At 73.0% G+C, this 97845-nt stretch carries 78 protein-coding genes, 1 pseudogene and 1 riboswitch (1 of these 80 only partly in view); of the genes and pseudogenes, 32 read left to right on the top strand and 47 right to left on the bottom strand.

Translation table 11 applies throughout. The annotated features are described in order from the left end of the window. The 3 genes and pseudogenes from G011_RS0107470 to G011_RS0107455 all read right to left on the bottom strand — a co-directional run. A pseudogene (locus G011_RS0107470) lies at positions 1 to 610 on the bottom strand (hypothetical protein); the annotation flags it as partial. A 501-nt stretch (positions 611 to 1111) separates the two neighbouring features. Then, positions 1112 to 2920, bottom strand: a complete 1809-nt coding sequence (locus tag G011_RS0107460) for a phosphoenolpyruvate carboxykinase (GTP) (protein ID WP_019607927.1) — start codon at positions 2918 to 2920, stop codon at positions 1112 to 1114. A 443-nt stretch (positions 2921 to 3363) separates the two neighbouring features. Further along, positions 3364 to 4287 (bottom strand): universal stress protein, encoded by a 924-nt coding sequence (locus G011_RS0107455; protein WP_026338110.1) that lies wholly within the window; start codon positions 4285 to 4287, stop codon positions 3364 to 3366. Between the two features lie 220 nt (positions 4288 to 4507). Between G011_RS0107455 and G011_RS0107450 the strand changes: the two genes are divergently transcribed. Further along, positions 4508 to 5227, top strand: coding sequence for a hypothetical protein (locus G011_RS0107450; protein WP_019607925.1), 720 nt, complete (start codon positions 4508 to 4510; stop codon positions 5225 to 5227). Positions 5228 to 5378: 151 nt separating this feature from the next. Here G011_RS0107450 and G011_RS0107445 read toward each other — a convergent pair whose 3' ends face one another. Next, the gene (locus tag G011_RS0107445; protein ID WP_019607924.1) at positions 5379 to 7532 is read right to left on the bottom strand and encodes an ATP-binding domain-containing protein; all 2154 of its coding nucleotides are present in this window, start codon (positions 7530 to 7532) and stop codon (positions 5379 to 5381) included. 289 nt (positions 7533 to 7821) lie between these two features. Here G011_RS0107445 and G011_RS0107440 point away from each other — a divergent pair, with 289 nt between their 5' ends. Further along, positions 7822 to 8418, top strand: coding sequence for a hypothetical protein (locus G011_RS0107440; RefSeq protein ID WP_019607923.1), 597 nt, complete (start codon positions 7822 to 7824; stop codon positions 8416 to 8418). Between the two features lie 44 nt (positions 8419 to 8462). Here the strand turns inward: G011_RS0107440 and coaA are convergent, their stop codons facing one another. Further along, positions 8463 to 9368: a type I pantothenate kinase gene (gene coaA / locus G011_RS0107435; protein ID WP_019607922.1), complete on the bottom strand. Its 906-nt coding sequence runs from the start codon at positions 9366 to 9368 to the stop codon at positions 8463 to 8465. A 332-nt stretch (positions 9369 to 9700) separates the two neighbouring features. Between coaA and glmS the strand changes: the two genes are divergently transcribed. After that, on the top strand, positions 9701 to 11548 hold the full coding sequence (gene glmS / locus G011_RS0107430) for a glutamine--fructose-6-phosphate transaminase (isomerizing) (RefSeq protein WP_081642936.1): 1848 nt from the start codon (positions 9701 to 9703) through the stop codon (positions 11546 to 11548). 255 nt (positions 11549 to 11803) lie between these two features. Here the strand turns inward: glmS and G011_RS0107425 are convergent, their stop codons facing one another. Continuing rightward, on the bottom strand, positions 11804 to 12172 hold the full coding sequence (locus G011_RS0107425; RefSeq protein ID WP_019607920.1) for an STAS domain-containing protein: 369 nt from the start codon (positions 12170 to 12172) through the stop codon (positions 11804 to 11806). Positions 12173 to 12323: 151 nt separating this feature from the next. Continuing rightward, positions 12324 to 12875, bottom strand: a complete 552-nt coding sequence (locus G011_RS0107420) for an ATP-binding protein (protein ID WP_019607919.1) — start codon at positions 12873 to 12875, stop codon at positions 12324 to 12326. A gap of 299 nt (positions 12876 to 13174) precedes the next feature. Here G011_RS0107420 and G011_RS0107415 point away from each other — a divergent pair, with 299 nt between their 5' ends. Both G011_RS0107415 and G011_RS0107410 read left to right on the top strand, forming a co-directional pair. Continuing rightward, positions 13175 to 14083: a helix-turn-helix transcriptional regulator gene (locus G011_RS0107415; protein WP_026338109.1), complete on the top strand. Its 909-nt coding sequence runs from the start codon at positions 13175 to 13177 to the stop codon at positions 14081 to 14083. 527 nt (positions 14084 to 14610) lie between these two features. Continuing rightward, positions 14611 to 14847, top strand: coding sequence for a DUF397 domain-containing protein (locus tag G011_RS0107410; protein WP_013155155.1), 237 nt, complete (start codon positions 14611 to 14613; stop codon positions 14845 to 14847). A 276-nt stretch (positions 14848 to 15123) separates the two neighbouring features. Here G011_RS0107410 and G011_RS0107405 read toward each other — a convergent pair whose 3' ends face one another. Beyond that, positions 15124 to 16470, bottom strand: coding sequence for a KamA family radical SAM protein (locus G011_RS0107405; RefSeq protein ID WP_081642935.1), 1347 nt, complete (start codon positions 16468 to 16470; stop codon positions 15124 to 15126). A 346-nt stretch (positions 16471 to 16816) separates the two neighbouring features. On the opposite strand from G011_RS0107405, the gene plsX reads away from it, so the two are divergent. The 3 genes from plsX (at position 16817) to G011_RS0107390 (ending at position 20850) form a co-directional block, all read left to right on the top strand. Continuing rightward, entirely contained in the window at positions 16817 to 17941 is a 1125-nt protein-coding gene (plsX, locus tag G011_RS0107400) for a phosphate acyltransferase PlsX (protein ID WP_013155157.1), read from the top strand. Between the two features lie 215 nt (positions 17942 to 18156). Next, positions 18157 to 19902 (top strand): arginine--tRNA ligase, encoded by a 1746-nt coding sequence (gene argS / locus G011_RS0107395; protein ID WP_019607916.1) that lies wholly within the window; start codon positions 18157 to 18159, stop codon positions 19900 to 19902. 339 nt (positions 19903 to 20241) lie between these two features. After that, positions 20242 to 20850 carry a YceI family protein gene (locus G011_RS0107390; protein ID WP_019607915.1) on the top strand — a complete coding sequence of 203 codons (609 nt, stop codon included), beginning with the start codon at positions 20242 to 20244 and terminating at the stop codon, positions 20848 to 20850. A 58-nt stretch (positions 20851 to 20908) separates the two neighbouring features. On the opposite strand, the gene G011_RS0107385 is transcribed toward G011_RS0107390, so the two are convergent. The 3 genes from G011_RS0107385 to G011_RS0107375 all read right to left on the bottom strand — a co-directional run bounded on the left by G011_RS0107385 (position 20909) and on the right by G011_RS0107375 (position 23542). After that, complete coding sequence (locus tag G011_RS0107385) at positions 20909 to 21814, bottom strand: ribokinase (protein ID WP_019607914.1); 906 nt, start codon at positions 21812 to 21814, stop codon at positions 20909 to 20911. Beyond that, positions 21811 to 22638 (bottom strand): exodeoxyribonuclease III, encoded by an 828-nt coding sequence (locus tag G011_RS0107380; protein ID WP_174547103.1) that lies wholly within the window; start codon positions 22636 to 22638, stop codon positions 21811 to 21813. The genes G011_RS0107385 and G011_RS0107380 overlap by 4 nt, the downstream gene beginning before the upstream one ends. A 133-nt stretch (positions 22639 to 22771) precedes the next feature. Further along, the gene (locus tag G011_RS0107375; protein WP_019607912.1) at positions 22772 to 23542 is read right to left on the bottom strand and encodes a DUF1963 domain-containing protein; all 771 of its coding nucleotides are present in this window, start codon (positions 23540 to 23542) and stop codon (positions 22772 to 22774) included. 498 nt (positions 23543 to 24040) lie between these two features. Here G011_RS0107375 and G011_RS0107370 point away from each other — a divergent pair, with 498 nt between their 5' ends. Then, positions 24041 to 25273: a winged helix-turn-helix domain-containing protein gene (locus G011_RS0107370; protein WP_019607911.1), complete on the top strand. Its 1233-nt coding sequence runs from the start codon at positions 24041 to 24043 to the stop codon at positions 25271 to 25273. 158 nt (positions 25274 to 25431) lie between these two features. On the opposite strand, the gene G011_RS0107365 is transcribed toward G011_RS0107370, so the two are convergent. From G011_RS0107365 to G011_RS0107355, 3 genes are all read right to left on the bottom strand, one after another. Continuing rightward, on the bottom strand, positions 25432 to 25875 hold the full coding sequence (locus tag G011_RS0107365) for a type II toxin-antitoxin system VapC family toxin (protein WP_019607910.1): 444 nt from the start codon (positions 25873 to 25875) through the stop codon (positions 25432 to 25434). A gap of 355 nt (positions 25876 to 26230) precedes the next feature. Beyond that, positions 26231 to 27373 (bottom strand): acetyl-CoA C-acetyltransferase, encoded by a 1143-nt coding sequence (locus G011_RS0107360; protein WP_026338108.1) that lies wholly within the window; start codon positions 27371 to 27373, stop codon positions 26231 to 26233. Between the two features lie 203 nt (positions 27374 to 27576). Next, entirely contained in the window at positions 27577 to 29607 is a 2031-nt protein-coding gene (locus G011_RS0107355) for an MDR family MFS transporter (RefSeq protein WP_019607908.1), read from the bottom strand. A 223-nt stretch (positions 29608 to 29830) separates the two neighbouring features. Between G011_RS0107355 and G011_RS0107350 the strand changes: the two genes are divergently transcribed. Continuing rightward, positions 29831 to 30973, top strand: coding sequence for an acyl-CoA dehydrogenase family protein (locus G011_RS0107350; protein WP_019607907.1), 1143 nt, complete (start codon positions 29831 to 29833; stop codon positions 30971 to 30973). Positions 30974 to 31009: 36 nt separating this feature from the next. Then, a complete protein-coding gene (locus G011_RS32035) occupies positions 31010 to 31177 on the top strand; it encodes a hypothetical protein (RefSeq protein ID WP_013155167.1) in 168 nt (55 codons plus the stop codon). Positions 31178 to 31325: 148 nt separating this feature from the next. Here the strand turns inward: G011_RS32035 and G011_RS0107340 are convergent, their stop codons facing one another. The 4 genes from G011_RS0107340 to G011_RS0107325 form a co-directional block, all read right to left on the bottom strand. After that, complete coding sequence (locus G011_RS0107340) at positions 31326 to 33623, bottom strand: SpoIIE family protein phosphatase (RefSeq protein WP_019607906.1); 2298 nt, start codon at positions 33621 to 33623, stop codon at positions 31326 to 31328. A 152-nt stretch (positions 33624 to 33775) separates the two neighbouring features. Beyond that, positions 33776 to 34477, bottom strand: a complete 702-nt coding sequence (locus tag G011_RS0107335; protein ID WP_013155169.1) for a metal-dependent transcriptional regulator — start codon at positions 34475 to 34477, stop codon at positions 33776 to 33778. Between the two features lie 384 nt (positions 34478 to 34861). Then, the gene (pdxH, locus tag G011_RS0107330) at positions 34862 to 35515 is read right to left on the bottom strand and encodes a pyridoxamine 5'-phosphate oxidase (RefSeq protein ID WP_019607905.1); all 654 of its coding nucleotides are present in this window, start codon (positions 35513 to 35515) and stop codon (positions 34862 to 34864) included. Between the two features lie 51 nt (positions 35516 to 35566). Next, positions 35567 to 39160, bottom strand: coding sequence for an ABC transporter substrate-binding protein (locus G011_RS0107325; protein ID WP_026338107.1), 3594 nt, complete (start codon positions 39158 to 39160; stop codon positions 35567 to 35569). Between the two features lie 227 nt (positions 39161 to 39387). Here G011_RS0107325 and serC point away from each other — a divergent pair, with 227 nt between their 5' ends. Both serC and G011_RS0107315 read left to right on the top strand, forming a co-directional pair. Further along, complete coding sequence (gene serC, locus G011_RS0107320; RefSeq protein ID WP_019607904.1) at positions 39388 to 40518, top strand: phosphoserine transaminase; 1131 nt, start codon at positions 39388 to 39390, stop codon at positions 40516 to 40518. Positions 40519 to 40610: 92 nt separating this feature from the next. Further along, entirely contained in the window at positions 40611 to 41612 is a 1002-nt protein-coding gene (locus G011_RS0107315) for a glycerophosphodiester phosphodiesterase family protein (RefSeq protein ID WP_019607903.1), read from the top strand. Positions 41613 to 41616: 4 nt separating this feature from the next. On the opposite strand, the gene G011_RS0107310 is transcribed toward G011_RS0107315, so the two are convergent. Next, entirely contained in the window at positions 41617 to 42678 is a 1062-nt protein-coding gene (locus tag G011_RS0107310; RefSeq protein ID WP_019607902.1) for a hypothetical protein, read from the bottom strand. A gap of 92 nt (positions 42679 to 42770) precedes the next feature. Here G011_RS0107310 and G011_RS0107305 point away from each other — a divergent pair, with 92 nt between their 5' ends. Further along, entirely contained in the window at positions 42771 to 43496 is a 726-nt protein-coding gene (locus G011_RS0107305; RefSeq protein WP_019607901.1) for a 3-keto-5-aminohexanoate cleavage protein, read from the top strand. Between the two features lie 190 nt (positions 43497 to 43686). Here the strand turns inward: G011_RS0107305 and thpR are convergent, their stop codons facing one another. The 3 genes from thpR to G011_RS0107285 all read right to left on the bottom strand — a co-directional run bounded on the left by thpR (position 43687) and on the right by G011_RS0107285 (position 47542). Continuing rightward, positions 43687 to 44277, bottom strand: a complete 591-nt coding sequence (thpR, locus tag G011_RS0107295) for an RNA 2',3'-cyclic phosphodiesterase (RefSeq protein ID WP_019607900.1) — start codon at positions 44275 to 44277, stop codon at positions 43687 to 43689. Between the two features lie 192 nt (positions 44278 to 44469). After that, on the bottom strand, positions 44470 to 45900 hold the full coding sequence (locus G011_RS0107290; protein WP_019607899.1) for an MFS transporter: 1431 nt from the start codon (positions 45898 to 45900) through the stop codon (positions 44470 to 44472). 169 nt (positions 45901 to 46069) lie between these two features. Beyond that, on the bottom strand, positions 46070 to 47542 hold the full coding sequence (locus G011_RS0107285) for an NCS2 family permease (protein WP_026338106.1): 1473 nt from the start codon (positions 47540 to 47542) through the stop codon (positions 46070 to 46072). Positions 47543 to 47805: 263 nt separating this feature from the next. Between G011_RS0107285 and G011_RS0107280 the strand changes: the two genes are divergently transcribed. The 3 genes from G011_RS0107280 (at position 47806) to G011_RS0107270 (ending at position 50697) form a co-directional block, all read left to right on the top strand. After that, complete coding sequence (locus G011_RS0107280) at positions 47806 to 48060, top strand: DUF2530 domain-containing protein (protein WP_013155181.1); 255 nt, start codon at positions 47806 to 47808, stop codon at positions 48058 to 48060. 54 nt (positions 48061 to 48114) lie between these two features. Continuing rightward, on the top strand, positions 48115 to 49611 hold the full coding sequence (locus tag G011_RS0107275) for a methyltransferase (protein WP_019607897.1): 1497 nt from the start codon (positions 48115 to 48117) through the stop codon (positions 49609 to 49611). Positions 49612 to 49833: 222 nt separating this feature from the next. Next, positions 49834 to 50697, top strand: a complete 864-nt coding sequence (locus G011_RS0107270) for an MOSC domain-containing protein (protein ID WP_019607896.1) — start codon at positions 49834 to 49836, stop codon at positions 50695 to 50697. Positions 50698 to 50832: 135 nt separating this feature from the next. Here G011_RS0107270 and G011_RS0107265 read toward each other — a convergent pair whose 3' ends face one another. The 4 genes from G011_RS0107265 to G011_RS0107250 form a co-directional block, all read right to left on the bottom strand. Beyond that, on the bottom strand, positions 50833 to 54096 hold the full coding sequence (locus G011_RS0107265; RefSeq protein WP_019607895.1) for a sacsin N-terminal ATP-binding-like domain-containing protein: 3264 nt from the start codon (positions 54094 to 54096) through the stop codon (positions 50833 to 50835). A 226-nt stretch (positions 54097 to 54322) separates the two neighbouring features. Continuing rightward, a complete protein-coding gene (locus G011_RS0107260; RefSeq protein ID WP_019607894.1) occupies positions 54323 to 55078 on the bottom strand; it encodes a DUF3027 domain-containing protein in 756 nt (251 codons plus the stop codon). A gap of 274 nt (positions 55079 to 55352) precedes the next feature. Continuing rightward, a complete protein-coding gene (locus G011_RS0107255) occupies positions 55353 to 55736 on the bottom strand; it encodes a cold-shock protein (protein WP_019607893.1) in 384 nt (127 codons plus the stop codon). Positions 55737 to 56305: 569 nt separating this feature from the next. Continuing rightward, positions 56306 to 57091: a hypothetical protein gene (locus G011_RS0107250; RefSeq protein WP_019607892.1), complete on the bottom strand. Its 786-nt coding sequence runs from the start codon at positions 57089 to 57091 to the stop codon at positions 56306 to 56308. 164 nt (positions 57092 to 57255) lie between these two features. On the opposite strand from G011_RS0107250, the gene G011_RS0107245 reads away from it, so the two are divergent. The 4 genes from G011_RS0107245 (at position 57256) to G011_RS0107230 (ending at position 63140) form a co-directional block, all read left to right on the top strand. Further along, positions 57256 to 59838 (top strand): helicase-associated domain-containing protein, encoded by a 2583-nt coding sequence (locus G011_RS0107245; RefSeq protein WP_019607891.1) that lies wholly within the window; start codon positions 57256 to 57258, stop codon positions 59836 to 59838. Between the two features lie 268 nt (positions 59839 to 60106). Further along, the gene (locus G011_RS0107240) at positions 60107 to 60565 is read left to right on the top strand and encodes a hypothetical protein (protein ID WP_019607890.1); all 459 of its coding nucleotides are present in this window, start codon (positions 60107 to 60109) and stop codon (positions 60563 to 60565) included. A gap of 424 nt (positions 60566 to 60989) precedes the next feature. Continuing rightward, positions 60990 to 61253: a hypothetical protein gene (locus G011_RS0107235; protein ID WP_332461503.1), complete on the top strand. Its 264-nt coding sequence runs from the start codon at positions 60990 to 60992 to the stop codon at positions 61251 to 61253. 240 nt (positions 61254 to 61493) lie between these two features. Further along, positions 61494 to 63140, top strand: a complete 1647-nt coding sequence (locus G011_RS0107230) for a DNA repair helicase XPB (protein WP_019607889.1) — start codon at positions 61494 to 61496, stop codon at positions 63138 to 63140. A 60-nt stretch (positions 63141 to 63200) separates the two neighbouring features. Here G011_RS0107230 and G011_RS0107225 read toward each other — a convergent pair whose 3' ends face one another. Then, complete coding sequence (locus tag G011_RS0107225; RefSeq protein ID WP_013155191.1) at positions 63201 to 63437, bottom strand: hypothetical protein; 237 nt, start codon at positions 63435 to 63437, stop codon at positions 63201 to 63203. 204 nt (positions 63438 to 63641) lie between these two features. Between G011_RS0107225 and G011_RS0107220 the strand changes: the two genes are divergently transcribed. Beyond that, the gene (locus G011_RS0107220) at positions 63642 to 64637 is read left to right on the top strand and encodes a R2-like ligand-binding oxidase (RefSeq protein ID WP_019607888.1); all 996 of its coding nucleotides are present in this window, start codon (positions 63642 to 63644) and stop codon (positions 64635 to 64637) included. Between the two features lie 16 nt (positions 64638 to 64653). On the opposite strand, the gene G011_RS0107215 is transcribed toward G011_RS0107220, so the two are convergent. Both G011_RS0107215 and G011_RS0107210 read right to left on the bottom strand, forming a co-directional pair. Continuing rightward, positions 64654 to 65706 (bottom strand): zeta toxin family protein, encoded by a 1053-nt coding sequence (locus tag G011_RS0107215; protein ID WP_026338104.1) that lies wholly within the window; start codon positions 65704 to 65706, stop codon positions 64654 to 64656. A gap of 130 nt (positions 65707 to 65836) precedes the next feature. Then, positions 65837 to 67150 (bottom strand): glycoside hydrolase family 6 protein, encoded by a 1314-nt coding sequence (locus G011_RS0107210; RefSeq protein ID WP_026338103.1) that lies wholly within the window; start codon positions 67148 to 67150, stop codon positions 65837 to 65839. A 166-nt stretch (positions 67151 to 67316) separates the two neighbouring features. Here G011_RS0107210 and G011_RS0107205 point away from each other — a divergent pair, with 166 nt between their 5' ends. The 3 genes from G011_RS0107205 to G011_RS0107195 all read left to right on the top strand — a co-directional run bounded on the left by G011_RS0107205 (position 67317) and on the right by G011_RS0107195 (position 71711). Beyond that, entirely contained in the window at positions 67317 to 67739 is a 423-nt protein-coding gene (locus G011_RS0107205) for an NUDIX domain-containing protein (protein WP_019607885.1), read from the top strand. Positions 67740 to 68031: 292 nt separating this feature from the next. Then, positions 68032 to 69774, top strand: a complete 1743-nt coding sequence (locus tag G011_RS0107200) for an ABC transporter ATP-binding protein (RefSeq protein ID WP_019607884.1) — start codon at positions 68032 to 68034, stop codon at positions 69772 to 69774. Further along, positions 69771 to 71711, top strand: a complete 1941-nt coding sequence (locus G011_RS0107195) for an ABC transporter ATP-binding protein (protein ID WP_019607883.1) — start codon at positions 69771 to 69773, stop codon at positions 71709 to 71711. The genes G011_RS0107200 and G011_RS0107195 overlap by 4 nt, the downstream gene beginning before the upstream one ends. A gap of 278 nt (positions 71712 to 71989) precedes the next feature. Here G011_RS0107195 and groL read toward each other — a convergent pair whose 3' ends face one another. The 7 genes from groL to thrC all read right to left on the bottom strand — a co-directional run bounded on the left by groL (position 71990) and on the right by thrC (position 79054). Beyond that, positions 71990 to 73621, bottom strand: coding sequence for a chaperonin GroEL (gene groL, locus G011_RS0107190; RefSeq protein ID WP_013155198.1), 1632 nt, complete (start codon positions 73619 to 73621; stop codon positions 71990 to 71992). A 415-nt stretch (positions 73622 to 74036) separates the two neighbouring features. Further along, positions 74037 to 74849 carry an ABC transporter permease gene (locus G011_RS0107185; RefSeq protein ID WP_019607882.1) on the bottom strand — a complete coding sequence of 271 codons (813 nt, stop codon included), beginning with the start codon at positions 74847 to 74849 and terminating at the stop codon, positions 74037 to 74039. Continuing rightward, positions 74846 to 75817, bottom strand: coding sequence for a daunorubicin resistance protein DrrA family ABC transporter ATP-binding protein (locus G011_RS0107180; protein ID WP_019607881.1), 972 nt, complete (start codon positions 75815 to 75817; stop codon positions 74846 to 74848). The genes G011_RS0107185 and G011_RS0107180 overlap by 4 nt, the downstream gene beginning before the upstream one ends. 173 nt (positions 75818 to 75990) lie before the next feature. Beyond that, positions 75991 to 76584 (bottom strand): PadR family transcriptional regulator, encoded by a 594-nt coding sequence (locus G011_RS0107175; RefSeq protein WP_019607880.1) that lies wholly within the window; start codon positions 76582 to 76584, stop codon positions 75991 to 75993. A 101-nt stretch (positions 76585 to 76685) separates the two neighbouring features. After that, on the bottom strand, positions 76686 to 77168 hold the full coding sequence (locus G011_RS0107170; RefSeq protein ID WP_019607879.1) for a GNAT family N-acetyltransferase: 483 nt from the start codon (positions 77166 to 77168) through the stop codon (positions 76686 to 76688). Positions 77169 to 77296: 128 nt separating this feature from the next. Further along, entirely contained in the window at positions 77297 to 77575 is a 279-nt protein-coding gene (locus G011_RS0107165; RefSeq protein ID WP_019607878.1) for a ubiquitin-like small modifier protein 1, read from the bottom strand. A gap of 219 nt (positions 77576 to 77794) precedes the next feature. Continuing rightward, positions 77795 to 79054, bottom strand: coding sequence for a threonine synthase (thrC, locus tag G011_RS0107160; protein ID WP_019607877.1), 1260 nt, complete (start codon positions 79052 to 79054; stop codon positions 77795 to 77797). A gap of 13 nt (positions 79055 to 79067) precedes the next feature. Further along, positions 79068 to 79209, bottom strand: a riboswitch (SAM riboswitch). 283 nt (positions 79210 to 79492) lie between these two features. On the opposite strand from thrC, the gene G011_RS0107155 reads away from it, so the two are divergent. Continuing rightward, the gene (locus G011_RS0107155) at positions 79493 to 80929 is read left to right on the top strand and encodes a trehalose-6-phosphate synthase (RefSeq protein ID WP_019607876.1); all 1437 of its coding nucleotides are present in this window, start codon (positions 79493 to 79495) and stop codon (positions 80927 to 80929) included. Positions 80930 to 81133: 204 nt separating this feature from the next. Here G011_RS0107155 and G011_RS0107150 read toward each other — a convergent pair whose 3' ends face one another. The 3 genes from G011_RS0107150 to G011_RS0107140 form a co-directional block, all read right to left on the bottom strand. After that, the gene (locus tag G011_RS0107150; RefSeq protein WP_019607875.1) at positions 81134 to 81730 is read right to left on the bottom strand and encodes a GrpB family protein; all 597 of its coding nucleotides are present in this window, start codon (positions 81728 to 81730) and stop codon (positions 81134 to 81136) included. 207 nt (positions 81731 to 81937) lie between these two features. Beyond that, a complete protein-coding gene (locus G011_RS0107145; protein WP_019607874.1) occupies positions 81938 to 82714 on the bottom strand; it encodes a class I SAM-dependent methyltransferase in 777 nt (258 codons plus the stop codon). 310 nt (positions 82715 to 83024) lie between these two features. Then, complete coding sequence (locus tag G011_RS0107140) at positions 83025 to 84194, bottom strand: S8 family serine peptidase (RefSeq protein ID WP_026338102.1); 1170 nt, start codon at positions 84192 to 84194, stop codon at positions 83025 to 83027. Between the two features lie 230 nt (positions 84195 to 84424). Between G011_RS0107140 and G011_RS0107135 the strand changes: the two genes are divergently transcribed. Together G011_RS0107135 and otsB are read left to right on the top strand one after the other, a co-directional pair. Then, the gene (locus G011_RS0107135; RefSeq protein WP_013155209.1) at positions 84425 to 84709 is read left to right on the top strand and encodes a DUF3263 domain-containing protein; all 285 of its coding nucleotides are present in this window, start codon (positions 84425 to 84427) and stop codon (positions 84707 to 84709) included. A gap of 275 nt (positions 84710 to 84984) precedes the next feature. Continuing rightward, complete coding sequence (otsB, locus tag G011_RS0107130; protein WP_019607873.1) at positions 84985 to 85815, top strand: trehalose-phosphatase; 831 nt, start codon at positions 84985 to 84987, stop codon at positions 85813 to 85815. A gap of 176 nt (positions 85816 to 85991) precedes the next feature. Here the strand turns inward: otsB and G011_RS0107125 are convergent, their stop codons facing one another. Next, positions 85992 to 87023 (bottom strand): serine hydrolase, encoded by a 1032-nt coding sequence (locus tag G011_RS0107125; protein ID WP_026338101.1) that lies wholly within the window; start codon positions 87021 to 87023, stop codon positions 85992 to 85994. A gap of 169 nt (positions 87024 to 87192) precedes the next feature. Here G011_RS0107125 and argJ point away from each other — a divergent pair, with 169 nt between their 5' ends. After that, on the top strand, positions 87193 to 88353 hold the full coding sequence (gene argJ / locus G011_RS0107120; protein ID WP_013155212.1) for a bifunctional glutamate N-acetyltransferase/amino-acid acetyltransferase ArgJ: 1161 nt from the start codon (positions 87193 to 87195) through the stop codon (positions 88351 to 88353). Positions 88354 to 88504: 151 nt separating this feature from the next. On the opposite strand, the gene G011_RS0107115 is transcribed toward argJ, so the two are convergent. Both G011_RS0107115 and G011_RS0107110 read right to left on the bottom strand, forming a co-directional pair. Beyond that, a complete protein-coding gene (locus G011_RS0107115; protein WP_019607871.1) occupies positions 88505 to 89293 on the bottom strand; it encodes an SDR family NAD(P)-dependent oxidoreductase in 789 nt (262 codons plus the stop codon). A 370-nt stretch (positions 89294 to 89663) separates the two neighbouring features. Beyond that, positions 89664 to 91253 (bottom strand): MFS transporter, encoded by a 1590-nt coding sequence (locus tag G011_RS0107110; RefSeq protein ID WP_019607870.1) that lies wholly within the window; start codon positions 91251 to 91253, stop codon positions 89664 to 89666. A gap of 170 nt (positions 91254 to 91423) precedes the next feature. Here G011_RS0107110 and G011_RS0107105 point away from each other — a divergent pair, with 170 nt between their 5' ends. From G011_RS0107105 to G011_RS0107095, 3 genes are all read left to right on the top strand, one after another. Further along, the gene (locus G011_RS0107105) at positions 91424 to 92071 is read left to right on the top strand and encodes a TetR/AcrR family transcriptional regulator (protein WP_019607869.1); all 648 of its coding nucleotides are present in this window, start codon (positions 91424 to 91426) and stop codon (positions 92069 to 92071) included. 245 nt (positions 92072 to 92316) lie between these two features. Then, a complete protein-coding gene (locus tag G011_RS0107100) occupies positions 92317 to 92877 on the top strand; it encodes a GNAT family N-acetyltransferase (RefSeq protein WP_019607868.1) in 561 nt (186 codons plus the stop codon). A gap of 238 nt (positions 92878 to 93115) precedes the next feature. After that, entirely contained in the window at positions 93116 to 93355 is a 240-nt protein-coding gene (locus tag G011_RS0107095; RefSeq protein ID WP_013155217.1) for an EF-hand domain-containing protein, read from the top strand. 138 nt (positions 93356 to 93493) lie between these two features. On the opposite strand, the gene ptsP is transcribed toward G011_RS0107095, so the two are convergent. From ptsP to mtlA, 5 genes are all read right to left on the bottom strand, one after another. Then, positions 93494 to 95197, bottom strand: coding sequence for a phosphoenolpyruvate--protein phosphotransferase (ptsP, locus tag G011_RS0107090; RefSeq protein WP_019607866.1), 1704 nt, complete (start codon positions 95195 to 95197; stop codon positions 93494 to 93496). Between the two features lie 368 nt (positions 95198 to 95565). Next, positions 95566 to 96606 (bottom strand): zinc-dependent dehydrogenase, encoded by a 1041-nt coding sequence (locus G011_RS0107085; protein WP_013155220.1) that lies wholly within the window; start codon positions 96604 to 96606, stop codon positions 95566 to 95568. Positions 96607 to 96671: 65 nt separating this feature from the next. After that, positions 96672 to 97115 (bottom strand): PTS sugar transporter subunit IIA, encoded by a 444-nt coding sequence (locus G011_RS0107080; RefSeq protein ID WP_013155221.1) that lies wholly within the window; start codon positions 97113 to 97115, stop codon positions 96672 to 96674. After that, positions 97105 to 97413, bottom strand: coding sequence for a PTS lactose transporter subunit IIB (locus G011_RS0107075; RefSeq protein ID WP_013155222.1), 309 nt, complete (start codon positions 97411 to 97413; stop codon positions 97105 to 97107). Before G011_RS0107075 ends, G011_RS0107080 begins: the two co-directional genes overlap by 11 nt. Continuing rightward, positions 97413 to 97845, bottom strand: partial view of a PTS mannitol transporter subunit IICB gene (mtlA, locus tag G011_RS0107070; protein WP_013155223.1) — the end only. Its footprint extends 674 nt past the window's final position; the window shows 433 of its 1107 coding nt (coding positions 675–1107); its start codon lies off the right edge, out of view; it ends in the stop codon at positions 97413 to 97415. The genes G011_RS0107075 and mtlA overlap by 1 nt, the downstream gene beginning before the upstream one ends.

Raw genomic sequence — 97845 nt, 5'->3', positions numbered from 1 at the left:
GTTCGGCGTTGAGCCCCGGGGGCGGTGTGAAGGAGCCGTCCTCGGCGATGTCGAAGCGTTCGCAGTAGCCGGAGGGGCCCTGGAAGATGATGCTGTTGCTGAAGATGCTCAGTCCCACGTCCTGGCCGTGGGAGAGGGTCCAGCCGTCGTAGGAGGGCGCGGAGTTGTAGAAGCTGGACACCGACAGGTCCAGCCCCGTTCCGGCCACGGTCAGGTCCCGGTGGCGCAGGACGAGGTTGCCGTCCTGGGTGTTGACCGCCAGTTCCATGCGGTCGCTGATCTGGTGGCGTTCCAGCGGGTACCAGGACTGGATACCGCGGTTGACGCCGTCCGCACAGGTGCCGACCCGGGTTTCGGGTTCTTCCGAACGGTTCTGGGCCTCGGGGACGCTCTCGGCCCCGGGCGGAGCCCAGGGTTCGTCGGGGGGTTCTCCGCCCACGGGTTCGGTGTTGGCCTCGCCCGGCTCCCAGGTGTCGGGGACCGGGACGGTGCGGTCGGCGGGTGAGTGGGGACCGGTGTCGGCCAGGGCCGGGGGCGCGGACAGCAGCCCCAAAAGGAGGGTGGAGGCGGCCGTCGCGGCCGTCAGGGACCAGGGGATGTGCTTTCTCACGAGGGGGATCGCTCCCAGGGGTGGGGATGTGCACGGGGAACACCCGGACATGACGACCCTGGTCTGAGGGTCCGTCTCCGGGTGGCTCAGGCACCCGGTACGTTACGGAACCCCGACGCGAGAGCACCATGAGCCCAGGGTGAAGAACGTGACCCTGGGTGAGAGGGACCTTCGGGAAGTTTGACCACGGGTGCGACGGAGAGTGACCGCGTTCGCGCAGATGAGGGCGAACGCCCGCGGAAACGGAGCGTTGCGTGCGCCGGACGGCGTCCCCGGGACCCCCTGGCCTCGGTGGCCGGAACCGGCCCCGATGACAACAATTGCCCTAGGGCAACGATCGCGTCCCCCGGCACCGCCGATGCCGCGCGGCACATGGTGACCGCACGACCCACCGCACAAGGGAGGGGCGCGGGCACCGTCGTGCCCGCGCCCCTCCCCCACGGGCCCCGTGCGCGGAAGGGGACCCCGGGTCAGGGGGCCGTCAGGCCCCCGTCGTGGTCGTTACCGGCTCTCCAGGCGGTCCAGCAGGGCGTGGTACTCGTCCCACAGCTCGCCGGGCAGGTGGTCGCCGAAGGTCTTGAAGAACTCCGGTACCAGCGCGGCCTCCTGCTTCCACACCTCGCGGTCGACGTCGAGCACGAAGGCCATGTCCTCGTCGGAGACGTCCAGTCCCTCGGTGTCGATGCCGCCGGCCACGGGCAGGCGGCCGATCGGGGTCTCGACCGCCTCGGCCTCGCCCTCCAGCCGCTCGACGATCCACTTGATGACGCGGCTGTTCTCACCGAACCCGGGCCAGACGATGCGGCCCTCGGCGTCCTTCTTGAACCAGTTGACGTAGAAGATCCGGGGCAGCTCGGCCTGGTCGGCCGCCTGGCCCAGCTTCACCCAGTGGGCGAAGTAGTCGCCCATGTTGTAGCCGCAGAACGGCAGCATGGCGAAGGGGTCGCGGCGCAGCTCGCCCACCGAGCCCTCGGCGGCGGCGGTCTTCTCCGAGGAGACGTTGGCGCCCAGGTAGACGCCGTGCTGCCAGCTGAAGGACTCGGTGACCAGCGGCACGGCGGTGGCGCGGCGACCGCCGAACAGGATGGCAGAGATCGGCACGCCCGCCGGGTCCTCCCACTCGTCGGCGATGGTCGGCGCCTGCCCGGCCGGGGTGGTGAAGCGCGAGTTCGGGTGGGCGGCGGGCTCGCCCGACTCCGGCGTCCAGGGACGGCCCTTCCAGTCGGTGAGGCCCGCGGGCGGCTCCTCGGTGAGGCCCTCCCACCACACGTCGCCGTCCTCGGTCAGGGCGACGTTGGTGAAGATGCTGTTGCCCCAGAGGGTCTCCACGGCGTTGGCGTTGGTCTTCTCGCCGGTGCCGGGCGCTACGCCGAAGAACCCGGCCTCGGGGTTGATGGCGCGCAGTCGGCCCTGCTCGTCGAAGCGCATCCAGGCGATGTCGTCGCCCACCGTCTCGACCTTCCAGCCGGGGATGGTCGGCTGGAGCATGGCCAGGTTGGTCTTGCCGCAGGCGCTCGGGAAGGCGGCGGCGACGTAGTGCGACCGGCCCTTGGGCGGGGTGACCTTGAGGATGAGCATGTGCTCGGCGAGCCAGCCCTCGTCGCGGGCCATCACCGAGGCGATGCGCAGCGCGTAGCACTTCTTGCCGAGCAGGGCGTTGCCGCCGTAACCCGAGCCGTAGGACCAGATCTCCCGGGTCTCGGGGAAGTGCGAGATGTACTTGGTGGAGTTGCAGGGCCAGACGACGTCCTGCTGGCCGGGCTCCAGCGGGGCGCCCACGGAGTGGACCGCCTTGACGAACTCGCCGCGCTCCTCGATCAGGCGCAGGGCGGCGCTGCCCATGCGGGCCATGATGCGCATGGACACCACGACGTACGGGGAGTCGGTGATCTCGACACCGAGCTGGGAGATGTCGCCGCCCAGCGGTCCCATGCAGAAGGGAACGACGTACATGGTGCGCCCGCGCATGGCGCCCCGGAAGACCTCGCCGAAGGTGGCGCGCATCTCGTCGGGGGCGATCCAGTTGTTGGTGGGGCCCGCGTCGCTCTCGCGCTCGGAGCAGATGAAGGTGCGGTCCTCGACCCGGGCGACGTCGCTCGGGTCGGACTTGCAGTAGAAGCTGTTGGGGCGCTTGTCCGGGTTGAGGCGGACGAAGGTGCCCTGCTCGACCAGCTGGTCGGTCAGGCGGGTCCACTCCTCCTCGGAACCGTCGCACCACACGATCTCGTCCGGCTGCGTGAGCTCGGCGACCTCCCGCACCCAGGAGACGAGCTCCTCGTGTTTGGTCGGCGCGTCCACGTCGGTATCCACGGCAGTCACAGCGGCTCCTTCTCAAGGTCGAGATCTCTCGCATCATGAACGACGATCCCCCGCAGTGACCAATTGGTTTAGGCCAATGGTCTATAGAAGTTGTGCCGGAAGAACGGATTCCCCTGCACAGCAGGGGGTCCGCGTGGTCTACCACCGGGTACGTACGCGCACGAACCGGGACCGGCCGGAGGCCGTTCCGGTGCTGTTGGGAGCGGGTTCCCCTGTCAGAAGGGGAACCGGGTGCCACGACCGACACACCGTGCTGTTCGTCACACCGCATGTCTGAGGTCCGGTCGCGGGCTCCGGACGGGCACTAGACCTGTGCTGCCGCACCCCTGGCACGGAGGTGTGTCTTCGCAGGTGGGAGCGGTGGAAGCGGGGCCGGTCCGGATCAGCGGCAGAACGGCGACGGCCCGGATCAGCCCGGGACGAGCCGGTCCGGATCAGCGCAGGATGGCGACGGGCCCCCTGGCGCCGTGCAGGACGGAGTGGCTGACCGATCCGAGCAGCAGCCCGCGAAAGCCACCGCGTCCGCGCGAGCCGACCACGATGAGGTCGGCGGGGGTGGCCTCCTCCAGCAGGGCGATCACGGGGTGGGCGCGCACGACCCGGGTGCGCACCGGGACACCGGCGTGGCGCGCGCGGGGCCCGGCCAGCTCCTCCTCCAGGGCCTGCCGGGCGGCCTCGGCGGCGGTCGCGTCGTCGAACAGCTCGGGCGGGATGGGCCCGGTCGCGGCGGCGAAGGCCACCAGCGGCTGCCAGGCGCTCACCGCGACCAGTTCGGTGTCGGCGAAGTCGGCCTGCGCGAAGGCGAAGTCCACCGCGCGCCTGCTGGGCTCGGACCCGTCGATGCCCACGATCACCCGGCCCCGCACACCGTGCGCGGAGGCGTGCTCCCGGGGCAGCACGATCACCGGAACGGGCGCGCGGGCGGCCAGTTCGATGCCCACGGAGCCGACGAACGCGGCCACGATTCCGCTCAGCCCGCGCGAGCCGACCACCACGGCGACGGCGCCCTCCGCGGAGGCCTCGGCGAGCAGGGCCTCCACCGGCCGGTCGTAGGACAGGCGCTTCTCCACCCGCAGCTCGGGGAAGAGCCGCGCCACCCAGTCCCCGGCGTACTCCAGCAGGGACTCGGCCCCCTGGGCGTCGGCCTCGTCGGGGAACACGTCCGGGGCGACGTCGGGCTCGGCGTGCCCGTGTCCCGCGAACACGCCTACCGAGGCCAGCGGCCCGGCGGCCGCGACGATCCGGACCCCGAGGCCGCGCAGCATCGCCTGGTGCGCCGACCACTCCAGCGCGTGGCGGCTGGATTCCGTGCCGTCGACCCCCACGATCACCCATCGCGTCGTGGATGCGCCGTCCATGCGTGCGCCCTTCTCGTCGGCCGTCCCTGCCCCGCGTATTCCGCCGGTGTCCCCTGATGATGCCGTGTGAACACACACCCGTGGATAACGGTGTCGACGCGAGTTGGGTGAGACAGGGCACCCCGGGTAGGGGATGGCGACACAGGGGTGGGTTCGACCACGCGCCCTTCGGAGGACTGCTCAGCGGGGGCGTGGGAACTCGTGGAAGGCAGGGGGCACGATGTCGCACTCCGCGCAGATGCACTGGGACTACAGGGACGGGAGGGTCGCGGCCGTGGTGGCCGCGCTCGTGTACAGCCTGTGGGTCGTGGAGGTCATGCTGCCCGACAGCAGCGCGGCCCAAGGAGCCCTGGCCGTCCAGAGCTCGGACTTCGCCAGGTTCCTGGAGAGCGCGCACCGCATCGCGGCGATCCTGGTGATGATCGCCGCCGGGATCGGTCTCGGGCTGGGCGCGAGGGAGAGGACGGGCCACCTGCTGGCGGTGTCGTGGTGGTGCATGCTCGTGTTCGGCACGGCGTCGCTGGCCGCCACGTTCTTCCCCGGGCCCTGCACGGTGTCCACGGACGTCCCGTGCGCGACGGAGTCGCTGGCGGAGGGGCTGGAGGGGGCCACGGCGGCCCAGGCCGTCGTCGCGGCGGTGGCCCTCCTGGCCGCGCTGGCGGGCGCGATCGTGCTGGCCGTGGACCGGCGCAGGATGGGCGACGGCAAGTGGCCGCTGGTGGCCGTCGTGGCCGCGCTCCAGCTGGTCACCGCCGTCGCCGTCCTGGTCGCGGCGGTACGGGTCTACGCGGGCGGGGGCGACGGCGACCCGGGGGTCGTGTTCAGCGCCCTGCAACGGATCCACCTGGTGGCGGTGGCCCTGTGGCTGCTCGCCGCGGGTCTGCTGCCCAGCCTGTGGAAGCGGTCCTGGACGCCCCGGCGCGCCCGCGTCGAGCACTGAGGGACCAGGGCGGGAGCGGCGCCCGCGCCGGGCGCCGCGAAACCGGCGGCTGCCCGGGGTCCGCACACGCCCCGGGCACGCACACCCCCGGGCACGCGCACCGGCCCCCCGGTCCGGAGGGGCCGGACTCCCGGCGCGCTCCCGCCCGTCGTCACGCCCCGGTGTCGCGCAGGGCCTCCGGCAGGGGGCGCGCGTGCACCACGTGCAGGGTGCTCACCGCGCGGGTGAGCACCACGTAGAGCCGGTTGACGCCGCGCTCCTCGGCCTCGGCGATGGCGGCGGGCTCGGCGACCACCACGGCGTCGAACTCCAGGCCCTTGGCCAGGCTCGCGGGGACCGCGACCAGGCGGCCCGCGTCCGGCCCGGCGCCCGCCTCCCCCAACAGCGGCGCGGCCATCCCCTCGGCCTCGACGGCCTCGCGCAGGGCGGGCAGGTCGGCGTCGGCGGCGATGAGGCCGACCGAGCCCTCCCCCCTGAGCGCGGTGCGGCAGGCGTCGGCGACCGACGCGGCCAGGCCGCCCTCGGCGGGGGTGATCCGCAGCGCCCCGGGCGCGCGGCGCACGGCCACGGGCGCGCCCAGCCCGGGCGCGATCGCGGGCAGCAGGCGGGCGGCGAAGTCGATGATCTGGGCGGGGACGCGGTAGCCGCGGTCCAGGACGCTCAGGTGGCCGGTGGGCTTGCCCAGGTGTTCCAGGAGCGTGGACCAGTTGACGGCCGCCGAGGGGCTGGTGCCCTGGGCGATGTCGCCGAGCACCGTGAGCGAGCCGGACACGCAGCGGCGGCCGATCGCCCGGCACTGCATGGGGCTCAGGTCCTGGGCCTCGTCCACCACGATGTGGCCGAGCCCGGCGGGGCGCTCGATGAGCGCGGCGGCCTCGTCCACCAGGGCCAGGTCCTCCTCCGACCACAGCGCCGCCTTGGGGCCGCGGGGTTTTCCCGGCAGCAGGACGGCGGCCTGCTCCTGCGCGCTGAGCAGCCCCTCGGCGGCGCGGGCCAGGCGTTCGGGGTCGGTGAGCAGGCCGAGCACCAGCTTGAGCGGGTCGGCCTTGGGCCACATGGCGGTGACGGCCGACTTCACGGCGGGGTCGCGGCGCACCTGCGCGTGGGTGCGGTCGTCGCAGACCTCGCCCCGGGCCTCCATGAGGGAGAGCACGGCGTGGGCGATGCGGTGGGAGAGGAGTTCGCGCCCGGAGCCGTAGGCGACGCCGCGTTCGGCCAGCTCGTCCAGGAGGGGGCGCAGGTCCTCGGGGTACAGGCGCCAGCGGCGCGATCCGCGGCGGACCACGACCGCCTCCTCGGGCGTGCGCAGGTGCGACCACAGGTCGCGGCGGACCACCTCGGCCATGCGGGCCTGGCCCTTGATCCGGGCGGCGCGGGGCTCCTCGGTGCGGCGCACCCACCCGGCGGCGGGGCGGGACCGCTCGGGCAGCCCGGCGGTGAGCATCTCGGTGACGGTGGTCTGCTGGACGTCCACCTCGCCGAGGGCGGGCAGGACGTCGCGGATGTAGGAGAGGAAGGAGCGGTTGGGGCCGACGATCGCCACGCCGGAGCGGGAGAGGCGTTCGCGCTCGGTGTAGAGGAGGAACGCGATGCGGTGCAGGCCCACGGCGGTCTTGCCGGTGCCGGGAGCGCCCTGCACGCACAGGGTGGTGGCGAGCGGGGCCCGGACCAGGCCGTCCTGCTCGGGCTGGATGGTGGCGACGATGTCGCGCATGGGTCCGGTGCGGGGGCGTTCGATCTCCGCGTCCAGCAGGGCGCTGGCGCGCTGACCGCTCCCGGTCGGGGCGGTGGTGAGCGGCTCGTCCTCGAAGGCGGTGAGCACCACCTCGGGGTCGGCGTCGCGGCCGTGGTCGATCGTGGTGAAGCCGTAGCGGCGGCGCAGGCGCACGTCCATCCGGTCGCCGGGCGAGGCCCGGTAGTAGGCGACGCAGATGGGGGCGCGCCAGTCCAGGACCATCGGGCGCCCCTCGGCGTCGTGGACGTGGCGGCGGCCGATGTGGATCCGGTCGGGCTCGGCGCCGTCGGACACGTCGTCGTCCAGGAAGACGGTGCCCGGCTCGAAGTCGAGGCGGCCGAAGAACAGCGGGGCCCCGGGGACGTCGGCCAGGGCCGCGAGGCGGCGCTCTCGTCCTCGGCGCAGGGCGGCGTTGGTGACCTTGTCGTTGACGACGTCGCCCAGGACGAGTTCGCTGCCCTCGACCTCCGCGCGCATCCGGTCCAGGGCGGCGCGCGCGGCGGCGAGGCGGTCGCGCTCGGCCCGGAGTTCGGGGCTCACGGGCACGGCGGGGGAATCGGTCGTGGACATGCGGCGACCTCGGAGGGGATCGGCGGGACAGGAACGCGGCAGCGCGCGTGCGCGGGTCCCGCCCCGGTCGCCGCGAGGGCCCGGTTCGTTCCGATCCGTGAGAGCGCACAGCACCCGTCGAGGGGGCGCCGCCGAAAAGAGCCACCAGCCTAACCCGCTCCGGGGCCCTCACCAAACCGGCCGGGGCCCGGCCCCGGCCGTGCCGCCGCCGGTGCGCGACCGCCCGGAGGGGACGAGAACCAACGCGGGCCCGGGGGCGTCCGAGGAACCGGGAGAGGACGGTACTCACATGCACCGCGTTCAGGGCGACCTCGTACTACGGCCCGGCCTCCGGGCGGGATGGGCCAGGCTGGGTGTCGGGGTGGTGACCGGTGTGCTCGTGACCGCCGGCATCGCGTTCCGCGTCGGCCCGGGAGCGGCCCTGGCCACGGGCGTCGCGTGGACCGTGCTGGTCGCGGTGGTGGCCCTGCACCTCCACCGCGCCAGGATCGTGCTGACCGCGCACGAGATCGTCCTCAAGGGGGCGTTCCTCCAGCGGCGCCGGTCGCGGTCGCGCGCCGTGTGGACGATCCGCGCGACCGTCGTCCAGCCGCGCGGGGGCCCCTGCGACACCCTGTTCGTCCTCGACCCGCACGGCGGCGTGCTCGTCCGGGTGTACGGCGCCAACTACACGACCGAGGACATGGACCGGCTGGTGAGCGCGCTCGGACTGCCGTGCGGCGGCCCGCGGGGGCCTGTCACCCCCAAGGAGCTCGACCGGTTCCGGCCCGGTCTCGTGACGTGGTTCGAGCAGCACGCCTACCTGCTCGGAATGGCGTTCGCCGTCGCCCTGACCCTGGCCGTCGTGGCGGGCGTACTGATCGGCTCGGCCCTGACGGCGGGGTAGCCGCGGCGGGCGCGCGGCGGCCCGGCGCGGCGCCGCCGGGCCGGTCAGGTCTTGCGCAGCCGCACCCGCCGCACGCGGTGGTCGTCGCCCTTGTACAGGACCAGGGTGGCCCGCCCCCGGGTGGGGCGGATGTTCTCCACCAGGTTGACCTCGTTGATGGTGCGCCAGGTGTTGGCGGCGAACTCCAACGACTCCTCCTCACTGATGGCGGTGGCCATGTGGTGGAAGTAGGAGCGCGGGTCGGAGAAGGCGATGCGGCGCAGCTCGCGGAAGCGGTCGAGGTACCAGCCGCGGATGTTCTCGACCTTGGCGTCCACGTAGATGGAGAAGTCGAAGAAGTCGGCCACGGCCAGGCGCCCCGCGGAGGGGGCCTGGAGGACGTTGATGCCCTCGACGATGAGGATGTCGGGGCGGTGCACGGTCTGGCGCTCGTCCGGCACGATGTCGTAGTTCAGGTGGGAGTAGACGGGGATGTCGATCCGGTCGGCACCCGCCTTCATCTCCGAGACGAAGCGCACCAGGGCGCGGCGGTCGTAGCTCTCGGGGAAGCCCTTGCGGCGCATCAGGCCGCGCGACTCCAGCACCGCGTTGGCGTGCAGGAAGTTGTCGGTGCTGACCAGTTCCACGTCCGGGTGGTTGGGCCACTGGGCGAGCAGGGAGCGCAGGAGGCGCGCGGTGGTGGACTTGCCGACCGCGACACTGCCCGCGACCCCGATGATGAACGGCGACGGGCGGTCGGACTCGCCGAGGAAGGCGCGCACGGCGGCGTGCCGCTGCTGGGTCGCGCCCACGTAGAGGTTGAGCAGTCGCGACAGCGGCAGGTAGACGTCCCGCACGTCCTCCAGGGAGGTGGGGTCGGTGGTGCCGCGGAGTTCGGCGAGGTCCGCCTCGGTCAGGGACAGGGGTGTGGAGGCCCGGAGCGCGGCCCAGGCCTCCCGGTCCATCTCCACGTACGGCGTGGAGAAGCCGTTCTTCGTCGTGTGAGACACGAATGACCACCCTAGAGCAGGGGGTCGACCGCGCCGGGCGGCCGGTCCCCACAAGTCCCGCCATGGGTCCGTAAACGTGCCGGAAACCACATGTTCACGACACGCACCCCCAAAATTTTGCTTCTCCTTCCCTGGGGGTGGAATCGGTTCCACTCGTTGCCTCCCCATGCCCCCGACCTGCGCGGTCTACTCCCCATGCACCAAATGGTCTATACCGCTACCTGGGAAAACGACCAGTGGTATGGATGCCTGGTTGGTCGATTCGACCGGCTTCTTCGCTTACGCTGGCGGCCATGTGCGGAATCGTTGGCTACGTCGGGCCGCAACCGGCGCTTGAAGTCGTCGTGGACGGCCTCGCAAGGTTGGAGTACCGCGGATATGACTCCGCGGGTGTGGCTGTGCTGGGCGACGGCGCTCTGCGCACCGAGAAGCGCGCGGGCAAGCTCGCGAACCTGCGCCGGGCGCTGGAGGAGCGGCCCGTCAGCGGCGACGGCGCCGGGATCGGACACACGCGCTGGGCCACGCACGGCGCGCCGAACGACGTCAACGCCCACCCCCACGTGGACAACGACAACCGCGTCGCCATCGTCCACAACGGCATCATCGAGAACTTCGCCGCGCTGCGCCTGGAGCTGGAGGAGCAGGGCTGCAAGTTCCTCTCCGAGACCGACACCGAGGTCGCCGCGCACCTGCTCAACGCCGAGCTGGCCCGGACCGGCGAGCTGCCCTCGGCCATGCGCGCGGTGTGCAAGCGCCTGGAGGGCGCGTTCACCCTCGTGGCCGTCTCCGTGGACGACCCCGACCTGGTCGTGGCGGCCCGCCGCAACTCCCCGCTGGTCGTCGGCCGCGGCGAGGGCGAGAACTTCCTGGCCAGCGACGTGGCGGCGTTCATCGCCCACACCCGCGAGGCGGTCGAGCTGGGCCAGGACCAGGTCGTGGAGCTGCGCGCGGACTCGATCACGGTGACCGACTACGACGGCAACCCCGTCGACGTGCGCGAGTACCACGTGGACTGGGACGCCTCCGCCGCCGAGAAGGGCGGCTACGACTACTTCATGCTCAAGGAGATCGTCGAGCAGCCGCGCGCGGTGGCCGACACCCTCCTGGGCCGCGTGACGGTCGACGGCCAGCTCACCCTGGACGAGATGCGCCTGTCCCCCGAGGACCTGCGCTCGGTCGAGAAGATCGTCATCATCGCCTGCGGCACCTCCTACCACGCGGGCCTGATCGCCAAGTACGCCATCGAGCACTGGTGCCGCATCCCGTGCGAGGTCGAGGTGGCCAGCGAGTTCCGCTACCGGGACCCGATCCTGGACCAGCAGACCCTGGTCATCGCCATCTCCCAGTCCGGCGAGAGCATGGACACCCTGATGGCGGTCCGCTACGCCCGCGAGCAGCGCGCCCGGGTGCTGGCCATCTGCAACGTCAACGGGTCCACCATCCCGCGCGAGTCCGACGGCGTGCTGTACACGCACGCGGGCCCCGAGGTCGGCGTCGCCGCCACCAAGACCTTCCTCACCCAGCTGGCCGCCTGCTACCTGATCGGCCTGTACCTGGCGCAGGTGCGCGGGCTGAAGTTCGGCGACGAGATCAACACCGTGATCGCCCAGCTGGCCACCATGCCCGAGCAGATCGAGCGGGTCCTGGAGACGGCCGAGCCGGTCCGCGAGCTGGCCCGGTCGCTGGCCGACGCGGACACGGTGCTGTTCCTGGGCCGCCACGTGGGCTACCCCGTGGCGATGGAGGGCGCGCTCAAGCTCAAGGAGCTGGCGTACATGCACGCCGAGGCGTTCGCCGCCGGTGAGCTCAAGCACGGGTCGATCGCGCTGATCGAGGACGGCGTGCCGGTCGTCGTGGTGGTGCCCTCCCCCGAGGGCCGCAGCGTGCTGCACGACAAGATCGTGTCCAACATCCAGGAGGTGCGCGCCCGCGGCGCCCGCACCATCGTCATCGCCGAGGAGGGCGACGAGGTGGTCCGCCCGTACGCGGACGTGCTCATCCCCATCCCGGCCGTGCCGACCCTGCTCCAGCCGCTGGTGTCCACGATCCCCATGCAGGTGTTCGCCTGCGAGCTGGCCCTGGCCAAGGGCAACGACGTGGACCAGCCGCGCAACCTGGCCAAGAGCGTGACGGTCGAGTAGTAGCGGGACCGCAGGAAGGGGGCGTGTCCGGCGCGCGGCGCCGGGCGCGCCCTCCTTCGTAACCGGGGACCGGCGTGTCCGGGGTCGGCCCGTGTCCGGGGTCGGCCCGTGTGCGGAGCGGACCGCGCACGGGGCGGGCCGGGTCCGGGGGCGGCCCACGCACGGGGACGCGTGACGTCCGGGGCCGGTCCGGGTGCGGCGGGGGACCGGATCGGGGCGCGACCGGGTCCGCTCCGCCTCGTGGGAACGCTCCCGTCAGCGCGGTGCGCCGTGCCCCGACCCGTCGTGGGCGGAGCGGGCGGCGGAGACGTCGGGATGGGTCGGCAGGACCGCGCCCAGCGCCAGGACATCGAGGATGCGGGTCAGCTGGCGCGGGGGGCAGGCCAGGAGAAGGTGGTGCCGGGCCCCCGCGGCGAAGCGCAGGGCCCGCACGAGGGCGTTGACGCCCGAGGCGTCGATGAACTCCACCGCGGACAGGTCCGCCACCACGCAGCCGTCGGCGGCGGCGGCCGTGATCCGGGTGAACGCCTCCTCGGCGGTGGCGATGTCGATCTCGCCGCCCAGCTCGACGACGGTGATCCCGTCACAGACGAACTGGTCCTGTTCCGTGTCCAGCACGGTCACGCCTCGCTCCGGGATCGGGTGTAGGGAACTCTGCTCAGGACGCGGTCGGCCAAATGCCGACATGCGTTGACAGCCTACTCTTCCCGGACGGCCCGTCCGGTGCCGTCCACAGCCCCGGAGTCCTTTTCCGGCGTCGCCTCACAGGCGCGCGTCAGCCCTCACCACCGCATATCGCCCACACGATTTTTCCGCGGTCGCGCACCGGTTCCCAGCCCCATTCCCGGCTGAAAGCGGAGACGAGGCCGAGTCCCCGACCCGACTCCGCGAAATGGTGGGCGTCCACTCTGACCGGGGCTTTCACGCTGGAATCGGCGACCATGCACACCACTCCGCCCCGACCGCCGTCGAGGCGGCGCAGCTGGACCACGACGCGGCCGTGCGGGACACCGCGCTCGGGGAGGGCGTGGCGACAGGCGTTGCCCACGAGTTCGGAGACGATCAGCCGAACGTCCTCCAGCTCCTCACGGAACCCCCATCCCTCCAGGGCCCCGGAGGCGAACTCGCGCGCCCGGCGCACCGACTCCGGCGAGGCCGCGAACGCGCCCGCCGCCGCGTCCCTCGTCCGCGCGCGCTCCCCGACCGAGAGTCGGCCCAGTGGGTCGTCCCACCAGCCGCCCAGGAGTGCCTGGGAGGCCTCCGCGAGAGAGGGGCGGCTCCAGGAGGGCTCGGAGTCGGTCTCCGAGGACACCAGCTCTGCGTTCATCACGGTCCTCACGAGTGCGCTGTCGGTTGACCCGTCCGCGGGGCCATCGTGGCTTACATCTGTAAGACACAGATGCACGTGCAGCTCAACGTCCGGGCTAGCGTATAGGACGAAGCACCCTTATTGGTAGATCCCTTGCGCAGAATTCACAGACAGGCATCCGTGTTTACTTCAGACCCGTAAGGGGCTCATAGGCCCCAGCCCAATCCATGTCCTCCCCTGTCCGTAACGGAACCCCGTGGGTATACTGAGCGGTCGCCCGCACCAAAGCCGTTAACAGTCGTTGCACAGGAGGCGATGTGGTCGCCGAAGAGGCACAGAATCTACAGGTCACCCAGGATTTCCTGGCCAATTCCAGCGGTGGCCCCACCGTGCTGCGCATTCTCCTGGGAACGCAGCTGAGGCGGCTGCGGCAGGAGAAGGGGATTTCGCGGCACGACGCCGGGTACGCCATCCGCGCCTCCCACGCCAAGATCAGCCGCATGGAGCTGGGCCAGGTCAGCTTCAAGCGCCGCGACGTGGACGACCTGCTCAAGCTCTACGGCGTGGACCGGGCGGACCAGCGCGAGGCCCTCCTCGGGCTGGTCTCCAGCGCCAACGCCCAGGGCTGGTGGCACAAGTACGGCGACGTGCTGCCGAACTGGTTCGGCGTCTACGTCGGCCTGGAGGAGGCCGCGTCGGTCATCCGCACCTTCGAGGTGCAGTTCGTCCCGGGCCTGCTCCAGAGCGAGGACTACGCTCGCTCGGTCATCCGCCTGTCCCGGACCGCCACGTCCGACGACGACGTGGACAGTCGTGTGCAGATGCGCATGCGCCGCCAGCGCAGATTCGTCGAACCGGACGCGCCCAGACTGTGGGCGGTCATCGACGAGGCCGTGCTGCACCGCCCCTACGGCGACACCCGGGTGATGCGCGAGCAGATCGAGCACCTGATCGAGATGGCCCGCCGCCCCAACATCACCCTCCAGATCGCCACCTTCGCCATGGGCGGCCACCCCGCCGCGGGCGGCCCCTTCAGCATCCTGCGCTTCCCCACCCCCCAGCTGCCCGACGTGGTCTACCTGGAGCAGCTGAGCAGCGCCCTGTACTTCGACAAGTACGACGACACCCACCGCTACGCGCAGACGATGGACCACCTCGCCACCCAGGCGCCGCCGCCCTCCGCCACGGAGGAGATCCTCCGCGGCTTCCTGGAGCGCTACTCCTGACCCCCGCCCCCGCCCACCGGTTCCCGAGCCCCTGACCGGGGTACCCGCCTCGGGACGCCCCTCCCCCGCCCCCGGATCGCACCACCGGACCCCCGCCCCGGAAGCCCCTCGCCCCACCGGCCGCTCCCACCGCCGTCCCACGCCTGGTCGCCCTCCGCGCCCGGGCGTTCGCTTTGCGCACTCGAAACCGGTCCCCCGATGGTCGCCTTCGGCCACGACCGGACAACGATCCGCGCGGGCCGAACCCCCCGCTTCCCCCGACGCGTTAGGCGTGACGTGCGGTTCTGTCCCCGAACCGCCCGACGCGCTTGCATAAGTACTTACCGCCGTAAGTACGAATGCACGTGCATAAGCTACGCTTTGGCTCGCACCGGGGATGAAACAGCCCAAAGGGGGGCAGGGCCACCCATGCCCGGGGGTCGTCTTCCCGGTGGGGGCCGGGGGTTCGACACAACGGGCGCGGTGGACTGGACCGCCGCGTGTGGACACACCCCGCTCACGCGTCCCCCACGTTCCAGGAGGTTGAGATGCATCCGATCTACAACGGCGTTCCCGCCAGCCGTCTGCCGAAGGTCGTCTGGACCAAGAGCAGCTGGAGCAACCCGGACGGGAACTGCGTCGAGGTCGCGGCGCTACCGGACGGGGACATCGCCGTGCGCAACTCGCGCGACCCCCAGGGACCGGCGCTCGTCTACACCCCCGCCGAGATCGAGGCCTTCGTGCGCGGCGCCAAGACCGGCGACTTCGACGCCCTCCTGAGCTGACCCGACTCCCCCACCCCTCAGACCATCCCGGAAAGGGTCCGCGTCGAGGGCCGCCGCGACCACCCGAACCCGTCCGGCGGCCCGCACTCCGTCCACGACGCGGACGCGAGCGGAGCCCGGCACCACCGCGGTGCCGGGCTCCGTCTTCGTTTCCGGGGCCGCGCGCGGCGGACCGGACCCGCCCCAGGGACGCTCCAATTCCCCTGGGACGGGACCGCCGTCCGCCCCTCCCCCGGCCTCGGGGCCGGGGACGCGCCGCGCGGCGCCGGTTCGCGGCTACAGGCGGGTGGGGTCGACCAGGCCGCCGGGAGCGCCGACCGGGGGCTGATCCCACGGCAGGTGGGTGGCGCCCAGGGCGGGCTTGAGGTCGAACAGCCACGCGGCCTTCTCGTCGTACTCGGCGAAGAAGGGCTTGCCGACCAGCTCGGGGTCGCGCGCCTGGATGAAGTGCAGGACGAAGACCTTCTGGCCCGCCACCTCGGTGACGCCGTCCACGCAGACCTTGCCCGGGGTCGCCGACATCGACGGGCCGCGCACCGTGCGGGCCAGTCCCGAGACGCTCTTGTAGGCGCCGCGGAAGATCTCGTAGGCCTCCGCCAGCGGCACCGCGAAGTAGTCCTGCGGACCCGTGTCACGCTCGACGAACATGTAGTACGGGACCATGCCGTGCCGCAGGTGGGTGCGCCACATGCTCTCCCACACGGCGGAGTCGTCGTTGATCGTGCGGATCAGCGGCGCCTGCGTGCGGATGACGGCGCCGGTCGCGCGGATGCGGCGCACCGCCTCCTGGACCAGCTCGGGCCGCATCTCGTTGGGGTGGGAGAAGTGGGCCATGAACGCGAGGTTCTTGCCCGAGGCCACGACCTTCTCGAACAGGCGCAGGGTGTCGTCGGCGTCCGGGTCGGTGACGAAGCGCTGCGGCCAGTAGGCCAGCGCCTTCGTGCCGATGCGGATGGCCTCCAGGTGCTCGATCTCCAGCAGCGGCTCGATGTACTTGGAGATGACCCCCTCGCCCATGATCATCGGGTCGCCGCCGGTGAACAGGACGCTGGTGACCTCGGGGTGCGAGCGGACGTAGTCGACGAGCTGGTCGATCTCGCTGGAGGCGAACTTCAGGTCGGCGTCGCCGACGAACTGGGCCCAGCGGAAGCAGTACGTGCAGTACGCGTGACAGGTCTGCCCCTGCTTGGGGAAGAAGAGCACGGTCTCCTTGTACTTGTGCTGGACGCCGGGGATGGGCTCCTCGTTGGCCAGCTTGGGCACGTTGAGGTCCATCTGGCCCGCGGGGTGCGGGTTCAGGCGTGCGCGGATCTGGTTGGCGGCCTCGTTCAGCTCCTTGCGCTGGGCGCCAGAGCGCAGCAGGTCGGCGATCCGGGACACGTCGTCCTGGGGCAGCATGTCCGCCTGCGGGAAGACCAGGCGGTAGATCGGATCGTCGGGAGCCGCGTCCCAGTCGATCAGCTCGTCGACGACGTAGCTGTTGACCCGGAACGGCAGCACGGTGGCCACCGCCTGCACCGCGAGCCGCTCGTCGGCGGCGAGCCCGGCTCGCGTGGTGAGCTCGTCGAGGTGTTTCGTGGTGTAGGCACGAAACCGACGTCCGGCGGACGGGGAAGTTGCCACGTCTGGCGTAACGCTCACGCCTCTCCTCTCTGCGGGTGAGCAGGGTGCCCGGCGGGTTGGTGCGGGCAGCCCTGAGCCGGCGGTTCCGGTGCGCGTGCGCACCGGCGGACCACCGGGAAGGTGTTCGATGTGGTTGTCGCGTGCCGCCGGAGGGTGATCACACCCTGGGGCAGCGAGCGGATATACCCCGTTTGGGGACTTTTATCCATCATGCGGGAAGTCCAGTCCTGACCTGGACATACGGGAAGTATCCTCGCATGAGTAGACGAAAGTGCCCGACAGCGCCGCCACGGCGCGACCCGATACCGTGTCACCGCGTCCGCCCACCACACCCGTGAGGGAACAGTTGACTGGTACACCCGACGCGGAGGCCTCCGTCGCGCGGCGCTCCTCCCCGCCGATCATCGCCGTGGACGCGATGGGCGGCGACAACGCGCCCGCCGAGATCGTGCGGGGAGCCGTGCTGGCCGTCCGCGAACTCGGCCTGCGCGTCCTGCTGGTGGGGCGGCGCAGCGAGATCGCCGCGCTGCTCGCCGAGGAGGGCGCGCTGCGCGACATCCCCATCGTGCACGCCGAGGACAACCTGGCCATGCACGAGGGCGCCCTGGCCAGCTGGCGGCGGCCCCGCTCCAGCGCGGCCGTCTCCTGCCGTCTGATCCGCCGGGGCGACGCCGACGCCCTGGTCTCGGCCGGTTCCACCGGCGGGATCGTGGCCACCTCCACCGTGCGGCTGCGCACCCAGCCCGGGGTGCTGCGCCCGGCGCTGGCTGTGACCCTTCCCACCGGCGAGACGCCCACGATCATGGTGGACGCCGGGGCCAACGCCGACGCCAAGCCCGAGATGCTGGTGCAGTTCGCGCACCTGGGCTGCGCGTACGCCCAGACCGCGTTCGGGGTGCGCAGGCCCAGGGTGGGCGTGCTCACCATCGGCTCGGAGCCGGGCAAGGGCAACAAGCTCGTGCGCCGGGCGACGGAGCTGCTGGCGGCCACCGCGGAGGGGCCCCCGGCGATGGACTTCCGGGGCAACATCGAGGGCCACGACCTGCTCGCGCGCAAGGTGGACGTGGTGGTGACCGACGGCCACACCGGCAACGTGGCGCTGAAGTCGGTGGAGGGCACGGCCGCGTTCGCGATGGAGGCCGTGCACGCGGCGCTGACCTCCTCGACCGCGGCCAAGGCGGGCGCGCTGTTGCAGCGCAGAGCGCTGCGGAGCCTGCGAGAGCGGCTGGACAGCGAGACCTACGGCGGCGCCGCGCTGCTGGGCCTGAACGGAACCGTGGTGATCGCGCACGGCGACAGCCGGGCCAAGGGCGTGGCCCGCGCCTGCCAGCTGGCCAACGACCTGGCGGGCGGCCGCATCGGGGAGCAGATCCGACGCCGGGTGCACAGCCGCCCGCCGAACTGGCTGCACCGCCTGGCCCAGTCCGAGGCGCCGGGGCAGCGGGGCGCGGAGCAGACCGAGGAGCGCTGACGGGGCGTGGGGAAGCCCGAGGAGCGCTGACGGCGGCCCGGGACGGGGGCGCCGGTACGCGGGCAGCGCGAAGCGGGCGGCGCCCGGGGACCCCCTTGTATCCAGGTTATTTCCGGCCGACGCACCGCGCCCAGCCCTTCCGGGGGCCTGTGGACAACCGCCCGCCCCGGCCCGTACGGGCCGGGAGGGGCGGCTCCGGTCGGTACGCTTGGGGCATGGCCGACCCGCAGGAAGTACTCTCGCGACGGGTCCAGTCCGCCCTCGGCGCCGCCTTCGGCCCCGAGTTCGCCGACACCGACCCCGTCATCCGCCCGTCCCAGTTCGCCGACTACCAGGCGAACGCCGCGCTCGCGCTCGCCAAGCGACTGGGCCGAAAGCCGCGTGAGGTGTCCGCGGCGATCATGGAGCACCTGGACGTGGCCGACGTCTGCCGCGACGTCGAGGTCAGCGGGCCGGGCTTCATCAACCTGACGCTGCGCGAGGACTGGATCGCCGAGCAGACCCGCCGGCTCCTGGACGACCCGCGGCTGGGCGTCCCCGAGCAGGAGCGCCAGAACATCCCGCTGGACTACTCCGCGCCCAACGTGGCCAAGGAGATGCACGTCGGGCACCTGCGCACCACCGTGGTCGGCGACGCGCTCGCGCGCACCCTGGAGTTCCTGGGCCACAACGTCATCCGCCAGAACCACATCGGCGACTGGGGCACCCCCTTCGGCATGCTCATCGAGCACCTGCTGGAGGTGGGCGAGGACTCCCCCGAGGCGGACCTGGTCACCACCGACCCCAACGCCTTCTACCAGGCGGCCCGGACCAAGTTCGACTCGTCGGGCCCCGGCCCCGACGACTTCGCCGCGCGCGCCCGCCGCCGCGTGGTCTCCCTCCAGAGCGGCGACGAGGAGACGCTGCGCCTGTGGCGCAAGCTCGTCGGCCTCTCCAAGGTCTACTTCAACAAGGTGTACGCCAAGCTCGGCGTGACCCTCACCGACGAGGACCTGGCCGGGGAGAGCAGCTACAACGCCGCGCTCGCCGACGTGTGCGAGGAGCTGGAGGCCAAGGGCATCGCCGAGATCAGCGACGGCGCCCTGTGCGTGTTCCTGGAGGGCTTCACCGGCCGCGAGGACAAGCCCGTCCCGCTGATCGTGCGCAAGAGCGACGGCGGCTACGGCTACGCCACCACCGACCTGGCCACCGTCCGCCACCGCGTGGACGACCTCAAGGCCGACCGCATCCTGTACGTGGTCGGCGCACCGCAGGCCATGCACTTCAAGATGGTGTGGGCCACCGCCCGCGAGGCCGGATGGCTGCCCGAGGGCGTGGAGACCGTCCACGTGCAGATCGGCAACGTGCTGGGCAGCGACGGCAAGATCCTGCGCACCCGCAGCGGCGCCCCGGTGCGCCTCATGGCACTGCTGGACGAGGCGATCGAGCGCGCCGCCGCGGTGGTCGCGCAGAACCGCCCCGACCTGGACGCCGAGGGCCAGGCCGAGATCGCCCGACAGGTGGGCATCGGCGCGGTCAAGTACGCCGACCTGTCGGTCGCGCACGACACCGAGTACACCTTCGACTTCGACCGGATGCTGGCCCTGACCGGCAACACCGGCCCGTACCTGCAGTACGCCCAGGCCCGGATCCGGTCCATCTTCCGCAAGGGCGGCCTGGAGCTGTCGCAGGCCAGGGGGGACATCAGCGTCTCCGAGGGCGCCGAGCGCGACCTGGCGCTCAAGCTGCTGGAGTTCGGCGCGGTGGTGGCGCAGGTCGGCGACCTGCTCCAGCCGCACCGGCTGTCCACGTACCTGTTCGAGCTGGCGCAGTCCCTGACGGCCTTCTACGAGCACTGCCCGGTGCTGACCGCCCCGAACGAGGCCGAGCGCGAGTCGCGCCTGGCACTGGTCGCGGTGGCGTTCCGGGTCCTGGTCCAGGGTCTGGACCTGCTGGGCGTGGAGGCTCCCGAGCACATGTAGCGGAGCCCACGCGGGTCCACCGGACGCGCGTGTGCGGGAGGAGGCCGGGGCGGCGGCGCCCCGGCCTCCTTCGTGTGCGCGCCGGCGCCCGTGGGCGCGCGGTCCTTCGCGTGCCGTGTCCACCCGGAAACGCGCGGCTGACCGGTTCCGGCCGCCCAGACCCCTCCGGGAGATCTCACACGGCACGAATCGCCTCGTCAGAGGCGGTTCCAACGCGTGCGCGGCCACCGAGTCGAAGATCTCGCCTCCGGCCGGGCCGGAACTCCGTTCTCCGTCGGGGCGTCAGACCTAAAGTATGTGGACAAAAGCCCCAGATAAGACAAAAGGGAGAAATCGGTAATGACAACCGCCTCCGCGCAGGTCGGTCCCGGACCCGGCACCTGGTACCTCGATCCCCTGCACTCCAGCCTGATCTTCGTCGCCCACTACCTGCGCTTCGGACGGGTCCAGGGCACGTTCGGCCAGGCCTGGGGCCGCGTCGCCGTCGCCGAGGAGCCCGAACGGTCCGCGGTGGAGGTCGTCCTCGACGCCGCCAGCGTCAACACCGGCGTGGGCGCGCGCGACGCCCACCTGCGCTCCCCCGACTTCCTGGACGTGGACCACCACCCCGAGCTGCGCTTCGTCTCCACCGGGCTGGAACCGGGCGGACGCAACCCCCACGCCTTCCGCCTGCACGGCGACCTGACCATCCACGGCACGTCCGTGCCCACCGTGCTGGACGCCCAGTGGGTGGGCGAGGCCCCCGACTACGCCTCCCCCGAGGACACCCACGGCCACTTCTTCTCCGCCACGACCCGGATCCGCCTCTCGGACTTCGGCGTGGGCGACGGCGGGCCGGTGCCCTGGGGAGGCCGCATGGTCGGCGACACGGTGGACATCGTGCTGGAGGTGCGCCTCCAGAACCAGGACCCCGCCCCCTTCCTCCGCCAGATCGGGCACGCGCCCTGAGGAGCGCGTGCCCGAACGGCCGGGGCCCCGCGGGAGCCGGGGAGGGGCGGCGGCGGACTCAGCCGCCCAGCAGCGCCTCGACCTCGTCCCGGGAGGCCATCGACGAACTGGCGCCGTGCCGCTGGACCGAGAGCGCGGCCGCCGCGGCGGCGAACCGCATGGCCTCCTCGGGCGTGCGGCCCTCCGCGCGGGCGACCGCGAACGACCCGCAGAAGACGTCCCCGGCCGCCGTGGTGTCCACCGCCTCCACCCGGCGCGCGGGAACGTGCAGCGGCTCCTCTCCTCTGCGGCCGTGGAGCGAGCCGTCCTCGCCCAGGGTCAGCAGCACCTCCGGAACCAGTTCCAGCAGCGCGGCCAGCGCCTCGCGCGGCTCGGCGCGGCCGGTGATCGCGGCCGCCTCGTGCTGGTTGGGCACCAGGACGTCCACCGACTCCAGGAGTTCGGCGGGCAGTTCGCGTGCGGGAGCCGGGGTCAGGTAGACCGGGACGCCCAGCTCACGGCCGGTGCGCGCGGCCGAGACCACCGCCTCCATGGGCAGTTCGAGCTGGAGCAGCAGGGCGGCGCTGCCCCCGATGATCCCGGGGTCGCCCGCGGTCACGCCGGTGACCTCGCCGTTGGCCCCGGGCACGACGATGATCGAGTTGCCGCCCCCGCCGTCCACGACGATGTGCGCCACCCCCGACGCCCCGGGCACCGTGCGCAGCCCGGACACGTCGATGCCGCTGCCGACGAGGTTGGCGCGCAGGTCCTCCCCGAAGGAGTCCTCGCCCACCGCGCCGAGGAAGGCCACGTCGGCCCCGGCCCTGGCCGCGGCCACGGCCTGGTTGGCGCCCTTGCCGCCGGGCACCTGGCGAAAGGCCGTGCCCGTGACCGTCTCCCCGCTGGCGGGCACCTGTTCGACGTAGGCGACCAGGTCCATGTTGACGCTGCCGAAGACCGCCACGCGCGGCGCCGCGGCGCTCACTTGTCCGCCTCCCTGGCCACGGCCTCGCCGGTGTCGCCGTCCAGGCCCACGATGACCGGGGCGTGGTCGGAGGCGCCCTTGCCCTTGCGCTCCTCGCGGTCGATGCTCGCGCCGCTGACGCGGTCGCGCAGCGCCGGGGAGGCGAGCACGAAGTCGATGCGCATACCCCTGCGCTTGGGGAAGGCCAGGCCCTTGTAGTCCCAGTAGGTGTACACGCCGGGACCGGGGGTGTAGGCGCGCACGACCTCGTCGAACCCGGCGCCGACCAGCTTGTCGAAGGCCACGCGCTCGGGCTCGGTGACGTGGGTGCTGCCCTCGAAGGCGGCCATGTCCCACACGTCCTCGTCGCGCGGGGCGATGTTGAAGTCGCCGACGTAGGCGATCTGGGCGTCGGGGTCGGCGGCCAGGCTGGCGGCGCCCGCCTCGCGCAGCGCCTCCAGCCAGCGGAGCTTGTAGGCGTAGTGGGGGTGGTCGACCTCGCGCCCGTTGGGCACGTACAGGCTCCACACCTGCACGCCCCCGCAGGTGGCGCCGATGGCGCGGGCCTCGGCCTCCTCGGGGTCGCCGTAGCCGGGCTGGCCGGGGAAGCCGATCCGCACGTCCTCCAGGCCGACGCGGGAGGCGATCGCGACCCCGTTCCACTGGGACAGGCCGTGGTGGGCCACCTCGTAGCCGCGGTCGGTGAGGACCGAGGCGGGGAACTGGTCGTCCCGGGCCTTGGTCTCCTGGATGGCGAGGACGTCGACGTCGCTCCGGTCCAGCCAGGCGCCGATCCGCTCGGCCCTGGCCCGGGCACTGTTCACATTCCATGTCGCGATACGCACAGCAGAAGGCTAGGCCATGGCGGCGACGGGACCGGCCTCGCCGGGGAGCCGGTCCCGCGTGTCCGCCACCGCGCCCGCGGCCTCGCCGGGACCGCGCGGAGCGGGCCGCGCCGCCGCGGCGCCCGCGCGGCCGTCAGGGGTGGGAGCCCAGAACCCCGCCCATCGCCTTCGTGAAGTCCATCGCCTCCAGGTCGTGGCGGTACATGACCCACACCGCGTAGCCGGTCCAGCCGGGGGCGCCGAAGATCTCGTAGGAGGCCTGGGCCAGCAGCACGTACTCCCCTCCGTCCCGTTCGTGGTCCGCCGGGGTCTGGACGAAGGGCGGGTCCTGCGGCGAGTAGGCGTACCCGCCCAGGATCAGGTCGGACCGGCGCACGTGCTCCAAGCCGTCGTACTGGTCCAGCCGGTGCTCCCGGTAGACCCGCTCGGTCTCCCCGTCCGCGACGACGGCGCCGTCGGCACCCGTCGGCATGCTCCAGGCCGACCGGGCGTAGAGGGGGTACGGATCGGTGTGGGGGGTGCCCTCGTCGGGGACGCGTTCGACCGCGGCCGCCCCCGAGGGGACGTGGACCACGGCGCCGTCGCCCGCGGACCCCTCCGGGTCGCGCCGGTTGGCGAAGAACAGCAGATGACCGTCCTGCGGCAGCGGGAAGTCGAGCACGTCCCGGGGCAGGGCCGCGCAGTCCACGGAGGCGATGAGGTCCGGGAAGCCGTTCCAGTCGACGTCCGGTGGGAGGACGGGGCGGCCGCCGTACCGCCCGGCGAGGACCCCGCCGCCCTCGTCCACGGCTCCCAGCCCGATCTGGGGGCGGGCCAGGCGCAGGCCCGTGTCGATGGCGTGCTCCGGCACGCCGCTCCGGCGGGCCGAGTCGCGGTACTCCTCGAAACTGTCCATGACGGACATGCTGTCGCACCGGGGGACGTCCCGCCGCGCGGGTGCGCGTGTGACGGGAACGCCCGGTCGGGGCGGCACGGTGGAGGGCGCGGAACCCGCGCGGACACGGACGGACCCGCGGCGAGCTTGTCCAGCCCCCTGCCCGCCGAGGTGGACCCCGCGCGGACACAAGCGGGCACGCGACGGGGAAGGAGAGAACAGCCCTGTGGACAACGGGAGCACGGGGCTCCGGGCGGGGAGAATGCGAGGAGGCGACCGTTCGTGCCCCGCTCCTCGGGGGCGCGGGGCACGGGAACGGTCGTGGCCCCGGTGCGGCCGTCCTCCGCACCGGGGCGTGCGCGACTCCCGGCACGTGCCCGGTGGTTGTCGTCGCGCTCTGTTGGACGGCTTCCCACCCCCGGAGGTTCGCATTGGGTCAAAGGTTTTTCGGCACTCCCCACCGGCCCGGCGCACGGGCCCCGCGGCCCGGAGGAGCGGACTGTCGGCGGTCGGCGTTACGGTGGCGCAATGGCAGAACCGCACCCCCGCCGCGACGCGGAACTCTCCCTCTCCCAGGCGCGCAGGATCGCGCTCGCCGCCCAGGGGTTCAGCGACCCCCGGCCCGCCGGGAAGCCGACCCTCGCCCACCTGGCGCGGGTGGTGCGCAGGGTGGGCATCCTCCAGATCGACAGCGTGAACGTGCTGGCCCGCAGCCAGTACCTGCCGGTCTTCGCGCGCATGGGCGCCTACGACACCGCCCTGCTGGATCGGGCGACCACCTCCGCGACCGGGTCGGGGGCCGCGCGGCTGGTGGAGTGCTGGGCGCACGAGGCCAGCCTGGTGCCGCCCTCCACCCGCCAGCTCATGCGCCACCGGATGGAGCGCAACCGCGCCCAGGAGCGCGTGGGGTGGATGGACCGCATCCGGGAGGAGAAGCCCGAGCTGGTCAAGGCGGTGCTGGAGGAGGTGGTGCGGATCGGCCCGGCCAGCGCCCGGCAGGTGGAGGCGGCGCTGGCGCACGACGTGCCGCGCGCCAAGGACCACTGGGGCTGGAACTGGTCCGAGGTCAAGAGGTGCCTGGAGTACCTGTTCTGGGTGGGCGACCTGACCTCCGACGGGCGCAACGCGCAGTTCGAGCGGCTCTACGACCTGCCCGAGCGGGTGCTGCCGCCGGAGGTGCACGCGGCGCCGGAGACCACCCCGGAGGAGGCGCACCGGGAGCTGGTGTCGATCGCCGCCCGCGCCCACGGAGTGGCCACCGAGGCGTGCCTGCGCGACTACTTCCGCCTCAAGTCCACCGAGTCCCGGGCGGCCGTCTCCGACCTGGTGGAGGCGGGTGAGCTGGTGCCGGTGCGGGTGCGGGGCTGGGACCGCACGGCCTATCTGCACCGGGACGCCCGGGTGCCGCGCAGCGTGCGGGCGCGGGCGCTGCTGAGCCCGTTCGACTCGCTGGTGTGGACGCGCGACCGGGCGGAGGAGCTGTTCGGGTTCCGGTACCGGCTGGAGATCTACGTGCCCGCCGCCAAACGGGTGCACGGCTACTACGTGCTGCCGTTCCTGCTGGGCGAGGACCTGGTGGCGCGGGTGGACCTCAAGGCGGACCGCGCCTCGGGGACCCTGCTGGCGCAGCGGATCACGCTGGAGGACGGCGCGCCCGCCGAGACGCTGCCCGAACTGGTCGAGCAGCTGACCGAGATGGCGGCCTGGCTGGGCCTGTCCAACGGCGTCGGCGGCCCGGCGCTGGCCTCCGGCGGACGCTAGGCGCCGCCGCCCGTGGGAAGGGCCATGACCTGACCAGTTGCCACCGGAACGTCCCCTTCGCCCCGAAGGCGGTCGGTTGACCGACCGCCTCCTCCGGAAACGGTTGCGGCACACGGTCCACCCGGTGCCGCCCCGGCTCTGCCCTCGTAAAGCACCGGTCACATCTCCGGAAGCAGGGAGAAGCCTTCCATCGCCGCCGCGCCTCGGAGGTTCTTGTCGAAGGCGGCGAAAGTTGAGCACCCGGGGTCCAGCGAACGGATGGCCTTGCCCGAGGCCAACTGCACAGCGTCATACGCGCGCAGGCCGTGGACGGCCGTGAGCCGGACAGCCTCTTCGAGGACCTGCGCCGCCACCGTCACCGGAACGAAACGGGAAGGCCCTTCCAGGACGCCGAAGTAGTCCGCTTCGAACGCCGACACGAGGATTCTCGTGTCCTCGACGCCCAACTCCCCCATTCTCTGTTTCCGCCAGAGAGCGGCCGGCACCTCGACCCGGGTCAACTGTGACACCACGATCGGTCCCGTCACGCCGAGCATCACATCGCTGCCGTGCTCGACGGTGTACAGCTTGACCACAGCAGAGATGTCCGCGAAAACGCTCATTCACGGCCTTCCGCGACAAGGTCCTCCAAAGGAGTCCCTCCAGCGGTCGCCCTGCGTGCCCTCTCGAACGCTTCCCTGCTGGGACGTGTCCGAGGCGTCCCAGAGGAATCGAGGAGCCCCGCCTGGGCGAGCTTGGCGCGGATCGCCTCCGCTTCGTCACCCTCGAGTTCGGGGTCGGTCGCGGCGCTCAGTACACGCGTCAGATACTCGTTCATGCTGACGCCACGGCGCTCAGCGGTACATCTGACCCGTCGGACCAGTTCTTCCTCGGCTCTCCACGTCACCTGACTCATAAGGGAAGCCTATGTGCTTGCATTCATGCATGCAAGCACATAGGCATCGGGGTTGGGGAAGATCAGACCCGCTCGATGATGGTGACGTTGGCCTGGCCGCCGCCCTCGCACATGGTCTGGAGGCCGTAGCGGCCGCCGGTGCGGTGCAGCTCTGCGACCAGCTTGGCCATGAGCACGGTGCCGGTGGCGCCCAGCGGGTGGCCGAGGGCGATGGCGCCGCCGTTGGGGTTGACCTTGGCCGGGTCGGCGCCCAGCTCCTGGATCCAGGACATCGGCACCGGGGCGAAGGCCTCGTTGATCTCGGTGACGTCGATGTCGTCGATGCCCAGGCCCGCCTTCTCCAGGGCGATCCGGGTCGCCGGGATGGGCGCGGTGAGCATGTACACGGGGTCGTCGCCCACCAGCGAGAGCTGCACGATCCGGGCCAGCGGGGTCAGGCCGTGCCGCTGGACCGCCCGCTCGGAGGCGATCAGGACCGCACCCGCGCCGACGGAGATCTGGCTGGCCACGGCGGCGGTGAGCGCCCAGCCCTCGCGCAGCGGCTTCAGACCCGCCATCTTCTCCAGGGTGGTGTCGGGGCGCACGCCCTCGTCGCGCTCCACCCCGGCCAGGGGGGCGATCTGCTCGTCGAAGTAACCCGCCTCCAGCGCCCGGGCCGCACGCTGGTGGCTCTCCAGGGCGAACTCCTCCAGCTGCTCGCGCTTGAAGCCCCACTTCTCGCACATGAGCTGGGCGCCGCGGAACTGGGAGATCTCCTGGTGGCCGTAGCGCTCGACCCAGCCGTCGCCGTACAGCCCGAGCCCGTTGTCGAGGGCGTACTGGACGTTGGCCCCCATGGGGACCATGCCCATGTTCTCCACGCCCGAGGCCACGACGAGGTCCTGGGTGCCGGACATGACGCCCTGGGCGGCGAAGTGGACGGCCTGCTGGGAGGAGCCGCACTGGCGGTCGATGGTGACGCCGGGGACGGACTCCGGAAGGCCCGCGGAGAGCCAGGAGGTGCGGGCGAGGTCGAGGGCCTGCGGCCCGACCTGGCTGACGCAGCCCATGATGACGTCCTCGACCGCGGCGGGGTCCACCCCGGTCCGGGAGACGAGTTCCCTGAGCACGTGCGCCCCCAGGTCCGCCGGGTGCACGGCGGCCAGGGCGCCCTTCTTCGTGCCGACGGGGGTGCGTACTACGCCGACGATGTATGCCTCGGCCACGGGGTCCTCCAAGGGCCTGGGTGACGGTTACGAACCGAACTGTATTCGGTTTCTCGGATCCGGCAAGCCCCCGCCCCCGCGAACACGGCGTCGCGCGGGTTGTCCACAGGAAGGGGCTTCCCGTGGCGGCGGACCGTGCTCGGTGCCAGTCTGGAGAAAAAAGCTGAGAAGGGGGGCTTGAGTCCCCCTCCCCTGGGGTGCCCTCAGGCCCGGTGCGCCCCCCGCTCCAGGTGCCCGGCGTCCCCCTCGTCCCCCAGGACGTCGGTGGTGATCCGCTCCAGGGCGGCCACCACCTCGGGGTGCTCCTCGGGCCCGTAGTCGGCCAGCAGCGAGCGCAGCGCGGTGCGCTGGGCCTCGAACATCCTGCGGGCGGCGGACGCGCCGCGCCGGCTGAGCTCCCAGGGCTCGCCCCCGCCCGCCAGGTAGCCCGCCTCGGCCAGCTCCCGGTGGACCGGCGCCCAGGAGTCGGCGGGCAGCCCGGACATCTCCACCAGCTCCCCGGGCGTCAGCGGCCCGGTCACGCCCAGGTGGCTGAGCACCCAGCACGCGCGCGGCGAGACCTCCAGGCCCGCCGCATCGCGCAGGCGCTCGTACATCTGGTCGGCGCCCTCCCGGCCGCAGGCCCGGAACACCTCCTTCTCCACGTGCGCGACGGCGCTGCGGCTCGCTGCGGCCACGGGCGGGATGGACTCGTCCAGGTCCGGGGAGTCGATGGTGGTGCGCAGCGGGATCTGCCGCAGGAACAGCGCCAGCACGAACCCGGCCAGGGCGACCGGAACCGCGCACAGGAAGACGGTGTCCACGGCGTCCGCGTAGGCCTGGAGGAAGGACGCCTGCGCCTGCGGGGCCAGCTGGTCCAGACTGCGCGGGTCGCTCTCCAGCGCCGCGGGGTCCACCCCGGGCGGCAGCTGGATCTGCGCGGCCCGCTCGGCCAGGTTGGCCGCCAACTGCCCGGAGAAGACAGCGCCGAACACCGCCGTGCCGAACGACCCCCCGATGGACCGGAAGAACGTCGCCGCCGAGGTGGCCACCCCCAGGTTCGCGTAGCTGGCGGCGTTCTGCACCACCACGACCACCACCTGCATCACCAGTCCCAGGCCGAGGCCGAGGACGAAGAAGTAGAACCCCATCCGCGTCATCGAGCTCTCCGGTCCCAGCCGCGAGAGCAGGAACAGGCCGAGGGAGGTCACCGCCATCCCCAGCACCGGGTAGACCTTGTAGTGGCCGGTGCGGGTGACCAGGCGCCCGCTGGTGATCGAGGTCAGGAACAGGCCCAGCACCATCGGCAGCAGGTGCAGTCCCGAGGCCGTGGGCGACAGGCCGTGCACGACCTGGAGGAACAGCGGCAGGAAGGCCATCGACCCCATCATCGCGAAGCCCACGCAGAAGCCGATCGCCATGGCCACCACGATGGTCGGGTCGCGGAACAGGCTGAGCGGCATGACCGGGTCCGGCGCCCGCCGCGCGGACAGCCACCAGCCCACGCCGAGCACCACGGCTACGGCGCCGAGGCCGAGGACCTGCGGCGACGTCCACGGGTAGAGGCTGCCGCCCCAGGAGGCGACCAGCGTCAGGCAGATCGCGGTGGCGGCCAGCAGCACGATCCCGGAGTAGTCGATGCTCTGGCGGCCGGTCGGCTGGCGGCGCGGCAGCACCACGAGCACCGTGACGAAGGCCAGCACCCCCAGCGGCAGGTTGACGTAGAACACCCACCGCCAGGACAGGTGGTCCACGAACAGTCCGCCGAGCAGCGGACCGGCCACGCTGGAGATCCCGAACACCGCGCCGAACAGCCCCTGGTACTTGCCGCGCTCGCGGGGCGAGACGACGTCGCCGATGATGGCGGAGGCCAGCACCATGAGCCCTCCGCCGCCCACCCCCTGGAGCGCGCGGAAGAGGATGAGCTGGAGCATGCTCTGGGCGGTCCCGCACAGGGCCGAGCCCACCACGAAGACGGCGATGCACACCAGGAAGAACTGCTTGCGGCCGAACTGGTCGCCGAGTTTGCCCCATAGCGGTGTGACGGCCGTGACCGCGAGCAGGTAGGCGGTGATCACCCACGACAGGTGGTTGAGCCCGCCGAGGTCGGACACGATCGTGGGCAGCGCGGTGGACACGATCGTCTGGTCCAGGGCCGCCAGCAGCACGGTGAGCATCAGCGCGCTCATGATCACCGCGATCCTGCCGCTCCGGTGCTCCCTGCGCGCCCGATGCCTGGCCTCGTACTGGACCATGGCCCTCCCCTCCCCCGGCCGGGCCGCACGCGGTCCCGTCCCTCGACTACCGGCTCCGCTGCCGCCACCCTAGGAAGCCGTCGCGCCCGTGCCCGCGGGAACCGCCGGACGGGCTACCACGGGCACGGGAACTTTGCCGGGGCTTGGACTGTCCCCTTCAAAACCGAATCTTGTTCGGTTACTGTGGCGTCACGCAGGAATCCCCGACACCCCGGAGCAGAGCATGAAGCGGGAACTCTTCGACACCGACCACGACCTCTTCCGCGCATCGGTGGCCGAGTTCCTCAAGCGCGAGGTCACGCCCCGCCATCCGGAGTGGGAGAGGGACGGGATCGTGCCCCGCGAGGTGTGGACCAGGGCGGGCGAGGTCGGCCTGCTCGGCCACGGCGTGCCCGAGGAGTACGGCGGCACCGGGCTGCGGGACTTCCGCTACAACACCATCGTCAACGAGGAGATCTGCCGGGCCCGCGCCAGCGGCCTGGGCGTCACCCTCCAGAACGACGTCATGGCCCCGTACATGGTCGACCTGACCGACGAGGAGCAGAAGCGGCGCTGGCTGCCGGGGTTCGCCAGCGGCGAACTGATCACCGCCATCGCCATGACCGAACCCGGGGCGGGCAGCGACCTCCAGGGCATCACCACCTCGGCGGTGCGCGACGGCGACGAGTACGTCGTCAACGGGTCCAAGACCTTCATCACCAACGGCGTCAACGCCGACCTGGTGATCGTGGTCGCCCGGACCGACCCCGACGCGGGCGCGCAGGGCTTCTCCCTGATCGCGGTGGAGCGCGGCGCCGCCGGGTTCACCCGGGGCCGCAACCTCGACAAGATCGGCATGAAGGCGCAGGACACCGCCGAGCTGTTCTTCGACGACGTGCGCGTCCCGGCCGCCAACCTCATCGGCCGGGAGGGCGGCGGATTCGTCCACCTGATGGAGAACCTGCCCCAGGAGCGGCTGTCCATCGCCACCTGCGCGGTGGCCTCCGCCGACGCCGTGCTCCAGCACACCATCGCCTACTGCCGGGAGCGGACCGCCTTCGGCCGTCCGATTGGGCGCTTCCAGAACACCCGTTTTGTTCTGGCCGAGTTGGCCACCGAGGTGGACATCGCCCGCACCTACGTGGACCGCGGCATCGGCCTGCTCAACCGCGGTGAGCTGACCGTGGAGGACGCCGCCATGGCCAAGTGGTGGACCACGGAACTGTGCAACAAGGTCGTGGACCGGTGCCTCCAGCTTCACGGCGGGTACGGGTACATGATGGAATACCCCGTGGCACGGGCCTGGCAAGACACCCGCGTCCAGACGATCTACGGTGGCACCACCGAGATCATGAAGGAGATCGTCGGGCGCGGCCTGGGTCTGTGACCGCACAACCCCCTCCCCAGAAGGGTCGGAGCTGGAATGAGCGGTGCTTGGGACGGCCTCATCGTCATGGGCCTGCTGGTCGTGCTGCTCGTGATCGGGGTGCGCAAGCTCCGACCCCGGGTCCACATCCCGTGGACCACCAGCGGGATCGTGGTCTTCTTCGTCTTCCTGTGCCTGCTGCTGTGGGCCTGGTCCTGGCGCTAGACAGGGCCCTCCCTGACGGGCGGGCCGGTGCCGCGGCCCGCTCCCCCTCCGCGACAGGCGTCAGCGGACCGCCGGCGGCCGCCGAAGGGACGGGCCCGGCGAGTCGCGGCGGTTCCACGACGGCGCCGGGCCCGGAGGCGGCGGGAGGCTAGTCCCGCCCGGCCTTCTCCCCGTCGTCGGCCCTGTGCTGCTCCCCGGTCTCCTCGGAGTGCATGGGCATCTCGAACCAGACCGCCTTGCCGTCCGGGGTCGGCCGCGCCCCCCACCGGCTGGCCAGCTGCTCGACCAGGTACAGGCCGCGGCCGCCCTCGTCGTCGGCGGCGGCGCTGCGGATGCGGGGCAGGCGCAGGTCGTTGTCGAAGACCTCCACCCACACCGTGTTCGCGCCCCGCCGCAGCCGCAGCAGGAACTCCTTCTCCCCGGCCTCCTCGGCGGGTTCGTCGGCCTCCTCGGCCACCGCCTCCAGCAGGTCGGTCCAGTCCTCGTCGAACTCGTCGGCCACCGCGTCGAGCGGGGTCTCGGAGTCCAGCACCCCTCCGCCGGTGAACTCGCGGTGCACCGGGTGCGGGGTGGCGTGGATGACGACGTTGGTGACGATCTCCGAGACCAGCAGGCAGGCCAGCTCGGCCTGGTCGCGGTCCACCCCCCACTCGCTGAAGGTGCGGGCCGCCATGTGGCGGGCCTCGCCCACGGTGGAGGCCTCCGAGGGGAACCAGCCCTCGCGCAGCGCCAGCTCCTCGGAGTGGGTGCGCACGACCAGCAGCGCGGTGTCGTCGTCGTGCTCGCCCGGGACGCTGTGCACGGCCGCCTCGGCGATCTGGTCCACGTCCTTGTCGGCGACCTCGGCCACCCGCTCCGCCAGCAGCTCGAAGGCGCTCTCGGGGTCCGCCCTGCCCCCGGCCGGGCGCCGGTCCACGAGCCCGTCGGTGTACAGGACCAGGGTGGCGCCGATGGGCAGGCGCAGGTTGGCCTGGTGGTAGACCACGTCCTCGCCTGATCCGCCCTTGGCCCGCACGCCCAGCATGCGGTCGGTGACCTCCAGGTCGATCTTCTCCACCGACTCGGAGGTGACCAGCAGCGGGGGCGCGTGCCCGGCGTTGGCGTAGGACAGCTCGCGCGACCAGGCGTCGTAGACCATGTACAGGCAGCTGACGCTGGGGATCCAGGTGCCGCCCTCCTCGTCCTCCTGGCCCAGCTGGCGGACCCACTCGTCGAGTTCGCGCAGGATGTCGGCGGGCTCGCGGTCGGCCTGGGCGAAGGCGCGCAGCGCGGCGCGCAGCTGTCCCATGACGGCGGCGGCGTGCGGGCCGCGGCCCTCGACGTCGCCGATGACCAGGCCCACGCGTCCGGCGGAGAGCGGGATGGCGTCGTAGAAGTCCCCGCCGATCTGGGTCTGGACCCCGTACCCGTCGGAGCGCAGCGGTCCCGCGGGCAGGTAGCGGTGGGCCGCGGTCAGCCCGTCCAGCCGGGGCAGGCTGCTGGGCAGCAGGCTGCGCTGGAAGGCCAGCGCGGTGCTGCGCTCCTGCTCGAACAGGCGGGCGTTGTCGATGGCCAGGGCCACTCGGGAGGCGATGGCTCCGACGAGGTCGCGGTCGAAGCCCCCGTAGGTGCTCTTCTGCCGCGGGGAGAGCCCGGACAGCGCCAGGGTGAGCACGCCCAGCACCTCGCCGCGGGCCCGCAGCGGGGCGGCGATGGCGGAGGTGACGCCGACCTGGCGCGAGACCTGGTCGGAGCGCGTGCTGGGCGAGTTCTCGAACAGGTACTCGCTGCTGACCACCGTCTCCAGGCGGCGCAGGGCCTGGGTGACGAAGTGGCGTTCGGGGTAGCGGACCTCGTCGCCGACCTCGAACCAGGTGCGCGGCGGGGGCGTCCACCCCTCGGCGTGCACCGACACCTGTCTGACCAGGCGGTCGCGGTCGTAGAGGTCGATGAAGCAGTGGTCGGCGAACTGCGGCACGAGGATGCCCGCGACCCCCCTGACCGTGGAGTCGAACTCCAGGGAGCTGGTCAGGCGGCTGCCGATGCGCTCCAGCAGGCCGTACTGCTCCTCCACCCGTCCGCTGCGCAGGGCCTCCCTGGCGATCAGGGTGATGCCGTCGATCTCGCCGGCCTCGTTGTGCATGGGCACGGCCTGGGCGCGCACGTGGATCCAGGTCGAGTCGCCCCGGAGCACCGCGAAGGTGCCCTCCCACGGCTCGCCGCGCAGAACGCGCCGGGCCAGCTGGGAGGCGTGCTCCCGGTCGGACTCGTGGATACCGATGTCGAGCAGGGAGAGGCCGACGTAGTCGCGACCGCCCACGAACCCGAACAGCTCGCGCGCGAAGGGGTTCCAGTAGCGCAGGAGGCTGGCGCGGTCGATGACGACGATGGCGATCTGCGCCTGGTCCGCCACGGCGGCCGCGGCGAGCGCGTCACCCTTGGGGAAGGGCTCACCCCACCGTGTCATCTAGCCGCCACCTCGCCGTCATGAGCTGCATACATGCCCGCTCCGGGTACCCCGAACGACCGCACCTTGGAGCGAGCGTAGCAACACCGTCAACGTTCCCGCAGCGCAATGTGACAATCCTGATGAGCAACCAATCAACGCGTCCGTACGGTTCACGGCTTGGCGACGAAGATGTGCCCGGCGACGAGCGCCGAGAGCTCGGTTTCCCCGGTCTCACCGTCGGTCACGCGGACCCCGTCGTCAGAGGCTCGCAAGACCACTTCCTGTCCCGGTTGTACCCCGGATCGGCGCAAGGTGAGCATGATGTCGGCGTCCGACTGGATCTGCTCGCTGATACGCCGCACGGTGACCGTGGTCTCGCTGTTCCCGGCGACGTCGATCATCGGGACGATCGAGTCGTCGGTGAAGGGCTCGGGGGAGTAGTCCTCCAGGCCCAGCTCGTCCAGGCCCGGGATCGGGTTGCCGTGCGGGCACACCGAGGGGGCGTTGAGCAGCGTGACCAGACGCTCCTCCACGGCCTCGGAGATGACGTGCTCCCAGCGGCAGGCCTCGATGTGCACGTCCTCCCAGGGGAGTCCGATGACGTCCACGAGCAGGCGCTCGGCGAGCCGGTGCTTGCGCATGACGTGGGTGGCCAGACGGCGCCCCTCGGCGGTCATGACCAGGTGCCTGTCGTTCTCCACCCGCAGCAGGCCGTCGCGCTCCATGCGGGCCACGGTCTGGCTCACCGTGGGGCCGCTCTGGTGCAGGCGTTCGGCGATACGGGCCCGAAGCGGGACGATGCCCTCCTCTTCGAGCTCGAAGACCGTACGGAGGTACATCTCCGTGGTGTCGATCAGCCCGTGTGCGGTCAAGTCTCCCCTCCCAAGGCTCTGTGCCCGGCGCGCGGTCACGACGGGCACGGCGGGTCTCTCACAACACAGGCCGGGGCGACGTGATTCCCAGGGGCCGAGTGGGGACCGGGGCGTCCGCAGGACCGCGGGAGCGACCACCGATACACGCAAGCATATCGTGGCGCGGGGCACCCGGTTTTCTGCCCGGTCTCACGATGCGGATACGTTCTCCCCCCGCGGCAAGGGCACTTGGTCACGCGGACGGGGGCCTTCCAGCCCACCGCGTGCGCCGGAGGGGCGCCGGGCCGTCGCCCACCTGCGGGAACGGGCCCCGAACTCCCGTACGAAGCGGCCAAGATCACTCTCGGGAGCGGCGCGCGACGGGCGCGTCACCGGACGGCCCGGTCAGGGCGCCAGGCGCTCCACGCTCCAGGAGCCGTCGGGTTCGCGCAGGTAGCGGAACCGGTCGTGCATGCGGTCGGCACCGCCCTGCCAGAACTCCACCTCGCTCGGCACGAGCCGGAAGCCGCCCCAGTAGGCGGGCCGGGGGATCTCCTCCTCGGCGGCCCAGACCGTGTCGAACTCCCGGTAGAGCCGGTCGAGTTCGGCCCGGTCCGCCACCGGCCGCGACTGGCGCTCGCTGGCCCAGGCTCCCAGCTGGGAGCCGCGCGGGCGCGAGGCGAAGTAGCGGTCGTTCTCCTCGTCGCTGAGCCGCTCCACCCGTCCGGCCAGCAGGACCTGGCGCCGGATGGCGTGCCAGGGGAAGACCGCGCTGGCGCGCGGGTCGGCCTCCAGGGCCCGTCCCTTGCGGGAGGTGTAGTTGGTGAAGAAGCGCAGTCCGGTGCTGTCGTAGCCCTTCATCAGCACGGTGCGGGCGCGGGGCATGCCCGAGGGCTCCACGGACGCCAGGACCATGGCGTTGGGTTCGGCCAGTCCGGAGTCGTAGGCCTCGTCGAACCACAGGTGGAACTGCGTCATGGGGTGGTCGGCGAGGACAGAGCGCCTCAGGGGCGCGCCCAGGTACGGTTTGCGCAGTTCGGCGGGGTCTTGGTGGTCCACACGGGGCATCCTCTCGTGCCGGGTGCCGCGCGCGCCACCCGGACCCGCGCGTCAGGCGCACGCCGGTCCGGGGTCGACCGTGCCCGTGCTGACCTGGCCGCAGGCGGCGATCACGTGCTGGCGTTCGCCGTCCGAGCCCAGCGGGCCGACCACGACGAGCTGGACCATGCGGTCGCGGTACCAGTTGCCCTCGGAGGGCTCCCCGAAGCCGAGGTAGCCGGAGACGGCGGACAGGTTGTGCGTGCCCTGGATGTTCTCCACGAGCGCCTGCTGCTCCTGCTCGTACCCGGTGTCGGTGCCCAGGAACGGCGAGGGCCGCTCGGTGGGCGCGGCCGAGGCCTCCCGGGGCCCGTCGCTCTCGGGGAGGGGGTGGGAGATGCCCCGCAGCGCGCGTGAGACCACCTTGAGCGCGTCGTGGGCGACGGCGGCGTGGGTGATCGAGGGCATGCCGCCGTCGGCCGCCACGGCCTCGGCGTCGGTCCCCCGCTCCCGCTCCTCCCCGGTCTCCTCGTCCTCCTCCTGGCCGTTGTAGAGCTCCCTGATGAGGGCGTCGGCCTCGGCGTAGAAGGCGCGCTCGCTGCCGCGCGTGTACTGGCTCCAGGCGCCGCTGGCGGCGAGCGGGGTGTAGAAGACGGGGTACCCGGAGGCGTGGCCGAGCGTCTCGGCGTGGTCGGTGACGAACTTGGCGATGTCGTCCCCGCCGAGGATGTCGACCCCGGCCTCCACGCACATCCCCTCCTCCTGGATCTGGTTGTGGAAGTCCATGAAGTCGGTGGAGCGGCCCGCGAAGTAGATGACGTCGGGCGGGTCCTCGGCGCACACCCGCGACAGCTGGTCGGCCTGGGTGGGGCCGCCGTCCTGGTAGGGCAGCACGCCGGGGAAGGGGTCGGCGCCGCCGTCGGCGAGGGTGACGGGGTGGGCCTCCCCGCCGTCCGTCCAGGGCTGGCCGCCCAGGGCGCGGAAGGCATTCATGAACCTCACTGCCAAGTGGGGGCCGTAGCTCTCCCCCTCCTGGTTGTCGGCGATGGCCACGGCGGTGCGGGCGGGGCCCAGCGACTCGGGCTCCTGCCCCTCGGCCAGCCCCTCGCCCGTCCACGGCACGCCGCGGTAGGCCCACAGGGCGGCCTGGTCGGCCAGGCGGGTGTTGGAGGGCGCCACGGGGAAGAAGTACTGGCTGTACTTGCCCGAGGTCTCCATGGCCACGTCGTCGAAGGTGGCGGTGGTGCCGACCATGGGGATCCGGGCCCCGCTGAGGACGCGGACGGCCTCGGTGTTGGGCTGGACGCTGTGGCCGAAGCCGACGGCGGCCACGGGCCGGTCCATGCCCAGGCCCTCGTCCTGGGCGCGTTCGACGATCGTCTCGGCGGTCTCGCGCGCGTACCGCCAGCCCTCGCCGGTGTTGGCGATCAGGATCTTGATCCGGGGGAGGGAGGCGTCGCCCGAGGCGTTGTGCTCGGCCTGCTGGTGGGCCAGGCCCAACAGCTCGCCCTGGACCCCGGCCAGGGACAGGTCGCTGCCGCCGGTGGTGCTGAGTTCGGCGACGTAGGCGATGGTGACGTGGTTCTCGTCGTCCTCGTCGATCAGCTCGTTCTGCTCGTGGATGCGCTCGGTGACCTCGCGCAGGCGCTCGTGGAAGACGAAGTCGCCGAAGGTCACCCCGACGCAGTCCTTGCCGTGCCGTTCGATGCCCCGGGGTGTCCAGACCCCGCCCGACGCGCACGGGTTGAAGCGCTCGGCCACGACCGGGCCGACCACCCACAGGGCCAGGACGGCGACGGCGGTGACCGCGGCGGTCGCCGTGGCCGCGACCCCGGTGATCGCACCGGCGGTGAGCACCCGGGCGCGTTCGGGCGGGTCGGGGTTGCCCACCCAGGTGGAGGAGTCGGCCGGGATCCGCTGGGTGAGCAGTCGGGAGCGGCCCAGCACCCCGGCGGCGTGGCGCTCGCGCAGCCACCGCGACACCGCCTCCTCGGGGCGGCTGCCGTTCTCGGCCTCGGGCAGCGTGGGGTAGCGGGCGACGTCCACCCGGTCGTCCACCAGCGGCCGGGTGCCGCGGTCGCGCACCTGCACGACGAGCAGGGGGTCGGGGAAGGCGCGGCGCAGCCGCTCGTCCTCGATGAGGCGGACCAGGTAGTGGCCGACCCGGTCGAGGCGGTCCTGGTCCACGAGGAGCACGGGGCGCTGGCGGCGCCCGCGGCGCGGGGAGAACGGGCGGCGTCCCGGGGAGCCGCCGTGGGTGTGCGCGAGGTCGTCGAGGAAGGCGTTGACGGCGAGCCGGTGGACGCCGGGCGGACGCTCTCCGCGCGGGCGTTCGGCGGCGTCGTCGTCCTTCCCGCGCTCGGGCCGCTCCTGCGGGGGCACGACCGCGACGACCGCGTGCCGTCGGCGGCGCGGGGCCAGGGACGCCCACCAGCCGTCGTGCGCGGGCGTGGTGTCGGGGCGCTCGGGAGGGCGGCCGTCCCCGGCCCCGCCGGGCTCACCGCGTTCTCCGTCGGCCCCGGGGTCGCGGACGAGGCGTCCGGTGAGGCGTCGGCGGTTGAGCAGGTTGAGGACGTGGACGCCGCGGGCGCGGTGGTTGCGGGGAACCGACTCCTTGTCGTCGCTGGCGGCCTGGGTGTCCACCACGTACCGGTGGTGGTTGAGCCAGCGGTAGGAGCGCCAGGGCAGGACGAGGAAGAGGCCGAGGCAGGCGTAGACGACCGCCAGCAGCAGGCCCACGCCCAACGTGACCAGGTTGTTCAGCCCCTGGAGCACGAGACCGAAGACACCGGCGACGACACCGCCCAGGATGACGGGCGCGGCCAGGGTGGCGAGGTTGAGGAGGAAGCCCCAGGGGGTGAGCACGTGTGTGTCGGCCTTGCCGAAGGTCACCCGGCCGGTGAGGCGGGCGACGAACACGGCGGTCCGCTGGAAGGCGCGGTCGTAGAGGCCGCGCAGGCCCGAGCGCAGGCGGTGGGGGTAGCGGCGCACGGCCCCGGTGTCGTCCGCCGCCCGGTCGGCGTCGCGGTCCGAGCCCCGGCCGTGTTCGAGCTTGGCCCGGCTCAGCTCGGCGACGACGTAGATCTGCGCCTTGGCGTTGGCGTCGAGGTCGGCCTCGTCCTGGACGACCTCCTCCCCCGAGACCGCGGAGCGGATGGCGCCGAGCCTGCACACGCGCAGCCACAGCAGGGAGCGCAGCCGCGCGAAGCGGGGCCAGGGCGGGGGTCTGCGCCCGCGCTCCTTGGCGGGCCGTACGGCGTCGGCCTCGGCCAGCAGGCCCGACATCAGGTCGTAGAGCTCCTCGGTGGTGGCGTGGGCCTCGTGCGCCCGGGACCGCGCCCCGGGCGCGGGGGCGCCGGAGGGGCCCAGGGGCAGCCGCCAGACCGGCTGGTCGCCGCAGCGCTCGGTGAGCACCCGCAGCAGGGCCTCGCGGTCGGCGCCCTCCTCCAGTTCCAGGTCGAGCACAGGCGGGGGCTCGGCCACGTCGCCGCGCTGGGCGCCGCCGCGGTTGCCGACGGGGAGCCTGCGGGCGGCCCGCCGCTCCATCCTGCCCATGAGGCGGGTGTCGGCCCGTGTGGGGCGCACGCGCAGGGCGTCGAAGACCCGCAGGAAGGCGCTGCCCTCACGCCCGTGTGCGGTCTCGGGGTCGGTGCTGCTGTCGGCCACGTGTGGACGCCCCTCCGTATCGCGCGTCGTGTTCTGGCGTTCCCCCCGAAACCCCTCCCATAAGACCGCACTCCTAGCGAAAAATGCACCTGTATGAATGGAAATGCGACTGGCCTATACCGGCCAGAACCTTTGGGAACGTGACATAGCGCCCGCTTCCCCGCTTCGTTTCGGGCGTCCCAACAGCTGCCCTGACCGGCCCCGCCGCCTCCACCGCCACTACGCTGGTGGTCGTGACCGACGAGATTCAGATCCCCGCGAACCTGCTGCCCTCCGACGGCCGTTTCGGCAGTGGCCCGTCCAAAGTCCGCCCCGCCCAGATCGAGGCCCTGGCCGCCTCCGGCTCCCGCTACATGGGCACCTCCCACCGGCAGAAGCCGGTCAAGTCCCTGGTCTCCCGGGTGCGCTCCGGGGTGAGCGAGCTGTTCTCCCTCCCCGACGGCTACGAGGTGGTCCTCGGCAACGGCGGCACCACCGCCTTCTGGGACATCGCCGCGCACGGCCTGCTGCGCGAGAAGTCCCAGCACCTGGCCTTCGGAGAGTTCTCCAGCAAGTTCGCGAAGGTCGCCAAGGGCGCGCCCTGGCTCCAGGAGCCCACCGTCATCAGCACCGACCCGGGCAGCCACGGCGAGCCCGTGGCCGAGGCCGGCGTGGACGTGTACGCGCTGACCCACAACGAGACGTCCACCGGTGTGGCCGCGCCCATCAGGCGCGTGGCGGGCGCCGACGAGGACGCGCTCGTCCTCGTGGACGCCACCAGCGGCGCGGGCGGCCTGCCGGTCGACATCGCCGAGACCGACGTCTACTACTTCGCGCCGCAGAAGAGCTTCGCCGCCGACGGCGGGCTGTGGCTGGCCGTCATGTCGCCCCGGGCCCTGGCCCGCGTGGAGGAGATCGCGGCGAGCGGCCGCTACGTGCCGGAGTTCTTCTCGCTGCCCACGGCGATCGACAACTCCCGCAAGGACCAGACCTACAACACCCCGGCCGTGGCCACGCTGCTGCTGCTCGCCGAGCAGCTGGAGTGGATGAACGGGCAGGGCGGGCTGGAGTGGACCGTGGCGCGCACCGCCGAGTCCTCCTCGGTCCTCTACGACTGGGCGGAGAAGTCGCCGGTCGCGACGCCGTTCGTCACCGACCCGTCCAAGCGCTCCCAGGTGGTCGGCACCATCGACTTCAGCGACGACGTGGACGCCGCCGCGGTGGCCCGGGTCCTGCGCGCCAACGGCGTGGTCGACACCGAGCCCTACCGCAAGCTGGGCCGCAACCAGCTGCGCGTGGCCATGTTCCCGGCGATCGACCCGGACGACGTGCGCGCGCTCACCGAGTGCGTGGACCACGTGCTCACCGAGCTGTCCTGACCCGTTCGTCCCGCATTGCACAATGGAGGCCGACCCGCGTCGGGTCGGCCTCCCCCTTTTCCCGGCATCTCGCTTCTCAGGACGGTTCGGCTGTGCGCAGGAACAAGAAGGAACCCCCCATCAAGATCATCTCGCACCGCGGTGCGTCGGGGCACCGCCCCGAGCACACGCTGGCCTCCTACGAGCTGGGGGCCCGGCACGGCGGCGACTTCATCGAGATGGACCTGGTCTCGACCAGGGACGGGAGGCTGGTCTGCCGCCACGAGCAGGAGATCGGCGGGACCACGGACGTGGCCGAGCGCCCCGAGTTCGCCGACCGGCGCACCACGCGCACCGTCGACGGGCGCGAGGTGACCGGGTTCTTCGCCCAGGACTTCACGCTGGAGGAGATCCGGACGCTGCGCGCGGTGGAGCGCCTCCGGGACGTGCGCGCGGACAACGCCGTGATGGACGGGACCTACGGGATCCCGACCCTGGAGGAGGTCATCGAGCTGGCGCTGGCGCTGACCAAGGAGCTGGGTCGCCCGATCGGGATCTACCCCGAGACCAAGCACCCCGCCTACCACGAGGCGCAGGGCCTGGAGCTGGAGCCGGTGCTGATCGAGGTCCTGCGCGAGGCGGGGCTGACGGGCCCGGAGCCGCTGGTGCCGGTGTTCCTCCAGTCCTTCGAGGCCGACAGCCTGCGCAAGCTGGCCGTGACGGAGCTGCCGCTGGTCTACCTCATGGGCGCCGAGGAGCACTGGCTGCACCACACCACACCGGACGGCCTGGCCGAGGTGGCGACGTTCGCGCACGCGATCGGCCCGGCCAAGAGCCTGGTCGTGCCCGTGGAGGACGGGGTGCTCGGGGAGCCGACCGACCTGGTGGAGAACGCGCACGCGGCCGGGCTCCTGGTGCACCCGTACACGTTCCGCAGCGAGAACCACTTCCTTCCCGCCGAGCTGCGCTCGGAAGGCGAACCGGGCGACTACGGCTCCTTCGCCGCCGAGTACGAGGCCTTCTTCGAGGCCGGGGTGGACGGCGTGTTCACCGACTTCTCCCGGCACGCCTTCCTGGCGCGCGAGCACTTCCTGGACCCGCAGCCCGAGGGATAGGGGGTCAGCCCCGTCGGGCCAGCAGAACGATCGCGACGATGACCAGGGCGGCGACCGCGCCGCCGCCCACGATGAAGGGCAGCGCCCCCCGCGTCTCGGGTTCGACGGTCCCGTCCTCCCCCGCGGGCGTCTCCCGCGCGGCGACCTCCCGTACCGGGGGCTCCTCGGCGAGGTAGCGGTCCTCCAGCGGGATCCGCCAGACCGGCGCCCCGGGCCCCTCGGTCCCGGCCATGAGGGCGGTGCCGTCGGGGGTGAAGGCGATGGCCTCGCCCTGGTCGGACTCGGGCAGGTCGAAGGCGCCCAGGGAGGAGCCGGGCACGCCCCCGGTGGCGTCGTAGACCGTGGCCCCCCAGTAGGTGCGGACCACGTAGCGGCTGCCGTCCGGGCTGAAGGCGGCGTCGGTGGCGAACAGGGGCGCCGAGTCGATCCGCTCCAGGACGTGCTCGGCCCCCGGTTCGAGCTCCTCGGGCGCGGCGTACAGGCCGCCGGAGAACTCCTTGGTCACCACGTACATCCGGCCGTCGCGGGGGTCGACCATCAGCGACTCGGCGTCGCGTCCCCCGTCCTCGTAGGTGAAGGTGAACACCTGCGGGTCGACCGCCGTGTCGGCGAGCGCCCCGGGTTCGGGGAAGCGGTGGACGCTGACGTCGGGCCAGCCTCCGTCGAAGTTGTCGCCGATGTCGGCCACCAGGACCGACGGCGTCCCGTCGGGGGCCTCGGCGACGGTGATCGCCTCCCAGTCACGGCGGTCCAGGTTCAGCGTGACCGTGGCGAGGGTGTGCCCCTCCTCGTCGACCGCGTACACCTCGTTCAGGTGCTCGCCGCTGTCGTTGTGGGTCCACCACACGCCTTCGTGCAGCAGGGAGGGGGCGATTCCACTGGACTCGGAGATCCTCGGGTCCTGGAACTCGAAGGCGATCTCGGAGCCCTCGGGCCCCTCGCCTCCGCGGGGGTAGTCGACACCACCGGTGCCGGGGTCGCTCGGGTCCTCGGGGAAGGCCAGGGCCGGGGCGGCCGGGAGGGTCGCGAAGAGGGCTGCGGCGGCAAGAACGAGCGGAGTTCTCATGACCGACATCCTGCCAGGGAACGCCACGGATGGCTTGTACCCGTGCGGTAACGGGCACATTGGGCTTACGGAGCGCCGTTAGGAGGGCACCCATGAGGATCGTCGCCTGTCTCAACGGGGACCGCCGCCCCGGAGCGCACCCCGCCCTGCCCGTGTCCGTGGACCAGCTGGTGGCGGACGCGCACGCGGTGGTGGCGGCGGGTGCGACCGAGCTGCACCTGCATCCGCGCGACCCCACCGGGGCCGAGTCGCTGGCGCCCCAGGTGGTGGGCCCGCTCATGGAGCGGCTGCGCGCCGACGGGCCGCGGGTGCCGGTGTCGCTGACCACGTCGCTGTCGGCGGAGTCGGATCCGTGGCGGCGCTACGACCTGGTGCAGCGCTGGGCCTCGTCGGCGCTGCCGGACTCGGTCACCGTGAACCTGCACGAGGCGGGCTCGGTGGACCTGGCGCACCTGCTGGAGGACCGCCGGATCGGGGTGGAGGCCGGGGTGTGGACGGTGGAGGCCGCGCGTATCCTCGTCGCCACGAAGCTCAGGGTGGCGGCGGTGCTGGTGGAGCCCACGCAGGTCGCGGTGGAGGACGCCCGGCGCAACGCCGAGGCGATCTGCTCCCTGCTGGACCGGGCGGGGGCGAACCAGCCGCGGCTGCTGCACGGGGCCGACGCGACGGCCTGGCCCGTCCTGGAGACGGCGGTGGCCTCGGGCTACGACATCCGGATGGGGTTGGAGGACACCATGCGCCTGCCCGACGGCGGGGAGGCGTACGACAACGCGGACCTGATCACGCGCGCGGTGAGCCTGGCCTCCGCCTCCGCGTGACCCCGGGACGGCGGAGCGGCCGGTGACCGTCGGGGCGGGGGCGGGCCGCCGTCGTCGGCCTGGCGCACGCCGGTCGGGGGCCGCCGTGCGGCGGCTCAGCCGACGAGGGCGCCCAGGAGCACGATGAGCATGATGCCCCCCAGAACCACGGGCAGCAGCCAGCGCTGCTTGCGGTTGTTGGTGAGCATGCTCATGACGTGCTCCGCTCAGGAGGTCGGGTGGGATCCGCCTCCCAGCCTAACCGCCAGGTCCGGACGGTTCGGTAGCGGTCCTCCCGCTCCGGCCTGCTCTCCACGAGATGCGCCTCGCGGACCGGCCACCCGTGGCCGGGCAGTGCGCCGAGGGCGTCGGCGGTTCCGGTGAGGTCGCGCGCGGGACGGCTGCGGGCCACCGTGATGTGCGGCACGTAGGGGCGGTTCTCGACGGGTACGCCGACTTCGGCGGCGGCGGCGCGCAGTCCGTCGGCGAGGGCGTGGAGGGAGGCGGTGTCGCCGCCGAGTCCGGCCCAGAGCACGGAGGCGCGGCGGAGGTCGCCCGGAAAGGCTCCCCAGCCCTCGGCTGTGATGTGGAAGGGCCGGTGCCCGCGGGCCTCCCGGCCGAGGGCGTCGCCGAGCGCGGGCAGGAGGGCCTCGTCCACCTCGCCGAGGAAGACCAGGGTGAGGTGCCACTCGCCGGGATCGGCCCAGCGCAGGCCGGGGGTGCGGCCGCGGCCCCGGTCGACGGCCCGGCGCAGCGCGTGCGCCGTGTCGGGGGGCGGGTCCAGTGCCGCGAACAGTCTCATGCCCCCATTGTCCCCGGGAGCTGCGGTCTGCCCGGCAGTCGCGGTCTGCCGGGGGCTCCGGGTCCGTTCCCCGGAAAGCACGCCGGAGCCCGCCGGGCCCGCGAGCGGCCGGTTCGGCGGCGACACGGGCTCCGCAGGACCGGAACGGCCCCCCGGTCGTGCCCCGAGGACGGCGGGGCACGACCGGGAGTCTCAGGTACGGGTGACCGTGTCCGGTCGGGTCCCGTCCCCGTCCGGGACGAGGCGGACCCGGGTGGAGCCGTCCGGAAGGCGCTCGGCGTCCACCCGCTCGCGCTCCGCCTCCGGGGCCTCCTCGCGTTCGCTCCCGGTCTCCGCGGTCTCCTCCTCGGCGATTGCCTCCTCGGCGGTCTCCGCGTCCGCGGAGGAACGCCGCCCCGGGAGCACGTCGCGCGGGCGCACGCCCTTGGCACGGAAGAGCAGGGCGGAGATGACCGTGACGACCACGAGGGTCACCGCACCGCCGATGACCAGGCTCGTCTCCGGGCCGAAGGTGTCGGCGAGCAGGCCCACCACGGGCGCGCCGATGGGCGCCACGCCCATGAACACCAGCAGGAACATGCTCATGACGCGTCCGCGCATCCGCGGGTCCACGCTGAGCTGGAAGGTGGCGTTGAGCGTGGTCACGTACGTCATGAAGGCCACGCCCATGGGCACCAGCACCAGGACGAACGGCACGTAGCCGGGCATGAGCCCGGCGACGACCTGGAGCGCGCCGAAGGCCAGCGACCCGATCAGCACCAGCCGCAGCCGGGGCCGGTCTCGGCGGGCGGCCAGCAGGGCGCCGGCGAGGGCGCCGACGGCCAGGAAGGCGGCGGCCACGCCGAACGCGTCGGCTCCGGCCTCGAACACGTTGTTGACCATCAGCGCGATCTGGTTCTGGCTGTTGGCGCCGAAGAACTGCGTGGCGGCGGCCAGCACCAGCAGCAGGACCAGGTCGCGTCTGCCGCCGATGTAGCGCAGCCCCTCCCGGATCTGCCCCTTGCCCCGGGCCACCCGCTCGGTGGGGTTGAGCTCGGAGGTGCGGATCATCATCAGGGCGAGGATGGTGAACCCGAACGACGCGCCGTTGATGAGGAAGACCGGTCCACTGCCGATGACCGCGATGAGCAGGCCGGCGACGGCCGGACCGGTCACCCGGCCGAGCTGGAAGCTGGCGCTGTTGAGCGCGATGGCGTTGGACAGGTGCTCGCGCTCGACCATCTCCGGGACGAAGGCCTGCCGCCCGGGGTTGTCGAGCACGGTGATCATGCCGAGCACGAAGGCGAACAGGTACACGTGCCAGACCTGCGCGGCCCCCGCGGTGGCCAGGATTCCGAGGCCGACCGCGAGCACGCCCATGGCGGCCTGGGTGCACACCAGCAGCCTGCGCTTGTCCAGCCGGTCGACCAGCGCCCCGCCCCACAGCCCGAAGAGGAGCAGCGGCAGGAACTGGAGGGCGGTGGTCATGCCGAGCGCGATACCGCTGCCCCCGCTGAGCTGGAGGACCAGCCAGTCCTGCGCGATGCGCTGCATCCACGTGCCGGGGTTGGACAGCAGCTGGCCCAGGGCGTACAGCCGGTAGTTGCGGTTGGCCAGGGACCGGAACATGGCGATACGCCGCATCAGTCCCTCCCCTCGGACGCGAGGGGAGGGACTGATGCGGCCATCGGCGGTCGGCTTCGATCTCGGCCGGGTGGACAAAGCGGGCAAATAAGTAAACGGCGTTGACTCATCACTGGAGTCAACGCCGTTCACCGCCGCCGGAATTCCCGGACGGCGCGAAAGCCGTGCCTCAGCCGATCAGGGCGTTGATCGGCGCCTCGGCGAAGTGGATCAGGAAGACGGCCGAGACCGCCCACACGAGCGGGTGCACCTGGCGCGGCCTGCCCTGGACCAGGCTGACGAACGTGTAGACGATGAACGCCATCCCGATGCCGTTGGCGATCGAGTAGGTGAAGGGCATGATCACGATCGCGAAGAACGACGCCAGGCCCACGGCCGGGTCCGTGAAGTCGATCTTGACCACCGGCACCAGCATCATGAAGCCGACGATGATGAGCACCGGGGTGGCGGCCTCGAACGGCACGATGGTGACCAGCGGCGAGAAGAACGTCGCGACGAGCATCATCAGGCCGGTGACGATCGGGGCGAGGCCGGTGCGCGCGCCCTCGGCGACGCCCGCCGCCGACTCCGCGTAGACCGTGGCGATGGAGGCCGAGGCCGCGCCGCCGAAGACGGTGCCGAAGGCGTCGATGGCCAGGACCTCGCGGGTCCCCGGCATGTTGCCGTTCTCGTCGACCAGGTCGGCCTGGTGGGCGACGCCGACCATGGTGCCCATGGTGTCGAAGAAGTCGGCCAGCATCAGTGTGAGCAGCAGCATCACGACGGTGGCGACACCGATGTCGGACCAGCGGGCCAGGAAGTTGAAGCCGCCGTCGAGGAACATGCCGACGAGGGAGAAGTCGGGCAGCGCGACGATGTCGCCGACGGAGCCCGGCAGGGTCGGAGTCGGCCCGTCGGGGTCGCCGCCCGCCAGCTGCCAGGCCAGGACGCGGTCGCCCGCCAGGGCCTCCACCGCGATGGCCGCGACCGTGGAGACGGCGATGCCGATGAGCATCGCGCCGGGGACCTTGCGCACGTAGAGCCCGATGGTGACCAGCAGGCCGATGACGAAGATCAGCAGGGGCAGGGTGTTCAGGCCGCCGCTGCCCAGGCTGAGGATGGTGCCGCCGCCGCCCTGGACGAAGCCGGAGTTGGCGAAGCCGATGATCGTGAGGAACAGGCCCACGCCGACGCCGATGGCGATCTTCAGACCGCCGGGGATGGCGGCGAAGACGGCGGAGCGGAACCCGGTCATGACCAGGACCGTGAGGATGAGGCCCTCGACGATGAGCAGCAGGAAGACGTCGGACCAGGGCATCAGCGGCGCGACCCCGTAGGCCACGACGGCGTTGAGCCCCATGCCCGCGGCGAGCGCGAACGGGTAGCGGCTGACCACGCCCATGAGGACGCTGCTGATCGCGGCGACCAGGGCGGTGACGGCGACGAGCTGCGGGATCTCCAGGACCTCGCCGTTGACGTCGGCGGTGTTGTGCAGGATCAGGGGGTTGAGCACGATGACGTAGGCCATGGCGAAGAAGGTCGCCAGACCGCCCCGCACCTCGGTGCCGAAGGTGGACCCGCGCTCGGAGATGCGGAAGTAGCGGTCGAGGCGGCCCGACGGTGTCTTGCCGGTACCGCTGGGGGATGGACTTGGAGTTTTCACGTCGTCAGCCTGACCTGGTCGTACTTACTGGACAAGAAGGATTCTGCGTCAGATTAGTTGCATGTTCACACAACACCGGCCACGCGTTTCCCTGGGTTTTCGTAGGAAAGACCATAGGGCCGGAGGATCGGCTCTTCGGATGTGACGAATCCGTCCCCACGCGGCGGGGCGGTCCGGCGTGCGCGCCCGCCCCTCGCCGGTGCGCGCGCCGCCTCCCCCGTGCGCGCAGACCCCGCCCTGCCGTGAGCGGATAGCCTGGGACCGTGCGCAAACCTCGTCAGCCCGACCCGGACGTCCACGAGAGCGACTACCGCGTGCCCGCCGCGATCGGCACCCTGGCGTGGACGGTGGCGCTCGTGGTCCTCATCGCGATGGGCGACGGGCTGCCCGCGTCCGAGCGCTGGTGGATCGGCGTCTGCGTGACCGGCATCGTGCTGGGCGTGTTCGGGTTCCTGTACATACCCCACCTGCTGCGCAGGCGCTCCGACGCCGCCGAGCGCCGGGCCGACCACTCCTGACCAGCGCCGGGCACCCCCCGGCGGGGCACCGCGGTTCTGCCCGATAATGGGCGGGTGTCTGAGACGAGATTTCCGCGCGGTCTGGCCGAGCGACTCCGCGGCATCCTCATCGACGCCGACTACACCGTGTCCGGCGTCCGCGACCGCCTCGGCGACGCCGCCGCGCGCGCACTGGCCCGCGAGGAGCTGGTGCCCGCCCTGCGCGCCACCGGCGGCGACGAACGGCTCGGACTGCTGCTGCGCCTGTGGTGGCTGCGGTCGTCCATCCCCGCGCGCGCCGCGCGTTCGATCCTGCCCGTGGACGAGCTGGCCGAGGCCGGGCTGGTCACCGTGGAGGAGGGGCGGAGCGGGCCCGTCGTGCGCGCCCTGGTGCACCTGGGCCCCTGGGAGCTGGAGGACGGCAGGCCCGGGTTCGTGGTCTCCGACCCCAAGGTGCGCCCCGGCAGCGGCGCGGTCCCCGATCCCGACCACGTGGTGGGCGCGGGCGGCGCCTCCTCCACCCTGTCCCAGCTGATCGTGGACGGACCGGTGGAGCGCGCCCTGGACGTGGGCACCGGCTGCGGGGTGCAGGCCCTGCACCTGGCCTCGCGGGCGCGCGAGGTGGTGGCCACCGACCTCAACCCGCGCGCCGTGCGCCTGGCCGGGATCAGCCTGGCCCTGTCCGGGGTCACCGACGCCCGCCTGGAGCAGGGTTCGCTGTACGAACCGGTCGCGGGCGAGCGCTTCGACCTGATCGTGTCCAACCCGCCGTTCGTGATCACCCCCGACTCCTCCCGGTACACCTACCGGGAGTCGGACCTGCCCGGCGACACCGTGTGCGCCGAGCTGGTGAGACAGGCCCCGGCGCACCTGACCGAGGGCGGCTGGTGCCAGATCCTGGCGAACTGGGTGCACCGCGACGGCGACGACTGGGAGGACCGGGTCGGCGGCTGGGTGACCGGGACCGGGTGCTCGGGCTGGGTGGTCCAGCGCGACGTGCAGGACCCCGCCGAGTACGTGGAGCTGTGGCTGCGCGACTCCTGCGAGCACGGCACCCCCGAGTACACCCGCCGCTACGACGCCTGGCTCGACTACTTCGAGCGCGAGGGCATCAAGGGCATCGGGTTCGGATGGATCTGCCTGCGCAACGACGTCGCCCAGGACGCGACCGTGCGCGTGGAGGAGCTGCGGCACGAGATCGAGCGGCCCGTGGGCCCCTACCTGCCCGACGTGGTGGACGGGGCGATGACCGCGCTGCGCCTGACCGACGCCGCGCTGCTGTCCGCGCACGTGGCGCTCGCGCCGGGCGTGGTGGAGGAGAGGGTGGGGCGCCCCGGCGCTCCGGACCCGGAGAAGATCCTGCTGCGCCAGCGCGACGGCCTGCGGCGCGTGGCCCGCGTGGGGACGGTGGAGGCCGCCCTGGCGGGGGTGTGCGACGGCACCATGCCGGTCGGCCCGCTGCTGAACGTCATCGCCGAGCTCATCGGCGAGGACCCCGCGCTGGTGCGCGAGCGCACGCCCGACGCGCTGCGCACCCTCATCGCGGAGGGGTTCTTCCGGGTGGCCCGCTGACCGGGGCCGCCCGGGCGGACGGCCCCGGCGGGCCGGAAGGCGCCGAACTCGGCCCGTACCACCCCGGTCAGCCCGCCCGAGGAGCGCTCGCCCTCGTCGAGCAGTCCCAGCGGGCGACGCCGGACGGGGTCTCCGAGGACGTCGAAGGCGCGCATGACCTGGCCTTATAGGCGAAGGCTTGTACAAGCCGGCGTTGACGAACCGATGCGCTAGCGTTCTCCCATGGCGCGAATCGAGGAACTCGTCCACTACCCGGTCAAGGGATGCGCGGGCACGTCCGTGCGGACCGCCGAGATGACGTCCGCCGGTATCAGGCACGATCGCACCTTCATGGTGGTCGACGACGCCGGGGGCTTCCGCAGCCAGCGCAACGACCCCCGCATGGCGCTCATCCGGGCGGGGATCACCGCGGACGGCGCGCGCCTGAGCCTGGGGTGGGCGGGGACAGGCGGGTCGGCGCCCCTGGAGGTCGGGGTGGACCCTGGGGGCCCGCGCTTGGACGTGACCATGCACCGGCAGCCGTTCGTCGGCGTGGACCAGGGCCGTGAGGCCGCGGAGTGGCTGTCGGAGGCGCTCGGCGCGCCCAGCCGCCTGGTGCGGGTGCCCGACGACCACGACCGCCACGTGGGCGGACTGACCCCGGGCACCAGCGCGTTCGCGGACAGCACCGCGGTGCTGATGGCGTCGCTGGCCTCCCTCGACCTGCTCGGCGAGCGCATCCTCGCCCGGGGCGCCGAACCCGTGCCGATGAACCGCTTCCGGCCCAACGTCGTGGTGTCGGGGTGGGCCGAGCCGCACACCGAGGACCGCGTCCGCGCCCTGCGCCTGGGCACCGCGGAGCTGGGCTTCGCCAAGGTGTGCGTCCGCTGCGTGGCCACGACCGTCGACCAGGCCCGGGGCGTCAAGGCGGGGCCCGAGCCGCTGCGCACCCTGGCGGACTACCGCCGGGCCCAGGGCGGGGTGGCCTTCGGCGCCAAGTTCGCCGTCACCCGCACCGGAACGCTGGCCGTGGGCGACGAGGTGGAGGTGCTCGCCTGGGAGCAGGCCCGGGACGGGGACCCGGACCTGGCGGGCGCTTCGGCCTGACCTCCGTCCGCCGCACCCGGCGGGTGCGGCGGACGGGCTCCGCGGCCCCGGTACCGGGGCCGCGTCCCCCGTCGTCGGGCCGGGTCCGGAAGGCCGGTCGGACTCCGGGCGCTCCCCTGGGCGCCGGAGACGGCCTCAGTCGTCCAGGTCGGCCTCGGCCAGCAGCCGCGCCACCGCCCCCGGTTCCCGCAGCGCGTCGGCCAGCACGTGCCTCCTGGACCACTGCCCCGCGCGCCAGCACAGTGCCCGGGCCAGCCCGTCAGTGGTCGAGGCGTGCGCCGAGCCGTCCGCGACGTACCACTCCACCTCCACCCCGTCCACCGTGAGCGTCTGGTGGTGCAGGTAGGTGCGGTCGGGCTCCCCCTCCGGGTCGAGGAAGAGGTCCGCCTCGTCCGGAACCTGGCGCATCTGCCCCGCGGACCCGACCCTTCCCGTCACGGCCTCGCTGGCCAGGTCCAGGTCGAGCACGTCCGCCACGGCCTCGGCCGTCTCGGCCGGGGCGAGCACCAGGGCCCGCTCCTGCTCCTCCAGCAGCGGCAGCAGGTCCGGTGAGTCCACCACGACCGCGTCCTCGGCGTCGGCCACCACGATCGACCCGCCCCGCACCGCCCGCACGCGGGACGGCGGGGTGACCAGGTCGGCGTCCACCCCGGCAAGGGCGGCCCACACCCTGCGCAGCGACGCGCGGTCCACGTGCCGCTGGGGGTCGGCCAGCCGGGCGAGCAGGTCGTCCGCGCCGTCCGGGTCCGCCAGCACGTCCTCCAGGGTGGTGCGCACGCCCAGCGCGCGGGCGAACTCCGGATCGACGTCGGCGCTCACCTCGTCGTACAGGCCCACCAGGGCGGGGTCGGCGTCTCCGAGCCGCAGCCCCGCGGGCGCGCTCCCGCTCAGCAGGGCCCGCGTGCGCAGCCACCAGGCGGTGTAGGAGGGCACGTCCGTCACGCGGCCGTCGGGCAGCAGCACGCGGGCGGGGGCGGTCACCGCCTCGCGCAGCGGCCCCTCGGCGAGCATGGCCAGGGCGCGGGGCCACTGCTCGTCGGCCACGTAGTCCAGGTCGGCGACGCACACCAGCTCGGGGACGACCGGCGGCAACTCCGGGTCGCCCACGCGTTCGAGGACCTCGTCGGCCCACTCCTCCAGGCCGTCCGGGCCCTCCTCGCCCGCCGCGCCGTCGAAGACCGAGGCCAGGTCCTCGCCCAGCGCGACCTCCTCGGCGCGGACCGCGGTCAGCTCCCACAGCGCGCCGACGGCGCGCAGGACCCCGGTCCCGTGCCGTTCCACCAGGTCCGGGTGCACGGTGCCGAAGGGGGCGTCGTCCACGAGGAGGTCGGCCAGGGGCGCGCCGGGTACGAGGAGCTCGGCGGCGACCGAGTAGCCGTCCTCGTCGTCGCGCAGGGCCAGCTCGGAGAGCCAGGGCACGTCGGCGACGCTGATCCCCGAGGCGGACACCAGACCGAGCACGGCCTCGGCCACGGGCTCGGGGTCGTCGGCGTCCAGGGAGGCTCGGACGGCGGCCTCGGTGCGCCCGTCGCGCAGAACGGTCGCGGCGCCGGCCTCCACCGCGCCCAGGCGGTTGAGGAGGGGGTGCACGGCCTCGGGGTGCACGACGCGCACGCCCAGGGCGGCCAGGGCGTCCAGGGGCCCGCGCTCGCGCCGGTCGTCCCCGTCCCCTCGGCCGTCCCGGGTGTCCTGGTCATCCCGGTCGTCCCAGCTGTCCCAGCCGTCCCGCTCGTCACCGCGCGCGCCGCCCGCCGACCAGTCCTGCGAGGGCACCAGCAGCGAACGGGGACCGCGCACGAGCCTGCCGTCGGCCAGCGGGACGGGCAGGGCGCCGAGTTCGTCCAGGTCGGCGCCGCCCCTGCCCGCCCGGTCCAGGGCGGCGTAGAGCGCGGCCCACCAGTGCGGGGGCCGGTCGGTGTCGGCGAGCAGGTCGGCGACGTCGGCCAGGCCGAGGCGGTGGACGCGCAGGGCGGCCAGAGCCGGGTGGCGCGGACTCCAGCTCCCGGGCAGCAGCGGGGGAACGAGTTCGGACAGGACGCGGACGAGGTCGGCGGCGAGGCCGTCGGTCCCGCCCGGACCACCGGTGTCGAGGAGCACGGCGTCGCGCGGGGCGACGGGCGCACCGGCCGCCGTCACCAGGAACGGCGTGTCCTGGAGGGGCTCGGCCACCCGGGCGCGGAAGACGGCGTCGACGGCGCCGCCGCCCACACGGGTTCCGGGCACCAGGTCGAGCGACGCCCGGGGGTCGAAGCGCCGCAGCAGGGCGCAGTAGGCCTCCGCGGCCTCCATGAGCAGCAGGTCGGTGGCGGCTCCGGGCTGGACCGCGCGCCGGTCGCTGCCCAGCGGGAAGGTGCCGATGAGGACGGCGGGCAGGTCGAGCTCGGTATCGGTGGGCGTGGGCGCGTGGACCACGGACTCGACGTCGGCGGGCAGGGCGGCGACCGCACCGTCCTCGTCCACGGGGACCGCCCACGTCAGCGACCACGACGTGCGGTCCCGTTCCTCGGTGGGCCGGTCGGCGAGCAGGGCGGGGTCGAAGGCGCCCGAGCGTTCGAGGGTCCGCCAGAGGGTGGTCCGGGTGCCGTCGTCGTCCAGGTGCGCGGTGACCAGGTCGGCCGTTCCGGTGGCCTCCTCGCGGGTGAGGACGCGTTCGGCGCCCTCGACGTCCACGCGCACCTCGACCAGGCCGGGCAGGGCGAGCAGGAGCGCCTCGCCGGTCCGGTCCAGGAGTTCGCGCACCCGGTCGCGCGCGCGGTCGTCGCGCAGCAGGAGGGTGACGACGGTGTCGTAGCCCTCGGCGCCCTCTCCTGCCTCAGCGGCCTCGGAGGTCACACGGTTGACGGCCTCTGCGGGGAAGGGCAGCCGCAGCATGGGCACGTGCCCGGAACGGCTCTCCACCTCCCGCGCGAGGCCGCTGTGGGCGCCGTCGTCGCCCAGCAGGTCCGTGACCGCGGCGCGGGCGGCCTCGGCGCTGAAGCGGACGGCCGAGCCGCCGGAGTCGACGGTGACGTCGTCGCTGAGCGCCGCCACCGCGGAGAAGCCCACGCCGAAGCGTCCGGCCGAGCCCTGCTCGCCGCGCTTGGTGGAGGCCCTCAGCGTGGCCAGCGACTCCACGCCCTCGGCGGTCAGGGGCGCGCCGGTGTTGGCGGCGGTCAACCGGTGGCCGGTCAGCGCCAGGCGCAGCCGGCCCGGGACACCCGCGCGGCGGGCGGCGTCGGCGGCGTTCTGGGCCAGTTCGACCACGACCCGGTCGCGGTAGCCGCCGAGTGCGAAGTCCTCCTCCGCGTTGGCGTCCTCACGGAAGCGCGCGGGGGCGTCGGCCCACGCGGCGAGAACGCGTCGGCGCAGTTCGGCGGTGTTGTAGGGATCGGCCACCGAAGCGGTCAGCGGCTCGGCCATGGCGGTTTCCTCCTGCGCTGCGGGCACGCCCGGCACGGTGCACCCGGGGCGGGATCGGATGCGGTAAACCGACCCTAGCCCACCGGAGCGGAGGGCTGGGGCCGGACCGTGCGGCGCGGCGGCACAGCGTCGGGAGGAGGCGGGTACCGGGCGGCTCCGGGACGCGGCGGATCCGGACGGCACCGGGCTCGACGTCGGCCTCGGACGGCATCGGCGTACGCCGACGTCAGGAATCCGAGGAGACCAGTTCCAGCTCGGCCGTGTCGTCGAAGACGATGTGGTCGTAGCCCATCTCGTCCACGACGGGCTTGACCGGATCGTTGCGCGACTCGGGGCGGCGCACCTCGGAGTGGGCGCCGCAGCCGTGGTCCATCGAGACCACGCGGCCGTCGTCGGGGGCGTACTCGTTGGTGCACACACCGAACATCTGGCGCAGCTCACCGGCGAGCGGGGTCATGAACCCGCAGGTGAGGCAGCGTGCGGGCGCGGCTGCCGCGATCGGGCTGCGCGGGCCGCCCTCGCCGTTGTACCAGCGCTCGGCGGCCTGCTCGCGCCCGAACTCCGAGAGCACCTGGCGTCGGCCCAGGCCCAGCTCCCAGATCGCCTGCCGGTCCTCGCCCTCGGCGTCCAACTCGCTGTCGGGCACCTGGGCGTAGCCGGGGACGAGCCGTTCGTCGTCCTCCTCGGCGGGCAGCAGGTCGCCCACGCCGAGGTCGCCGGGGCGCAGGCGCTCCTTCCAGGGCACCCACTCGGGCGGGGCGAGGGCGCCTTCGCCGGGCAGCAGAACGACCTCGTTCACCGTGACCTGTTTGGCGCGCGAGGCGCGGACCACGGTGACGGCGTAGTTCCACCCCGGGTAGGCGGGGTCCAGGCAGGTGAAGAGGTGAGTGACCAGGCGGGTGTCCTCGACCTGGGGGGCGAGGTGCTCACCCACCCACTCGGGTCGCCCGACCTCGGCGGCCACCGAGCGAGCCAGCTCCACCGCCTCGATACATGCCTTGTCCGGTACAGGAGAACGTCGAGTAGGGCTCACGCCCCCATTCTCACTGATCGCGAGCACCGATTTGACCATAACGAGGGTCAAGGTTCGCCCGATACATCCTCCGGAAGCGGTCTCGGACCCGTGACCGCCCGGGGACCGGGGACACCGGGCCGGGCCGGGGCGAACCGGGGGCCGGTCCGGCCCCCCGGACGGACCGGGTCCGGCCGCCCCGCGAGCCGGGCGCCCGGTCCTCCGCCCGGGGCGCGCGGACCGCTCAGGCCTCCAGGTCGTCGGCGACCACGCGCAGCACGGAGGCGATCCTGGCCGCCTCGCGCCGTTCGGGGTGGCGCCCCCGGCGGTAGCCGTTGGACAGGCCCTCCAGCAGCTTGATGAGGTCCTCGGTGATCACCACCATCTCGTCCGGCTTCTTGCGCCGCGCCCGGGCGACCGAGTGCTGGTCCTCCAGGAGCCTGACCTGGAGCGCCTGGGCGCCCTTGCGGCCCTCGGCCACGCCGAACTCGACCTTCTGGCCGGGCCGCAGCGACGTGGTGCCCGGAGGGAGCGAGGAGGAGTGCACGAAGACCTCACCGCCGTCGTCGCGGGTGAGGAAACCGAAACCCTTGTCGCCGTCGTACCACTTGACCTTGCCGGTGGGCACCTGGGGACCTCACGCTTTCACTGGCGGGTGCGCCGGGAACGGGCCGCGGGCGGGCGCGGTGGAATCCGCGCGGCCCGCGCGTCGCCGGGACACCCCTGGTTTTTCCACGGGTGCCTCCAAAGTAGTGCCCGGGGACTCACCGGCGCGAGGGCATAAACGGCCGCCGGTCCCCGCTCGCGTCCGGCCGGGCGGGGCCTTCCGGAGGAGCCGCGGGCCCGGACACGGCGAGGAGGCCCGGATGCGGATCATCCGGGCCTCGCGGCGCCGACTGCGGCCCCGCACCGCTGGGTGCGGAGTGTGGGACGGGACTCGGCGGAGACGTGGGCCGCCTCGGCTGCTGTGGCGACCGGGCTGGAGGCCGGGGCGCCGGTACTGACGCGACCGCCTGAAGCGAAAGAGGCGGTGTACCGACATGACTACCCGAATCCGTGTGTTCGGACGCGCGGTAACGGGCCGACCGGAAAAGGTTATTCCCCAGCGTTTGCCAAGCAATGACCAGCGGGACCAGGCCGTTGAACTGGGAGAACACCGCACGTGCCCCGCCACGGCGCACGGCCGCGCGCACGCCCTCAGCGCGGTGCCGCGTCCCGCGCGTACGGCGCCGGGCGCGGGAGCCGGGAGTAGAGGTAGACCGCGCACACCAGGGAGGCCGCGCCGAGGCCGATGACCCCGGTGGCGGTCAGGGACTCCTGGACGTACTCGTCGACGAACTCGGCCTCGCCGCTCCACAGGGCCATGCCGAGCGCGCAGGAGAGCAGGGGCAGGCCCACGCCGATCCACTTGTCGCGGGCGGGCCACACCTGGCTGAGCAGGATCAGGGCCGCCCCCAGGACCCACAGGAAGGCCAGGTCCCACCACCAGGGCACGGCCAGCAGCAGCAGGAGCAGGGCCGCGGCCTCGGGCGGGTGGCGGCGCAGCACCGCCACCGGGCCGCCGCGGTCGGGCCGGTCACCCTGTCCGGGCCGGTCGCCGCGGTCCGCGCGGCGGCCCCGGACGCGCAGCTCCGTCTGGCCGGGCCCCTCCAGCAGGGACCTGATCCCGCGGTCGGGGCCGCCCCGCCAGGGCGGCGGCGGCCGGTCGGCGTGGCGCGGCCTGGAGGGGATCAGCTCGTCGTCCTCGACGTCGAGGTCGCGGCCGTCGAGGTCGCGTTCCACCAGGTCCCGGGGCGTGCCCAGACCCCTGAGGATCCCCCGGACGGTGTCCACGTCGTGTCCCGCGGCGGCGCGGCGCGCGTCGATGCGCGAGCGCACTCCGGCGAGGTAGGCGGTGCGTTCCTGCGCGGTCATGCGTCCGTGCAGCTCCAGGCCGACCTCGGACAGATAATCCAGTACCAGTTGTTCCGAGCGCTGGTTCATGCCCCCATATTGGCTCAGGATGACCTGGCTTTTAAGCCCTACTTCCCAGTTTCGGTCACCGATTTTCCTTCGGATACGGTCCACGACGGTGTGCCGGAGGCAGTCGCGGAAGCCACAGGGGACGGACGCGAACACCGGGGTCCTGATCGCTTAGCGTTGAACCGATGAGCGACAACGCACCGCCCGACGGGCGCGAACCGGGCACGGGGAACCGCACGGCCCCCGCGTCGGGCCGTCCCCCCACGTTCACCTCCTGGCTGCGCGGCCGGTCGGACGACGCACTCGTCGCCCTGCTGCGGGCCCGCCCGGACCTGGCCCAGCCCGTCCCCGCCGACATCGGCGCGCTCGCCTCACGGGCCACCACCCGCAACACCGTTCTGCGGGTCCTGGAGCGGCTGGACCGGTTCACGCTCCAGGTGCTGGAGTCGGTGGTCGCGCTCGGTGACGACCGGTTGTCCGAGCCGGTGGGGGTGTCCGCCGCCGAACTGGCCGAAGCGCTCGGACCGGTGGGCGGCCACGCGGCCGACCGGGCGGACGCGACGGCGGACACCCCGGACGGCGCCGCGGTCGGCGGACCGGCCACGGGGGCGGCCGACGCGAGGACCGGCGCACCGGCGCACGGCACGGTGGGCGGGCCGGTCGGCGAGGCCCTGGACACCCTGCTGCGCCTGGCCCTGGTCTGGCCCGACCGGGGGCGGCTGCGCCCCGTCCAGGTGCTGCGCGACCTGCTCCCCCAGCCCGCCCAGCTCGGCCCGCCCGCGCGCGTGCTGCTCGCCGCGCTGCCGCACGCCGCCGTCAGGAGGCTCGCCGACGACCTCGCGCCGGGCGGCGGCGGGGACACCCCCGTCGAGGCGGTCGCCGCCGTGCTGTCCGCCCCGCCCGGACCGGTCGGCGACCAGGCCCGGCGGCTGCTGGACAGCATGGCGTGGGGGCCGCCGCACGGGACCGTCTCCGACGCCCGCCGCGAGGTCACCCTGGACACCGCCGCCTCCCCGGTCGAGGAGCTGATCGCCCGCGCCCTCCTGCTGCCGAGCGGCGACGACACCCTCACCCTGCCGCGCGAGGTGGGGCTGCACCTGCGTTCGGGTCGGCTGTTCCGCGAGGTCACCACCGCGCCGCCGCCCTTCGAGGGGACCGCACACTCCGCCGAAGCCGTGGCACGGGCGGCCGCCGGTCAGGCCTTCACGGTGCTGCGGGCCGTCGAGGAGCTCCTGGAGCACTGGTCCGAGGACCCGGCCGCGGTGCTGCGCAACGGCGGCCTGGGCGTACGCGACCTGCGCCGCGCCGCCCAGACGATGGACACCGACGAGGCCACCGCCGCCCTGTTCGTGGAGGTCGCGTACGCCGCCGGGCTGCTGGGCGCCGACGACCGGGTCGAGGGCGAGTGGCTGCCCACCCGCGAGTACGACCTGTGGCGGGAGCGCGCGCCCGCGCACCGGTGGCTGCGGCTGGCCTCCGCCTGGCTGGAGTCGGACCGCGTGGCGTCGCTGAGCGGGTCGCGCGACTCGGGCGGACGGATGCGCAACGCGCTCGGTCCGGGCCTGGTCCGTCCGGCCGCGCCGCAGGCCCGCCGCGACCTGCTCACGGAGCTGGGCACCGCGGAACCGGGTCTGGCCCCGCTGCCGGACTCGCTGTCGGCGCGCCTGTCCTGGCGGCGCCCGCGCCGCCAGTCGCCGGTCTACGCCGAACTGGTGCGGACGGCGGCGGCCGAGGCGGCCGCGCTCGGCCTGACCGGGCGCGGCGCGCTGGCCGACCACGTCCGGCCGCTGCTGGAGGGCGACGAGGACGCGGCCGCTCGTGTCCTGGGCGGGGAGCTGCCCAAGCCGCTGGACTACGTGCTGGTGCAGGGCGACCTGACGGCCGTCGCGCCGGGCCCGCTGGTGGCCGAACTGGCCCGTGAGCTGGCCCTGGTCGCCGACGTGGAGTCCACCGGCGGGGCCACGGTGTACCGGTTCACGGAGGGGTCGGTGCGTCGGGCGCTGGACGCGGGGCGGGGCGTCGCCGACATCACCGCCCTGCTCGAACGCCACTCGCGCACCCCGCTCCCCCAGGCCCTGCGGTACCTGGTGTCGGACGTGGGCCGGCGGCACGGACGGTTGCGGGCCGGTTCGGCGTCGAGCTACCTGCGCTGCGACGAGCCCGCGCTGCTGGAGGAGCTGGTCAGCGATCGGCGGGCCGACGACCTGGGGCTGCTGAGGCTGGCGCCGACCGTGGTGGCGAGCCGGTTGACCCGCGCCGCGCTGGTGGAGCGGCTGCGGCAGCTGGGATACCACCCGGTGCCCGAGGGCGGGGACGGGTCGATGCGGCTGAGCCGCCCCGAGGTGCGCCGGGCCGACGCGGCGGACGCACCTCCCCCCGCGACGGACGGATCGGCGGTGTCGCGTGCGCTGGCGGCCGCGGCCGTGCGCGCCGTGCGGGCCGGGGACGAGGCCGCCACGGCGGCGCGCACACCGGTCCCGCTGCCCGAGAACGGCCCGCCGGGATCGCGGTCGGCGGCTGTGCTGGAGGTGCTCGCGGGGGCCGCCAGGGACGGCCGGAGGGTGTGGATCGGCTACACCGACACCGACGGCCGACAGGTGAGCCGGATCGTGGAGCCGTCGGGTGTGGACGGGGGCTTCCTGACCGCCTACGACGCGACCCGGGCGGCGGTGCACCGGTTCGCCGTGCACCGGGTGACCGCCGTGGCCGAACTGGACCCGGAGCCGGGGGAGGAAGCGGGGCGGCAGGAACGGGTGGAGCCGCGCTAGGCGGTGCTTTTGGACCTCCGCTTCGCTTCGTCCCACCCGTCGCCCGCCACCACCCTCAACGGACGCCTACGGCGCGGTCCCGCTCGTGCTCGGGCGTCCTTCGACGCGGGAACCTCCGGTGCCCGCGGCGGGCGGGCCCACGGGGGCGGACCGCGCCGTACCGGACGGCGACGGCGCGGGGCGCACCCGGGTTCCTCACGATCGCCCCGGAGGCGGCGGGCTAGTCTGGAACCGAGTTGGTCGACCCACCGACAGCGAGAGAACCCCCATGAGCAACGCATCGCTGCCCCCCGGGGCATCGTCCCCCCGTGAGCACGGACGCGACGACGACCGCGAGCGCCGCAGGTCCCGCGCCCCCGAGCGCGGCGGGGGGCGCGAGGCCGGGAGCGACCGCCGCGACGACCGCGAGGACGAGCGCGACGGACCCGACGCACGCCAGGCGGCGATCGGGGCCAGCAGTTCGACGATGGCGCTGATCCTGCACGCCCTGACCTTCGTGTGCTGCATGAACTGGCTGTTCGGCGTCGCCGGGATCGTGTTCGCGGTGCGCGCCGCCCACGCCCGCGACCGGGGGCGCGCGGTCCAGGCGGAGACGCTCACGCGCTACTCCTGGTACTGCCTGGGCGCGGCCGGGGTGATGCTCTTCGTGATGCTGGTGCTGACGCTGGTGATGTTCACCCAGGCGGGCTCCTGGATCCAGGGGATCGTCCCGGTCACCAACTACTGAGCCGTGTTTGGCGGACGGGGCCACCGGGCACCGCGTCTGCACGGAGCGCGGGGGGATGACCGGCGGTGACGGAGCCGGGAGCGGTACGAGGCGGGTCCGGCAGGCAGGGGGAGGGGGACGAACGGTGATGAACGGCGGAGGCGGCCCGAAGGCCTTCTGGGAGAGGACGCACGGTCACACACCGGGGTCCGTGTCCGGAGGCGGCCGGGGGCGCCCGGCGTCCTCGGCGCCGTTCCGGCTGCCCGGGGCCCGGGTCGCGCCCGGGCCGGTCGGTGTGCCGGGCGCGCCGGGGCCGGGCGGCCCGGGCGGACACGCCACGGGCCCCGCCCCCGCGAACGCCTCCCCGCTGGCGGCGCCCCCCGACCCGGCGCTTCCCCCCGGGGCGGTCCCCCCGGCGGCCCCTCCCGCCCGTGTGGGCGGAGCCGTGGCCGCGCTGGTGGTGGCCGTCCTCAGCGCGGCGGCGTCGATCCTGATGATGTACCTGGGCTTCTGGTTCTTCCTGCTGGCGGTGAACGTGCCCGGGGTCTGGTTCGGCATCGCGACGCTGCGCAGGCTTCCCGACCCCGAACGGGTGGAGCGGTACATCCGGTACACCTGGGCCTGCAACTTCGCCTACTTCGCCCTGTTCGTCCTTTTCCTCATCCCGGTCGTCGTCCTGGCCATGGTGATGCTCCTGTTCACCTCCTGACCGGGCCCCTGTCGGGTCCTCCCCCCGGGCGGCGGCCCCGGCTGCCACGGAGGCGGCGCGTGCGGGGATCCGACCGGCGGCTACGCCCCGTACGGCGGCCACGGCGTCCCCGGGAGCGGCCGCGGTCCCGAACGGCCCGGTCCACGCGGCCCGCGGGAGCACGGGCCCCGCGGGCATGATCGGAGGCCCGGATGCGTTGCACCTGTGGCCGCCCCCGCCCCGTGAGATTGAAGGTCCGTGTTGTCCTGCCTGATCGTCCAGTCCGACAAGACGCTCCTGCTGGAGGTCGACCACGAGCTGGCCGGCGAGTGCCGCCGGGCCATCGCCCCCTTCGCCGAACTCGAACGCGCGCCCGAACACGTGCACACCTACCGGATCACACCGCTGGCCCTGTGGAACTCCCGTGCCGCCGGGCACGACGCCGAGCAGGTCGTGGACGCGCTGATCCGGTTCTCCAAGTTCCCGGTGCCGCACTCGCTGCTCGTGGACATCGCCGAGACGATGGACCGCTACGGGCGGCTGCGGCTCGTGGGCGACCCGCGGCACGGCCTGGTCCTGGAGTCCTCCGACCGCGCCGTGCTGGAGGAGGTCGTCCGCGCCAAGAAGCTCAAGGGCATGCTGGGCGAGCGGCTGGGCGAGGACTCGGTCGCCGTGCACCCGAGCGAGCGCGGCAACCTCAAGCAGGCGCTGCTCAAGATCGGGTGGCCCGCCGAGGACCTGGCCGGGTACGTGGACGGCGAGGCGCACCCCATCGACCTCGACCAGGAGGGCTGGGAGCTGCGCGGCTATCAGAGGGAGGCCGCGGAGAGCTTCCACGCGGGCGGGTCCGGCGTGGTGGTCCTGCCGTGCGGCGCGGGAAAGACCGTGGTCGGCGCGGCGGCGATGGCCATGACCGGGGCGACCACGCTCATCCTGGTGACGAACACGGTGTCGGTGCACCAGTGGAAGACCGAGCTGCTGCGGCGCACCTCGCTGACCGAGGACGAGATCGGCGAGTACTCGGGCACCCGCAAGGAGATCCGCCCCGTCACCATCGCGACCTACCAGGTCATGGCGGCCAGGCGCAAGGGCGTGTACACGCACCTGGAGCTGTTCGACGCCCGCGACTGGGGCCTGGTCGTCTACGACGAGGTGCACCTGCTGCCCGCGCCGATCTTCCGGATGACCGCCGACCTCCAGGCCCGGCGCCGTCTGGGCCTGACCGCGACCCTGGTGCGCGAGGACGGCCGCGAGGGCGACGTGTTCTCGCTGATCGGCCCCAAGCGCTACGACGCGCCGTGGAAGGACATGGAGAACCAGGGGTGGATCGCCCCCGCGGACTGCGTCGAGGTGCGGGTGGACCTGTCGGAGGCCGAGCGGCTGGCGTACGCGACCGCCGAGCCGGAGGACCGCTACCGGTTCTGCGCCTCCTCCGAGACCAAGAACTCGGTGGTCCGGGAGATCGTGGAGCGCCACCCCGATGAGCAGGTGCTGGTCATCGGCTCCTACATCGACCAGCTGGACGAGCTCGGCGCGTCGCTGGGCGCGCCGGTGATCAAGGGCGAGACCCGCAACAAGGAGCGCGAGCGCCTCTTCGACGCCTTCCGCTCCGGAGATCTGCGGACGCTGGTGGTGTCGAAGGTCGCGAACTTCTCCATCGACCTGCCCGAGGCCGGTGTCGCGGTGCAGGTGTCGGGGTCCTTCGGCTCGCGGCAGGAGGAGGCGCAGCGGCTCGGCCGGGTGCTGCGCCCCAAGGCCGACGGCCGCGCCGCCCGCTTCTACGCGGTGGTGGCGCGCGACACCCTCGACCAGGACTACGCCGCGCACCGGCAGCGCTTCCTGGCCGAGCAGGGGTACGCCTACCGGATCACCGACGCCGGCGACCTGCTGTCGGGCGAGGAGATCTGACCGGGGCGGGCGGCCCCGCACGCGGCCCGGCGGGGCGCGTCCGCCCGGGGTTCGCGCCGCTCAGAAGGACGGCAGACCGCCCATGACGTAGGTGCCCGCGGCGATCCCCCAGGCCACCAGGGAGTAGCTCAGGGTGCGGGTGCGCAGGAGCCGGTCGCCCCGCACGGACGGCGCGGTGAAGGCCGCCACGAGGAGCGCCATGCCGAGCAGGGCGGGGATGGCGGAGGCCAACGCGAAGAGCTGGGTCTGGGCGGCGCACGCGGTGTAGCCGGATGTGCCGGGATCACCACAGAACACGTCGTTCCCCGATCGTTCGGTGCGGTCGGTACTCCCCGACCGTACCGTTTCGGCGGGGGCACGCCGTCAACGGCCGCGGTCGCACATCCATCGAGTCGGATTCGGCTTTTGGCGCCGTACACCCCGTTCGCTCTTTACACGAGCCCCTTTCGTGTCCAATCATGAGGGCACAGCAGCTCCCCCAGCGGCCAGGAGGTCCTCCCCATGCCCGTCTCCCCCGCCCCGCCCCCGCCCTCTCCCGCGCGGCGCCGCACCGGCTTCCACTCGCTCCGGGGCGGCGGCCTGAACTGGGGCTCCCTCCCGCTCAAGCTGTTCGCCAAGGGCAACGCCCGGTTCTGGAACCCGGCGGACATCGACCTGAGCCGGGACGCCGAGGACTGGGAGGGGCTGGGCGAGGAGGCCCGGGCGCGGATCCTGCGGCTGTGCGCGTTCTTCGTCGCGGGTGAGGAGGCGGTCACGGAGGACATCCAGCCCTTCCTGCGGGCCATGGCCGCGGAGGGGCGACTGGGCGACGAGATGTACCTGACCCAGTTCGCGTTCGAGGAGGCCAGGCACGTCCAGGCGTTCCGGCTGTGGCTGGACGCGCTCGGGGTCCACGAGGACCTGCACGGGTACGTGGACGCCAACCCGGGGTACCGGACGCTGTTCTACGAGGAGCTGCCCAGCTCGCTGGAGGCGCTGCTGGAGGACCCGAGCCCCCGCAACCAGGTGCGCGCCTCGGTCACCTACAACCACGTCATCGAGGGCTCACTGGCGCTGACCGGGTACTACGCCTGGAACCACCTGTGCACGGTGCGCGACGTCTTCCCGGGGATGCGCCGGATCGTGCGCGGGATCGGCGACGACGAGCGGCGACACATGGCGTGGGGCACCTTCACCTGTCGCCGCCACGTCGCGGCCGACGACGCCAACTGGGACGTGGTGCGCGAGCGGCTGGACGAGCTGCTGCCGCACGTGGTCTCCACGGTGGAACGCGGCGAGGAGCCCTCGGGCGACCCGGCGACCCGCCGCTACGAACTGCCGCCAGGCGAACTGGTCCGCTACGCGAGCGACCGCGCGCTGCGCCGCCTCGGCGCGATCGAGTCCGCGCGCGGGGTGCCCGTGTCGCGCATCGACCTGGACGCCACACCCGAGGACCTGGAGGAGCGGTTCGGCGAGGAGGACCGGGAGGCCGTGCGGAGGCTGGCGGCCCGGGACTGAGAACCGGCCGGGCCGCTCAGACCGCACTGCGCGGGGCGCGCCCGGACGCGTGCCACAGCTCCCGGCGCCCGCGTTCGGCCTCCAGGGCGACGCGCCCGAACGGCTCGGTCCGCCAGTCGTCCTCCTCCCGGTGGTTGGCGTAGAGCACGTCGCCGTCGCGGGAGAGGACGTAGAGCGAGTCCGCCAGCCGGTGGGTCTCCAGGAACTCCACCGTGTTGGGGAGGCCCAGATAGAAACGGTCATGGTGGAGTTCGGGCATCCACCTGCCGAAACCCTGGTCGGCGCGGGCCCGGGCGTACCGGTCGGCGATCGCGAAGCGGCTGTTGGAACTGTGGGTGGCCACGAGGGCGACCTCCACCCGGTACCCGGCGTCGCGGAACCCCTCCACCCAGGACGCGGCCCAGTCGGCGCGGCCGAGGGGATGGCTGCACACGGCGTCCACGCGGCCCGCGCGCATATGCGCCATGGCCAGCCCGTGCAGGCCGCCGACCTGCCGACCCAGGGAGGCGGAGGCGGCGCGGTCGTCGGCGGCCATCGCCCACTCGTAGTCCGGCGCCAGGCGCAGCAGGTCGTCACCGTCGTAGCTGACGGTGCCCTCGGGCAGGAACGGCAGGACCAGGCGCTGGAGGGTGGACTTGCCCGAGCCGGGCTGACCGCCCAGGAGCAGGAGCCGGGGCCGCTCGCGGGCCGGTCCGGTGAGCCGGTCGCGGAGCGCGAGGTCGAACAGCGCGTCCAGGTCGGCCCCGGCCAGGACGGGGCCCGGATCCCCGGGGGTCGCGCCGTCGCGGACCCGGATCGGCTCGGCCCGCAGTCCGGCGACGATCCCCGGGAGCTCCCGGTTGACCCGGGCGACCTCCCCGTCGTCGAGGAAGGGCAGCCGCGCCTCCCCCGCGAGGAGTTCGGCGGCGCGCTCCCGGAGCCCGGTCCTGCTCAGGCAGGCGCCGACGGCCGCGCTGTACAGGTTGTAGGCCCGTTCGCGGGCCTGCCGGGAACCGGCCTCCTGCGCGGGGAAACCGCCGCAGGCGCTGTCCTCCACCAGGGTCCGCTCGCCCACCTGTGGAACCGTCATCCGTGTCCGCCCTTCACCCACCGGGGATGCTAGTGGTTCCCCGGCCCCGGGGTACGGGGTTCGGCGCGGTTGGCCGGAGGCGGCCAGGAGGACGGGGTGGGACGCGCTGGGCCCCACCCCGTCAGTGCGGTCAGGCCGCGGAGCACGTCACCTCGGGCGCGCCGTTGCTACCGCCGTGGGTGCCGGTGAACCCGAACTCGGTGCTGCCGCCGACGCTGAGCGTGCCGTTCCAGCCGAGGTCGGAGGCGGTGACCCGCGACCCGCTGCTGGAGAACTCGGCGTTCCAGCCCTGGCTGAACCGCTGCCCGTCGGCGTAGGTCCACGTCACGGTCCAGCCGCTGAGGGAGTCCTCGGCGGTGACCGTCACCGCCGCCTGGAAGCCGTTGCCCCACTCGCTGACGACCCTGTAGTCGGCCGTGCAGCCCTCGCCCGCGGGCGGGTCGGTGGGCTCCTCGGGGTCGGTCGGCTCACCGGGGTCGGTGGGGTACTCGGGGGCGTTCACCGCCATGTCGTAGGCGGCCTGGGGCACGAACTGCCCCGCGGGCGCGATGCAGCCGTCGGCCTCACCGGGCAGCTTGGTCCAGATGAAGGCGTCGATCAGCGGGTTCCCGGTGTCGGTGGTGCTGGGGCGGCCGATCATCCGTCCCGGCGGGTCGCACCACTCGTTCTGGGGTGCGGGGCCGTTGCCGTTGCGGCTGGTGTCGATCACGGCGCCGAGGCCGGACACGCCCGTCGCGGCGATGACGGCCTCCGCGAAGGCGACCTCGTCGTGGGTCCAGTTGTAGTTGGAGGTGTTGGTGGCGACGCCGTGCGCGCTGTTCGCGACGTCCGCGCCGTTGAGCAGGTCGGCGGCCTCCTGCGGGTCCAGCCAGGCCGAGTTGCCGATGTCGAAGTAGACCCTGGCCTCGGAGGAGCCCTCCATGAGCGCCTTGCCCGCGTAGGCCATGGAGTCCAGGAGCTCGGACGGGTCGCTGCAGCCGCTCACCAGCGGCAGGGCGTCGGGTTCCAGGACGATGGTGGCGGACCGGCCCTCCAGCCCCGCGGCGACCTCGTCGACCCAGGTGCGGTAGGCGTCGTGGCTGGGCGCCCCGCCGCCGCTGTGGTTGCCGCAGTCGCGGCCGGGGATGTTGTAGACCACCAGGATGGGGGTCTGGCCCTGGGCGTCGGCGGCGCTGACCACCGCGTCCACGTCGTCGCGGACCTCGGCGGGGTTGTACTGGGTGAACCAGGTGGCCTGGGCGACCGAGGCGATGCGGTCGCGGATGACGTCGGCCCGGGGGTCGTTCGGGTTCTCCTCGACCCAGACGGCCGCCGACGTGTTGGGGTTGACGTAGAACTCGGAGTCGGCGGCCGAGGCGGGCGCCGTGGCGAGCAGCGCCGTCCCCAGGGCCAGGGCCGAGACGGAGCTCACTGCTGCTCCGACGGCTATGCGTGTGCGGGACATGAGCCTTCCTTCGGTGTGGTGTTCCCCGGTTTCCCTGCTTCCCCGTTACTGCGCGCATGGGAGCGCTCCCAAAAAGTCACATTACCCGGCGGAGCCCCTTGCCCCCAGGGGGGTAACGACTGTGTTTCCCAAAGGTGACATCCACGCCCTGACATAGGGTGGTCGCATGTCACCTACCCCGCCCTCCTCCCCCGCTGTCATCGACGCCCTGGCCTGGGTCCACGTCAGCGAGGGACGCCTGCTGTGCGTCCGCACCGACGGAGTGGACCTGTTCTACCTGCCCGGCGGCAAGCGCGAGCCCGGGGAGAGCGACGAGGCCGCGGTGGCCCGCGAGGCGCTGGAGGAGGTCAGCGTGGTGCTGCGACCGGACACGGTCCGCCGGATAGCGGTGATCGACGAGGCCGCCCACGCCCAGGGCCCGGGCACCCGTGTGCGCCTGTCCTGCCACACCGCCGAGTACGACGGCGAGATCTCGGCGGACAACGAGATCGCCGAACTGGCGTGGATCGGCTTCGCCGACCGCGGGCGCTGCGCCCCGGCGGTGCGCCGCCTCATCGAACTCCTCCACGCCGAGGGCACCGTCGTCTGACCCGCGCCCGCCCCCGGCGACCGGAGCGGAACGTTCGACGGTCTTCTCCAGGGGGTACGCCCGACTGTCGCCTCCGGGGACGGAGCGCTCCGCGGCGTCACCCGTCGAGGGCCGGGGCGGAGCGTTCCGGCGTCAGCGACCGAGCGCCGGTGGAGCACGTGCTGGCGGGAGGGCCCGGCGGCGGTCGGCGCGAGGCCTTCCCCACGCCGTCGCCCGCGCCTCCGGGCCTGCCTCCCGGCCCCGGAAAAATGGGTGGCCCGCGCCCCTCCCCGCTGGTTACAGTCCGGATACTGTGCGGACACTTCCCCAGCCCACCGGCGTTCCCGAACGCCGTTCGGCCGACCGGTTCCTGTGGTGGCTCGCCCGGAAGGAGCGCCGCTCACTGCTGTGGGCCGGGACCACCACGGGCGCCTTCATGCTCACCGGCGTGCTCATCTCCGCCGCGCTCGGCGCCGCCCTCGACTCCGGGGTCACCCGCGGCGACCCGGACGCCCTCCTCGGCTGGTTCGGCGTCCTCAGCGCCCTCGTCGTGGTCTCCGTCGCACTCGTCCCCCTCTCCCACCGGGCCGACTGCTTCAGCTGGTACGCGTCCGCCTACCGCACGATCCAGGTGGTCACCAACCACTCCGTGCGCATGGGCCCCACGCTCACCCGGCGTCTGCCCTCCGGCGAGGTGGTGGCCGTGGGCACCGAGGACATCGACCGCGTCGGCGACTTCTACGAGACGGTGGGCCAGCTCCTGGCCGTCTTCGTGACGGTGGCCGCGGTCAGCGCCCTCATGCTCACCTCGCACGTCACCTTCGGCGTCATCGTCCTGGTGTCGGTCCCGCTGATCATGGCGGGGATGGTCCCCCTGCTGAACCTGTTCTCCCGCCGCCAGGAGCACCAGCGCGACCGGCAGGCCGAACTCACCACCCTGGCCACCGACCTGGTCGCGGGCCTGCGCGTGCTCCGGGGCGTGGGCGGCGAGCGCACCGTGGACCACCGCTACCGCACCGCCTCCCAGGGGGTCCGCTCCGCCGCCATGCGCGTGGGCTGGGTGGACGCCGCCCTCAACGCCGTGCGCGAACTCCTCCCGGGCCTCCTCCTCGTGGGCATCGTCTGGTACGGCGCGCGCCTGGCCCTGACCGGGGAGATCACCGTCGGCCAGCTCGTCGCGTTCTACGGCTACGCCGGAACGCTCTCCATGGCCGTGCGCCACCTGATGCGTTCCCTGTCCATGTACGTCTCGGCCCGTGTGGCCGCCGGTCGCGTGGTGCGCGTGCTGCGCTTGGAGCACGACCACCCCGACCCCGAGCGCCCCGAGCCGGAACCGACCGGCCCCTGCGACCTGCACGACCCGGGCAGCGGAGTGACCCTCGCCGCGCACCGCACCACCGGCGTGGTCTGCGCCGACCCCGCCGACGCCACCGTCATCACCGAACGCCTGGGGCGCTACCGGGACGAGGAGGGCACGCACGCCGCGCTGGTCGAGACGGCCACGGGCCGGACCGTGCGCCTGCGCGACCTGCCCCGGTCCCGGGTGCGCCGCCGCGTCCTGGTGGCCGCCAACGACGCGCACCTGTTCTCCGGAACCCTGCGCGGCGAACTGTCCCCGGACCAGGGGATCTCCGACGAACGCCTGGCCGAGGTCGTGCGCGCCGCGCACGCCGACGACGTGGTGCGCCAGTCCGCCGCCGGGCTGGACGCGCTGCTGACCGAGCGCGGCCGCGAGTACTCCGGCGGCCAGCAGCAGCGCCTGCGCCTGGCACGTGCCCTGGCCCTGGAGCCGGAGATCCTGATCCTGGTGGAGCCCGCCTCAGCCGTGGACGCCCACTCCGAGGCCGCGATCGCCGCCGGGCTGCCCGCCGAGCGGGCGGGGCGCACGACCGGCCTGGTCACCACCAGCCCCCTGCTGCTCGACCACACCGACCACGTGCAGTTCGTCGAGGAGGGCCGCCTCACGGCCGAGGGGACCCACCGCGCCCTCCTCGCCGAGTGCCCGAGCTACGCCGCCACCGTCCTGCGCGCCGTTCCCACGGAGGGGAAGCCATGACCCGGGCCGCCGACAACGCCGAGACCCTCGGCCCGCCGCAGGCGTCCGGAGTGTTCAAGACGCCCCGAGCGCCCGAGGCGGCCAGCGCACCCGGAGCGCCCTCCGATCCCGCCGCGTCCGCCGCTCCCGCGGAGCACCACGCGGCGGGACTGCCGATCGCGCCGGTCGCTGCCGTGTGGCGGCGGCTGCGCCGTGCCGGGCGCGAGCACGGACGGCTGCTCGCCGTCGTCGTCCTGCTGTACGGGACGGCCGCGCTCATGGCGTTGGCCTCGCCCTGGATCCTGGGTCTGATCATCGACACCGTGCGCGCCGAGGGGGCGCCGTCCGCGACCTCGGAGCAGGCGGCCTCGCACGTCGACGTGCTCGCCGGGCTCATCGTCGCGGCTCTGGTGCTGCACGCCGGGTTCACCCTGGCCTCCGTGGCGGCCTCGATCCGGTTCGGCGAGAGCGTGCTGGCCGAGCTGCGCGAGGAGTTCGTGCGCGCGGTGCTCCGGCTCCCGATGGGAGTGGTGGAGCGGGCGGGCACGGGCGACCTCGTGGCGCGCACCGGCCGCGACATCGGCCACCTGAGCCACACCGTACGCGTTTCGGTGCCGGTGATGGCGGTGAGCACGGTGACCCTGGTGGTCGTCACCACGGCGCTCACCGTCCTGCACCCTCTCCTGCTGCTGGCGTGGCTGCCGTCGGCGCCCGTGCTGTGGCTGTCCACGCGCTGGTACGCGCGCAGGGCCCCGGACGGGTACGTGCGCGAGCTGGGCACCTACTCGGAACTGACCCGGAGCGTGACCGACACCGTGGAGGGCGCGCACACCATCGAGTCGCTGGGACGGCAGGCCCGGCGGATCGCGCTCAACGAACAAAGGGTGGGGCGGGCCTACGCGGCGGAGCGGTACACGCTGTGGCTGCGCTGCGTCTGGTACCCGCCGCTGGAGTTCGGGTACATGTTCCCGATCGCGCTGACCTTCCTGGTGGCGGGCCTGCTGTACGCCGACGGAGCGCTGAGCCTGGGCGGGATCGCCACCGCGGTCTTCCTCAGCAGGCAGATGGCGCGGCCCCTGGACCAGCTGCTGGACCAGGTGGACAGCCTGATGATGGGCTTCACGAGCATGCGCAGGCTGCTGGGCGTGGAGCTGGCCGGGGAACCGGAGGGGAGGGCGCTCTCCGCGGCGGACGCGGCCGGGACCGCCCGGCCCGGCGAGGTGCGAGTGGAGGACGTGCGCTTCGCCTACACCGACGCGGAGGTCCTGCACGGCGTCGACCTGGTGCTGGCGCCCGGCGAACGCCTGGCCGTGGTGGGCCCGAGCGGCGCGGGCAAGTCGACCCTGGGCAAGCTGATCGCGGGCGTGCACCCGCCCACCTCGGGCGCTGTCCGCGTGAGCGGGGCGCCGGTGTCGGGCCTGCCTCCCGAGGAACGGCGCGCGCGGGCGATCCTGCTGAGCCAGGAGAGCCACATGTTCCGGGGGACGATCGCCGAGAACCTGGCGTTGGCGCTGGATCGGCCCGAGGGCGCTGCCGAGGTGGACGAGGAGCGCCTGTGGGAGGCGCTGGCCGCCGTGGACGCCGAGCCCTGGGTGCGCGCGCTGCCGGAGGGGCTGGGCACGCGGGTGGGGTCGGGCCACGCCCCGCTGGACCCGGCGCACGTGCAGCAACTGGCCCTGGCCCGCGTGGTGCTGGCCGACCCCGACGTGCTGGTGCTGGACGAGGCCACGTCCCTGATGGACCCGCGTTCGGCCCGCCACCTGGAACGCTCGCTGGCGGGGGTGCTGTCGGGGCGCACGGTGGTGGCCATCGCGCACCGGCTGCACACCGCGCACGACGCCGACCGGATCGCGGTGGTGGAGGACGGCCGGATCAGCGAGCTGGGCAGTCATGACGAGCTGCTGGCCCGCGGCGGCTCCTACGCCGACCTGTGGCGGGCCTGGCACGGCGCGGACTGAGACCCCTCGGACCGTTGCCGCCCGCGTGCTCGGGGGTACCGCTGGCCGAGCCGGAACCCGGCGGGCGCACTCCCCGGGGTCGCCGCTGTGCCCGCGCCCGCGTCCGTCCGACGCTTCGCGGAACAACCCGGCTCGGCACGAGGAAGAGCGCCGTGCCCCACCCCGGAAAAGGCGAAACCGGGCGGCCCCCGAAGGGGCCGCCCGGTCGTCGCGGGCGAGGTCGCGTATCCGGACCTCAGACACCTGCGGGCCCGGGGGCCCGAGGTCTCACGGACCTACTAGAAGTCCATGCCGCCCATGCCACCGGTCGGGTCGCCGGCGGGAGCGGCGGCCTTCTCCGGCTTCTCGGCGATGACGGCCTCGGTGGTCAGGAACAGACCGGCGATGGAAGCCGCGTTCTGCAGAGCCGAGCGGGTGACCTTGGTCGGGTCGATGACGCCGTCCTTGAACAGGTCGGTGTACTCGCCGGTGGCGGCGTTCAGGCCGAACCCGGGCTCCAGGTTCTTGACCTTCTCCGCCACGACGCCGCCCTCGAGGCCGGCGTTGATCGCGATCTGCTTGAGCGGCTCGGCGATGGCGCGGCGCACGATGTCGGCGCCGATGGCCTCGTCGCCCTCCAGCTCCAGCTTCTCGAAGGCCGGGACGCTGGCCTGGAGCAGAGCGACACCACCGCCGGGCAGGATGCCCTCCTCGACCGCGGCCTTGGCGTTGCGGACGGCGTCCTCGATGCGGTGCTTGCGCTCCTTGAGCTCCACCTCGGTGGCGGCACCGGCCTTGATGACGGCCACGCCGCCGGCCAGGCGGGCGAGACGCTCCTGGAGCTTCTCGCGGTCGTAGTCGGAGTCGGTGCGCTCGATCTCGTTGCGGATCTCGTTCACGCGACCGGCGATCGCGGTGGCGTCACCGGCGCCGTCCACGATGGTGGTCTCGTCCTTGGTGACGACGACCTTGCGGGCGCGGCCGAGCATGTCGAGCTCGGTGCTCTCCAGCTTGAGGCCGACCTCCTCGGTGATGACCTGGCCGCCGGTCAGCACGGCGATGTCGCCGAGCTGGGCCTTGCGGCGGTCACCGAAGCCCGGGGCCTTGACGGCGACGGACTTGAAGGTGCCGCGGATCTTGTTGACGACCAGCGTCTGGAGGGCGCCGCCCTCCAGGTCCTCGGCGATGACGACCAGCGGGCGGCCGGCCTGGAGGACCTTCTCGACAACCGGCAGGAACTCGTTGTTGTTCGAGATCTTGGAGTTGACGATGAGGATGTAGGGGTCCTCGAGGACCGTCTCCATGCGCTCCAGGTCAGTGGCGAAGTAGGGCGAGATGTAGCCCTTGTCGAAGCGCATGCCCTCGGCGAGCTCGAGCTCCAGCCCGAAGGTCTGGCCCTCCTCGACCGTGATGACGCCTTCCTTGCCGACCTTGTCCATGGCCTCGGCGATGGTCTCGCCGATCTGGGGGTCGCCGGCGGAGATCGAGGCGGTGGAGGCGATCTGCTCCTTGGTCTCGATGTCCTTGGAGAGGTTGCCGAGCTCCTCGTTGATGCGCGCGACGGCGGACTCGATGCCGCGCTTGAGGCTGATCGGGTTGGCGCCGGCGGCGACGTTGCGCAGGCCCTCGCGAACGAGCGCCTGGGCGAGCACGGTGGCGGTGGTGGTGCCGTCACCCGCGACGTCGTCGGTCTTCTTGGCGACCTCCTTGACCAGCTCGGCCCCGATCTTCTCCCACGGGTCCTCGAGCTCGATCTCCTTGGCGATGGAGACACCGTCGTTGGTGATCGTGGGGGCGCCCCACTTCTTCTCCAGGACGACGTTGCGACCCTTGGGGCCGAGCGTGACCTTGACGGCGTCAGCGAGCTGGTTCATGCCGCGCTCAAGGCCGCGACGGGCCTCCTCGTCGAACGCGATCAGTTTGGCTGCCATTGAGTTCTTGTCCTCCCGTGACCGGGCTGATACGCGATGGGACGAGGCATGCGCCCGCGACGGACGACCGCGGAACCTCCCGGCAACCCTGCTGCCGGGAGCCGCGATCTCGCAGCCTCGATCCGGTTAGCACTCAGTGAAGGCGAGTGCTAACCAGTTCCCTTTTTAGCACTCGACCCCGGCGAGTGCAAACGATGTGGTCACGATTTCCCATCCCGGCATTTCCGCATCTACCTGCATAAACACCGTATGACATGCGGGTTTTCCGCGCTGAGCGGACGGAGCCGCGCACCGGTTCCCACCTCTCCCGGCGCGCGGCTCCGCTCCCGCTCCGGCCCTGCTCCACGGCCCCCGGCCGGGCTTCGCCCCCGGCTCCGGACGGACCCCGGCCCGACCCGCGACAGCGGCGCCCGGGTCAGGAGCTGAGGCGGCGCATCGCCCGCGACCCCCCGGCCAGAGCGGCGACCGCCAGCACCACCGCCACGGCCCAGCCGAGGGCGACCGAGGCGTCCCACTGCCCGGCGAACAGGGCGCGCTCGGCGTCCACCACGTAGGCCACCGGGTTGGCCCGCGAGAGCGCGTACAGCCACGGCGGCGCCAGCTCCATCGGCAGCAGCACGCCGGACAGCAGCATCAGCGGCATGATCAGCGTCTGCACGATGGGCGCGAACACGTAGGTCTGCTTGACCGCCAGGGCCGCCAGGTAGGACAGCGTGGCCAGCCCGGCGCCCAGGACGGCGAGCAGGAGCAGCCCCACGACGGCGCCCGCCAACGACGCCTCGAACCCGAGCGGCACCACCAGCACGAGGATGAGCGCCATCTGCGCCAGCATCATCACCACGTCGCGCAGGACCCGCCCCAGCAGCAGCGACACCCGGCTCACCGGGGTGGCCAGCAGCCGCTCGTGCGCTCCGGAGGACATCTCCGGCAGCAGCCCGAACCCGGCGAACCCGGCCGTGAACAGGCCGAGCATCACCAGCAGGCCGGGGACGAACCACTGCCACGGGTCCCGCCCCTCGGCGCCGGCCAGCCCCGTCAGCAGGGGCGCGAACAGCACCAGGTACAGCACCGGTTGCAGCATGCCGAAGAACAGCATCGGCGGCCGGTGCAGGAACGGCCGCATCTGGCGGGCGAAGACGGTCGCGGTGTCGCGCACCAGGCCCGGCCCCCGCGCCGCGGGCGCCCCGGCCGTCCCCGCCGGGGTCCCGGTCACCTCGTGGAAGCTCATGCCCCCTCCTCCCTCAGGCTGCGTCCGGTCAGGGTCAGGAACACGTCGTCCAGGGTGGGCCGCTGCACCCGGACGGAGAGCAGCGGGACCCCGGCCGCGTCCAGTCCGCGCAGCAGCTCGGGCAGCACGGTGTCCCCGCGTTCCACGCGCAGGCGCACCTCGGCGTCGCGCCCCGCGTCCGCGATCACCTCCGCGGTTCCGGCGGAGGGCGCGCGTTCGGCGATCCCGGCGGCGGTGCGCGCCTGCTCTGCGTCCGGCACGGTGAGGGTGACCAGGTCACCGGAGACCTTGCCCTTGAGCTCGTCGGCGGTGCCGTCGGCGATGACCCTGCCGTGGTCGATGACCAGGACCCTCTCGGCCATGTCGTCGGCCTCGTCGAGGTAGTGGGTGGTGAGCACGACCGTGGTGCCCGTCCGGTCGCGCAGCCGGGTGATGTGCTCCCACAGGTTGGCTCGGCTGTGCGGGTCGAGTCCGGTGGAGGGCTCGTCCAGGAACAGCAGCCCCGGCTCGTGGATGAGCCCCATGGCGATGTCGAGGCGCCTGCGCTGCCCGCCGGAGAGCTTGGTGACCTCGCGGTCGGCGGCGCCGGCCAGCTCCAGCTGGTCGAGGAGCCCGTCGGCGCGGCGGCGCGCGGTGCGCCGGTCGAGCCCGTACAGCAGCCCCTGCGTGTACAGCTCCTCCCGGGCCCGCTGGTCCTCCCCGGCGCCGTGTCCCTGGCCGACGAAGCCGATCCTGCGGCGCACCTCGGCGGGCGCGGCGCGGACGTCGTGCCCCGCGACCACGGCGGTGCCCGAGGTGGGTTCGAGCAGGGTGGTGAGCATGCGCAGCGTGGTCGACTTCCCCGCGCCGTTCGGTCCGAGCAGGGCGACCAGTTCGCCCTCCGCGACGTCGATGTCGACGCCGCGGACGGCCTGGACGACCTCCTTGCCGACCCGGAAGTCCCGGGTCAGCCCACGTGTGTGGATCATCCCTCTCCTTATTAAAACTTGAGTACGAGAGAGAGTGTGCACCACGGGACGGGATATTCAAAGTTTAATAAGTGCTCGGTCCGCGCCCCCGGGGATACGACCCGGTCGGCGGGGCCCGCGCGGACTGGGGAAGCGGAGGCGGCGGAGCCGACGGGGGCGGGAGGGCCGCCGGGTCAGCGGTCGCGGGCGACCGCCCCCGGCACCGGGGGCAGCCCGAAGGCATCGGGGCCGTCGTCGGCCATGGTGTACTCCCCGGCGCGCAGGGAGGCGACGAGTTCACGCGTCCAGCGGGCCTCGGCCCCGATCGTGCCCCGCCACAGGCCGAAGAGTTCGCGCACGTGCACGGGCTTGCCCCAGTCCTCGGAGGGTCGCAGCTCGTCCCCGGTCCTCTCCAGCAGCTCCAGGCGCTGTTCCAGCAGAGCGACGACCTCCGCGCGCGGCAGGGCGGTCATGAGGGTGACCGCCGCGAAGAGCATCGCGGGGTCCTCCCTGTGCGTCAGCCCACGGCGGATGAGGCGGTGCAGCTCGGCCTCGCCGTCCTCGGTGATCGCGTAGGAGACGCGGTCGACCACCTCGTCCCCCTCGGCCACGAACTCGCGCAGCCTGCCCTCCTGGGAGAGCTTGCGCAGGGCGTGGTAGATGGAGCCCCACTTGATGTTGGCCCAGTGCTCGGTGCCCCAGTCCAGGAGCTGACGGCCCACCCGGTACCCGTGGGCCTGCCCCTCCATGCGCACCACACCCAGGACCAACAGCCGTGTCGCCGACATCTCCACCCTCGTTCGACCGGAATCCCCTCCAGCCTACGAGCAGCGACGAGGCGGTTCGGCGAGCCCGGGGCGCGGCCGCGCCCCGGTCGGTCCCCGCACCGCTACAGCTTGCGGAAGTACCGCACGATCGGCAGCGCGGTGTAACCGGCGCGCTGGTAGGTGGCGCGGGCCGGGGCGTGACCGTCGTCGCCGCCCGTCTCGACCATGGCCACCGCCGCGCCCTGCTCCCGGATCCAGTCGGTGGCGGCCCCGGTCAGCGCCGCCCCCACGCCCCGCCCCTGGTGGTCGGGGTCGACGGCGAGCAGGTGGATCTCCCCCATGTCGTCGTCGGGGAGCATCCTGGCGGTGGCGAAGCCCGCGACCGCGCCGTCGGCCTCGGCGACCCACACGCGCTGGTCCCCGGCGTCGACGCTCCCGGCCACCTCGTCGTACTGGCTGCGCCGCCAGTCCGGGACCAGGGCCGGGTAGACCTCCTCCCCCAGGACCCGGCGCAGCGACGCGTGCACCGGTTCCCACGCGCGCAGTGCCAGAGCGATGACCGCTTCCCTGTCGGACTCCCGGAACAGCCGGATCTCGATGTCCATGCGCCCAGGCTAGGGAGCGGCGGACTCGGGCGCACCGGGTTTTCCGGGGCGCACGCGTGGGGCCCCGCGGACGGCGAAGGGGCGGCCCCGGCGCCCTGTCGCGCCGCGGCCGCCCCTCGCCACGGGGCTCAGCAGCCCCCGGCGACCGCCGGGATGATGGAGACCTGGGCGCCGTCGGCGACCTCGGTCTGCAGGCCCTTCTCGAAGCGCACGTCCTCGTCGCCGATGTAGACGTTGACGAAGCGGCGCACCTTGCCGTTGTCGTCCAGGATGCGGGCGCGGATGCCGGGGTAGTTGGCCTCCAGGTCGTCGAGGACCTCGGCCAGGGTGGCGCCCTCGGCGGAGACCTCGGCGGCGTCGTTGGTGTAGGTGCGCAGGATGGTGGGCACGCGGACGCTGGCGCTCATGGCGGACTTCCTTACTCGTGGGAGATGGCGGGTGGTCGGGGCGGCCTGGGCCTGTTCCTACGGGGCCTCGGCGGCAGAGGGGTCGTCCGGGCGCCCGAACAACGAGAGTGCCGCGCTTCGCGTCCGCCGGGGGCGGTAGCCCGCCTCGTCGCGTGGCGCCCCCGCGGGCGGCGGGCGACGGGCGGGCCGGAGCGAAGCGGAGGCCCCGGAGGGCACTGTCTAGGCCAGACCGGCGTCGGTGAAGGCGCTCAGCGACGGCTTGATCGTGGCGCTCACCCCGGCGTCGACGGCGTTCAGGGTCTTGAGCCCGTCACCGGTGTTGAGCACGACCGTCTCGGCCTTCGGGTCGAGCCTGCCCTCGCGGACGAGCTTGCGCAGCACGCCGGTGGTGACGCCGCCCGCGGTCTCGGCGAAGATGCCCTCGGTGCGGGCGAGGAGCTTGATGGAGTCGACGATCTCGTCGTCGCCCACGTGCTCCACCGATCCGCCCGTGCGCTTGGCGATGTCCAGCACGTAGGGCCCGTCGGCCGGGTTGCCGATGGCCAGCGACTTGGCGATGGTGTCGGGCTTGACCGGCTGGATGACGTCGATGCCCTTGTCCCAGGCCTGCGCGACCGGGGAGCAGCCCGTGGCCTGGGCGCCGAAGATCCGGTACGGGCGGTCCTCGACCAGGCCGAGCCTGACCAGTTCCTGGAAGCCCTTGTCGATCTTGGTGAGCTGGGAGCCGGACGCGATCGGGACGACGATCTGCTCGGGCAGGCGCCAGCCGAGCTGCTCGGCGATCTCGTAGGCCAGCGTCTTGGAGCCCTCGCCGTAGTAGGGGCGCAGGTTGACGTTGACGAAGCCCCAGCCCTCGCCCACCGGGTCGCCGATGAGCTCGGAGCAGAAGCGGTTGACGTCGTCGTAGTTGCCGTCGATGGCCACGACCTTGCCGCCGTAGACGGAGGCCATGACCACCTTGGCCTCCTCCAGCCCGGCGGGGATGAACACGCAGGACTCGAACCCGGCGCGCGCGGCGGCGGCGCCGACGGCTCCGGCCAGGTTGCCGGTGGAGGAGCAGGACAGGGTGGTGAACCCGAAGGTGCGGGCGGCCTCGACGGCGATGGCGACCACGCGGTCCTTGAAGGAGTGCGTGGGGTTGCCGGAGTCGTCCTTGACGTGGAGGGAGTCCAGGCCCAGCTCGGCCGCGAGGCGGTCGGCCCGCACCAGCGGGGTCAGGCCGGGGGCCATGTTGGGCAGCTCGGCGACGTTGGCCGGGACGGGCAGAAGGGAGCGGTAGCGCCAGATGTTCTTGGGGCCGCTCTCGATGTCGGCGCGGGTGACGGTCCCGAAGTCGTAGGCGACCTCGAGGGGGCCGAAGCAGAACTCGCAGGCGAACCGGGGGGTGAGTTCGTAGCGCTCGCCGCACTCGCGACAGGAGAGCGCGGTGCCGGGGCCGAAGGAGCGGGCGGCGGTGGGTTCGGTGGCGGCAATCGCCATGGCGAGGCGTCTCCCCTCATCTTTCCTGGCGGACACCTTGTCCCCAGGCCGGAGTTGGCACCTGTCCCAGCCGTCCCGCGGGTTCGCGGGTGTCACATGCTGGAATGGTTGCCGGGGCTTCGCAGGGCCGGTCCCTCCACCCCTCTGGATGAGCAATATGAAGTTTTGCGCTGGTCCTGTCGGATCCGCACCGCAACTGTAACGGAGGTGTCGGCCGGTTTTCCACGCCTGGTGACCCGGGTAACACGAAACGGCTCACATGGTGAGACGGTGCTGGTCCGGGCCGGGAGGGCGCACCCCCGGCGCGCTGGACGTGTGACGCGCACCCCCACTGACCCGCGCGGGGTTTGGGGCGGCTGTCGACAGGCGAGACATAGGATGCGACCCCCTTTCACCACCGCCCCACCCCGATCGCTTTTTCTCCGAGAGGACGACCACGTGGACAAGGCACAGATCCTCATCGCCTCCAACAGAGGGCCCGTGTCCTTCTCGACCGCCGACGACGGCTCGCTGGAGCATCGGCGCGGCGGGGGCGGACTGGTGTCGGGGATGATCTCGGTCGCCACCGAGATCGACAGCATCTGGGTGTGCGCCGCCCTGTCCGACGCCGACCGGCGGGCCGCGGCGGAGGCGCCGCAGGCCCGGCTGGACCAGGCCTACGACCTGGACGGCATGCGGGTCCACATGCTGGACATCCCGCGGCAGACCTTCGACGGCGCCTACACCGGGGTGGCCAACTCGACCCTGTGGTTCGTGCAGCACATGCTGTACGACACCCCCAACAAGCCGTCCTTCGGTTCGCACTTCCGGCGGACGTGGGAGGACTACACCGCCTACAACAACGCGTTCGCCGAGGCCCTGGTGGCCGGTGCCGCCGAGGGCGCCCGCGTCGCCGTGCAGGACTACCACCTGGCGCTGGTGCCGCGGATCCTGCGCGCGCGCCGCCCCGACCTGCGCATCGCGCACTTCTCGCACACCCCGTGGGCTCCCCCGGAGTACTTCCGGATGCTGCCCGGGCAGGTCGCGCGCGAGCTGCTGGAGGGCATGCTGGGCGCGGACCGGCTGGGCTTCCTCAGCCCGCGCTGGGCGGACGCCTTCCTGCGCTGCTGCGAGGAGATCCTGCGCGCGAAGGTCGACTTCGAGCGGCGCACCGTGGAGCACGGCGGCCGGGTGGTCGGGGTGGGCGTGCACGCCCTGGGCGCGGACGGGGAGGGGCTGCGCCAGAGCGCCGCCGACCCGGCCGTGGCCTCGCGCCGGAGCACCCTGGAGGAGGCGGTCGGCGACACGAGGCTGATCGTGCGGGTGGACCGCACGGAGCTGTCCAAGAACATCGTGCGGGGCCTGGAGGCCTACCGCGAGCTGCTGACCGCCCACCCCGAGTGGCGGGGTCGGGTGACCCACCTGGCGTTCGCCTACCCGAGCCGGGGCGACGTGCCGGAGTACCGCGAGTACACCGACGCGGTGCTGCGGACCGCCAAGGAGATCAACGAGGAGTTCGCGACCCCCGAGTGGACGCCCCTGATCCTGGAGGTCAACGACGACTACCCGCGTTCGCTGGCCTCGTTCCAGCTGGCCGACGTGCTGCTGGTCAACCCGGTCCGGGACGGCATGAACCTGGTGGCCAAGGAGGGCCCGGTCCTGTCGGAGCGGGACTCGGTGCTGGTGCTGTCGCACGAGGCGGGGGCGGCCGACGAGCTGGGCGGGCACGCGCTGCTGGTCAACCCCTACGACACCGTGGAGACGGCGGAGGCGCTGCACGAGGCGCTGTCGATGCCCGGTGAGGAGCGGCGCAGGCGCAGGGAGCGGCTGGCCGAGGCCGCGGTGGCGCTGCCGCCGCGCCGGTGGTTCCAGGACCAGCTGCGCTCGCTGGGCTGAGTCCGGAGGTGTCGGGGCGCGTCCGCGCGGTTTCCGCCCGCGGTCGCGCCCGCTGCTCCGCCCGCCGGGGCGCGTCCGCGCGGTCCCGGGGCCCGCGGGCGCGGATCGGCGGGTCCGGGGCCGCTGGGGCCCGGAGGCGGGGGCGCGTCCGCCGTCGGGAGACGCTACACGCCCCTGGCCGCGGCCCGGTCGGCCGGGAACCGGTCAGCCGGTGGCGCCCCTCCCGGCGTCCGCCTCGGCGAGGAGCTGGCGGATGATGTCGGTCTTGGCGTCGGCGTAGTCCTGGATGCGGTCCCAGGTCCGCCCGACCAGCTCGCGCTTGACCGCCGTGTAGCGTTCGCGCGCGCCGGCGTCGGCGATGAGGTGGTCGCGGAAGCGGCGCATGCGCTCGGCCTCCTCGCACCCCCGGCTGAACACGTGCAGGTTGAGGTTGACCTCGGTGCCCTTGAACACCCGGTGTTCGTACCAGTCGGGCTCCCTGATCACCAGGGGGTAGCCGGCGGCTTCGAGGTCGGGCAGGTAGGCGGCCTCGTCCGAGGAGTCGGCGACGAGGAGCAGCAGGTCCACGCAGGGTTTGGCGGCGAGGCCGGGCACGGCAGTGGAGCCGACGTGCTCGAAGAGCAGCACGCGGTCGCCGAGGGCGGCGCGGACCCTCCCGTCCTCGCGCCGGAACAGGTAGGGCCACTTGGGGTCGTACTCGGAGAGGCGGACGCGCCCGTTGACGAGGTTGCGGAACTCGGGCGCGATCCCGGCCCGCGGCTCGCCCCGAGAGGGCAGAGGAGACGCTTCGAGGGGTGACATTCTCCAAAGCCTTGTCCCCTCGGGTGTCCGCGTCAAGCCCGTCCGGCGTTGCTTACATATGCACGCGCGGACGCGGCGTGACAGAACGTCGGGGGTCCGTGACGTGCGGCGACCACGCACCGTGTCCGGTGTCCGGTTCCGGTCGGGGAGGCGCACGGCGCGCCCGCCGGGCCCCGGCCGACGGGCGGGGCCGTACGGCCCCGGTTCCTAGTCGGGGACCGACACCACCAGCACCAGCGAACCCTCCAGCTCGGGCACCCCCCTCAGGTGTCCGAACCGGCGGTCCCAGGTCCCGTCGGCCAGGTCCCGGGACAGGTGGGCGGTGAACCGCTCGTGCACCGCCTCGTCCACGAAGCTCCACGACGAGCAGGACAGGCGCGCGCCCACCTCCAGCAGGCCCTCCGGCCGCCCGTAGTAGGCCTCGTTGAACCCGTCGGAGCAGTCCAGGGGCACGGGGACGGGCACGACGCTGGTGGCGCCGCCCAGCCCCGCGGCCAGGTCGGCGATCGCCGGGTAGCGGCGGGCCTCGGTGTCCAGGACCTCGGGCGCGTACTCGTGGAGCCAGAAGTCGCACACCAGGTCCGGGTCGCAGGTGAGCACGGCCACGGGGCCCGCGGTGACCCGCCGGGCCTCGGCCAGCCCGGCCTCCAGGTCGCGCCACTGGTGGACGCTGAACGTGGTCATCGCGGCGTCGAAGGCCCCGTCGGGGAAGGGGAGGCTCTCGGCGACCGCGTCGAGCGCCGCGGGCAGGGTGTCCGGGCGTTTGGCCCGCATGCTGGCGGAGGGCTCCACCGGGGTGACCTCGCGGTCGAGGGGTTCGTAGGAGCCCGCGCCCGCACCGATGTTGAGGACCGTGCGCGCGTCACCGAGCGCGCGGTGCACGGCGGCCGCGATCCGCGGGTCGGGGCGGCGGTGGTCGGTGTAGGTGCGGGCGATGACACCGTAGTCGGCGTCGCCAGCACTGCCGTCGGCCATGCGCGTCATATGCTCTCCGCCCTGTCGTGGGCGCGCCCGCGGCGGGGCGCCCGGCGGTGAGGACGCTATCCGCCGGGCGGAGCCGGACGCCAGTGCTTAACGGCCCCGTCATCCACACAGGGGGTGTGAGCGGTACCACACCGGTGGTGCCGTGCACCCGCCGGTTACGGCGCGTCCGGAACCGGAACCGGGGGTGTGGCAGGGCGTCCGGAACCGGGGCGTCCCGGCGGGAGAGGGGAACCGAGGGCCCGGAACAGGAGCCGTCCGCGCCCTCCCCCCGAGGGGCGGGCACGGACGGCTCCTGTCGCTCAGCCGCGGCTCAGTTGCCGCGCGTCTTGCGGCGGCGTCCGCCCTTGCGGCGGCGGTTGGCGGGCGCGGCCTCGGCGGCGCGCTCGGCGGCGATCTCCTCGTCCTGCTCTCGGCGCTCGGCCTTCACTCCGTAGGGGTCGGCGGTGGATCGGCGCACCCACAGGACCAGGATGAGCACGCCCAGGACCACCACGGCGCCGACGGTGACGAACCACGCCCACACGGGCACCAGCCCCGACTGGTCGCCCCGCCCGGCCAGGTCCTCGTCGATGAGCGGGATGTCCTGGGCGACGCCGGACGCCTGCTGCTCCGCGCTGGGCAGGTGCAGCGCGGGCAGGCCGTCGGGGCCGGGCTGGGAGCCGTCCACCAGGGCGTCGCGGACCTGGTCGGGCCGCAGCTGCGGGTGCTCCGCGCGCATCAGGGCGGCGGCCCCGGCGACCATCGCGGCGGCGTAGGGAGCCCCGGTCACCTCGGCCTGGCCCGGTTCCGGTCCCGCCGTGACCAGGTCGGCCCCGGGGGCGGTCAGCGCGATCATCCCGGCCCCGGGCGCGTCCTGGATGAGGGCTCCGTCCTGGTCGGTCCCCGCGACGGTGAGCACGTTGGGGTCCTCGTCCTCCCCCGCCGGGCCGACGACCAGCGCGCCGTTGGAGGAGGCCTCCTGGGTGGCCTCGGCGAGGCCGGGTCCGGCGGGCTCGGGCAGCAGGATGACCTGTGCGCCCTCCTGGGAGGCGAACCGCACGGCCTCGGCGAGCTGGTCCCCCGTGGGCAGCACGAGCACGGTGGCCTCGGGCGCCACGCCCAGGACGCCGCCGTCGGCGTCCCTGCCGTACCCGTGGGCCGCGACCAGTCCGGCCGCGGCGTTGCCCTGCTCGACGTCGCCGTCGTTCTCACCGAACCGCGTGTCCAGCTGGACGTTGTCGACCAGGTCCGGGTGCCCCTCGTCGACGGAGACGCCCGGGAGCGCGACCGTGGCGCCCTGACCCTGGTTCTCCTCCCACAGCTGCGGCGCTCCCACGGCCTGGAGTCCCCACTGCTCGGGCCGGTAGTCGGGGATCAGGTCCGCCGCGACCGGGGCCGCGGTCAGACCGAGGACGGCGGCGGTGGCGGCCGCGAAGACCGCGCTGGCCCCGCCACGGGCGCGGCGTGTGTGTATCCTGTTGCGGCTGTTGCCCCCGAGCACGTCAGGCTCCCTCGAACGATGCGGTCGACGTTCCACGCGGCCCTGGCCGGACCCCGGCAATTCTGTCACGTGCACAGGATTCAGGCGTGTACAAGTGGCCTGAGGGGTAGAGAACGTAACTGTATCCCTGGTGCCAGTCCTGCGGTTTCGGCTCCTCATCCGGCATGTCGAGTCGCTAGCATGAGTCGGGCCGATCCGGACAAACCAATTTCCCGTCCAGGGGGTGTCCCATGCCGAATATCGGTCCGACCGAAGACGGTCAGTCGGCCCTCGCCGAGCGCGAGCAGCGCATCCTCGCCTTCGAACGCCAGTGGTGGAAGTTCGAGGGCTCCAAGGAACAGGCGATCCGCGACGAGTTCGGGTTCTCCGCGACCCGCTACTACCAGCTGCTGAACGGGCTGGTGGAACGGCCGGAGGCCCTCGCCTTCGACCCGATGACCGTCAAGCGGCTGCGTCGGCTGCGCGCCGACCGCCGCCGTCAACGCAACGCACGCCAGCTGGGCATCCAGCTCTGACGTTTCCCGTATCCCTCTTCTTCTTTGGGTCTTTCCTACCCACCACGCGCCCCGGTGACGACACCCGCGGTCCCGTCGGCGCCCTCCGCCCGGGCCACCCCCGCGGCGGGGAGCGGCAGCACCGTCCCACGAGGCCGACCGCGCGCCCGACACAGCACGGACATCCGTTGAAACAACCGTCACACACGTGGTGGAGTCCCGTCGGCGCGGGGACGCGTCGGTAGTCTGGCGGTCCCGCCCGGCCCGCATCAGCGACCCCACCGGAAAGGCCCTCCATGTCCCTGCCCCAACCCAGCACGGACGCCGGACGCACCGCGCTCGACGCCTTCCTCTCCGCACCCGAGCGGGCGCTGGCCGCCTTCGACTTCGACGGCACGCTCGCGCCCATCGTCGCCGACCCGCGCACGTCCACCCCCTACCCGGGGATCGTGGACGTGCTCGCCGACCTGGCCGGGCTCCTGGGCTCGGTCGCCGTGGTCACCGGCCGCCCCGCCGAGACGGCGGTGCGGCTGGGCGGCCTGGACCGGGTGCCCGGCATCACCGTGCTGGGCCACTACGGCGCCGAACGCTGGGAGGGCGGGCGTGTGGCCGCGGCGCCCGCACCGCCCGGCGTGGCGGTGGTGCGCGAGGAGTTGCCCGGCCTGCTCGACGACCTGGGCGCCCCGGAGGGCACCTGGATCGAGGACAAGGGGCGCTCGCTGGCGGTGCACACCCGGCGCACCGCCGACCCGGACGGCGCGCTCGCCCTGCTCACGCCCTCCCTGAGCGAACTGGCGCGGCGGTCGGACCTGCAGGTGGAACCTGGCCGGATGGTGGTCGAGCTCCGTCCACAGGGTGTGGACAAGGGCGCGGCGCTCACCGCGCTCGTCGCCGAGACGGGCCCGCGCGCGGTGCTCTACGCCGGTGACGACCTCGGCGACCTGCCCGCGTTCGACGCCGTGGTGGGCCTGCGGTCCCAGGGCGTCGAGGGCCTGAACGTGTGCTCCTCCTCGGACGAGGTCACCGCCGTGGCCGAGGCCGCCGACCTGGTCGTCCCGGGCCCCGCGGGGCTGGCCGACCTCCTGGGCTCGCTCGCCGGGGCGATCCGCGACGCCTCGGGGGCGTGACGTCCCCGGGACGTGACGCCTTCGGGCGGGAGCCCGCCGGGACGTGACGCGCGCACGCGTTGACCGAAAACGCGGGCGGTGCGGTGTGTGGGGTTTCCCTGCCGACGCAGCCGCCCCGGCCCCGGTCCGCCGCGTGGGTGCGCTCCCAACGCCCGCGTGCGCCGTCGCCGCCCGTCTCAGGACGAGGACTCGTGCGCCTGCGGCGTGAGCGCCGACCGCGCGGCCGACCGCAGGTCCACCAGCCCGGTCCGGTCGCGCCCGTAGTGCACGGCGTTGGTGAGCACGCCCACGTACCGGCCGCTCTGCGGGTGCATGAACAGGCTCGTCCCGGTGAAACCGTTGTGGTAGACCACCCCCTCCGGGGTGACCAGCCAGCCCAGGCCGCGCCACAGCCTCGCCCCCGCGTCCACGTGCGGCTGCCAGCTCGCGCGCACGTAGGAGGACGGCACCGGTCCCTGGCCCCCGTCGTGCATCCGCAGGATCTCCCGGGTGAACGCGCCGAGGTCGATGGCGGTGCTGAACACCCCGGCGTGCCCCGCCACGCCTCCCATCAGCGCGGCCGCCTCGTCGTGCACCACCCCCCAGGTGGGGGCGGCTCCGGGGATGCGGCGTTCGGTGGGCGCCACACCGGGCGAACGCGGCAGGGGGCCGAATGCGGTGGAGCGCATGCCCATCTGCTCCCACAGATCGCGGGACAGCCGGTCCAGGCCCGTGCCGTAGAGGCGTTCCAGGAGCATGCCGAGCAGGATGAACCCGCGGTCGACGTAGGCGTAACCGGGTTCCTCCAACGGGTCGGCGAGGATGGCCTCCGCGAGGTCCTGGTCGGTGCCCACGTATCTCTCCAGCCAGGTCACCGGGTTGAGGCGGCCGGTGTGGGTGAGGATCTGCCGTGTGGTGACCTCCGCACCGGGCAGGTGGCCCACGTCCAGGTACTCCGACATCGGGGCGTCCAGGTCCATGATCCCCTCGGCGACCGCCTGGCCGACCAGCGGCCAGGTCGCCATGACCTTCGTCAGGCTGGCGACGTCGTAGGCCACGTCCGGGGCGGTGTCGTGCTCGCCGTCGATGCGGCCGACGGCGACGAACTCCCACATGCCGCCGGTGCCGATCACGGCGGCCCCGCCGGGCAGCCACCCGGCGTCCACCATCACCTTCAGAACGCCCCGAATCCGCGCCCCTGTCTCCGTGAGCCAGTCACCATCACGCACAACACGCCTCCCCCCGGGTGGTCTCGTCTTCCGGCGATACCCCGTTATCAGGTTGTTGTCACACGGGTTCCGGAGGTGCACAGGACGAAACCCCCGCAGGTCGCAGCCGTAATGAGGGTCGCGGCGCACGGCGGAGTAGTCTGGCGCCGGAGAAGCCCCGAGGAGGACGATGAGCAGCCAGACCCCCGTGCCCGCAGGTTTCCGCGGCGTGGCCGGAAACATCGGGATCAAGGACCCCAACGACGACTTCTTCGCGGTGGTGTCGGAGGTCCCCGCCCGCGTGTCCGCCGTGTTCACCCGGTCGCGGTTCGCCGGACCCAGCGTGCTGCTCAGCCGCCGCTCGGCGGCCGACGGCAGCGCGCGGGGGGTCGCGGTGATCGCCCGCAACGCCAACGTGGCCACGGGCAGGGTCGGCGACAGCCACGCCCACGAACTCCAGGAGCGCGTGGCGCGGGCCGCGGGGGTGCCGCCCGAGGAGGTGCTGGTCGCCTCCACCGGCGTGATCGGCCGCCCGTACCCGATCGAGAAGGTGCGCGCCTACCTGGACGCGCTGCCCGAGGAGTTCCCCCCGGCGGACCTGGACCGCTCGGCCGCGGCGATGATGACCACCGACACCCGGCCCAAGACCGCCTCGGCGACGGTGGGCGGGGCGACGCTGACGGGCATCGCCAAGGGAGTCGGCATGATCGAGCCGAACATGGCGACCATGCTGGCCTGGTTCTTCACCGACGCCGAGCTGGAGCAGCCGGTGCTGGACGAGGTGTTCCGTCGGGTGGTGGACCGCACGTTCAACGCGTTGAGCATCGACACCGACACCTCCACCAGCGACTCGGCGGCGGTGTTCGCCAACGGGCTGGCCGGGCCGGTGGACGTGGCGGAGTTCGAGGCGGCGCTGCATGAGGTGGCCCTGAAGCTGGTGCGGATGATCGCCTCCGACGGCGAGGGCGCCAGCAAGCTGATCGAGGTGCGCGTGACCGGCGCGCGCGACGACGCCCAGGCCAAGCGGGTGGCCAAGGCCGTGGTGAACTCCCCGCTGGTGAAGACCGCCGTGCACGGCGCGGACCCCAACTGGGGCCGGGTGACGATGGCGGTCGGCAAGTGCGAGGAGGAGACCGACATCCTCCCCGACAACGTGCGGATCTCCTTCGGTGACGTGGAGACCTACCCGGCGGAGGCCACGGACGAGGTGCTGGAGCGCGCCGCCCAGCACATGAAGGGCGACGAGGTGGTGATCGGCGTCGGCCTGGGCATCGCCGACGGCGCCTTCACGGTCTACGGGTGCGACCTGACCGAGGGGTACATCCGGATCAACGCCGACTACACGACCTGAGCCACCGGTCCGGGCCCGGAGGGGTTTCGGACAGCCAGGTCGGCCGGTCGCGGTCGGCGGCACCGTGCACAGCGGAGGCGGCCCCACCCTTGTCCGCAGGGGTGGGGCCGCCTCTTCCTTCGCGGTTTCCCGGATACTCCCGCGCCACGGGTCAGTGCACGCTGAGCCCGCCGTCGGCGGCCAGCGTCTGCCCGGTGACGAAGGCGGAGGCGTCCGAGGCGAGGAAGACCGCCAGACCGGCGAAGTCGCGGGGGAGGCCGTTGCGGCCGACCATGGTGCGGGCCGCGAGTTCCTCCTCGCGGCCGGGCACCGCGACCGTGTGCATCGTCATCGGCGTGACCACGAAACCGGGAATGATGGTGTTGGCGGTGACGCCGTGGGGCGACCACGCCTCGGCCTGGGAGCGTGAGAGCCCGCCGACGGCGGCCTTGCTGACGCCGTACACCCCCGAGTTGCCGAACGCGCTCCACGTCTGCTGGGAGCCGATGTTGAGGATCCGGCCCCAGCCCCGCTCGGCCATCCGCGGCCCGCACGCCTGGCCCAGCAGGTACGGCGCGGTGAGGTTGACCGCCAGTGTCTCCTCCCAGACCTCCTCCGACGTCTCCCCCAGCGGGGGCCGGTGGTTGACCGCGGCCGAGGTCACCAGGATGTCCGCCCCCGTCACCGGTTCACTCGCGCAGAGCTCACCGAGCGCGTCGCGGTCGGCCAGGTCGACCGGGCTGGTGCCGACCTCGATGCCCCGGGCGGCGAACTCCTCCGCCGTCTGGGCCAGGCGTCCGGCGTCGCGGGCCACCAGGTGCACGCTCGCCCCGGCGCGGCCGAGGGCCTCGGCGACGCCGCGGCCGATGCCCGAGTTCCCTCCCGTCACGAGGGCACGGCGGCCGGTGAGTCCGAACAGTTCGTCCAGATAGGCCCGGTGCCGGCCGGTGCGGTCGCTCAAGAGAAGCCCCCTGTCGGGTCGTACGAATGGCAAGTCGGCGCAGACCGCCGCTCCGCGAAGTCTGCCGCCCGGGAACGCGCACGTCGGAGGCGGCCCCACCCTTGTTCACAGAGGGTAGTGCCGCCTCGCCTTTCGCGGTTTCCTGGATACAGGGGCCCACGGCCTCCAGTGGCATGGGCGTGCCCAGAGCCCGGAGAGCCGCCGGCGTGCCCGCGAACCCGTGCTGCATCGACGCGCCCGGGGCCCGAGGAGGCGCCCCGGCGGGCCCAGTGCCAGGTTCGGCGTCTGCGCAGACCCGATCCAGCGTCTCCACAGGTACGGCCCGGTCCGGCCCGGCGATTCCGCGCGCAGGACCGGACCCCGCTCCCGGCTAGATGTGGACGGCCGGGCCGTCGGTCATCCTGCCCGAGCGCATGAACAGCGACAGCACCGCGGCGACCAGCATCACCGCCGCCGCGATAGTGAAGGCGAGTTGCAGCCCTTCCATGAACGCCAGGTTGCTGGCCCCGGTCACGGCCGCCACGACCTCCGGGGTCGCGCCCTCGGGCAGCACCGCGCCGCCCTGCGCCACGACGCTCTGCATGCCCGCCAACTCCTCGGCGGCGGGTTCGGCCAGCCCCGCGGCGGCGAAGTGACCGGGCAGGGTGGCGACGATGGTCGCGGACATGACCGCGCCCAGGACCGCCGTGCCGAGCGAGCCGCCCAGCTGCATGGCGGCCTGCTGCACCGCCGAGGCCACACCGGCGTAGCGCACGGGCGCGTTGCCGATGATGGCCGCCGTGGCACCGGTCATGATCAGGCTCAGGCCCATGCCGAGCAGGACGAACGCGGCCGAGATGTAGAGCACTCCCGTGTCGGTCCGCAGCAGCGACAGCATGAACATGCCCGCCGACGCCAGCAGCAGACCCACCGTCGTGGGCGGCCGGGCGCCGACCCGGTCCAGGACCCGGCCCGCGATCGGCGAGGTGACCGCCATCAGCGCGGTCATGGAGATGAGCTGGAGGCCGGTCTGGGCGGGGCTCATGCCCCGCACGCCCTGGAGGTAGAAGGTGATGAAGAACAGCGACCCCATCAGGCTCAGCGCCATCGCGACCGTCAGGACGGCGCCGATGGAGACCGAGGGGTTGGCGAACAGGGCGAGCGGGAGCAGGGGCTGTTCCGGACGCCGCTCCCACACCAGGAAGGCCACGGCGAAGACCGCCGTGACGGCGAGCGAACCCAGTGTGACGGGGTGGCCCCAGCCCACGCTGGGCGCCTCCACCAGGGCCCACACCAGGGCGAAGATGGCGATGCTCAGCAGCACGATGCCGGGCACGTCCATCCGGCTTCCGGCGTCGGTCGGCTTGTTGGCGGCCAGCAGCCACAGGCCGAGTCCGAGGGCGACCGCGCCCACCGGGACGTTGATGTAGAAGACGGACTCCCAGCCGAAGGAGCCGACCAGTACGCCGCCCAGGATGGGGCCGCCCGCCGTGGCGGCGCCGATGAGGCTGCCGAAGACGCCGAAGGCCCGGCCGAGCTTGCTGGGCGGGAAGCTGGCGCGCAGCAGGCCCATCGCCGAGGGCAGGAGCAGCGCGCCGAAAATCCCTTGCAGCACCCGGAAGGCGACGAGCATGATGACACCGGCCGACAGCGCGATCGCCACCGAGCTGAGCACGAAGCCGACCGCGCCCACGAGGTAGGTGTTGCGGTAGCCGAAGCGGTCGCCGATCTTGCCCGCCGTGATCAGGAAGACCGCCAGGCCGAGCAGGTAACCGTGGGTCACCCACTGGAGTTCGGCCAGCGAGGCGCCCAGGCTCGTGCCGATCGCGGGGTTGGCGACGGCCACGATGGTGCCGTCCAGCGCCACCATCATCACGCCGAAGGCGATGGCGACCAGGGTCGCCCAGGGGCTCTCCGTCCAGCGCTGCTTCCGCTCCGTATCCGTCTCCGGAGCAGCCTTCGGGACGGTCTGTGCGGTCATGGTTCCCCCTGCGTGCCGGTGCCGATGTCGTCGTCCGCATGATTATGTCTGCCGCTGACTCTTTGCAGCAAGTGCGTTTTGTCAGCCACTGACGTAATCTGTTTCACACGGTATCCTCGGTCGACAGAGCCGGAATCAGCGGGCAGAGCCAACACGCGGGAGGCACGTCCATGAGCACGACGAGCGCCGAACCGGAGGAGCAGCTCGGGCTGCGCGAGCGCAAGAAGGCCCGGATGCGCGAGTCCCTCATGGAGTCGGCGCTGCGCCTGTTCCACGAGAACGGTTACCAGCGGACGACGACAGAGGAGATCGCCTCCTGCGTCGGGGTCTCCCAGCGCACGTTCTTCCGCTACTTCGGCTCCAAGGAGGACGTGGTCCTGGAGGCGGTCGAGGACCTCGACGAGCAGCTGTTCGCGGCCCTACTGGCCCGCCCCGCCGAGGAGTCGCCGTTCACCGCGCTGCGCAACGCGATGCTCGACCACTGGGCCTACCTCGAACGCGAGATGCTCCACCTCCGGGGCAGCGCCATGGGACTGGTGTCCGAGAGCCCCGAGCTGATCGAGGTCAACATGCGCTACTGCCACCGCAGGCAGGAGCGGCTGGCCCGGGCGCTGGGCGAGCGCACCGGCGTGGATCCGGTCACCGACCCCCGCCCGGGAGTCCTGGCCTCGGTGTTCCTGTCCGTGCTCAACAGCGGCCACCAGGCGTGGTGCGCGTCCGGCTCCAGCGACGTGGAGAATCTGGTCCAGGCGTTCCTCGACCGGTTCGACCTGGTGCCCGAGGTGGTCGGCGGCCACTGGGAGGACCCGCGCGGCTGAGCGGCTGCCCGACCCCGCGGACCCTCCCTTGCTTCACACGGGGAGCTCCAGCCGTACAGGACGCACCGGGTCCCGGAGTCCGTCGGACCCACCCGCCGGAGAACCGGTCGTGCCGCAAGGCGCTGCCGTGTCGGAAGGCGGTTGCGGCCGGCAGGCCGCCGACCGCGACCCGAGGCGGAGTCCGACGACACCGCCATGGGATGATCCCGTCCACCATGTGTACGGATCGGTTATGGAGGTCGGCGATGTTCGCGTTGCCCCTGGATGCGGACGGCGCGGAACTGCGCCCGCTCGAACCCCGGCACGCCCAGGAGTTCCTGGCCAACATCGACCGGGGGCGCGAGTTCATCGGACGCTACATCGCGCTCCCGGACGTCATCGTGGACCTGGAGTCGAGCCGGTCCTACCTGCGCTCGTACGCGGAGAAGGCCGCCACCGACACCGGAGGGATCTACGGCATCTGGTCGGGCGACAAGCTGCTCGGCGGCGTCCTCTTCCGCACGATGGACCTCAAGCACGGCACCGCCGAGGCGGGCTGCTGGCTGGAACCGTCAGCCGTGGGACGAGGGCTGGTGACCAGGGCCGCGCGGCGGATCATCGACTGGGCCGTCGAGGAGCGGGGCGTCCACCGGGTGGAGTGGCACGCCTCGTCAGCGAACGAGGCCAGCATCGCCGTGGCCCGGCGGCTCGGGATGACGCGGGACGGCGTGCTGCGGGAGAGCTACGTCTACCGGGGCGAGCGCCACGACATGGAGGTCTGGTCGGTGCTCGCGCCGGAGTGGCGCGCGCAGCGCCAGTCCTCCTGACGCTCGCGCCCGAGGCGGTTCGGAGGCGGCTCAGCAGCAGCGGCTTCCTCATCCGCCGGGGCGCGGACCAGCGGGGCGCGGGCGGCCCGGCGGACCGGAGAAGCAGGTGCGCGCCACCGCGGAGACGGCATCCGGGAACTCAGGCGGCGGAGCGGCCCCTTCCGGTGGGACGATGGGCACACGTACCGCCGACGGTCACATCCCGGCCGATCCCACGAACGAAGAAGAGCACACCACCATGCCCGAGAAGTTTCTGCCCAGCACCACGACCGAGCAGGAAGCACGCGACCTGTTCACCCGGCTCGACACGGACCAGGACGGCTCCATCAACATCCACGAGTGGCTGGTGTACGCCGAGCGGGATCTGGGACTCGACCGCATGAGCGCGCTGCACGCCTTCGCCCTCGACGTCGACACCGACCACGACCTGCTCATCAGCCAGGACGAGTTCGTCCGGATCGGCACACAGGGGGCCTGAGGGCCCGACGCCCCGTGTCGTCCCCGCGTACTGGACGCGCGCCGGCCCCCGAGCGCGCGGACTCCTGAGGCCCCGGGGCCGCGCGCCCTCCCGTGTCCAAGGTGCGGGGGGAGGGCGCACGGCGTGCCCGGGTGGGCGTCAGCGGTCGACCGCCTCCGGGTGGGCGGCGGCCCTGACCGCCTCGCGCGCCTGTTCGGCGCTGGAGGCCGCGACCGCCAGGTCGGCCAGTCTGCGGCAGTCGCTGTGGGTGTGCAGGGCCAGCGCGTGGCGCACCGCGGGCAGCGCGGGCGCGGACATCGACAGGCTGGTCGCGCCCAGGCCCACCAGCACCAGGGCCAGCAGCGGGTCGGCGGCGGCCTCGCCGCACACGCCCACCGGGCGTCCCGAGCGCTCCCCGGCGCCGCCCACGGTGCCCACCAGCTGGAGCAGCGCGGGCTGCCAGGGGTCGAGCAGGTCGGGCAGCGCGCCGAGGGTCCGGTCTGTGGCCATGGTGTACTGCGCCAGGTCGTTGGTGCCGATCGACACGAAGTCCACCCGGGACAGCAGCCGGTCGGCGAGCAGCGCCGCGCCGGGCACCTCGATCATCACGCCGACCTGGTCGAGCCCGGCCTCGCGGGCGAGGGAGACGAACTCCTCCGCCTCGTCGGGCGTGGACACCATCGGCGCCATGACCCGGACCTTGGCGGAGGTCTCCCGGGTGGCGGCGGCGATGGCCTGGAGCTGGTCGGTGATCAGGTGGGGGTGCACCCGCGAGGTGCGGAAACCCCGTACGCCGAGCGCGGGGTTGTCCTCGTGGCCGGTGGACGCGAAGGCCAGGGGCTTGTCCGATCCGGCGTCCAGGGTCCGCACGGTGACCGTGCGCCCGGCGAACGCCTGGAACAGGGCCGTGTAGGAGGCGGTCTGCTCCTCGACGGTGGGCGGGTCCGAGCGCTCCAGGAAGAGGAACTCGGTGCGCAGCAGCCCCACGCCCTCGCTGTCGTGGGCCCCGGCCTTCTGCGGGTCGCCCTCGCCGACGTTGAGCAGCAGCGAGACCGGGACGTCGTCGGCGGTCCGGCCCGGACCGGTGGCCTCGGCCAGCAGGGCGCGCCGCCGCTCGGTGCGCTCGCGCATCCGCTCGGCGAGCTCCTCGTCGGGCTCGACCTCGACCGTTCCGGCGTCGCCGTCCACCGCCACCGGCGTCGCGTCGAGCAGTTCGGCGGCCCCCGCGCAGCCGACCACGGCCGGGATGCCGAGCGACCGGGCCAGGATGACCGTGTGGCTGGTGGGTCCGCCGTAACGCGTGACGATGGCGAGCACGCGCTCGACGTCGAGCTGCACGGTGTCGGCGGGCGCGAGGTCGTCGGCGACCAGCACGTGCGGAACGCCGGGGTCGGGCAGCCCGGGCATCGGCAGCCCCAGGAGCACGGCGGTCGCCCGGTCCCGGATGTCGGCGAGGTCGGCGGCGCGTTCGGCGAGGTAGCCGCCCGCCGCCTGGAGCAGCTCCTGGTAGGCGCCGCAGGCCGCGTGGACGGCCCAGGCCGCGGGGTCCCCGGCCTCGGTGCGCTCCGCGGCGCGGCGCGCGAGCTCGGGGTCGCGGGCCATGAGCGCCTGGGCGCTCAGCACGGCCGCCGCGTCGCCCTGGAGGTCGGCGGCCTGGCTTTCGAGCAGTTCGGCCACCTGTTCCAGTGCCTGCCGCGCCCGGGTGGCCTCCTCCCCCGGGTCCACGACGGTGGGCCGCTGGTCGGGCAGGGACGGCGGCGGGGCCATCCGCGCCACCGGGCCGACTGCGGCCCCCGGGCTGGCGGGGATACCCGTCAGCCGGGTGGCACCGGCTGCGGCGGGGAGGGGTTCGGTCTTCGCCATGGTCGCTCCGTACGTCGGAAAGGGCCGGGGTGGTGTGGACGGGGCCCGTCAGGGTCGGTGCCCCGCCGGAGCGCCCCTCCCCGGGCGCGGGGAGCGCGGGCGCCGCCGTGCCGACGGTGCGCGTACCGCGGGTCGCGGCGGGAGGTCGGCTGTGCGGGGCGGTGGAGATGACGGGCGGATCGCGTGTCCGGCAGGAGTCTTGTGTGTCCAGGAAACCTCAGGGAGGCGGGCGGCGGAAGCCCCTGTGGACAACCCGGGAGGACGGGGGCGCGACCGCGCCCGCACGTCGTGGGAACGCCGCCGCCCCCGGGCGGGCGGGTACCGCCGCCGCACCGGGGCGGCGGCGGTACCGCCTTCGCGCACGCGCGCTACGGCTGGATGGTCACCTTGATCGCGGTGCCCGAGGCCACCGTCTCGATGGCCTTGTGCACGTCGGAAAGGGACATCCGCTCGGTGATCAGGTCCGCCACCGGCACGGCGCCGGAGGAGATCAGCTCCAGGGCGCGGCGGTTGTGCTCGGGGCTGGAGCCGTTGGCGCCGAAGATCGAGATCTCCCGGTAGTGCACGGCGTTGGAGTCCAGCTGGATGATCGGCGCGTCCTTGGGCAGGCCGCCGAAGAAGCTGATCCGGCCGCTGCGCGAGACCATGCGCAGCGCGTCCTCCTGGGCGCGCCCGGAGGCGGCGGCGGTGATGACGACGTCGGCGCCCCGGCCGTCGGTCAGGCGGAGCACCTCCTCCACGGCGTCGGTCTCGGCGCCGCAGATCGACGCGTCGGGCTGGACGATGTCGGCGGACATGTCCAGGCGGCCCCGGTTGAGGTCCACCAGGTAGACCTTCGCGGCGCCGCGCGCACGGGCCAGCCGGACGTGCAGGCAGCCGATCGGCCCGGCGCCCATGACCACGACCGTGTCGCCCTCGCCGACACCGGCGATCTCCTGGCCGTTGAGCACGCACGCCAGCGGCTCGGCGACGGAGGCCTCGGCCAGGTCGATGTTGTCGGGGACGCGGTTGACCCCGTCCACGGCCAGGACCGACTCGGGGATGATCATGTACTCGGCGAAACCGCCGTCGTAGTGGTAACCCATGGACTCCTGGCGCGAGCACACGGTGAACCGGCCGTCGGAGCACTCCACGCAGGTGCCGCAGGGGATGGCGGCGATGACCTGGACGCGGTCGCCCTCGGCCCAGCCGGTGACGCCCTCGCCCACCTCGACGATCCGCCCGGCGATCTCGTGGCCGATCACGCGGGGCGGACGGATGTGGTGGTGTCCGTGCCGGGAGATCTTCACGTCGGTACCGCACGTGGAGCAGTTGACGACGGCGATCTTGAGCTGTCCGGGTCCGGCGGTCGGCTCGGGGGCCTGCTCCAGTCGGATGTCACCGGGGGCGTAGAAGCGGGCGACGAGCATGTTCGGGCCTTTCTGCTGGGCCCGCCGGCCCTGGGTCAGGGGACCGGCGGGTGGTTCGGTTGGGCTCAGCCGTCCTGTAGGGGGCCGAGCAGTTCGAGGACGTCGGACGTGGTGCTGGCGGAGCGCAGGCGCGCCGCCTTCTCCGGGTCGGTGAGGATCCCCGCCAGCGAGGACAGCACACCCAGGTGCTCGTCCCCGGAGGCGGCGATGCCGATGGCCACGTGGACGGTGGGGCCGCCCCAGTCGACCCCGCCGGGGAACTGGACCACGGCCAGCGCGGTGCGCTTGACCAGGGCCCGCGAGGCGTCCGTGCCGTGCGGGATGGCCACGCCCTCACCGACGAAGGTGGGGATGGAGGCCTCCCGCTCGTGCATGGCGGGCACGTAGCCGGGTTCGACGGCGCCCAGTTCGACGAGCAGGGCACCGCACTGGTCGATGGCGTCGGCCCGGTCGGCGGCCTCGCGGCCCAGCCGGACGGCGTCCTCGGTCAGCGCCAGATCATTCGGCAAGGGTGCTCCCGTTCTTCACAGCCTGCTCCAGGCGGGTGAACGCCGGGTCTCCCAGGAACATCTGGAAGCTGATGACGACGGTGCCGGGCACCCGGGTCCGGGCCCGGTCGACGAGCCCGGTGTGGCACAGGACCACGTCGGCGCCCTCGGGGATCCGGTCGACCGGGGAGTGCTCGACGGACACGCCGTACGGGGACAGGGTCTTGCTCAGCTGCGAGGTGAGCAGGACACTGCTGCCCATGCCCGCGTCGCAGGCGACGACGACCTTCTTGATGTCGGAGCCCTCGATAGTGCTCATCAGCTGTTCTCCTGGTTCTGAGCGGCTTCCTGCTTGGCCTTCTCCTCGCGCTCGGCCTTGCGCTCGGACCGGCCGAAGCCGAGCAGGAGCGAGGCGATGACGAAGGAGACGATGGTGGCGGCGACGACCCCGGCCAGGACCGACAGGTGGCCTCCCTGCGGGGTGACCGCCATGATCGCGATGATGCTGCCGGGGGAGGCGGCGGAGACGAGCCCGGCGTCCATGATCATGAAGGTCGCGACGCCGGACATGCCGCCGCCGATCGCGGCGAGGATCAGCTTCGGCTGGGCGAGGATGTACGGGAAGTAGATCTCGTGGATCCCGCCGAAGAAGTGGATGACGGCCGCGCCGGGCGCGGTGGCGCGGCTGACCTTGGAGCCGAAGAACATCAGGGCCAGCAGGATGCCCAGGCCCGGTCCGGGGTTCGACTCG

The organism is Nocardiopsis sp. CNS-639 (genome assembly GCF_000381685.1).
Taxonomy (GTDB): domain Bacteria; phylum Actinomycetota; class Actinomycetes; order Streptosporangiales; family Streptosporangiaceae; genus Nocardiopsis; species Nocardiopsis dassonvillei.
Note: the sequence above shows the minus strand (reverse complement) of the source record. Positions and strands in the feature narration are given on the sequence as shown.

Bases quoted from the DNA above. Each gene is read 5' to 3' on its own strand.
- G011_RS0107455 (WP_026338110.1), bottom strand. From the start codon at position 4,287: ATGGACGGCGCATCCACGACGCGATGGGTGATCGTGGGGGTCGACGGC.
- G011_RS0107450 (WP_019607925.1), top strand. From the start codon at position 4,508: ATGTCGCACTCCGCGCAGATGCACTGGGACTACAGGGACGGGAGGGTC.
- G011_RS0107445 (WP_019607924.1), bottom strand. From the start codon at position 7,532: ATGTCCACGACCGATTCCCCCGCCGTGCCCGTGAGCCCCGAACTCCGG.
- G011_RS0107440 (WP_019607923.1), top strand. From the start codon at position 7,822: ATGCACCGCGTTCAGGGCGACCTCGTACTACGGCCCGGCCTCCGGGCG.
- glmS (WP_081642936.1), top strand. From the start codon at position 9,701: ATGTGCGGAATCGTTGGCTACGTCGGGCCGCAACCGGCGCTTGAAGTC.
- G011_RS0107420 (WP_019607919.1), bottom strand. From the start codon at position 12,875: ATGAACGCAGAGCTGGTGTCCTCGGAGACCGACTCCGAGCCCTCCTGG.
- G011_RS0107410 (WP_013155155.1), top strand. From the start codon at position 14,611: ATGCATCCGATCTACAACGGCGTTCCCGCCAGCCGTCTGCCGAAGGTC.
- argS (WP_019607916.1), top strand. From the start codon at position 18,157: ATGGCCGACCCGCAGGAAGTACTCTCGCGACGGGTCCAGTCCGCCCTC.
- G011_RS0107390 (WP_019607915.1), top strand. From the start codon at position 20,242: ATGACAACCGCCTCCGCGCAGGTCGGTCCCGGACCCGGCACCTGGTAC.
- G011_RS0107375 (WP_019607912.1), bottom strand. From the start codon at position 23,542: ATGTCCGTCATGGACAGTTTCGAGGAGTACCGCGACTCGGCCCGCCGG.
- G011_RS0107370 (WP_019607911.1), top strand. From the start codon at position 24,041: ATGGCAGAACCGCACCCCCGCCGCGACGCGGAACTCTCCCTCTCCCAG.
- G011_RS0107365 (WP_019607910.1), bottom strand. From the start codon at position 25,875: ATGAGCGTTTTCGCGGACATCTCTGCTGTGGTCAAGCTGTACACCGTC.
- G011_RS0107355 (WP_019607908.1), bottom strand. From the start codon at position 29,607: ATGGTCCAGTACGAGGCCAGGCATCGGGCGCGCAGGGAGCACCGGAGC.
- G011_RS0107350 (WP_019607907.1), top strand. From the start codon at position 29,831: ATGAAGCGGGAACTCTTCGACACCGACCACGACCTCTTCCGCGCATCG.
- G011_RS32035 (WP_013155167.1), top strand. From the start codon at position 31,010: ATGAGCGGTGCTTGGGACGGCCTCATCGTCATGGGCCTGCTGGTCGTG.
- G011_RS0107340 (WP_019607906.1), bottom strand. From the start codon at position 33,623: ATGACACGGTGGGGTGAGCCCTTCCCCAAGGGTGACGCGCTCGCCGCG.
- G011_RS0107310 (WP_019607902.1), bottom strand. From the start codon at position 42,678: ATGAGAACTCCGCTCGTTCTTGCCGCCGCAGCCCTCTTCGCGACCCTC.
- G011_RS0107305 (WP_019607901.1), top strand. From the start codon at position 42,771: ATGAGGATCGTCGCCTGTCTCAACGGGGACCGCCGCCCCGGAGCGCAC.
- thpR (WP_019607900.1), bottom strand. From the start codon at position 44,277: ATGAGACTGTTCGCGGCACTGGACCCGCCCCCCGACACGGCGCACGCG.
- G011_RS0107290 (WP_019607899.1), bottom strand. From the start codon at position 45,900: ATGCGGCGTATCGCCATGTTCCGGTCCCTGGCCAACCGCAACTACCGG.
- G011_RS0107270 (WP_019607896.1), top strand. From the start codon at position 49,834: ATGGCGCGAATCGAGGAACTCGTCCACTACCCGGTCAAGGGATGCGCG.
- G011_RS0107265 (WP_019607895.1), bottom strand. From the start codon at position 54,096: ATGGCCGAGCCGCTGACCGCTTCGGTGGCCGATCCCTACAACACCGCC.
- G011_RS0107250 (WP_019607892.1), bottom strand. From the start codon at position 57,091: ATGAACCAGCGCTCGGAACAACTGGTACTGGATTATCTGTCCGAGGTC.
- G011_RS0107245 (WP_019607891.1), top strand. From the start codon at position 57,256: ATGAGCGACAACGCACCGCCCGACGGGCGCGAACCGGGCACGGGGAAC.
- G011_RS0107240 (WP_019607890.1), top strand. From the start codon at position 60,107: ATGAGCAACGCATCGCTGCCCCCCGGGGCATCGTCCCCCCGTGAGCAC.
- G011_RS0107220 (WP_019607888.1), top strand. From the start codon at position 63,642: ATGCCCGTCTCCCCCGCCCCGCCCCCGCCCTCTCCCGCGCGGCGCCGC.
- G011_RS0107215 (WP_026338104.1), bottom strand. From the start codon at position 65,706: ATGACGGTTCCACAGGTGGGCGAGCGGACCCTGGTGGAGGACAGCGCC.
- G011_RS0107210 (WP_026338103.1), bottom strand. From the start codon at position 67,150: ATGTCCCGCACACGCATAGCCGTCGGAGCAGCAGTGAGCTCCGTCTCG.
- G011_RS0107205 (WP_019607885.1), top strand. From the start codon at position 67,317: ATGTCACCTACCCCGCCCTCCTCCCCCGCTGTCATCGACGCCCTGGCC.
- G011_RS0107195 (WP_019607883.1), top strand. From the start codon at position 69,771: ATGACCCGGGCCGCCGACAACGCCGAGACCCTCGGCCCGCCGCAGGCG.
- groL (WP_013155198.1), bottom strand. From the start codon at position 73,621: ATGGCAGCCAAACTGATCGCGTTCGACGAGGAGGCCCGTCGCGGCCTT.
- G011_RS0107185 (WP_019607882.1), bottom strand. From the start codon at position 74,849: ATGAGCTTCCACGAGGTGACCGGGACCCCGGCGGGGACGGCCGGGGCG.
- G011_RS0107180 (WP_019607881.1), bottom strand. From the start codon at position 75,817: ATGATCCACACACGTGGGCTGACCCGGGACTTCCGGGTCGGCAAGGAG.
- G011_RS0107175 (WP_019607880.1), bottom strand. From the start codon at position 76,584: ATGTCGGCGACACGGCTGTTGGTCCTGGGTGTGGTGCGCATGGAGGGG.
- G011_RS0107170 (WP_019607879.1), bottom strand. From the start codon at position 77,168: ATGGACATCGAGATCCGGCTGTTCCGGGAGTCCGACAGGGAAGCGGTC.
- G011_RS0107165 (WP_019607878.1), bottom strand. From the start codon at position 77,575: ATGAGCGCCAGCGTCCGCGTGCCCACCATCCTGCGCACCTACACCAAC.
- thrC (WP_019607877.1), bottom strand. From the start codon at position 79,054: ATGGCGATTGCCGCCACCGAACCCACCGCCGCCCGCTCCTTCGGCCCC.
- G011_RS0107150 (WP_019607875.1), bottom strand. From the start codon at position 81,730: ATGTCACCCCTCGAAGCGTCTCCTCTGCCCTCTCGGGGCGAGCCGCGG.
- G011_RS0107145 (WP_019607874.1), bottom strand. From the start codon at position 82,714: ATGACGCGCATGGCCGACGGCAGTGCTGGCGACGCCGACTACGGTGTC.
- G011_RS0107135 (WP_013155209.1), top strand. From the start codon at position 84,425: ATGCCGAATATCGGTCCGACCGAAGACGGTCAGTCGGCCCTCGCCGAG.
- otsB (WP_019607873.1), top strand. From the start codon at position 84,985: ATGTCCCTGCCCCAACCCAGCACGGACGCCGGACGCACCGCGCTCGAC.
- argJ (WP_013155212.1), top strand. From the start codon at position 87,193: ATGAGCAGCCAGACCCCCGTGCCCGCAGGTTTCCGCGGCGTGGCCGGA.
- G011_RS0107110 (WP_019607870.1), bottom strand. From the start codon at position 91,253: ATGACCGCACAGACCGTCCCGAAGGCTGCTCCGGAGACGGATACGGAG.
- G011_RS0107105 (WP_019607869.1), top strand. From the start codon at position 91,424: ATGAGCACGACGAGCGCCGAACCGGAGGAGCAGCTCGGGCTGCGCGAG.
- G011_RS0107100 (WP_019607868.1), top strand. From the start codon at position 92,317: ATGTTCGCGTTGCCCCTGGATGCGGACGGCGCGGAACTGCGCCCGCTC.
- G011_RS0107095 (WP_013155217.1), top strand. From the start codon at position 93,116: ATGCCCGAGAAGTTTCTGCCCAGCACCACGACCGAGCAGGAAGCACGC.
- ptsP (WP_019607866.1), bottom strand. From the start codon at position 95,197: ATGGCGAAGACCGAACCCCTCCCCGCCGCAGCCGGTGCCACCCGGCTG.
- G011_RS0107085 (WP_013155220.1), bottom strand. From the start codon at position 96,606: ATGCTCGTCGCCCGCTTCTACGCCCCCGGTGACATCCGACTGGAGCAG.
- G011_RS0107075 (WP_013155222.1), bottom strand. From the start codon at position 97,413: ATGAGCACTATCGAGGGCTCCGACATCAAGAAGGTCGTCGTCGCCTGC.